Here is a 92559-nt window from a genome sequence, read left to right as displayed (position 1 = left end):
CGGCCATCAGGTGCGGCTGCAAGCCCAACTCCACACACCGACGCCCCCAGTAGTGCGCACCGCTGCAGGCCTCCATGGCCACCCGGGTTCCGGGGGGTAGCTGTACCAGGTAAGCCGCGAAGGCCTCGCGTCGCAGGTCCTTCCGGTCCAGCACACGTCCCGCGGCGTTCGCCGAGCACACCGAAAACACGTTCTTCGCCAAATCCACGCCAATGGTTATAGTAGTCACGGAGACTTCCCCTTCTGCTGACGGTTGTGTAGAAACTCCATCATGGCACGCGGGTCCTTCGGGATCCTTGATGCCGAAAGAGGTGGGAAGTCTCTTTTTACTCGTCCAAGCCGACGCCGTAAACGGCGCGGCTTAACTCTAGCGTTGGGTAGCCATATGAAGCGTATTCCCTTTTTGTCGCTTGCTTGTAGTGGCTTGCTTGGCTGCGCGTCACCTACGCCGTTTGTTCGAATGTCTAGTATTTCAGCAAATCCCAGCGAGTATGTAGGCAAGAGACTTACCACTTGCGGGTGGTTCGAGTCCGCAATGGAGCTATGTACACTACAAATTAGCAGATATGAACCCGCATCCAGATTTTGGGTTGGCACTAAGTCAAGGTTGTGCTCGCTAGAATCTGCGGTGTCTCCAACGTCTTCCTGGGCAACGATAACGGGCGTAGTCCTAGTCGGTGAAAATTACGGAGTTCTTGGCTTGTTTCAAAGGGCGTTTGGTGGCGCTACCATTAAGCTGCAAAAAGCACCTTGCGATCCCGGGTAGGGCTTACCCAACTATTCGTCCAAGCCGACCGCTGACGCGGCGGCCTATTTCTTGCGTTAGACGGCAAGGAAACTACCAGTGAATCTCACTCGCAGGCAGCGGAAGCAAATCGCTTTGTACATGCACTTCAAGGACAGGCCAATGTCCATCCCCGCCTTGTTCTGGTTCAATCGTGGCATCTACGCCATCATTCTCACCGCCGCGGTGGTTTCGGTTGGTGTCGCGTACTGGCTCAACGATTTTTTCTTGCTCACTCTCGTTGCGGTCGCATACGGCACAATATTCCTCCGCGATGCCGCGAACTACTGGCGTTCGCAGAGCACATGGCCTGTACTGCGGCAAGTCATAGAGTGGGACAAGCTGCGCCAATTGGCGCTTGCCGTCTAGCTATGTGTTCAAGCCGACCGCCGCACAGACACTGCGTTTCAACGAATCGCTGCCGCGCGGCGGCGGCTTAACACGGCGTTAGATCGTATGGATAGCGACTTCGTCGAAATCTGGGATACACCATTCAAGGAAGATCGCGACCCTAGTGTCGGCCTGATCACGGAGAACGGTGGTGAAACAAATGCAACGCTTGTCGTGGCACCCAATGGGCTGGACGTATACCCGAAGTTCTTGGTGCGCTTCTCAGGGGTTCTCGCTGCAAGCTATTGCGAGGAGGCGGGCGCCATCGTGTCACTCGGGCAAGAATACGCGCCGAAAGATTTCTGCTGTTATCTGTGGCGATCCTCACCACAAGTGGATTCGTACAGACAAATTATCTTCTATGCCGAACTGGATCTCAGGCATTACATCATTTTCGGCGGTGACAACATTGCAAGTGTCGTATGCACTGGGGAGCCTATAATCGAAGAAGTATCGTCACCAACAGAGATTGCCGTCACCTACGCAATCTAACTACTCATCCAAGCGGACACGACGGTTCCTTCGGTTTAGTGGACACCCTGAACTAACTTTCAGGAGTCCCCATCATGGCCAGACCAGGTCCAAGAACCACCTATCGGTATAGTCGGGAGTTCAAGGCAACTGCCGTTCGCCTTTGCCAGATTCCGGGCGTCGTCGTGGGAGATGTCGCCGAGTCGCTTTGCATCCAAGCGATATTTTTAGATGTCGTTGCCCGCAACGCGATCGTGGTCGCCCGGATGTTCCTGTGGGCTCCGAATACGGATGATAGTTGGGTCCCGAGAGAGCAATAATCCGACCGGCGTTATAGTATCGAAACGATGTAGCAATCACGGAACGACAGTATTGAACATGGAGAGACCCTTTACGTTCTTCCATACAGCTATGGGACTGGTGGCTTTCGTCGCCGGTCTTATCGCCTGGGTGTGTTCCATAGTGGCCATAGCCGCGTGGGCAGGTGCGTCGTGGTGGGGTGCACCCGCCATCGTCTTGGGGGCAGTCATTCTGGTAGTGGTGTCGTTCAAGGTTGACGACCGTTTTCGTGAGTCCCAGTCGAGGTGAACGAAATGGATCCTGCGATTCGGTCGAGCCCAAGTGCTGATGCACGCAGCTCGGTTTCGGTGCAAGATCGGAACTTCCAGTCCTTAGTTGTTCGTGAATTTCACAAGATCCTGCGAAAAGTGTCGAGCGCGGCGGCGCGCGGCTAATGCTCGGGCTGGGATTCAGCGCTGCGGTCGGACTTAGCGTACTGTCTGGCCTTCCCGCCGTTAACGCCAAGATGGATTCGGAAATGAAGCGACTGCAAATGCAGTCACCCGCTGCAGTCGTCAACACACGGAGGCTCCGATGAGGGCTGAGGATGTTCGGGCTTACGCACTTTCCCTTCCATCCGTGATCGAGGCCCCCCATCACGAGGCCACCTCATTTCGCGTTGACGGAAAGATCTTTGCCACGCTTCCACCAGACGGCGCGTGTGTGCACATCTTCGTCGGTGAGGAAGAGCGTGAAACTGCCATCGCTCTGGGGCCGGATGCCTTCGAAAAGCTCTTCTGGGGCGAAAAGGTCGCCGGACTCAAGGTCAAACTTGGCAAGGCCAGGCTTTCTGCAGTTCAAGCCTTGCTGCGCAATGCGTGGGTACGGAAGGCGCCAAAGAAGCTTCTGGCAGCGCATTCGGCAGATGTCGAGCGGCGCTGACCATTCTTTCCAGGCGGCCTGCACACCGCGTACGTCTTGAGTCCGATGTTGGGCATTGCAGTTGCGATTCGTGTCGACGTGTACATGCAGTCACCTTGATCACCCCCTCCCCAAGCACTCGTCCATACGGAGGGGATTATTCCTTTGCTTCAATGGACAATCTGAATCCAGGTCCCGGATCCCGGGCGACAGTTTCATGATGGAGGCGCACATGGCGGCAGGCCGTTTTGTCATTTCGAGTCGGTACTGTGGCCCACCAGGATCTGGCAACGGCGGCTACGTTTGCGGGCGACTTGCCGCGTACCTGCGCGGACCCGCTTCGGTCCGATTGAAGGCGCCGCCGCCACTGGAGACGGGGCTTGATGTTGAATCCTCGGACGCGGAAGCGCGACTGAAGTCCGGCGCGAACGTGATTGCCGAGGCCCGGTCCGCCGAACTCGATCTGGAGTCGCCGACGCCGCCGAGCTTTGCAGAGGCCGAGGAGGCTTCCAAGGCCTACATTGGCTTCACGCAGCACCCGTTTCCGGGATGTTTCGTTTGCGGGCCGCAACGCGAAATGGGCGACGGGTTGCGCATCTTCCCGGGTTGGGTTGCTTCGGGTTCCATGGTCGCCTCACCTTGGGTTCCCGATGCCTCCCTCGGTGATGATTCGAACAAGGTTCGGTCCGAGTTCCTCTGGGCAGCGCTCGATTGCACGAGCGGCTTCGCCGTCATGCCAGCTCCGCAGGGCAAGGCCATGGTCCTCGGCGAACTGGGTGTTCGTATCGATCGCGATCTGCCGACAGGTGAAAAGTGCGTCGCCCTGGGCTGGCCGCTGGCATTTGATGGACGCAAGCGTCATTGCGGGTCGGCGATCTTCTCGGGTTCCGGCGACCTGATCGCGATTGCGCGCGCGACGTGGATCGAAGTTGAATCGAGTGCATTCGGCGGGCAGTGAGTGTCCGGATCGGTCCTGATCGGCTGCGGGGCCGTTGCATTGAGCGAGTCCGAGCAACAGAGTCGCGGAGATTCAACGGAAATGCGCGCTGCGTTGCCAGCCATGCCCGCCAGGGTCGTGTCCATGCCGTACGTGCGGAGAATTCGCACGAAATCTGTAGGAAATTTCCTACATCGGTTTCCCGATTCGAACGGTAATCTTCGCCCGGCGGTTCCCGCGCGGAACCGTACCGCCATTGACCCGAGGTCGATGGGACGCGAAACGACTCAGGGAGGAAATTCATGTCGGCAATGTTGCTTACCGGTTACATCATCGTAGTCCTTGGAGGACTCTGGCTGCTCGTGGTCATCTTCCAGACCAGCGTGGCCTGGGGAATCCTGTCCATCCTCGTTCCGTTCGTCAGCCTGCTGTTCGTGATCATGCATTGGGACGACACCAAGCGACCCTTCCTGGTCCAACTGGTCGGGCTCGTTCTGATCTATTTTGGTGCCGATGCCGCCCTGGATTCCGCCGGACTTGGATAACGGAGCGGCCAAGGGCTGGGTGCGGGCGGGTGGCATGACCGCCCAGTCGTCGTCCTGGCGGGTGCCGCCGGGGGAGGGGTCGAGGTACACTTCTGGCTTCCCTCGAGCGAGGCATTCGGGGAGCGATGCATGAAAAGTCAGCTCTGGCTCGAACTCAGCAAGAGCGAACGAGCGCGTCTGCGAAGTCTCGCGGAACAGGCCTGGGAAGCCGAATTGGACAAAGCGTTGACCGACCTCTTCGAAGATTTTCGCAGCTGGTCCAACAGTGAAATGAGCGGATTCGATCTTTCGGATCGGATCCATCAATTCCACCAGGGCATTTCCAGGGAGCTTTACAGCCGCTATACGGCTCTCGGACCGGAACTGCTGGTCAGCAGGGCGGTTGCGCTCGGGTTTCTCGACGCATCGACCCTCGGCGAGCGCTTGGCCGAAAAGCTGGCGCCCCGCATTGAATCGTTTCGGAGCCTGGGCGATGCGCCATAGGCGGATCCGCCATGGACCTGCAGACCGGCTATCGTATCGGGATCCACTCGGACTTCTCTGGAAATGCAAATGGGAGCAAGCGCGATGAAAAGGGTCACCGGTATTGGCGGCGTGTTCCTCAAGGCCAGGGATCCTGCGTCCTTGCAGGCCTGGTACAAGACCCATCTGGGAATCGACGTGCAGACGTGGGGAGGCGCGGCCTTCCGCTGGACAGATGACGCTGGCAAACCGGTCGGCGGGACGACGGCCTGGTCGATCGGGGATGGCACGTACTTTGCGCCGAGCACTTCATCATTCATGGTCAACTACCGGGTGGCGGACCTGCATGGCCTTCTCGCCGCTCTGCGCGATGAAGGTTGCGAGGTGCTGGATACCACCGATGAATCGGAGTTCGGCAAGTTCGGCTGGGTCATGGACCCCGAGGGCAACAAGGTCGAATTGTGGCAGCCGCCGGATGGCCAGTAGTTGCTGACCCGGATCGACCGTTCGGCGGCGTTAAGGAGGGTCTGATCAAGTAGCAAAGTCGTCACGACGTCTGCCTGTGTGCAGATCGCGACGCGTCGACGCAGACAGACTGGCCGTCTTTCAAGTCGACGCAACAAGGATCTGCGCGCAGGCAGGCGTCGCCTAACGCATTGATTGGATGCTGAAACGGCGTCCAGAAGGCTCCCCCCATGTACCGCGCGCCTCGTCAGGGCAACCAGCCTTCACTTCGCCTCGCAGCACATGTGGAAAACCTTCTGAACGCCATGACGACCTTTCTACTTGATCAGACCCTCCTTAAAGGTGCTGAACGGACGAAGCCGTGGCCTTCAATTGCGCTGCGGAATTGGGGTCGGCGAAAGAGGGCGAAATGCTGAAGGATGGCCTGGTTCCTTGTCGGGAACAGGTCGATTTACGAGTGGGTATCGGGTTGGCGACCCATGCCCGGGCGCGATCGACATCGCGTCTGGACTTGAACGACTCAGGCTACGCATTTTCTGAAACCACACAGGGGACGTGATGAATACGATACGAAACTACATGTTCAGGGATCCGGATGCACTGGTCAGGTGGGTCCGGCTGTCGATCTACGCACAGCTTGCCATCAGCCTGATCGCCGTAGTGGCGGGCTATCTCGAGTATGGGGTCCTGAGCGGAATCCGGGACGGTGTCTTTGCATCGCAGCAGGCCGCGATTGACGCCGCCGAAGCCAGCGACGCACGGCAGCGGCTGATCGGACTGGCCCAGATCGTCATCTCGGTCGTGTCCGGATTCCTGATACTTCGCTGGATCCATCGTGCGAACTGGAATGCACGGGCGCTGGGTGCGCGCAACATGGATTTCACGCCGGGCTGGTCGATAGGCTGGTATTTCGTGCCGATCATGAATCTATGGAAGCCTTACATGGCGATGAAGGAGATCTGGAAAGCCAGTGCCCGACCCGAAGGCTGGCAAGGCCAGATCGTTCCCAACCTGCTGGGCCTGTGGTGGTTCTTCTGGATTGTTTCATCCTTGCTGGGCAATGCGTCGTTTCGTTTGATGATGCGGGCCAAAGCGGTCGATGAACTGATCCAGGCCAACATCGTCACCGTGCTGTCCGATCTGGTCACGGTACCCTTGTGCCTCGTATTCCTCGTGCTGATGATACGGATCCATCGCATGCAGGCGGCGGGTTCGGGCGTCCGGGATTTGGATTTGAAGCCGCTGCGGGATAACGCACGTTGATGCGCGATCCATGTTCGACCGCGCATCCTGGCTAGAATACGGTGAGTCGCAGCGATCCGGGCAAATACCCATTCCTCATCGACGAGGCCATCGCGATGAAATCGACCATTGAAGTCCCGCCCACAGCCAGCGATCTGGCCCGGCGCGGAAATCTCATCGAAGCGATCAAGCTGACTCGCGAGCACACCGGCTGCAGCTTGATAGATGCCAAGGAAGCGGTCGAGGCAAGCGTGCAAACCCGCGCCGTGTCGTCGCACGCCGAAACCACCGGGGCAGATGCGAACAGCGGCGATATCCCGCTGGCGGCGATCCTCGCGCTGCAGAAGGGCCGGCTGATCGATGCGATCAAGCACATTCGCGAAGCCTCGGGGCTCGGCCTCAAGGAATCGAAGGAGCGCGTGGATGCCTGGCTCGAACGCAATCCGCAAGCGCTGGCCCGATTCAAGGCCGAAGCCTCGGCAGAAATGAAGCGGTTTATCAGGAAGGTCTCCGTGTTCCTCACGGTCGCGCTGCTGGCACTTCTGGCCTACCTGTCATTGCGGGCCGGGATCTGAAGAATGGATGGGCAGCCGGGAATGGCCACGACCCAGGACCGGCGTTGACACCGAAACGAGGGGAGGCTCATGGCAGGATTCAGCTCATGAAAGACGACTACACGCCCAATCACATTCCGTCGAATGAGCGCACCCGCTACATCGCCTTCTCGGTGCTGCTTTTCTGCTATGGCAGTTATGGAGTCTGGGTCAACGACCTCTACATACCGGGCAAGCGCTCGCGCGGGATCCACCTCCACGACGTGCCGGCCTGGATCATGTACGGAGCCATGATCACTGCCTGCGTGGTCATGCTGTCGGTAGTCGTCGACCATTACGACCGCAGAAACAACGAGACTCATTACCGCCTGTTCGCCCAGATTGGAAAATACGTCGGTTGGGGACTGTTCGGGCTTTCGCTGGTGATGGCGATCATTCGCTAGGTGCGGTCTTTCCGGGGCGCCAGATGGAGCCGGAGCCGCCCATGCGGCGGAACTTGGTACAGTGCGCTGGCGAGGATGCGCAACCGGAGGACATATGGTCAAGGTCTGCGGCAACTATCGATGGAAGGATGGCGCGCGGTTCGATCAGGTCTATTACCGGACCGAGCACATGCGGATAACCCGGGAACTACTGCTGCCGCTCGGTTTGCAGCGCCTGGAAAGCGACGAAACACAGTCCGCCGGGGAGCCCAAGCCGGGCGCGATCGTGGCGAGCTCGAATGCCTATTTTCTCTCGCTGGCGGCGGCCCAGGCGGCACTGACCCTGGCCGGGGCCAAGCTGCTGGTGGACGTGCCCAACTTCACCGACATCAATCCCGAGATCCATGTCTGTGCGGTCACCCGCCAGTACCACGTGGGCGAGTGATCTCAGCGATGTCGTATCGTCCGCAATGCCACCACGCCGGCCTGTGCCGGGTTCGAACGTGACGCCGATCAGCGATCTTGCCGAGCTGCTGCGGGCCATGCAGCCCTTCCTCAATCCGGGGATCTACGTATATGCGATGGCACCGGCCGACGCGTCGATCGACGCCGCACACGTGATTGCCTCGATCCGCGAGCCGGCGGGCCTGTCGCTGATTATCGAGGAATCGCTGGCCACGAAACTGGGTCTCGAGCCGGCACTGCGCTGCGCCTGGATCACCTTGCGGGTCCAGTCCGATCTTCAGGCGACCGGCTTCACGGCGGCATTCTCCACGGCGCTTGGCCGCGCCGGTATTGCCTGCAACGTGGTCGCCGGACTCGCGCACGACCACATCTTCGTGCCGATCGAGCAGGCCGAACAAGCGATGCGCGCGTTGACGGCGCTACAGCAATGCGGGCCAGACTAGGCGGCTCCGGGCAATGATGATCGGCTTGCCGAGTATTGGCCTGGCCGTGCCTGCGGACGCGCAGGCCATCGCCGATCTTTCGCGACGCGAAATCGAGCACGGACTTCGCTAGTCGTGGACGACCGGTCGGGTCTGGCGTGCGATCCAGGACCGTGAAACGAACGTGGTCGTCGCGCGCGACGGCGACGCGATCTGCGGATTCGCCCTGATGGCCTACCGCAGCGAGGACGCGCATTTGCTGCTGCTGGCTGTCGCGCCGGGCTGCCGGCGTCGCGGCATCGGTTCGGCCCTGATCGGCTGGCTCGAGGAGACCCTGAGACAGGCCGGCATCACGCGCGTGCAGGTCGAGGTGCGGCAATCCAACCGCGTCGCCCGTGCCTTCTATGCGCGCCTCGGCTTCGAGCAGGTCAATGCTTCGCGCGGCTACTACCAGGGTGTCGAAAATGCCTTGCATCTGGTCAAGGAGGTGGATTTCGGCGGTTCCTGAGTGCCGAGAAGCAATGTGCAGGGAATGCTCGTTTGGATTCCTCCGGCTGTCGCGAACCGAGACGGGAAATGCCTGGGCCTTCCTTGTTTGCGACTGGACGCGCGTAATTCCCGCGAAGGCGGGAGCGGCTGTCTTGTGGAATCGGATGATGCCGCGATTACTGCATCACGCAGTCGGGAGCGGAAGAGCAAGTCAAGATAGATTCCAGCCTGCGCTGGAATGACGGCAAAAAAAAGCAGGAAAAAAAGTGAAGAACGGGTCCGAAAAACGGGGTCAGAGCCTCCTTAAGACCGATCCTTACTTTTCGTCATCCCTGCGCAGGCGGGGATCCAGTTCTTTTTAGGACATTCCGACGAAAGCATAGGAACTGGATTCCAGCCTACGCTGGAATGACGAGCCTTACATTAGTGCCATTCGGGTCAGAGACCGGTAAAGGATGGGCTTCGGCCGCACGAGCCCCGGTTGCGTTAGGCTTTGCACTCACGATCCAGGGCAAATGGGAGCAGGCCATGAATCTCGGCGCGTTTTCGGTCAGTCTCGCGGTCAAGGACATCGAGGCATCGAGGGCTTTCTACGAAAAGCTCGGCTTCACGACCTTCGGCGGCAATGCTGCGCAGAACTGGCTGATCCTCAAGAATGGCGAGCACATCATCGGCCTGTTCCAGGGCATGTTCGAGAAGAACGTCCTGACCTTCAACCCGGGCTGGGACCAGAATGCGAACAGCGTCGCTGGATTCACCGATGTGCGCGAACTGCAGCGTCGCCTCAAGGCCAGTGGCGTGGCCCTGGTCAGCGAGGCCGACGAGTCCACGACCGGCCCTGCCAGTTTCAGCCTGCTCGATCCGGACGGCAATCCGATCCTTGTCGACCAGCATGTGTCGAAAGCGGACCGGGCATGACCACGCGAAATCGCAGGGCAGTCCCATGAGTTCCCCTGAAATCGCGTTTCGGCGGGATGCCACGATCGATCTCGACCGCTTCATCGCCCTGTTCCGGGACTCGACCCTGGCCGAGCGCCGGCCGGTCGATGACCGCGAGGTCATGCGACAGATGATGGAGAACGCGAACCTGACCATCACAGCGTGGGATGGTGACGCGCTCGTCGGCATCGCGCGAACGCTGACCGATTTCGCCCATGCCGCCTACCTGGCCGATCTGGCGGTGGCCAAGTCGCACCAGCACCAGGGTATCGGCAGGCGCCTGATCGAACAGACCCAGGATGCGCTCGGGCCGCGCTGCATGCTCGTGCTGTTGTCGGCGCCGGCAGCCAATGAGTTCTATCCGAGGATCGGATTCAGCCACAATCCGCGGGCCTGGGTGCTCGGCGCGGGGGAGCGCGTGCGCTGATCCATTGTCGGTGATCAAACCGACCGATCCGAGAACTGCAGACGACATGAGCCCGACCGACCGCATCTCCGATACCAGTCATGCCGAACACTACTCTTGGGGCAGTGCCTGCGATGGCTGGCACCTGCTCAAGCAGGCGGACTTGAGCGTCATCCAGGAACGCGTGCCGCCCGGTGCCGGAGAGGTTCGCCACGTCCACGCTCGCGCGCGTCAGTTCTTCTTCGTTCTCTCGGGCACGGCGACACTCGAATTCGATTCCGGCGCAGTCAGTTTCGGCGCGGGACAGGGCGTCCATGTCGAGCCCGGCGTGGCCCACCGATTCGCCAACCATTCCCCGGCCGATGTCGAATTCCTCGTCATCTCGACGCCGCCGACATCAGGCGATCGGACCGATCTCGGGCCCGCGACCGATGCAGGCTGACCGATGAGCGACCGTCACATGGTGCGCTTTGCAGTGACCGGATCCACCCGTAGGCAGTGCCAAGCTCATGTCCGACTCTAAGGAAACGGCTGATATGCGCGCGATTCCGGGTAGCTGCCATTGCGGCGCAGTGCAGGTCGAATTCGCGACGGCGAAGGACCTGGCCGGATTTCATCCGCGCGTCTGTGACTGCACGTTCTGTCGCCGCCACGGCGCCACCTGGCTGTCCGATGCAGAGGGCCGGCTGCGCATCGGCGAACAGGCGACCGGCATGCTGCGCGACTATCGGCAGGGTTCGGAAACGGCGCGGTTTCTCCTTTGCGCACGCTGCGGCGTCTGCGTGGCGGTCATCTTCGAAGAAGGCGCGCGCAGCTTCGCAGCGGTCAATGCGAATTGCCTAGGGTCCGGGTCGGATTTCGGCGAAGCGCAGCCGGCATCGCCGCAGATGCTGAGCGACGAAGAAAAAATCGCGCGCTGGAAAGCACTCTGGATCGCCGACGTCGTCGTGAGCCGGGCCGAATCCTGATCCGATCGCGTGGCCGCGCTCAGTCGCGGCGCTTGCGCCTCACATAGAGCTGCTTGCGCACCCGCGCGATCAGCTCGCCGGAGGCCGAGACCACTTCGGTCTCGCACCAGCGCAGGGCCTTCTCGCCATTCGCGGTGGCTGCACGCAATTCATCGAGAAAGCGCTCCTCGATCCTGAACTCGGCAAAGACCTCGCCGCGCCCCGGCGCGACGAACTCGATCTCGGCGGCCTTGTCCCAGACGATGTAATCGCGGCCCAGGCACTGCAGGGTCAGGATCATCCAGAACGGATCGGTCATGGCGAACAGGCTGCCGCCGAACTGGGTACCGACGAAGTTGCGGTTGTACCAGTGCAGGCGCAACCGCACGCGTGCCGAGCGCCAGTCCTCGCCAATGTGCAGGACGCGGATGCCGGCGAACAGGAACGGCGGCCACAGGTTGATGAAGCGACGCAAGGCGCGCGGGGATTTCATCGGCGCGATGCTTCAGAACAACAGCGTCGACATGCGCCGCCGGTAGCGACCGACCAGTTCCGCATCGTCGATGAACAGGAAGGCGGCGATCAGGCGTTTGCGCGCCTGGCCCTCGTTCCAGTGGCGGTCGATTTCGAGGATGGCGAGGAATTGGTCGAGCCCGGCTTCAAGCTGGCCATCGATGAGCAGGCGCACGCCGAGCAGGTCGCGCGCCGCGAGATCTTTCGAATCGCGCGCGATGCGCGCTTCGAGTTCCGCAGCGGGCGGCGCATCCTTGAGCAGGTCGACGAATTCGAGCTGGCCACGCAGGCGCTTGGCCCGGTCGTCGCTCTCGAGATTGGCCGGCAGGGCATCGAGTTCGGCCCGGGCCGCAGCGGCATTGCCGGCCTGCATGTGGGCAACGGCGAGATCGAGCTTCAGTTCGGCGCGATCCGGTGCGGCGGCGATTTCCTGCTGCAGGCGGGCGATTGCCTGTTCGGGCGATTCGGCAGGCTTGTCGGCGTCGGACTCGGCGGCTTCGTCGGCGGCCGCGGGCGCGCCGGCGTGGCGGACGAGGAACTCGCGGATCTCGTTTTCCGGCAAGGCTCCGGCGAAGCCATCGGCCGGCTGGCCATCACGCACGATGACCACGGTCGGCACGCTGCGGATGCCGAACATCGCGGCAACCTGCGGCTGGCTGTCGACCTCGATGCGGGCCAGGCGGACCGCACCCTGGTACTCGCCGACCAGTTTCCCCAGCAGTTCGCCGAGTTTGACGCTGACCTCGCTGCGCGGGGTCCAGAAATCGACCAGGACCGGCAGCGCCATCGAGGCCTGGAGCAGTTCCGCTTCGAAATTCGCCGCGGTGATATCGATGCTGTGGGTGGGTGGGGCGCTTGGAAAATCGGGCACTTTGACTCCTGGGCGATGGGAAGCCCCAAGGACTTCGGGTTGGCGCGAAGGATATCAAGGCGACCCGGAGCCGACGGGATTGACAGTTCGCGATGGTGAAATGTAATGTATACCGTACATATTGTAATGACGGTGTGACAACATGCGTGTTCCGAATTCCGCCCTGTTCTGGTTGCTGGCCCCCGCCTCCCTCGCCTTGTGGCTGATCCTGGTGACGCCGACGCGCTGGCTCGGCATCGACACGGGCGCGGCGGGCACCGGGCTCCTGCTGCTGACGGCCTGGGCCGGTCTGTGGCTGTCCACGCGCATTCCGCCAAACCGCGAATCGGCTGTCTCCCCCGGCGAAGTGCGCCAGTGGGTGGCGCTGGCCTTCAGCGGCGCTATCGCAGCGTTCCTCGTCGCCAACGCCGACGCCATCGCGCGCGCTGAAAAGGCTGCGGACCTGGCTGGCCTCGGGCGCACGGTCGCCATGCTGGTGGTTGGCTGGATCGTGTTTTCCGCGGTGCTGCGTCAGCGCGCCCACGCCGGCGTGCAGGAGGACGAACGCGATCGGGACGTGCAGCGGCGTGCCGATAGCGGTTCCCACACCGCGATCTGCCTGTTCGTGATCGCGGTTGCGGTAACGCTGGGCCTGTCGCCTGCCGATCGACTGGCATGGGCGACACCGGTCGTCATTGCGCACCTGCTGATCCTTGCCCTGGTCCTGGCCAGTCTGGTCGGCTGCATCGTTGCGATCTGGCATTACCGGCGGGCCGCCAGCGAAGGCGCGGTGACATGAGTGGCACGCCGGTCGGCAATCACATTCGCCGGCTGCGTTTCGAGACAGGGGAGATGACCCAGAGCGACCTGGCCGAACGTGCCGGCATCACCCGCCAGACCGTGATCGCCCTGGAGGCCGGCAAGTACGCACCTTCGCTGGAACTGGCATTCCGCATCGCCCACGCCTTCGGACGACCGGTCGGCGAGGTGTTCTTCTGGGCGGATCAGCACTGACGCTGAGGCAAGGTCGCGAAATCGAGGTCGCCGCGCCGCAGCGCCAATGCGGCATGCGCTGGCTACCAGCCTGCGTTGACGTCGAAGCGGATGCGGTGGGTGTGTTCGGAGAGGCCGTCGCGCAATTCGCGGAAGCCGGACAGGCGCAGGCTCCAGGTGCGGTCGATGCCGTAGGCGATCCAGGCGAGCTGGCCGCGCATGTTGCTGTGGAACCACCAGTCGTCGGAGTTGAACGCGGCGAGCACGGCCTCGCGCTGGATACGGTGCAGGGCGAGGCCGAATTCGAGTCCGCCCGGTTGGCGATGGTCGCCGGCGCTGAGGCTGATGCGGCCGCCGTCGCGGGCGAAATCCGCGCCGAAATTGCGCACCAGGTCGATGCGCAGGTCGATCGGCCAGTTGCCGAGTTCGGCATGTCCGCCGAACTGCAGGTCGAGCAGCCGGTAGTCGCTGCGATAGGCGCCGGCTGCGATCGCGTTGGTGCGCCCCAGGCCCTGGCGGGCCAGTACGTCGAGGTTGGAAAATGCCAGCCACGAGAGGCTGGCGTTCGCCCGCAGCGGTGCGCCTTCGCGCCAGTTCCAGCTGACCTGCGCGGCACCGATGCGCGAATCGTCACTGTACAGGTGCAGGCCGGCGAAATAGCCGGCAACGAGGTGCAGGCGATCGAAATCGCCGAGCGCGATCGAACGCTCGAAGGCGATGCCGCCCGGACGCAGATCCGGATCCCACAGCATCGGCGAGAGGTCGAGCGGCAGCGGCGCCTTGCCGAACTGCAGGCTGGCGTTTTCGCTGGCGCGCCAGCGCACGAGGACCTGGTCGACGCCGAAATCGTTGCTGCGCTCGTTGTCGTTGTTGCGCCGGTTGTCGGCATTGTCGTCACTGCCGAGGGCGAGACGGGCCGAACCGACGAATTCCCAGGACGGCGCGAACAGCCAGGTCAGGCCATAGCGCAGCCGGCCGCGCGTGCGATCGAAGTCGTCGCGCCCGTTCGGCAAGCCCGAGACGCGATCGTGGCCGAGCCAGAGATCGCCGCCGAAGCTGATCGTGTGCGATGGTTGTTCGTCGGTGCCGGCAAGGATCGCGTCGGTGCCGGTTTCCTGCGCGGGCGCGAGGCCGGGCAGGGTGCAGGCGAGCGCAGCGAGGCCAAGGATGGCGCGCAGCGGAAGGTTGCAATATGCATTCATGGAAGTCTTCCGTGATGATGCGCGGACATGGCTCAGCTGCGCAGGCGCGAGAGGGCGAGGCCGAGCTCGGCGGCGCTGGCGTAGCGCTCCTCGCGGGCACTGCGCACGCAGCGCAGGATGACCGCCTCGAGTTCGGCGGGGATGTCAGGCCACAGTACTGACGGGCGCACCGGTTCGTCGCTGATCTGGGCCTGGTAGATGTCCATGGTATTGGCGCCGGCGAAGGGCATGCCGCCGCAGAACATTTCGCTCATCAGCACGCCGCAGGCGTAGATGTCGGCGCGCTCGTCGACTTCGCCGCCGGACAACTGTTCCGGCGAACAGTAATCCGGCGTGCCCACGAAGGTGCCGGCTTCGGTCTGGCCCGGCGTGCTGCGACGGACCGGGCGGGCGATGCCGAAGTCCATCAGCTTGGCGTTGCCATTCGCTTCGAGGATCAGGTTCTCGGGTTTGATGTCGCGGTGGAGCACGCCGACCTCGTGGGCCGCGCCGAGGCCGGCGGCGAGCTGGCGGGCGATGCGCAAGGCCGCCGAGTAGGGCACGCGCTTGGCTTCGCTGAGCAGGTAGCGCAGGGTCAGGCCGCGGACATACTCCATCGAGATGTACGGACGCCCATCGACGTCGCCGAAATCGAAGGTGCGCAGCACGTTCGGATGGGTGATCTTGCGGGCCAGCTTGATTTCGCTTTTCAGGCGCTCGAGCTGTTCCTGGTCGACCAGCATGCCCGGACGCAGCATTTTCAGGGCGACGATGTCGTCGAGCTCGATGTCATGGGCCTTGTAGACGATGCCCATGCCGCCGGCGCCGAGCTGCGAAATGACCCGATAGCGCCCGCCGAGGATCGTGCCCGAGACGATCGGCCCTGACTGGCTGACCGCCGGGCGCTGGACCGGCTTGGGTGCCGCCACCTGGCGCTGAACGATCGTCGTTGCGGTCTCCTCGCAGAGCGGCGGCAAGGCGCCGTCGGCCAGGGCGTAGAAGTTCTTGCCGCTGTAGCCGCCCGCGGCGACGACGAGGGCGCCCGCGCCCAGGGTCGGCTTCAGCGCTTCGCCGGTTGCCCGCGTGAACAACAGCTGGCCGGGCGCCGCTTCGCAGAGCAGGCGGTCGCCGTGCGCGATCGGCGTGCCGAGGGCGATCGCCTCGTCGGGCCGACCGTGCATGCCGATTGCGCGGACGAGTTCGCCGTCGATCAGGGCGCCCGAGGGCAATGCCAGGTTCAGGTGCCGGCAGTCGCGCATGATCGTCGCCCAGACCCGCGCTGCATCGTGCAGGCGGCGCGGGCCGGCGAAGGCCAATCGCCAGCGCGCGCCATCCATCCGCTCGAGATCGACCTCTTCGCTGGCCGCGATCGAGAGCAACAGGTCGTGCACGCCGCCGTGGGCGTCGACGCGTTGCACGGGATCGGTTTCGCGGTCGACGGTGCCGAGCAGGTGGCGGAATTCGACTTCGAGCAGGGCCAGGATTTCGCGTTGCGGCAGCATCCGTGGCGTCATCGAAACCGGTGCCGCGACCGGCTCGGCCGCCGGTTCGGGCAGGAAGCGCGCCATCTGGCCGACGTAGCCTTCCATGTCGTTCTTTTCGCGCAGGTCCGAGAGCAGCTTGTCGAAGGCGCGGGCGAGGCGGCCGAGCACGTCGCTTCGATCAGTACCGACGTGGGTGCGGTAGTCGCCGGCCGCGGCGGCTTCGGCGGCTTCGGCCATGGTCCCGATCGGACGCAGGATATGCCGGGCGAGCAGGATCGACAGCAGGATCGCGCCGACCATCGAAGCCAGGCCGGCGAGCACGACGCGATTGAGGATGGCGCGATAGCTGGCCGTGATCTGCTCGGTCGAGGACATGATCGCGACGCTGCCGAGGCGGCCCTCGCCGGGCGCCGCGGCCGGAACGAAGCGCGCGCTCCATTCCTGTCCGGAGAAGCGCATCGGCACGTGATCGAGGCTGCCACCCGTCTTGACGACCGGCAGCCAGTCGCCGCGATGGGCTGCAAACAGGGTGCCGAGTTCGGCTGCCGCGGCCGGTTCGAGCGAGCTGGCGACCAGGCTGGCGCCGTCGTCGGTCGGCAGCCAGAACGCGATCTCGGCACCGCTGACCTTGGCCACGGACTGCGAGAGCGTGTCGCTGACCGAGAGCGCGACGAGCAGGAAGCCGACCAAGTCCTGGTCGCGGGCGAGCGGCATGATCGCGGCCTGGTAGAGGCGATCGCCGAGCCGCCAGTAGCCGCTGATCGGCGTTCCGCTCTGCAGGGCCGCCGCCACGAGCGGGTCGTCGGCCAGCGAGGCCGCAAACGATTCGTTCTGGTCGGTGCGTGCCAGCAGGTCGCCATTGGCGTCGAGCAGGATCGCCAGATCCATGCCGAAATCGCGCTGGCGCTCGAGCAGCAGGTCGCGCATCGAACCGGTGTCCGGCGCGGCTTCCTCACCGCCGAGACCGGGCAGGCTGCCGAACCCTGATGCGTCGGCGATGTACTTGACGAAGCCGGCGTCGGCGGCGATCAGGCGTACGGCCAGTTGCAACTGGTCGAGGCGGCGCTGTTCGAATTCGCGCTGCACCGCGGCGCTCGTATTGACTGCCTTGTCGACGGCCTGGCCGGCGATTTCGCGGCCCTGCACATAGGTGACGAAGACCGCCGCGCCGACCGCCAGGGCAATCAGCAGGGCCATGCCGAGGAACAGGCGCAGCGCCAGCGGCACCGTGATTCGGCCGCGCTGGAGGCGACGGTCAATAGGCCGCATTCGCGCTCCTTCCGTAGGGTTTGCCGAACTTGTTCATATGTTGCGGAATGCGCCGCAGGTTGAGGTCGAGGACGATATCCGTCGGCGCCGTTTCGCCAGGTTCTGCCTTGATGTGCCAGGGCTTGGCGCGGTCGTGCCAGACCACGAGGTCGCCGCGCCCGGCCGGCAGGTCGGCCAGCACGAAGCGCCCGTCCTTGCCCGGTCGGGTGAAGTAGGGCGTATCGAGGACGAGGATGTGGCCGACCATGGAATGGTGGACATTGCAGTAGACCCGCACATAGCCGGGTTGCGAGAAGGTGACCTGCTTGCCCTCGCCTTCGGAGTAGAGGCCGACGTCGAAGGCGTTGTCCTTCGAGGTCGAGAAGGCGTTGTGCAGGATCGTGTCCTGGTTCGGAAAGCGGACCACGCTGCCGACGACGATCGGCAGGATGTGCGGCTCGAACTGCTTGCGCAGCGTGCTCATGACATATTCGGTGGTCGGCGGGGTCAGTGGTCCGACCGCGGCCGGGCGGAAATAGACCACCGCTTCGGCGGCCTCCTCGGCGCGCAGCGGCTTGCCATCGACGACCAGGCTGACCCGGCCTTCGAGTCCTGCCGCCATCGCCCACGCCGGCAGTGCCAGCAGAAATGTCAGAAAAATCCGCATGTCGATCCCCTCGACCCTGCCCGGATCATACTGCAGGCAGGTCGTGGAAGGGCCGATCCGGCGCGGCCTGCCTGACCACGGCCAGCGGTTCGGTTACTTGCGTGTGCGCGTGGACTTCCTGCTTGCCGACGTCTTTTTCGAGGCAGCTTTTGCTTTCGCGTTCGATGCGGCCCGTGGTTTCGCTCGGGTCTTGGCGTTCGCGGCTGCCTTCGGCGTTTCCCGCGCCGCGGGCTTCGGCGCTTTCGCCGCGGGCCGCAGTCCCTTCAGGAAATCGGCGAACGGCAGGTCGGGCAACTCCATGCCGGTCGATCCGAGTGCATCGACCGACTGCTGCCGCCAGGCCTCGAACGCTTCCTGCAGGCCCTGGGCGAAGGCGGCCTGGTTGCCGACCGCGTTTTCAACCGAAGCCTGCAGCGGGGGCGCGTCCTCGCGCAACGATTTCCAGAATTCCTCGCCGGGCATCGCCGCCAGCGCAGTCCAGTCGTTGCTGGTCAGTACGCGCTCGGTTTCGGCCATGGTGCGTTCGATCGCTTCACGGGTGCTGCTGGCGCCAAGCTGGGTCCAGCGTCGCCGGTTCTCCTGGAGCAGGGCGCCGAGGCGCAGGACCAGTTCGAGATTGGCCTTGTACAGGGCCAGGGGGGTCTTGGCATTCAGGGTCATGGTGGTCTCCTGGGATCGCAGTTCAGGAACACGTTGCAAGCATGGCACAGGCCCCTGCCACGCGCACGGACCGGTATCACGGCCGGACGGCGCCCGCACCGTCCTTGTAGACCACGCCGCCCTTCATGACGAAATCGACGTGCCGCATGCGCGAGATGTCGGCCAGCGGGTCGCCCGCCACGCCGATGATGTCGGCGAATTTTCCGGCTTCGAGACTGCCGATGTCGGCCGCGCGCCGCAGCAACGCCGCGGCCTGCGTGGTCGCGCTCTGCAGCACGAATGCCGGCGGCATACCGGCTTCGACCATGTAGCCGAATTCCTTCGCATTGTCGCCGTGCGGATAGACGCCGGCATCGGTGCCGAAGGCAATGCGGACCCCGGCCTTCCAGGCCTTGCCGGCCGTGGCCTGGATGATCGGGCCGACCTCTTCGGCCTTGCGCGCGATCTGTGGCGGGAACCAGCCTTCGCCAGCCTTCTCCTGCACATACTTGCCGGCGATGATGGTCGGCACGTACCAGGTGCCGTGCTGCTTCATGAGCTTCATGTCCTGTTCGTCCATGTAGGTGCCGTGTTCGATCGAATCGACGCCGGCGATCACGGCGCGCCGGATCGCCTCGGCGCCATGGGCGTGCGCGGCGACGCTGAACCCGTAGTCGTGCGCGGCCGCGACCACGGCCTCGATCTCGGCCACTGTCATCTGCGCGTTCTCCGCGCTGCTGCTTTCGTCCAGCACGCCGCCGGAGGGCATGATCTTGATCAGGTCGGCACCGTCCTTGTAATGCTGGCGCACCGCCTTCCAGGCATCGGCCGGCGAATTGATGATGCCGTTCTTCGCATCGGGATCGCCCTGCAGGTCCCAGCGGAAGCCGTTGCTCGGATCGGCGTGGCCGCCGGTCGTGCCGATCGGTCCGCCTGCCGTGAAGATGCGCGGGCCCGGCACCGTGCCGCGATTGATCGCGTTGCGCAGGGCGATCGAGGCATTGTCGCCGTCGCCGAGGTTGCGCACGGTGGTGAAGCCGGCTTCGAGCGTGCGTCGGGCATAGACGGTGCCGGCGATCGCGTCATCGGCCGGGTTCATGCGGAACTTGTCGCTGTAGGTCGACTTGCTGAACTGCATGGTCAGGTGGGTGTGGCTGTCGATCAAGCCGGGCAGGCAGGTCATGCCGGGATGGTCGATCACGCGCATGTCGGTGGTGGCGACGTCACCGGACTGGACCGACTGGATGCGTTCACCGACGACGATGATCGTGGTCGGGCCGAGCAGCTTGCCGGTGTTGGCGTCGAAGAAATGGTCGCAGCGCAGGGCGATCGGGGTCGTCCCGGATTCGTCGGCCAGCGCGTGGCTCGCGCTTGCGCAAAGGATGGCGGCACAGATCAGGCGACGGATCATCGGATTCTCCGGAAAGGGGGTCGGGGGCACGGCGTGCCGCTGCAGCGTGGCCGGTCGGGCAGGCAGCGAAGCAGGCGTCCCGGACTTATAGCGCGTGCGGCCGGGGTCGGCAAACCGGCGTCGGTTCGTGTTGCGGCGACGCGCCATGCATGGCGCGAAATCGCCCGCTGCGCTAGTCTGGCGAACATTTTTCAATGCCCAGCCGGCCCCCGGCGCCATCCTGAACATGACCGAGAAGACCTACGATCCGCAAGTGGTGGAAGCCGCTGCACAGACCTTCTGGACCACGACCCGCGCCTTCGAGGTCGTCGAGGACCCGAGCAAGCCGAAGTTCTTCTGCCTGTCGATGCTGCCGTATCCGTCCGGTGCGCTGCACATGGGCCACGTGCGCAACTACACGATCGGCGACGTCATCAGCCGCTACCAGCGCATGCTCGGCAAGAACGTGCTGCAGCCGATGGGCTGGGACGCGTTCGGGCTGCCGGCCGAAAACGCCGCGATCGCACGCAACACGGCGCCGGCCAAATGGACCTACGCCAACATCGAGCACATGCGTTCGCAACTGAAGACGATGGGCTATGCGATCGACTGGTCGCGCGAATTCGCCACCTGCAAGCCCGAGTACTACGTGCACGAGCAACGCATGTTCACGCGGCTCATGCAGAAGGGCCTGGTCTACCGCAAGAATTCGATCGTCAACTGGGACCCGGTCGACCAGACCGTGCTCGCCAACGAGCAGGTCATCGACGGCCGCGGCTGGCGTTCCGGCGCCGTCGTCGAAAAGCGCGAGATCCCGCAGTGGTTCCTCAAGATCACCGATTACGCACAGGAACTGCTCGACGGCCTCGACAAGCTGCCGGGCTGGCCGGAGTCGGTCAAGACCATGCAGCGCAACTGGATCGGGCGCTCCGAGGGCCTCGAGATCCGCTTCGATATCGAAGGCGGCGCCGAGCCGGTCACGGTGTTCACGACGCGTCCGGATACCCTGATGGGCGTCAGCTTCATTTCGGTCGCGGCCGAACATCCGCTGGCCCAGCTGGCCGCGAAGACGCAGCCCGAAGTCGCCGCCTTCATCGAGGAGTGCCGTCACGGCGGCACCGCCGAAGCGGACATCGAGACCCAGGAGAAGAAGGGCGTCGAGACGCACTTCAAGGCGATCCATCCGATCACCGGTGAGACCCTGCCGGTCTGGGTCGCCAATTTCGTCCTCATGAGCTACGGCACCGGCGCGGTCATGGCCGTGCCCGGGCACGACCAGCGCGACTGGGAATTCGCGACCAAATACGACCTGCTGATCCGCATGGTCATCGTCAGTGACGGCATTCGCGACGCGATCCGCGAGCTCGGCCGCGACGCGGCCGGCAACAAGGACGCGATGTCGGCCGCGCTCGGCGAGAGCCGGGCCATCGACGTGGTCGAGCCGGCCGGCGAAGTCGACCTGCTCGAGGAATTCGAGAAGCGCCTTATCGTCGACGGCGCCTTCACCGACTACGGCACCCTGGTCAATTCCGGCGAGTTCGACGGTCTCGACTTCCGGGGCGCCTTCGATGCGATTGCGACGCGCCTCGAGCAGGAAGGCAAGGGCGCGCGTCGGGTCAATTTCCGCCTGCGCGACTGGGGCGTCTCGCGCCAGCGCTACTGGGGCTGCCCGATTCCGGTCATCTACGACAAGGACGGCAACGCCCATCCGGTGCCCGAAGACCAGTTGCCGGTGCGCCTGCCCGAGGATGTCGAATTCACCGGCGTGAAGTCGCCGATCAAGGCTGACCCGGAATGGCGCAAGACGGTCAGCCCGGTCGACGGCAGCCCGGCCGAACGCGAGACCGACACCTTCGACACCTTCATGGAATCGAGCTGGTACTACGCGCGCTACACCTCGCCGGGCGCCGGCGACATGGTCGATGGCCGGGTCAACTACTGGGCGCCGGTCGACCAGTACATCGGCGGCATCGAGCACGCGATCCTGCACCTGCTGTACTTCCGCTTCTACCACAAGCTGCTGCGCGACTGCGGCTTCGTCGACAGCGACGAGCCGGCGATCAACCTGCTCTGCCAGGGCATGGTCGTCGCCGAGACTTTCTATCGCGAGGACGCGCAGGGCCGCAAGGAATGGATCAATCCGGCCGATGTCGAGATGCAGCGCGACGACAAGGGTCGCGTGATCGGCGCCGTGCTCAAGGCCGACGGCCAGACGGTCTCGATCGGCGGCACCGAGAAGATGGCGAAGTCGAAGAACAACGGCGTCGATCCCGAGTCGATGGTGCGCAAATACGGCGCCGACACGGTGCGCCTGTTCGCCATGTTCGCGGCACCGCCGGACCAGTCGCTGGAATGGAACGAGGCCGGCGTCGAGGGCATGTCGCGCTTCCTCAAGCGGCTCTGGCGCGAACTGCATGCGCATGTGGCCCAGCCCGATCATCCTGAAGTCGATGCGGCGAAACTCGACGCCGCGCAGAAGACTCTGCGCCGGCAGATCCACGAGACGATCAACAAGGTCTCCGACGACTTCGGTCGCCGCCACGCCTTCAATACGGCGATCGCCGCGCTGATGGAATTGCTCAACGCGGTGACGAAGTTCGACGACATGAGCGACCAGGGCCGTGCGGTGCGCCATGAAGCGTTCGAGACGATCGTGCTGCTGCTCAATCCGATCACGCCGCACATCTGCCATGCGCTGTGGCAATCGCTGGGACACGGTGAAACCCTGATCGAAGACCAGCCCTGGCCGCAGGCCGACGCGGCTGCGCTGGTGCGCGATTCGGTGACCCTCGCCGTGCAGGTCAATGGCAAGCTGCGCGGAACGATCGAGGTGGTGGCTTCGGCATCGAAGGAGGAATGCGAGCGCGCGGCGCTGGCCGAGCCCTCGGTGCGTCCGCACGTCGATGGCCAGACCATCCGCAAGGTCGTCGTCGTGCCCGGCAAGATCGTCAATATCGTCGTCTAGTCCGGCCGGTTGCCAGCCTCCTTCCCCCCCTGGGAGAAGGTGCCAAAGGCGGATGAGGGTCTGGGCGAAGCACGTTGCTGACGGCGCGGCGCACCCTCATCCGGCGCTTCGCGCCACCTTCTCCCGGCGGGAGAAGGGGAGCCTTCGGTGCGATTTCGTCACGACTCCGCGCCCTGGCATTTCCTTCTCCCCCTGGGAGACGGTGCCGAAGGCGGAATGAGGGTCCGGGCGAAGCACGTCGCTGACGGCGCGGCGCACCCTCATCCGGCGCTTCGCGCCACCTTCTCCCGGCAGGAGAAGGGGAGCCTTCGGTGCGACTTCTTCCTGACCCGGTTCGAGGCACGACCGACAAGTTCCGCTATGCTTCGCCCACGCCATTCGTTTCAGGTGCCCATGAACATCCATCGTTTCGTTTTCGTCGTGCTGTTCGCCGGACTGCTCTCGGCCTGCGGTTTCCATCTGCGCGGCGAAGCGCAGTTGTCGCCGGCCATGCAGGTGCTTTCCATCGAAGGCGCCGATGCATTGAGTCCACTCGGGCGCGACCTGCGCAAGGCGCTGGATCGCACCGGCGCGCGCGTGGTCGAGGCGGGTACTGAAGGTGCGGCCGTGCTGCGCATCGGCAGCAACCAGTTCCGCACCGACGTGCTCTCGGTCGGCGGCAATGCGCGGGCCAATGAGTACACGATCCGCTACCACGTCGAATTCGATGTCGTTGGCCCCGGCGCCACCCCGCTGCTGGCGAAGCAGACGATCGAGCTGAGCCGCGATTTCACCTTCGACGCGACCCAGGCCCTCGGCATTGCCGCCGAACAGGATTTGCTGACCGGCGAACTGCAGCGCGACATGGTCCAGGCCATCCTGCGCCGGCTCGAAGCGGCCGGGCGCACGACGCCCTGACAGGGCAGTCGGTCCCGGAATGGAAATCCGTGATGCCGCAGAGGCGGACTTCGAGCGCATCCTTGCCCTCAACGACGCCGAAGTAGCGCAGACCAGCCCGATGGACCGTTCGCGCCTGGTCGAACTCGACGGCCTCGCTGCGCTGCACTGGGTGGCCGTCGATGACGCGCAAGTGGTCGCCTTCCTGCTCGCCATGCGCGAAGGCCTCGGCTACGACAGCGAGAACTACCGCTGGTTCGCCACACGCTATCCACGCTTTCTCTATGTCGACCGCATCGTCGTCGATGCGTCACATGCCGGACAGGGTATCGGCGCGCGACTCTACCGCCGCCTGTTCGACCAGGCCCGCGCGAGCGGGGTGGCGCAGATTGCCTGCGAGTACAACCTCGATCCGCCGAATCCGGCCTCGCAGGCCTTCCATGCGCGCTTCGGTTTTGCCGAAGTGGGGCGGCAGCCGGTCGCTGGCGGCCGCAAGACCGTGTCCCTGCAACTGGCCGAGGTCGTTGACCGGATCCATTGAGATCAATCGCCGGTCGCACGGCGTGATCGAACAGGGTCGTCAGGTCCTGGTCGGATCGGCGACACTGCCTGCATGACCGGTCCCGGAATCCGCACTCCCTTGCTCGGCACGAGCCTGCTCGCCTGGCGCAATCTCAGCCATGATCGGGCGCGCTTCATCGTGACCCTGATCGGGGTCGGTTTCTCGGTCCTGCTGATGGGCGTCGAACTCGGTCTGCTGGTCGGCTTCGCGCGGACCACCTCGGGCCTGGTCGATCATTCACGCGCGGATCTCTGGATTGCGCCAGCCGGAACCACCAATGTCGACATCGCCGGACGCCTCGACGAGCGCCGCCGTTTCCAGGCCCTGGCCGTGCCCGGGGTCGCCACGGTCGGCAAGTTGATGCTGCAATTCGGTTTCTGGAAGAAGCCCGATGGCGGCAACGAGAGCGTCAGCCTGGTCGGCATCGAGCTCGACTCCGACAAGCTGCAACCGTGGAATCTGGTCGAGGGCCGCGTGGCCGACCTGCAGCAGCAGGATGCGGTGATCATCGACCGGCTCTATGCGGACAAGCTCGGCGTGCATGCCATCGGCGATACCGTCGAGATCAATTCGCGGCGCGCGCGCATCGTCGGTTTCACCGAGGGCCTGCGCACGTTCACTCAGAGTCCGTACGTGTGGATGACCCATCGCAATGCCCTGGTCTATCCGAACTACCGGCCCGACCAGACCACGTATCTGCTGGTCTCGCTGAAGCCGGGAGCCGATGCCGGGCAGGTCAGGCGCGCCTTGCGCGAGCGCCTCGGCCGGGTCGATGTCTGGCATCGCGCCGACTTCGCGCGGCAGGCGCAGAAATACTGGCTGATCACGACCGGCGCCGGTTCCGCGCTGCTGCTCTCGGCCCTGCTCGGACTGGTCGTCGGCATCGTCATCGTCGGCCAGACCCTGTACGCGACCACGGTCGACCGTCTGCCCGAGTACGCCACGCTGCGCGCGATCGGTGCGCCGGCGGCCTACCTCAACCGCGTCATCCTGAAACAGGCGGCGATCAGCGCGGCCTTCGGCTTCGGCCTCGGCACTCTCGCCGTGTACGTGATCGTCGCGATCACCTCGTACGGCAACGTGGCCGTGATCGTGCCGTTCTGGCTCGTGCTCGTGCTCGCCGCGCTGACCATCTTCATGTGCATGTTCGGGGCGCTGATCTCGATCCGGCGCCTGGTCCGCATCGACCCGACCAGCGTGTTCGCATGAGTACGCCCCTGCTCAGGCTGGAAGGGGTCGGCGTTACCTACGGCAGCGGCGCGACCGCGCTGGCCGCGCTGGTCGGCATCAGCCTCGAAATCAGCGCCGGCGAGGTCACCCTGCTGCTAGGACCGAGCGGGTCCGGCAAAACGACTCTGCTGCAGGTAATGGGCTGCCTGCTGCGTCCGGGCCAAGGGCGGGTCGTGCTCGATGGCCGGCCGCTCGAGACCCTGGGCGCGGAGGCGCTGGCCGCGCTGCGCCTGGCCCATGTCGGCTTCGTGTTCCAGCACTACAACCTGTTTCCGACCCTGCGTGCCTGGGAAAACGTGGCGGTCGCCCTCGACCTGAAGCAGGTGCCGAGGAATCGCCAGAACGCGCAGGCCATGCACCTGCTCGACAAGCTCGGCATGGGCGACCGCGCCAGCCATTTCCCGGCCGAACTCTCGGGCGGCCAGAAGCAGCGCGTCGCGATCGCCCGCGCCCTGGCCGGTTCGCCGAACCTGATCCTCGCCGACGAACCGACCGCCGCACTCGATGGCAAGACCGGCCAGGGCGTGGTCGCGACCCTGCATGACCTGGCCCATCGCGAGAATTGTGCGGTGGTCATCGTCAGCCATGATCCGCGCGTGGAGCCGTTCGCCGATCGCGTCCTGCATCTCGAGGACGGCCGCCTCACCGATGACCGACGCGCGGCGGGGAATCAGGCATGATCGACGCCATGCGCTACCTGCCACGACTGCCGCGCCTGCCGCGCCTCGTCATCGCTCGTCTGTCCACTCTCGTGCTCGCCTGCGCGTTCGCCCTGCTGCTCGGCGCCTGTGGCGAGGATCGAGCGGACGGGCAGGATGCCGCGGCGCTGCGCGCGACCGGTGCGCGCATCGCCGCCGGCGGCCTGGTCGAGCCGGTCAACGAGGAGCGCGTGATCATTCCGCAGATTTCCGGACGCCTGCAGCGGGTCCTGATCGAGGAGGGCGACAGCGTCAGTGCCGGCCAGCTCATCGCCGAAATCGAAAACGCCGAGTTGCGCGCGGCCATGGCTACTGCTGCGGCTGAGGTTGATTTGCGTCAGGCCGAACTCGATGCGCTGAAAAATGGTGCGCGGGCCGAGGAAATCGCTGTCGCCGCGGCCTCGCTGGCGGCCGCGGATGCCGCTGCGCGTCTGGCTGCGGAGACCTTCAAGCGCAACCAACCGCTGCTTGCCGACGGACGGATCAGCCAGTCGCGTTTCGACGAAGTGCGGGCCGCCGCAGACACGGCCACGGCGGAACGTGCACGCGCGGCAGCCAGCCTGGCCCTGCTCCGCGCCGGGGCGCGCAGCGAGGACGTGCGCGCAGCCGAGGCGCGCCTGGGCGCGGCCCATGCCGAGCGCCAGCGCGCCGAGGCGCTGTTCAAGAAGTCGCAGGTCCGCTCGCCGGTCGACGGCATCGTGCTCAAGCGCGACCTGCGCGAAGGCGAGACCGTGGTCGCCCTGTCGCCGCTGCCGCTGGCGCGCATCGGCGATACCCGCCAGTTGCATGTGCGTGCCGACATCGACGAACTCGATATCGATCGCATCCGGGTTGGCCAGTCCGCCGAAATTCGCAGCGATGCGTTCGGCGACCGACGCTTCGCCGGGAAGGTCATCCACATCAGCCAGCGCATGGGGCGACGCAACCTCAGCTCCGGCGACCCCGCCGAAAAGCAGGACGCGAAGATTCTCGAGGCCCTGATCCTGCTCGACGGCCATCCCGCCCTGCCGGTCGGCCTGCGCGTCGATGTGTTCATCGATACCGGGAAGGTGACCACGGGCGCCAGCGGCACCTGAGGCTCGAATCCAGGCGCATTCGGACTGCAGGCTTAGGCCTTCCGTCCGAGCATGGCCGAATCTGACGCGTATCGTCGCTGCGCGCTGAGTCGTGCGCGCATCCTGGGTGCATGACGCATTCCATCTCAAGGGCGCATCGCCCATTCGCAAATCTGAAACCGACTCGCCGCGGTCGAGTTGCGAACTTTTGTTTCGATTGTCCGCGCACCGGATCGCGAACGCCTGTTGATCGCTTACCCTGCTGTTCATCCGGTTTCGCCCGACGATTTTCGACGGCTTTAATCTGCATGGCCGTTTCGGCTTTCCGGTGTTGCACGACGTGGTGCGCAAGCGGGGCCCGGACGCGGTTGCAGCGTCGGGAGATCCTGCTCCCACCACCATGACGATTCGGTTACGCGAGGAAATCTGGCGTGGGAATTGCTTGGAGTGGCCTCGCCATTCCGCTCGCGCCGTCTTGTTCGACATCCAACAGTTCCGGGGACTTCATGCACTACGCAATCAAGTGGGTACTTGCCACGTTCTTCATGCTGGCCGCAAGCAGCGCGCTGGCCCAGCAGACCTTCACCAAGACGCGCATCAGCGGCGCCGGGCCATTCAATACGAATACGACGGTCACCTATCGGCTGCAGGGTTCGTGCAACAACCTCGTCTCGGGTTGCGGCACCCTGCGCATCGAGGATGCGTTCCCGGCCGAGCTGGTCATGGCCAACTGCCCGGTCTCGGCCTTTTTCAACAGCATCACCTGCACGGCTGGCAGCAATACCCTGGTGCTGGTGCGCAACAGCTACGCCGGCGGCGACAGTTTCTCGCTCGACGTCAACCTGCGCATCGTTCCCGACATCACCGTGGCGGTCACCGACGTGGTCAACCGCGGGGTCGCCGGCATCAACGGCTTCGTCTGTCCACCGCCGCCGCAGAATGCAGCGATCGGCGGACCGCGACCGCCATTGCCGCCGGATACCGTTGATTGCAGCTACGCCGAGGCCGCGCCGGTCGGTGTCAATGCGCCGACGCCGCGGTACACGGTGCGCAAGCAGCGCCAGGATCCGGCCACATCGCTGGCCGTCGCTGCCGGCGAAGCGGTCACCTATCGCGTGCAGATCTGCTCGACCTCGGCCAGTGGCAACATGCCGATCACCAGCGCGACCCTGGTCGACACCCTGCCGGACGTGCCTGGCCTGACCGCAGCAAGCGTCGAGAACAGTGGTGGTGGCATCGTCGCTGCCGGTCCGCCGGTGACGATCACCTGGACCCTCGACGACTCGACACCGCCGGCCACCGGGCTGCAGAACCTGCACACCGGAACAGCCTGCGCCAACCGTACGTTCGTGGTGCGCTATCCGTTCGGTCTGCCGGTCGGCACCGCGATCAACAATGTCGCCAACGCGACGATCGTACCGGTCAGCGGCGCTCCGGTCGGTATCGGTCCGGGCGTGCGCAATGACACGATCGGCGACCCTGCAGCGGACGGCACCTCGAACAAGAGCGCGCCCGATGTCGCTCCGGGCAGCGGCAACCCGATCGTCTACAGCATCACCGCGAACACCAACAACTCGAACGTGCGAGTACCGAACTTCACCGTGGTCGAGCGCTTCCCGCAGGCCCTGGCAGCGTTGCCGCCCGGCATCACGTTTGCCTCGGTCAGCAGCGGGCGCTGGAATTCGCCGGCCGACGGTGCGGTCAGCAGCGACATGCGCGCGACCGTCGAATACACGACGTTGCCGGTCGGTCCCGGCAACTTGTGCGACTTCTCGGCCACCACCGCGCTGGCGACCAACATCGCAAGTCCGGGCGCCTCGATCACCTGGAACGTGCCGGGCGACATCGCCGCCAGCGCCACCTGCATGCGCTGGGTCTTCACCGACCTTGGCGCGAACGGACCGGACACGCCACGCAATTTCGCCTTCACGACCTCGCCGCAGGTGCGCTACGACGTCGGTTCGAGTCCGCCCGTGATCGTGCCCTCAGCCATAGAGAACTGCACCTATGTGAATTTCAGCGGTGGGCCGGCGACGCCGGCAGTGCGCTGCGCGAACGTGCGGGTGGAAGAGGGCACGCCCTCGGTGCGCCCGTCGAAGTCCGCCAATCCGACCATCGCGGCACCCGGTGCAGCGATCGACTTCACGCTCAACGCCGACCATGTCGGTGGGGACAGCACGGCGCCGATCGTCAATCCGGTCATCTCCGACTGGTTGCCGATCCAGCTCGAGTTCGTCAGCCTGGTCAGCACCACGCCGGGCGGCGGCGTGCTGCAGGTGATTCCGGACTACGGCAGCACCGGGCGCACCCTGGTCCGGGTCGCCTTCACCGGCAGTTTCGCGGTGGGCTCTCCCGGCCCCCAGGTGGTGATTCGTGCCCGCGTCCGCGAGGGCGTGCCGGCCAACCTGTCGCCAGCTGCTGCCTACCTCAACGACATGGCTGTATTCCTCGACCCGGGTCCGTCCGGTGCATTCACCTGCCCGAACAACAGTGCGCCGAGCGTCGACGTCGATGATCTCGACAACGACGGCTCGACGACCGACCTGATGTGCCCGACCTCGGCGACATTCCGCGTGTCCGAAGCGTTCCTGCTCGGAGGCGAGAAATGGGTCGAAGGCGATCCGTCCCTGGCCGTAGTCGGCGACCCGTCGCAGGCGGCTGTGGCCACCGACAATTCGGCGTGTCCCGACTACGACACCAATTTCGGCGGTCCGCCGTCGAGCTTTACCCGTTTCCCTTGCGTGGCGCGCACCGATCATGGCGGCAACTTCCGCTATCGTCTGCGCCTGGCCAATGCCGGCAACCGCCTGCTCGAGGAATACGTCGTCTACGACACGATACCGTTCATCGGCGATACCGGCGTCGGCGGTCCGCTCAGTGGCACGGCACGGCTGAGCCGTTGGGCGCCCGTACTGGATGGTCCGCTGTCGGCGACCGTGGTCGTGCCTGCGCTGATCCAGGTGGTCAACCCGGGCCTCGATCCCGTCACCTATGCGAGTGCTGCGGCGGTGCAGATCGAATACACGACCACGCCGAACTTCTGTCGCGGCCAGGTGCGCACGAGCAACTATTCGCCGGCGCAGGCCGGTACCGCGGCCATCGAGAATTCATTCCCTGCCGCTTGCACGCCTGGGACCTGGAGTACCGCAGTGCCGGTGCCGGCCTCGGCCACGACCGGTTTCCGCATCCGTGCATTCTCGAACCTGACCTCGCCAGCGGCGACCACGCAGTGGGTCGCCGGCACCTACCTCGAGGTCGATGTGCCGATGCGCGCGCCGGCCACCGGTGCGCCGCCGAGCTACGTCAGCGGCACCGCGCCGGCGATTCGCGGCAACACGGCGGTCTTCAATCCGTCATGGAATTCGTTCGCCCATCGCGTTTTCCAGGAATCCGCGACGATCGCCGCCGACCTGCTGCCGACCGCCGAACCGCCTAAAGTCGGCGTGATCCTTCCCGAGCGCTACCGCCTCGGCAATCTGGTCTGGCGCGATGACGGCGCCGGCAACCCGACCCAGCGCAACAACGGCCGCGCCGACAGTGGCGAACCCGGCATCGATGGGGTGACCGTGCTGCTGTGTCGGGATACCGATGGCACCGCGGGTCCGAGTGCCGGCGATACGCTGCAGGCGACGACGGTCACGGCAACCGTGGCCGGCAATCCCGGCAAATATGCGTTCACCGACCTCCTGGCCGGCAACGACTACTACGTCGCGATTGCCAACACGCCGGCCCAGCTTGCATTGAACGGCCTGTTCTCGACCGTGCCGGATGAAGCCAGCCCGAACGCCGATGGCGACAACAACGACAATGGCGCGATCCTCGGCGTCAGCGTCTGCGGCGGTACGCCGAACTCGATCGCCTCTGGCCTGATCAGTCTCGGACCGGTCGCCGGCTCGCCGCCGGTCGCGCCCGAGCCGACCAGCGAGACGCTGCGCTTCGGCGGTGCCGACGACGATGCCGACGGCAACACGGTCTTCCCGGACTCGGCCTCGAACTACAGCGTCGACTTCGGCTTCGTGCAGCCGGTCGATCTCGGCGACGCGCCGAACTCGTACGGCACGCTGATCGCGAACAACGGTCCGGTCCATCCGGTCATCAACGCGCTGCGCCTGGGCGCCACGGTCGATACCGAAGTCGATGGTCAGCCCAATGTCGGCGCCGACGGCGATGACGGCAACGGTGTGCCGGATGACGAAGACGGCGTGAACGTCGCCGACCTGACCCAGTACATCGGCGCACCAGGCGACGTGCGGGTCAGCTACGACAACCCGAACCCGGGTGCGGCGTCGGCGCGCATCTGCGGCTTCATCGACTACGATGGCGATGGCGCGTTCGTAGGCGCCGGCGAAACCGCAACGCTCGATGTCGCCAATGGCAGCGGTTCGGCCACGTTGTCCTTCGGCATCGTGCCGCCCGGCTTCACCGGCCAGACCTACGCCCGATTCCGCATCAGCTCCGACACCGGCGTCGCCTGCGCCCCGACCGGACCGGCCAGCGACGGCGAAGTCGAGGATTACGTGGTCGATGTGCAGGACGCGGTCGACTTCGGCGACCTGCCCGACAGCGGCGCCGGGATCGGCCCGGGCAACTACGAAACCCTGATCGGCAGTGGCGGCCCGTCGCATGTGTTGCGCCCGGGCTTGCGCCTCGGCGCCTGCGAGGATGCCGAAATCAACGGCCAGCCGAATGTCGCCGCCAGTGGCGATGACCTCGGCGCCGGTACCCTGACCAATGGCAGCTGCGCGACGCCGGGCGACGACGAAGACGCAGTCGATCCGGCCTCGCTGGCCTTCCTGACGGGTGGCCCGGTCAACGTCATCGCCCTGGCCACCAACACGGTCGGAACAGGCGCCACGCTGTGCGGCTTCGTCGACCTCAATGGCGACGGCGATTTCGCCGATGCCAGCGAAACGGCCAGCGCGCCGGTGCCGAACGGCAGCAACGATGCGGCGATCGTGCTCAACTTCGGCGTGGCGCCGCCCGGCACGGTGCCGGCCGGTTACGCGCGATTCCGTCTGAGCACGGCCGGCGGCTGTTCGCCGAACGGCGCGGCGCCGGATGGCGAAGTCGAGGACTACGCGTTCACCGCCATCGTCACCGATCTCGGCGATCTGCCCGATCCCGCGGCCGGAACCGGCAACGGCAATTACCGGACCCTGCTCGCCGACGGCGGCGCCGTGCATCCGATCGTTGCCGGCCTGTTCATCGGCGCACGCGTCGATGCCGAAACGGACGGCCAACCGAACGTGATCGCCAGCGGCGACGACCTGCAGACCAGTGATGACGAGGATGGCGTCGATACCGCCAGCCTCGCCTTCGTGGTCGGCCAGCCCGGTTCGGTCCGGGTCAACGCGACCAACCTTGGCAGCACCGATGCGCGCCTCTGCGGTTTCATCGATTTCGACCAGGACGGCAGTTTCACGCCGGGCATCGAGGTGGCCTCGGTGATCGTGCCCAGCGGCAGCAACAACGCGACCTTGCTGCTGCCGTTCACGAAGCCGTTGAACACGCCGAGCGGTCCGACCTTCGCGCGTTTCCGCCTGAGTACCGACAGCGCCGGCGCCTGCGTCGAATCCGGTCTCGCCAGCGACGGCGAGGTCGAGGACTACGTCGTCGATGTGCGCCGCATCGATCTCGGCGATCTGCCCGACACCGGTGTCGGTAGCGGTCCCGGCAACTACCAGACCCTGATCGCCGACGGCGGGCCGCAGCACGATATCGTGCCGGGCCTGTTCATGGGCGCCTCGGTCGACAACGAGGCCGATGGCCAGCCGAGCGCGAATGCGGACGGTGACGATGCGATCGGCACGCTGGACGACGAGGACGGCGTCAACCTGACCGATCTCGACGATATCCAGGCCGGCTCGCATACGGTTCGCGTCACCGCCACCAACACGACCGGAAATGCCGCACGCATCTGCGGCTTCATCGACCTCAACGCCGACGGCGATTTCGGCGACACGGGCGAATCGGCGAGCGTGCCGGTGCCGAATGGCAGCAGCAACCTGCAGTTCCCGCTGGTCTTCGGACCGGTCGAACCCGCTTCACCGCTCAACTCGTATGCGCGCTTCCGCCTGAGTACGGCCAGCACGCCGTGCTCGCCGGTTGGCGCCGAGCCCGATGGCGAAGTCGAGGATTACGTGGTCCGCTTCCGCCCCTATGACTTCGGCGATCTGCCGGACAGCGCGGCGGGTACGGGGACGGGCGATTACAGCACACGCTTCGCCGACAACGGTCCGGCCCACGGCATCGTGCCGGGGCTGCATATCGGTGCCTGCGTCGATGACGAGGACGATGGCCAGGCCAACGCCGCGGCGAGCGGCGATGACGCGGGCGCGAGCGGATTCACCAGCGGCACCTGCGCGGTGCCCGGCGACGACGAAGACGGCGTGCAGCTGCGCCCGATCTACAACCAGGGCAGTCCGAGCACGACCCCGGCGACCGTGACCAATACGACCGGCAGTCCGGCCAGCTTGTGCAGTTTCATGGACTGGAACGGCGACGGAGATTTCGACGATGCCAACGAGAGCACGCAGCAGGCAATTCCGACCGGTACGGTCAACGGAAACGTCACGATCGACTTCGGCGTGGTGCCGCCCGGCAACGTGGCCAATCCGTACGCGCGGTTCCGCCTGTCGACGCAGACCGGCTGCTCGCCGACCGGCGTCGTCGCCGATGGCGAAGTCGAGGATTACCAGGTCGACAGCACCGGCGGTGCGATGAGCCTTGGCAACCTGGTTTGGGAAGATCTCGACAACAACGGCGTGGTCGACCCCGGCGAGCCGGGTATTGCGGGCGTTCCGGTGAACCTGTACCTCGATGCCAACAACGACGGCACGCCCGATGGCGCGGCGATCGACAGCACGGCCACCGATGGCAACGGCAACTACCTGTTCAGCGCCTTGCTGCCCGATACCTATCTGGTCGAGGTGCTCGCGCCGGACCGCTACATCGTCTCGACCGGCACCGGTCGGCGCTGGCTGCCGACCGGACCCTACGAGCCGGCGCCGGATCCCGACAACGACCTCGACAATGACGACAATGGCAGCTTGAACGGCGCCAGCGTCTGGTCGGCGCCGGTCACGCTGGTGGCCAAGGGCGAGCCGACCGACGACGGCGATGCCGATTTCAACTCGAACCTGAGCGTCGACTTCGGCTTGCTGACCAACTTCGACCTGGCCCTGCGCAAGACCCTCGCGCCGGGCCAGCTGGCGACCCTGCACATGGTCGGAGAGAACGTCGATTTCACGATCACGGTGTTCAACCAGGGCACGATTCCGGCGACCGACATCACGGTCATCGACCACATTCCGGTGCAACTGCAGTTGAACGATCCTAGCTGGACGGCCCTGGCGGGCAACCGCGCCAGCATCTCCATTGCGGGGCCGTTGGCGCCGGGTGCGAGCGTCGAACTGCCGTTGCGCCTGCGCCTGGTGCAGGCCTTCGGTGGAACCGTCATCAACAGCGCGGAAATCTCCAGTGCCGGAGATGAAATCGGCAATCCCATTCGCGACAAGGATTCCGATCCGGATGCCGATGCCGACAACGACGGACCGCCGCTCGACGATGCAATCGACAACCAGGGCCAGGACGAAGATGATGCCGATTTCGCCGGCGTCGGTGTCGCGGTCGGCATCCCGAGTCTGAATCTGTTCGGACTGCTGGCCCTGAGCGTCGTGCTTCTCGCCTTTGCGGCGCGCAGGCTGACCAGGACCCACGCCTAGCAGGGCCTGATGCCTCCCCGGCCAGGCCGGGGAGGCAATGGCCGGCAATCCGCGCAGATGCCGGGCGGAGGTCATCGCCGTTCGAGTCTCGTACAATCGCCCGATGCCTGCCCGAATCACCGATCTTCCGCGCCTGCTCGGCGCCAGCGAACTGAAGCCTGTCTGGCTGATCGCCGGCGCCGAACACCTGCTCGTGCTCGAGGCGGCCGATCGCCTGCGTGCCCGCAGCCGCGAACTCGGTTACGTCGAACGCGAGATCCACGATGTCGACAACCGCTTCGACTGGAACGAACTGGCCATGTCGGGTGCGGCGATGTCGTTGTTCGCGACCCGCCGTGTCATCGAATTGCGCATGCCGACCGGCAAGCCGGGCAAGGAAGGTTCGGCTGCGATCAGTGCCTGGTGCGCGGATCCACCGCCCGACACGTTGCTGCTGATCACGGCCCAGGAATGGAGCAAGCAGCACGAGGGCGCCTGGTACGCCGCCGTCGATCGCGCCGGCGTGGCCATGCCGGTCTGGCCGCTCAAGCGCGAGGAACTGCCGGGCTGGATTTCCGCGCGCATGAAGATGCATGGCGTAAAAGCGACGCGCGACGCGATCGAGCTGCTGGCCGAGCGCACCGAGGGCAACCTGCTCGCCGCCGCCCAGGAAATCGACAAGCTGGCCTTGCTGGTCGGCGATGCCGTGCTCGATATCGACATGCTCGAGACCAGTGTCGCCGATGACGCGCGCTTCGATGCATTCCGGCTGACCGACGCCGCCATCACCGGCGACGCCACGCGTGCCTTGCGCATGGTCGGCGGCCTGCGTGCCGAAGGCGCCGAAGCGATCCCGTTGCTGGGCTGGCTGCTGAACCAGCTGCGTGTGCTGTCGCGCCTGGCCCATGCGGGCGGCAATCTCAACCAGGCCTTCAAGACCGAACGCATCTGGGACGCCAAGCAGGCTGGCTTCAAGCGCGCACTGCAGGCCGGCAATGCCGCGCACTGGGAGCGCTGCATCGTCCAGGTCGGACGCATCGACCGCATCGCCAAGGGGCGCGCCGATGGCGACGTCTGGCGCGAGATCGAACGCCTGATCACGGCCATCGCGATACCCAGGCGCGGTGCGGAATTGCTCGGTGCAGCCTGAAGCACCGCGTCTGCTGGCGCTCTTCGGTGGTACCTTCGATCCGGTCCACCTCGGTCACCTGCGCGTGGCCTGGGAAGCGGCCGAATTCCTCGATGCCGAAGTCCGCCTGATGCCGGCCAACGTACCGCCGCATCGACCGCAACCGCAGGCCAGCGCCGCGCAGCGCCTGGCCATGTTGCGCGCCGCGCTGCGTGGCCAGGATCGCCTCCTGCTCGATGATCGCGAACTGCGGCGGGAGGGACCGTCATACACCGTCGACACCCTGACCGACCTGCGCGAGGAAATCGGCGCGACGCGGCCGGTCGTGCTGCTGGTCGGCGCCGACGCCTGGTCCGGCCTGCCGGGCTGGCATCGCTGGCAGGATCTGTTCGGGCTGGCCCATATCGGCGTGCTGACCCGCGCCGGACACGAGCCGCGCGAACCTGCCGAGTTGCAGCGACAGGTCGCAGCACGACGCACCGGCACAGTTGCAGACCTCGCAGACTCGGCTGCCGGCCGGGTCATCGACATCCGCGTGTCGGCGCTCGAGATATCGGCGACCCAGGTGCGCAACGAACTGGCCGCGGGTCGACAGCCACGCTATCTCGTGTCCGATGCGCTGCTCGCCGAGCCATCGCTGCTTTCGGCCTATGCCGCGCCGGGGTCTCAGCGTGACTGATCGCCGTTCGCCGTAGCGCGGTTGTCGGATTCACTGATCGTGACCACTACCTTGCCACGGGCATGCCCTTCTTCGAGGTAGCGTATCGCCTGCGGTAGTTGCTGCATCGGATAGACCCGATCGATGACCGGGGTCAGCCTGCCGGCATCGACGAGTTCGCCGAGGGTGACGAGGTCGGCCTGGTCCATCTGCGCCAGCATCATGCCCATCTGCTGGTCGACGAAGGGCGACATGGCTAAGGCCTTGAGCGCACCGGTCATCGGCCCGAGCCAGTTGCCCTTGGGCCCACCGACGATGACCAGCCGTCCATCCGCGGCCAGTACCCGCCGGATCTCGCCGATGCCGCGATTGCCGACCAGGTCGACGATGAGGTCGTAACGGACATCGCCACGGGTGAAGTCCTCGCGGGTGTAGTCGATGACATGATCGGCGCCGAGCGAATGCACCATGTCCAGGTTGCGCGTGCTGCAGACGCCGGTCACTTCGGCGCCGAGCGACTTGGCGATTTGAACCGCAAACGTGCCGACACCGCCCGATGCGCCGTTGACCAGGACCCTCTGTCCGGGCTGGAGCCGACCTTCATCGCGCAATGCCTGCAGCGCGGTGATCGCCGCGATCGGAATCGCGGCGGCCTGTTCGAAGGTCAGGCGCTCGGGCTTCAGCGCAAGGGCTCGACTCTGGCGCACCGTCACGTAGTCGGCAAAGGCGCCACCGGCGCCGCCGAATACCGCATCTCCGGGCTTGAATGTCTTGACGTCCTTGCCAACCGCTTCGACGACACCGGCGAAGTCGACGCCGAGACGCGGATCCTCGGGCGCGCCGATACCGCTGCCCATGCGCATGATGTAGGGCGTGCCGTGCAGGTAATGCCAGTCGAGCGGGTTGACGCTGGCCGCGTGGACCCTGACCAGGATCTGATCGTCCGCGGGCAGCGGCTTGGCCAGGGTTTCGAGCTTGAGGACATCGGCCGAACCGTAGCAACGATAGGCCCACGCCTTCATCGGCGCCGAACCGTTCGCTGCGACAGGTGACTCACCGCAGGCCGAATCGTGGCTGATGACCAGCGCGAACGCGCCCAGCGCGACCAGCGCCAGCACGAACAGGATGCGCATGAAGCGGAAGATGCGGGCCATCGGCCATACTCCTTGTGTCGATCGTTGACGCCAGTGCGATGCGAGACCCGGATCGCCGTATCGATCATCCCCGACAGATTCGGGTCGGGTGGACTTTGCACAGGCCGGCCCGCCGCCGGAAGGTGGTCCGCGACGGACGACGGCCTCGCGCAGACCGGCTACGCTATCGGCGGATTGGCGACCGAGCCCGCGGCCCGCAGGATAGCGGGCCTGCCTGCAGTTGCCTGCACTTCGACTTTCACGAGGAAATTGCCATGCCGGAAACCCGCCAGATTCTTGCCGAACGCTTCCGCGCCCTGCACGTGCCGGGCAAGCCACTGGTCATCTTCAACGTCTGGGACGCCGGATCGGCCAGGGCCGTCACCGCTGCCGGCGCGCGCGCGATCGGCCTTGGCAGCTGGTCGGTGGCGGCGGCGCAGGGCTACGAGGATGGCGAGCAGTTGCCGCTGGCATTCGTCCACGAGAATCTCCGCCGTATCGTCAGGGCGACCGAACTGCCGGTGTCGATCGACTTCGAGAGCGGCTATGGCGAGGTCGCCGACGAAGTCGGCCGGAATATCGCTGGCCTGATCGAAATCGGCGCGGTCGGCTGCAATCTCGAAGACAGTCTTCCGGCGGATGGCACGCTGCGTGAACCGGCCGAACAGGCCAGGCGCATCGCCAGCGCGCGCAGGGCCGCCGAGTCGAGCGGCATCGCGTTCTTCATCAATGCCAGGACCGATGTCTTCCTGCGCGAGCCAGGCGACCGCCACGATGCCGCACTGCTCAGGCACGCACTGGAACGAGCGCGAGCCTATGCCGATGCGGGCGCCGACGGCCTGTTTCTGCCCGGCCTGGTCGATCCGGGCCTGATCGAACGTGCGGTACGGGCCTCGCCGTTGCCGGTCAACATCATGATGTCCGCCAATGCGCCGTCGCGCAGCACCCTGGCCGAGCTCGGCGTCGCCCGCATCAGCCATGGGCCCGGACCGTACCGGGCCATGCTGCGTCATCTCGAGGACACAGCGCGCATCGCATTCGGCGGATAGGCGCGGAGCCGTCTCCATGTGGACAAAGCACGAAGGCCGACCTGCAATCTTGCGCTGAAGCCCCCCGATGCGGTGTACTTCGAAAAGCGATGGCGGCACGGCGAGGGTGGATAGCGACGTGCAGGGACGGGGAAGGTCCGGGCCGATCGCGGGGAAGCGGGCGCCCGTCGCGCGCTTGCATGGCGAATCAGGGGAAATCATCGATGGCCAAGCGGCCCAGCTTGACACCCGCGCGCGGCGGTCCGTTGCGACGCGCATGGAATGCGTTTTTCGGAATCACGCTGGGAGGCCTGTTGCGCTGGGCGTTCTATCTGGCCATCTTGGCCGCGCTGCTGGCCGGCGCCGGCTTCGCGATCTTCGTGCTGGTCCCGGTTTCGACGATTCCGGGCTACGAGAAGGTCGATGCCTACGCCTATCTCGACCAGGGCTGGGGAACGACGGCCGACTCGCCCGACCGCCAGACCTACTACTACACGGCCCAGGGCACTTCGATGCCGCAGGGCGCATTGACCACGCCGCTGCGCTACAACTGGTTCGTCAATCTGGAAATGCCGCTCGACGCGAAGCGCTTCGTCGAGCCCGAGCACATGCAGCGCTACCGTTTCATCGTCGATCCGCTGCCGAGTGCGGCCAATCCGGACCGGCTGCCGGTCGGCTTCACCCGCCACTTCGATGGGGCGCTTGGCCAGTACGTGCTCGACATCACCTGTGCGGCCTGCCACACCGGCGAGATCCACGCCAAGAGGAACGGCGTGACCACGGCGATCCGCATCGACGGCGGCCAGGCCATGCATGAGTTCACCAACATGCAGCGCGGTGCGTTCGGGCCCACCCTGGTTGCTTCGATGCTGTCGACCTGGGCGAATCCGTGGAAATTCGACCGCTTCGCGAAAAAGGTCATCGGCCCACGTTATCCCGAAGGCAAGTCCGAGCTGCACGCCGAACTCTGGGACACGATCAAGGCCTTCGCCACCCAGGGCCAGAACAGTCCGCTGCGCCACCTGTATCCGGTGGTCGAGGGCTTCGGCCGCACCGACGCACTCGGTCGCATCGCCAATACCGTGTTCGGCGACCACCTCGCCGCGAACAACTACCAGGACGCCACGGCGCCGGTCAGCTATCCGTATGTGTGGAACATCTGGAAATTCGACTGGGTCCAGTACAACGGTTCGGTCAAGCAGCCGCTAGCGCGCAATATCGGCGAGGCGCTCGGGGTCGGAGCGGTGATCCGCCTGACCGACAGCTACGGTAACCCGGTGCCCGAGGAGCAGCGCTATGTCTCCTCGGTCGACATCCCGAACCTCGATCGCATCGAACACACCCTGCAGAAGCTGACCCCGCCGCGCTGGCCCGAGGACCTGCTCGGTGCGATCGACAGCGAACTCGCCGCGCACGGCAAGCAACTGTTCGACAGTCATTGCCAGGGCTGCCATGGACCGCACCCGGCCGATGCGGCGCGCCAGCGGGCCAGTGCGCCGGGCAAGCCATGGCCCGGCACCGAATGGAAGATCGAGGTGATCCCGGTCGAGCATATCGGTACCGATCCGAGCGAGGCGAACGGCTTCGTGACGCGTCGCTACGACCTGGGCAAGGCCGGTCTTACGCGCGAGGAAATCAGCCGTGTGCTGCGCCCGCAGCTGATTCGCAACCTGGCCCGCAACGCGCGCTGGCACCTCGACGAAGTGATCCAGGCGCGCCAGGCGGCCGGAATGGACGCTGCGGCGCTGGCGCCGCTGCTGGCCACCTATCCGGATCCCGACGCCAGCGCGGAGGCGACCGTGCCACGCGACACGTTCGCGGCGATCGCGGCGGCGCTGACCGCCGCGGGTGAACCCCAGACGGCGTCCACGGCACCGGCTTGGGAATGCGATCTCGGCTGCTGGACGCGCGCCCTGCTCGATGATGTGTCGAGCGGCGAATCCGCGATCGATCGCCAGCTCGAGGCGATCGATGTCTCGAGCCTCAGCGAGGGACAGGGATTGAACATCCTCGGCCTCATGATCAAGGCGAAATATTTCGCCGACAACCACATCGGCTGGAAGCAGCAGATGTGCCTCGGCGGATTCGGCACGCTCGACCTGCCGCAGCAGGTCGCCGGTTACAAGCCACGCCCGCTGGAAGGGGTCTGGGCCACGCCGCCATTCCTGCACAATGGCTCGGTGCCGAATCTGTATCAGATGCTGCTGCCGCCGGACCAGCGCAGCGCGCGCTTCTTCGTCGGCCGCCGCGACTTCGATCCGAAGTACGTCGGCTATGCCAGCGAACCGGCGGGGCCCGGTGAAGACAACGGCTTCTGGTTCGACACGAGCATCGACGGCAACCACAACAGCGGCCATGCCTTCGTCGCCACGCCCGAGCAGCTCGAGGCGGCGCGCAGCGATCCGGTCGGCCATGCCCTGCCGTCGGGCGTGATCGGTCCGCTGCTCAGCGACAACGATCGCTGGGCGATCGTCGAATACCTCAAGGTCCACCGCGACCTGCCGGCCACGCCGGAGGATTTTTCGCCGCCGGATTGCTGGCAATGAAGCCGGCAAGCCAGCAACCGGTCGGCGCGCGCGGCACGAGGGCAGAGGCATGAGCGAGACATCGGCGAATGCGGTGGACTATGCGGCGACATTCGACGAAGTGCACGCCGCCGAACGCGAATGGCTGGCCCGCCGGCGCCAGGCGGCCGGCATGCCGCCCGTGCACGACGACGCGGTCGGCGTGGCCTTTTCCGGTGGCGGTATCCGTTCGGCGACCTTCAACCTCGGCGTGCTGCAGGCGCTCGAGGCCGGCGGCCTCCTGCCACGGGTCGATTATCTCTCCTCGGTGTCGGGCGGCGGTTATGTGGCGTCGTGCTATTCGTGGTTGCGCTCGCGGGTTGCGCCGGTTCCGCCCGGCGGCGTGTTCACGGTCGCGGTTCCCGACAGCGGCGGCAGCGTGCTCGACTGGTTGCGTGGCCACGGCAAGTACCTGGTCAGCCAGCGTGGCTTTTCGATCTGGACCCTGATTGCCTCGATACTCGCCTCGACCTTCGTCAATGTCCTTGTTCTGGGCCCTCCGCTGCTCGCTGCGGTCTATGCCCTGACCCTCGACTGGTTGCCGCTGGCCTGGCCGGCCTGGCTGTCGCTGCCCGGCGGCCACGTACCGAGCGGCAACCATGGTTTCCTGTTGCTGCTGCTGGCCGGGGCATTCAGCCTGGCCGCGTTTCCGCTCGTCGCGATCGCCTTCGCCTTCGTTTCGGGTGTGCCGCGCCTCGCCAGAATCGATCGCATCGATCGCCTGCGCGTGCTGATGGGGAGCATGATCATCGCCGGCATCGCCCTGATCGCAGTTGGCCTGATCCCGATCGCCGAAACCCTCGGCGAGATGGTCGAGCATCTGTTCGCGACGCGTTACGCCGAAGCGATCGGACATCACATGGCCTACCTGACGCCGATACTCGGTGGCATCGCATCGATGCTGCTGGATCGACGCAAGGGCGACAACAACGGCGGTCGACTGACCACGATCGGCCTCAGTCTGGTCGTCTACGGACTGCTCGTGCTGGCCAACCATCTGGCCGTCCATGAAGCCTGGTTGCCGTCGCCGCTGTTCTTCGGCTTTCTCGCACTCTCGGTGGTCCTGGCCGTGGTCAGCAGCCTCAATCGGGTATCGATCCACGCCTATTACAGGGCGCGCCTGTCAGGCGCCTTCCTGCCGAACGTGGACGCGGGACCCGTGATCGAACCGGGCGAATTCAGGCTCGACCAGCTGGGTCCCGGGCACGGTGCGCCCTTGCACCTGATCAACACCACGCTCAACACGACCAGTTCGGACAACGAGAAGCTGCGTAGCCGGGAAGGCACCAGCTTTTTCTTCTCGCCGGTCTACACGGGGTCGACGACGACCGGCTTCCGCCGTATCGACCGCTACGCGGGCGGGGCCATGGCCCTGTCCAATGCATTCACGATCTCCGGCGCCGCCATCGATCCGGACATGGTCGCGACCCGCGCTCGCTCGGTGTCGTTCCTGATGGCCCTGCTCAATGTTCGCCTCGGCTACTGGGCGACCAATCCGAAATTCGGCGACCGGCGTCCGCCGCCCCTGCCGTGGTGGTGGATCTTCATCACCCGCGAAATGCTCGGCATCGGCCTCGACGAAAAGCGCCACCACGTGCACCTGTCCGACGGCGGCGGATTCGAGAATCTCGGCATCTACGAACTGATCCGTCGGCGCGTGCGCTTCCTGATCGTCACCGATGCCGGTGCCGATCCATCGACCACGCTCGGTGACCTCGGACGGGCGATCGAGCGCGTGCGCGTGGATTTCGGCGCCGACATCGACATCGACGCCGATCGCCTCTATCGGCAGCGCGACATGGCGCTGATGCAGCAACCCTATGCGCTCGGCACGATCCGCTACGCCGATGGCAGTGCGGGCCGGATCCTCTACATCAAGCCGACCCTGTGCGCGGGTCTGACTGCCGACATCTATGCCTACTGGCGGGCCAACCCGGCCTTTCCGGACGAGCCGACTTCCGAGCAGTTCTTCGCCGAGCCGCAGTTCGAGGCCTACCGCGCGCTCGGCCAGCAGATCGTGGGCAAGCTGATCGGCGCGACGCCGCCGCCCGGCGTCGCCGAATGGTTCGAGGCGATCGCGGAGATGCAGGCGAAAAGCTGAGCGCGGGGCGGCGCCGTTCGCGCCCCCGTCCTGTGCATCCTCTCAGAGACTCTTCAGGTACTCGAGCAGATCGCGCTTGTCGTCGTCGGCCAGGTTTGTCCCATAGGCATGGCCGGCATTCGAATTGCCGGGCAGGTCGGTGTCGAACAGATCGGCGTTATCGCCACGCGCCGCGGCCAGGCCGACGCTCTGCGGATCGAACTCGCGGCTGCCGACGAAGAACTGCGTCGTGCGCTGCGCGGGCGCCTTGAGCAGTTCGGCAAGGGTTGGCACCGAGCCATTGTGCAGGTACGGCGCCGAGGCCCATATTCCGCTCAGCGGGCGGGCCTTGTAGCCATCCGGATGGCTGTTCAGCGGCGAACCGATTTCGCGATGGAAGCTCTTCAGCGCATTGCGTACGCTTTCGAGCGGATGGCCCAGGGCGGCGCCGACCGCGGCATGCACGACCAGGTCCGAGGTCTGCGCCCGTGCCTCGAGTGCCGGGCCGAACACGACACCCTGCTTGCGGCCTTCGAAGGCGCCGCTGTCGGAAACCGAATCGAGGAAATTGCGTGCCATGCGTGGGTCCGTACCAACTTCGTCGAGCGGCGTGATCACGGCCCTGAGCTCGCGTTTTGGATCGTTGCGATCGGAGAGCTGGTGGCAGGAAACGCATTCCTTCGTGTAGATCCGCGCGCCGCGCTCGACGCGCCCGGCATCGAGCATGCCGAGGATCGCGCTCGGCCACTGCGGCGATTGCAGGGCATAGAGGTCGTTCTCGATCTGGTCGAGATGGGCGAAATCGATCGACGAGGCGTAGCCGTCGATGCCGGCCGGCCGCTGGATATCCAGCGAGCCATAGACGGCCAGTGCGGTCGTGATGTTCTGCAGCAGCGGGCCTGGTCCGCCGTTCGGGGCCGAACCGTTCCACTGCACGACGTCGAGATGCGGCGCATCCCAGAGCACCGGGTAGCTGACCGGTGCGTCGGGCGCGCGGCGATTCTGCGGCAGGCCGAGAAACTGCACGGCAACCGCATTGAAGATCTGGCCGAAGGCGTCGAGCCGGCCGTGGCCGTAGGGCACCTCGACTTCGTTCATGCGATGTCGCGCGAGGATCCTGTCGGCCAGCTCGCCAACCTCCTGCCGGAGTGCCTCGAACTGGTCCGCGGGAACTCCCTGGGCCGCGGCAAAGCGTCGGAATGCGGCGTCGTGGTTGATGGTCGCCTGCAGGCTGGCGACCAGGGTGAGCTCGAACATGTTGAAATCGAGCGTGCCCTGACCGCCATCGATGCGGATCCGCTGGCCCTGGTAGCGGACTTCGCCGGTGTGGCAGGCTGCGCAGCCGAGACCCGTCCAGGCACGGCCGCTGGCGTCGGTCTCCTGGGTGAAACCGACCGGGAACCCTTCGGGATTGGCCGGCGTCTTCGCCTGCAGCAGGAATCCGATCGCCTCGAGATTCTGCTCCGACATATACGGCACTTCGTTGCCCGGGAGCTCCAGGGCCTGCAGCCAGCGGGTCGGGATCAATCTCGAGCCGAACGAGGTGAACCAGGCGCGCTGCTGGACTTCGGCGCTCCAACCCTGCTCGAGATTGATCGCGCCCTCGCCGCCAGCCACGGCGGCACCATTCGGCATTGGCTTGTCCGACGGGCTGCATGCGGCCGCGCAGAGGCCGATTGCCGACGCGGCGAACAGTCTGGAAAGGATGCCCATGGACCAAACTCCCCCTGAGTCGTAGCCTGCTATTCTAGGCACGAATCGCATGCGGCGACCGACTACGGGGAATCGATCCAAGGCCATGCTTGAACACTGGACCCGGTTTGTCGTCACGACCCTGGTATTTGCATTCGCCGTTCTGGCGCTTGCCCATGCGGCTCCACAGAGAGTAGATGGGGGCTTCTCGTTCGAGAAGGTCATCCCGGCCATGGACGTGCTCGAGGATCCGGAAGGCCATCTGGATTTCGACAGCGTTCGCGCCTCCGGCGACTTTCGCCCCGCCCCGGCCATGGGCACCAATTTCGGATTCACCAGCTCCGCATGGTGGGTCCGCTTCACCCTGACCAACCCCGCCGAAGGCGACCGTCACGTCGTCCTGCGCGAAGACTATCCGCTGATCGACCATCTCGAACTATGGGCGCAACAGCGCGACGGCAGCTGGCGGCATACCGCGACCGGCGATCGAAGCGTCTTCTCGACCCGCGAGTTCGCGCATCGGGACTTCTTGTTCGACCTCGACGTGCCAGCCAACAGCGAACGCACCTACTACGTCCGTGCCGCATCGGGCGGTCCGGTCGACCTCAGTCTTGCCGTTTACGGAACGCATGCCCTGGTCGGCGCGCTGAGCGGCGAGCAGCTGGCCTACGGCGCCTACTATGGCGGTTTCATCGTCCTTGTTCTCTACAACTTCTTCATCTTCCTGATCGTTCGCGATCGCGCCTTCATCTTCTACCTGCTGTATGCGGCGAGCTACGGCATCTATTTCGCGATCCACAACGGCCTCGCCTTCGAGTTCCTGTGGCCGGACAGTCCGGCCTGGGGCAACCAGTCACTGCTCGTGATGCTGTCGTTCACGCTGATCTTCGGCATGCAGTTCACGCGCACGTTCCTCGGTACGGCCAGCTTCGCACGCCGGCTCGACACGCTTGCCGTCGTCACCCAGGCGCTGGCGGGAATCGGCCTGGTGGCCTCGTTCTTCATGCCGTATTCGTTGCTGATCCTGCCGATCGCGATCCTGACGGTGGTCATGGTCTCGCTGATCCTGACCCTCGGAACGCTGGGCCTCGTCAGGGGCTATCGGCCGGCGCGCTTCTTCATGATCGCCTGGGGCATGCTGCTGGTCGGCGTGCTCACCTACATGCTCAAGGTGTTCGGCGTGCTGCCGCACAACATGTTGACCCAGAACGGATTCCAGCTCGGTTCGCTGATCGAGATGGTGCTGTTGTCGCTGGCCCTGGCCAGCCGGGTCCGCGAACTCCAGCGGCAGAGCCGTACCGATACCCTGACCCGCGTGCCCAACCGGCGCTACTTCGACGAGGTGGCCGCAGCCGAGTTCGAGCGTGCCCGGCGCGGCAATGGCGCGCTGGCATTGCTCGTCGTCGACATCGATCATTTCAAGCGGTTCAACGACCAGCACGGCCATGTTCGCGGGGACGAAGTGCTGCGACAGGTCGCCGAACGACTCGGCAATGGCGTGCGTCGGGGCGATCACGTCTGTCGCTTCGGCGGCGAGGAGTTTGCCCTGATCCTTCCCGGGACCGATGGCAAGGAAGCGGCGGAAGTGGCCGAATCGCTGCGCCGCATCGTCGAGAGCGCGACATCGGTCGATTCGCCGATCACGGTCAGCATTGGCGTGGCAAGCACGCGTGACAGGGAGTTCGCCGAACTGGACGAGCTGTTCAGGGCTGCCGATCGCGCGCTCTATCGAGCCAAGGATCTGGGCAGGAACCGGGTCGAACGCTTCGCCGGCTGAGACCGGGTCGCTGCTTCAAGCCGGGTTTCGCAGTCCCGGGAGGAACGTGCCCGGCGAGGCCGGGCACGTGTCGGTTGCTCAGAATTCCCAGGAGGCGCCGATGTAGGCGGTGCGGCCGATGGCCGGCTCGAGACCGCCGCCAAACACACGCGCGTAGTACTTCTTGTCGGCGATGTTCGAGACGCCGCCGAGCAGGCGGATCTGCGGAGCGACCCACCAGTCGGCCGACAGGTCGGCCACCGTGTAGGAAGGGACCTTGGCCGGGATGTAATTGCTCGCCTCGGGAGTGGCATTGTCGAGGTTGGAATCCTGCCAGTACTGGCTGGCCACCGAGACCACCGACAACGCGAACTTGAACTTCTTGTCCTCGCGGTAGGCCATGCCGATTCGGGCCAGGTGGCTTGGCGAGAATGCCGGCGTGTTGCCGACGAAGCCGCGATTCGACGAGGTGAAGTCCGAATCGAGCAGGCTCAGGCTGGCGAACACCGACAGGTGGCGGTTCGTCTTGGGATCGGCTGCAGCGAGGAAGTCGTAGTCGACCTGGCCCTCGAAACCGCGATGGCGGGTATCGCCGGTGTTGACGTTGATCGTGTTTCCGGGCGGCGCATTCGGGATCTGCTGCGATTCGATGCGATCCTTGACGTCGATCCGGAACAGGCTGACATCGTAGAACAGGCCGTCGGCCGGCGTGCCGTGGACGCCGGCTTCCCACGACAGTACGTGGGTCGGATCGGGATCGTTGATCGGATCGGGCGAGGTGTTGCCGAACGGCGAGCCGATGTCGAAATAGCGGACCGGACGCCAGCCTTGGGAAACGTTGAAATAGGTTTCGTTGCCGCGACCGAAATCGTTGCCGAAGCCGAGGCCGAACAGCGGCACCGTGTGGCTGACCTTGCGATCGACCAGGCCGCGACTCAGGTTCGGTGGCTTGATGCTCTCGTTGATGTCGACCTCTTCGCGCTCGATGCGCACGGACGGCACGAAATGCCAGCCGCCGGCGAAGCGGAACACGTTTTCGGCATATACGGCCGCGTAGTCGGTCGAGCGATCCTGGCGCAGGCGCGCACAGTTCTTCGCCGCCGGCGACGCGCACGGCACGCCATAGCGGTCATAGCGGTCGGGCTTCAGGCCGTCCGTCGTGAACTGGCGGAATGGCGCGTCGGAATGGTAGACCGTGGTGCCGACGGTCAACGCATTGCCGCGGCCCCAGCGATGCAGCATGCGTGCATCGAGGCCGTAGAAACGGAATTGATCGTCCTGCAGGGTCGCCGTGGTCGGTGCCGCGCCGCGATCCTGCGAACGCGAGGCATTGTCCTGGTATCCGCCCCAGAGCTTGGTCACCAGTTCGGTGTCCTCGCTGAAGTAGCGCTCGTCGGTCAGGCTCAGTACGTAGCGATCGGTCCAGAGCTTGTTGTAGGGCGTCGGCGACTGCTCCTCATCGGCCAGGAACTGCGGATAGCTGAGCTTGCCGGGATCGCCGGTTTCGAGCTGCGAGATGCGCAGATCGAGGAAGGTATGCGCATTGTCTTCGGAGGTGTAGCCGATATGCAGGTCGGCGCCGCGCAGGGTCGAGTCGCCGTTGTCGCGCTCGCCGTCGCTGGTGCGGTAGTGCGCATCGGCCAGGTAGTCCCAGCTGCCCGAGGTGCCGGACAACTGGTTGAACGAACCGAACAGGCCGTTGCTGCCGACGACCGCCTCGGTATATCCGGCCAGGGCCCGATCGGCGACCGGCTTGCGGCTGATCATGTTGACGACCGGAGGCGGCTCGGGTCCGTACAGCAATGAACTGCCGCCGCGGATCAGCTGTACTTCGGAGATCTGCTGCGGCAGCGGCAGGGTGTAGATGGTCGGATAGCCGATCCAGTCCGACATCAGCGGAATGCCGTCGAGCATGACCGTGACGAATTCCGACTCCTGCGGATTGCCGATGCCGCGATAGCTCAGGTTGGCCTGGCCCGGGGATTGCTGCTCGGAGACGAACAGGCCCGGCGTTTGCGCGAACAGCGCGCGCAGGTTGTTGTCGACCACGGTCGGAACCGAATCGAGCTTGGTGATCGAGGTCTTCTTGGTGACCGTGATCAGCGGGCCGTCGACTTCCTTCATGATGTGCTGCAGTTTCGGCCGGGTGTCGTCCGAGCGGCGTTCACGCACTTCGACCTTCGGCAATTCGTTGCGCTCGGAAGACGTCTCGCCGGGGGTGGCGGGGGTTTCGGCGGCAGCAAGGCCGGACAGGCACTGGGCAATGGCGAACGCGAGCGCGCCCATCGCGATGACTCGTGGTTTCATGGCATTCCTCGGGACGGGTCCCGGCGCCCCCTGTGGACGCCAAGCAGACCGCCTTTTATCGCAGGTGGCGGACAAAACCGACAGCGCAGGGCGGCCTAGGTCTTGAGGCTGAGTGAGTTCCGACTACGGGAGCATGGATGCGTGTGGGCCATGGATTGCCGCTTGCATGAGGCCGTATGGTCTCGCAGGTCAAACGGTCGCCGGCCGGATTCCGCAGGACAAGCCGATTCTGCTGACGCGAAGCGATTGTCGTATGCTCCCGGCATCTGCCTGAACGGAGTCTCCATGCCCAAGGTTGTTTCGCCAGCGAATATCGCCGCTGCGCTGACCGAGCGCTGGTCGCCGCGCATCATCGCCGAGCTCGATGATGCCTACGTCAAGGTCGCCTGCCTCGAAGGCGTGTTCGGATGGCACGCCCACCAGGACGAGGACGAGCTGTTCTTCGTGCTGCGGGGAAATCTGCGCATCGAACTCGAGGAAGGCGTAATCGAGCTCGGCGAAGGTGATCTGTACGTCGTGCCGAAAGGCGTGCGCCACAATCCGGTCGCTGAGCAGCAATGCCTCGTCATGCTGGTCGAGCGCAAGTCGACCTTGCACACCGGCGATGTGGTCAACGAGAGGACGCGCTCGCTGGCCGAGCAGCTTCGCCCCGTCTAGCGAGCCATCAGGTGGCCCGCTTGAACGAGCGCAGGCGATCGTTCAGGCGTGTTTGGCCTTGAGTCGGGCGACCATCGCGCTGAGCACGGTCTGCGATTCCTCGGAAAACCAGCGTTCGGCGAATTCGTCGTTACTGACGGTCGCCTTGCCTTCAAACGGGGCGACCAGATCGGCGCGGGCCAGGCGGCGCGTTTCGCTCATGGCCTGGGGCGGCCGCGTGAGCAGGTCCTGCAACCAGGCGATGGCGCGGCCTACGACCCGTTCGGTTTCGGCCAGTTCATCGACGAATCCGATCGCCTCGGCCTGCTCGGCCTCGATCATGGCACCGGCGACCATCAGGCGCTCGGCCCGGTGCGAGCCGAGCAGGCGACGCATCGCGGCCTGGATGAGCTCGGGCACGACCAGACCCACTTCGACTTCGTTGAGGCCGATGCGGAACGGACCGCGGGCCATGATGCGGTAGTCGCAGAACAGCGTCAGCACGGCCCCGCCGGCCGGGCTGTGTCCGGTGATGGCGGCCACCACCGGCACCGGTGAGCGCGCCAGCGCTTCAAGCAGGCCGACGAAATTCATCCAGACCTCGCTCATGCCCTTGCGATCGAGCTGCAGCAGGTTTGGCACGTCGAGGCCGGCCGAGAACATGCCTTCGCGACCGGACAGGACGATGCCGCGGGCGCCGTTGCCGGGTGCGGCGAGCACGGCCTCGTGCAGGCTGCGGATCAGTTCGGGATCGAGTGCGTTGACCGGCGGTCGGGCCATGCGCAGCTCATGGATGGCGTCATGCCTGAGGATGTCGAGTACGCTCATTTTTGGGCTCGGGATTGGGGATTCGGGATTCGGGATTCGTTCGGGCCAGTATAGGCCAGCATGGAGAAGGCGCTGGGGTGGCGGAGGCGCGTGCGGCAATCGGTGTCATTCGATTCGGTGGGGCAGGGGGCTATGATGAAAGCTTGCTGCGGAGAAACCGATGAAGATCCTGCAACGCCTTTTCGCAACCGTGATCGTGTTCGTGCTGATGCCGTGCGCGTTCGCCGCCAGTCAGCTCGGTGTATCGAACGCCTGGATTCCGCAGGCGCCGCCCGGCGTCGACATGCTGGCCGGCTACCTGACCCTGAAGAACTCGGGTGATGCGCCCGTCAGCATCCTGGCCGCGCAAAGCGACCGTTTCCTGACCGTGACCGTGCACCAGACCGTCATCGAAAACGGCGTCTCGCGCATGCGTGAACTCAACCATCTCGAAATCGCGCCGGGCGAGGAGGTCAAGTTCGCCCCGGGCGGCCTGCACCTGATGCTCATGCAACCAAGGCGCGAGGTCGTGCCCGGCGACCGTATCGAGATCACGTTCCTGCTCTCCGATGGCCAACGGGTGCCGGCGATGTTCGATGTGCAGGCGGTCGATGCGTCGGGCGGCGAAGGGCACCAGCACCACCACTGAGTGTGAAATCCTCGATCGATTACCAAGCAGATCTCCGCTTTGGCCATTGATGCTGCGGGCATCGATGTCATTGCCTTGGGGAGAAGGAAGTGCAGCTTCAAGCCCCGCTCCCTTCGGGAGAGGGGATGCGGTGAGGGTACGCACAGCGCGTCATGTTCGAGCTCGCCGCAAGCCCGAACCCTCATCCGCCTTCGGCACCTTCTCCCGGGGGAGAAGGGTTCCAGGCAGCGGATGATGGCCTCGGGATTGCGCTGATCGAGCGTCCGGCCAAAGGATTTCGTCCCGCCATTGCCTTTTGCTGCGTTGCACCGAAGAATGCGGGTTCGCTCCAATTACCTCATCGCTGCCGATGCGCTGAATCGTGAATTCAATTCCCGCAACGCTGCCGGAAGACGCCCCCTGGGTCGTCCTCAAGTTCGGCGGCACCAGTGTCTCCACGCGTCCACGCTGGGACAATATCGCCAGCATCGCGGCGAGCCACCGCGAGGCCGGCCGGCGCGTGCTGATCGTCGTTTCCGCATTGTCGGGGATCACCGACATGCTCAAGGGCATCGGTGAGGGACACGCCGACGGGCAACGCTGCCAGGAATTGCGCGAAGCGATCATCGCCCGCCACCACACCCTGTTCGGCGAACTCGGTCTGCCCAAGCGCAATGCCATCGATGCCTGGCTGGCGCGGCTCGACCAGTTGCTCGCGGATCCGCGCCGGCCCAGCGGGGCATTGCCGTGGCAGGCCGAACTGCTTGCACTCGGCGAATTGTCCTCGAGCACGCTCGGCGCGCTCTATCTCAACAGCCTCGGGCTGACCACGCACTGGCTCGACTCCCGCGACTTTTTCCGCGCCGAGGCACTGCCCAACCAGGGCGACTGGGCACGCTGGCTGTCGGCATCGGTGCAGGTTCGCCATGATCCGGCGATCACGGCCAAGCTGGCGGCTCGTGGCGATGTGTTCATCGCCCAGGGATTCATCGCACGCAGCGGCGATGGCGCAACCGCCGTGCTCGGTCGCGGCGGCTCGGATACCTCGGCGGCCTATTTCGGTGCCTTGCTCAAGGCCGAGGTGGTCGAGATCTGGACCGACGTGCCCGGCATGTTCAGCGCCAATCCGCGCCAGGTGCCCGATGCCCGCCTGCTGTCCCGGCTCGACTATGCCGAAGCGCAGGAAATCGCGACCACCGGCGCCAAGGTCCTGCATCCGCGCTGCATCCATCCGGTCCGCGACAGTCGTGTGCCGATCCGCATCAAGGACACCAACCGGCCCGACCTGCCGGGTACCGAAATCGTCTGGAACACGCAGGCCGGCGCGCCGAGCGTCAAGGCGATCAGTTCGCGCAAGGGCATCACCCTGGTCTCGATGGAATCGATCAGCATGTGGCAGCAGGTCGGCTTCCTTGCCGACGTGTTCGAGGCGTTCAAGCGCCATGGCCTGTCGGTCGACCTGATCGGCTCGGCCGAGACCAACGTGACGGTCTCGCTCGATCCGTCCGACAACCTGCTCAATTCCGATGTGCTGGCCCGGCTGTGCGCCGACCTCGAGGCGTTCTGCCGGGTCAAGGTGATCGCGCCGTGCGCGGCGATCACCCTGGTCGGTCGAGGCATGCGTGCGATGCTGCACCGGCTTTCGGCCGTGCTCGCCGAATTCGGCGCCCTCGATGTGCATCTGATCTCGCAGTCCTCGAACAATCTCAATCTGACCTTCGTCATCGACGAGGGCCTGGTCGATTCGTTGATTCCGCGCCTGCACGCATTGCTGATCCGCGCCGAGGTCATGCGCGTCGACGATGCGTCGGTGTTCGGGCCGAGCTGGAGCGAACTTGCCCACGGTGCCGCGGCGATGCGACCGGCGGCCTGGTGGCGCCGCGAACGCAAGGCCCTGCTCGAACTCGGGACAGGAGCAACGCCGTGCTATGTCTACAGCCTCGACCAGATCCGCGAGCAGGCCCGCGGCCTGGCCGCGCTCGGCATGGTCGACCGCTGGCACTATGCGCTGAAGGCCAATCCGCACGCGCAGATCCTGCGTACCCTGCACGCCGAGGGCTTCGCCTTCGAATGCGTCTCGTGGGACGAGGTCGAGGCGGTGCGTTCGACCCTGCCGACCCTGGCCGCCGAGCGCATCCTGTTCACGCCGAATTTCGCGCCGCGGGAAGAGTACCGCGCCGCCCTGGCCGCCGGCGTGCGCGTGACCCTCGACGCGCTGCATCCGATCGCCGAATGGGGCGCGGATTTCGCCGGCCGGGAAATCTTCCTGCGCGTCGACCTCGGCGCCGGACGCGGCCACCACGACAAGGTCAAGACCGGCGGCGCACAATCGAAATTCGGCGTTTCGCTCGATGAAATCGAGGCGTTCCGCGCCCATGCGCGCCGGCACGGCACGCGCATCGTCGGCCTGCACGCGCACCTCGGCTCGGGCATCCTCGACGCGCAGCACTGGCGGACCGTGTACGCCCAGCTGGCCAGCCTGGCCGAACCGTTCAACCGCATCGAAGTGCTCGACCTCGGTGGCGGCCTCGGCGTGCCCTCGCGCCCCGAGGACCTGCCGCTCGATCTCGATGCACTCGGTGCCGCCCTGGCCGAGGTCAAGCAGGCCTATCCGCAATTCCAGCTCTGGATGGAGCCGGGCCGCTACCTGGTCGCCGAGGCCGGCGTCCTGCTGGCCCGGGTCACCCAGACCAAGCGCAAGGGCGATATCCACTATGTCGGCATCGACGCCGGCATGAACTCGCTGATCCGTCCGGCGCTGTACGAAGCCTGGCACGAGATCGTCAATCTATCGCGTCTCGACGAGGCGGCCGAGGACCTCGTCCAGGTGGTGGGTCCGATCTGCGAGACCGGCGACGTGCTCGGCAACAACCGGCGCCTGCCCGGCTGCCGAGAAGGCGACGTGATCCTGATCGCCGAGGCAGGCGCGTATGGTGCGGTCATGGCATCGCACTACAACCTGCGCAAACCGGCTGCCGAGGTGTGCCTTTGAGTCTGAATGACCCGCGAATGGCAAAGGCGTTCCGCTTCGTACGCAGCGAGTACAGCGGTGGCGAAGCGCGTCTGGTCTATGCCTTCGACGACGGCCCCGAGCTGGTCGAGCGGATCGGCTTTCCGGCCGCACCGGCCCTCGCGCCGGAACGCGAGGCGGCGTTCGCGGCAGCGCTCGAGCTGCTCCACCTGATCGCGGGAGTCAGCTATTACAAGGCCGGGGTGCCGGGCGAGATCCGCATCGAGAGCACGACGATCGACCGGATCACGGCGGCGTTCCTCGATGACTTGTACCTGCATGGCCTTGGTGAGTTCGCCTACACCAACAAGCTCGACCTGCGCGGCAGGATCCGCTTTCCCTCTCATGCCGGTCATCCCGGCCTGCGCCGGGATGACGGTGAGATGGGAGCGGACTCGTCCGGGGTACGTCGGGCGGCGATCGGCCTGCCGCGCAGCACCCTGGTGCCGATCGGCGGCGGCAAGGATTCGCTGGTCAGCGTCGAGATCCTCAAGGCCGCGGGCGAGAACGCGACCGCGGTCTGGATCGGCAATTCGGGACTGATCGAGTCCTGTGCAGGACGCACGGGCTTGCCGATGCTGAACATTTCACGCGCGATCTCGCCGCTGCTGTTCGAGTACAACCGCGCCGGCGCGCTGAACGGGCACATCCCGGTGACCGCGATCAATTCGGCGATCCTGGTCGTCGCTGCCATTCTTTACGGCCATGATGCGATCGCGTTTTCCAATGAACGTTCGGCATCGAGCGCGACCCTCGAATACGACGGCATGCCGATCAACCACCAGTGGAGCAAGGGCTGGGCCTTCGAGCGGGGCTTCCGCTCGCTGATCCATTCGCATGTCGCTGCCGATCTCGACTACTACTCGCTGCTGCGACCGCTGTCGGAACTGGCGGTCGCCTCGCGCTTCGCGAAGAACAACCGCTACGACGACGTGTTCTCGAGCTGCAACCGCAACTTCCGCATTCTTGGCCCGAAGCCGTCCGATCGCTGGTGCGGGCAATGCCCGAAATGCCATTTCGTGTTCCTGGCCCTCGCCCCGTTCATGCCGAAACCCCGCCTGCTCGCCATCTTCGGGCGCAACCTGCTTGACGACCCGGCCCAGATCGCCGGCTTCGATGCGCTGCTCGAGTATCGCGACCACAAGCCGTTCGAGTGCGTTGGCGAGGGCCACGAGTCGCGCGCGGCGATGGCCGAACTGGCCCGACGTGCCGAATGGCGCGAGGATGCCATCGTCGAGCGCTTCATCCATGAGGTCCAGCCGCAGCTCGGCCCCGACGAGCGCTCGCTCGAGGCGCTGTTGCAGGTCGAAGGCGAACGTCATCTGCCCGCCCGCCTGGTCGATGCGCTCGAGCGAAGCTGAGTGATGCGTATCGCCGACCTTGCGAGCTTGCGCGTGGCAATCTGGGGCCTCGGACGGGAGGGCCATGCCGCGCATACCGCGCTGCGCCAGCGCCTGCCCGAGTTGCCGCTGACCGTGTTCTGCAGCGAAGCCGAGGCCCATTTCATGGCCACCGATCATTCGCACGATCGGTACGTGACCCAGGCGCCTAGCGCGGCCGACCTCGGCGCCTTCGATGTCGTCATCAAGTCGCCCGGCATCAGTGCCTATCGCCCCGAATTGCTCGAAGCGCAGCGCAACGGCACGCGCTTCACCTCGGCGACGGCCCTGTGGTTCGCCGAAAACCCCGATGCACGCGTGATCGCCGTAACCGGGACCAAGGGCAAGAGCACGACCAGCGCCCTGATCGCGCACCTGCTGCGCGCCCTGGGCCGGCGCACGGCGCTGGCCGGAAACATCGGGCTGCCGCTGCTCGAACTGCTCGATCCGCCACTGGCGCCGGACTGGTGGGTGGTCGAGCTGTCGAGTTTCCAGACCCGCCAGGCCAGCGACGTTCGCCTGGCCGTGATCACCAACATCGAGGAAGAGCATCTCGACTGGCACGGCAGCCGCGAGCGCTATGTCGGCGACAAGCTGGCCCTGGCCGACAGTGCGCGCCTGCTGCTGGTCAATGACCTGCAGGTCGAGCTGCTGCATCGCACCTCACACCACGCGCAGCAGCTGCGCTACGGTAACGCGACCGGCTGGCACGTTGCCGACGGCGCGATCCGCCGGGGCGACCGCGCCGTGTTCGAGCTGGCTCGACTGCCGCTGCCCGGCCTGCACAATGCGATGAATGCCTGCGCCGCGCTGGCCGCGGTCGAGGCGATCGGCGAGGATGCGCTGGACGCGGCCGAATCGCTGGCCACCTTCCGCGCCCTGCCGCACCGGCTGCAGACGCTTGGCCAACGCGAGGCCGTGAGCTGGATCGACGACAGCATCGCGACCACGCCGCAGGCCACGATCGAGGCCCTGCGCAGTCTCGACGGACGCAAGGTCAGCGTGATCGTCGGCGGCTTTGATCGCGGCCTCGACTGGCAGGCCTTCGCCGAATATGTGCATGCGCATCCGCCGCACGCAGTCATCCTCAACGGCGGCAACGGTCGCCGCATCGCCGCGCGCCTGCATGCGCAACAGGGTGGGTATCGACTGCATTCGGTGGCCAATCTCGCCGAGGCGGTGGCCATTGCCCGCGACGAGACCCCGGCCGGGGGCGTCGTCCTGCTCTCGCCCGGCGCGCCGAGCTTCGACCAGTTCCACGATTACGCCGAGCGCGGGCGCAGCTTCGCCGAAATGGCCGGTTTCGATGCCGAAGCCATCGGCCAGATCGACGGTCTCGGCATCGCCTGAAGGGCAGGCGACGGACCATTCGTCGGCCAGGCGGTCTATCATCGGCGGGCCGTCCCTGAAGGAGAGTCCGATGCGCATCCTTTCCGTTCTCGCATTCCTGTTGCTGCTGGTTCCGGGCGCGCACGCCGCGATGGTCGTCAAGCCGATCAGCTATAGCGTCGGCGATACCGTGATGGCCGGACATCTGGTCTATGACGACAGCACCGCGGCGCTGCGCCCGGGCCTGGTCATGGTGCCGAACTGGATGGGCGAGAATGATTCCGCCGTCGACAAGGCCAGGCAGATCGCCGCCAGCGGTTACGTGATCCTCGTTGCCGACATGTACGGCGAAGGCGTGCGACCGACCAGCACCGATGAGGCGCGGGCACAGGTCGGCAAACTCTACGGTGACCTCGACACGCTGCGCGCGCGCATCAACGCAGCCGTGGCCACGCTCCGCGCGCAGGCCGGCAAGCTGCCGCTCAAGCCCGGCAAGGTCGGTGCGTTCGGTTTCTGTTTCGGCGGCTCGACCGTCCTCGAACTGGCCCGCAGTGGCGCCGATGTCGCCGGCGTGGTCAGCCTGCACGGCGGCCTTTCGACCTCGAAGCCGGCGGCGCCCGGTTCGGTCAAGGCGCCGCTCCTGGTCCTCAATGGCGCGGATGACAAAAGCAATTCGTGGGAGGACATCGGCAAGTTCAACGCCGAAATGAATGCCGCCGGCGCCGACTGGCAGTTCGTCAATTTCAGCGGCGCCGTGCATTGCTTCGCCGAGGCCGACGCGGATCGTCCACCCGGCTGCGTCTACAACGAGCGTGCGGCGAAGCGCGCCTACCGCATGCTGGAGAACTTCTTCGCCGAGGTGTTCAAGACGCCCTGACGCGAGGTTGCTGCCTGCAGGAACAGCCGCCGCAGCACCGGCGCAGGTGCCCCGGTGCATAAAAAACCCATGGATATCATGGGCATGGGCCGCAATCGGGTGTCCGGGCAGCGCGCATTGGCGCAGCCACCTACAATAGCCGGCCCCAATCCCCGTATCGAGGACATCCGGTGACATCACGACGCGGCATCATTCTCGCCGGCGGCTCCGGCACGCGCCTGTATCCGCTGACCCAGTCGGTCAGCAAGCAGCTGTTGCCGGTCTACGACAAGCCGATGATCTACTACCCGCTCAGCACCCTGATGCTGGCCGGCATCCGTGACGTGCTGGTGATCAACACGCCGCACGAGCAGGCCCTGTTCCAGCGCCTGCTCGGCGACGGCTCGCAGTGGGGACTCTCGATCCGCTACGCCGTGCAGGCATCGCCGGACGGGCTTGCACAGGCCTATCTGATCGGCCGCGATTTCGTCGCTAATGATCCAAGCTGCCTGATCCTGGGTGACAACATCTTCTACGGTGACGGACTGACCCGCCTGCTGCACGCCGCCGACGCGCGTGCGAGCGGGGCCACGGTGTTCGGTTACTGGGTGCGCGATCCCGAACGCTACGGCGTGGCCGAATTCGACGGCGAGGGCCGCGTGATCGGCCTCGAGGAAAAGCCGGCGCGGCCGAAATCGAGCTGGGCCGTGACCGGACTGTACTTCTACGACGGGCGCGCCGCCGATTTCGCCCGCGACCTCAAGCCATCGCCGCGCGGCGAGCTCGAGATCACCGACCTCAACCGCTGCTACCTGGCCGACAATTCCCTGATGCTCGAGCGCATGGGGCGCGGCTTCGCCTGGCTCGATACGGGTACCCACGAGTCGCTCGTCGAAGCCTCGAGCTACGTGCAGACGATCGAAAACAGGCAGGGGTTGAAGATCTGCTGTCCCGAGGAGATTGCCTTCCTGCAGGGCTGGATCGATGCCGAGCAGGTCCTGCGCCTGGCCGCGCCGCTGGCCAAGAACGCCTACGGCCAGTACCTGAACGAGCTTGTCCGCGAGGGACGTCGCGGATGAAGCTGATCAAGACGGCACTCGAGGGCTGCCTGGTCATCGAGCCGAGGGTGCATGGCGACGAGCGCGGCTTCTTCTACGAGAGCTTCAACGCCGGGCGCTTCGCCGAGGCCGGACTCGACCTCAACTTCGTGCAGACCAACGTGTCGCGCTCCGCGCAGGGCGTGCTGCGTGGCCTGCATTACCAGTGGCCGAACCCGCAAGGCAAGCTGGTCAGCGTGCTCGAAGGCGAAGTCTATGACGTCGCCGTCGACATCCGGGTCGGCTCCCCGAGCTTCGGCCAATGGGCCGCGGCGATCCTCTCGGCGGAAAACAAGCGCCACTTCTGGGTGCCTGAAGGTTTCGCCCACGGCTTCGCCGTGCTCGAGGGGCCGGCCACCTTCCTCTACCAGTGCACCGCGCTGTACGACCACGCCGCCGATGCCGGCATCCGCTGGAACGATGCCGCCCTGGCGATCGACTGGCCACTGGCCCGGCCGTCGCTGTCGGACAAGGACGAGAAGGCGCCGTTTCTCGCCGACGTGCCAGCCGACCGGCTGCCGGTCTTCGCATGAACGTGTTGTTGCTCGGCGCCAGTGGCCAGGTCGGCCATGCCCTGCGCCAGCCGCTGACGGAGCTCGGGGTGCTGACCTGCGCAACACGCTCGGGGTCGCTCGAGGACGGGGAGGCCTGCTTCGCCGTCGATCTCGAGGACGGCGGATCGCTCCGACGCGCCCTCGATTCGGTCCGGCCGCAGCTGATCGTCAACGCGGCGGCGTACACGGCGGTCGACCGCGCCGAGCAGGAAGCGGACCGGGCCGACCGCATCAATCACCGCGCGGTCGGCGAGATCGGCGCCTGGGCCGCGCGCAACGAGGCCCTGGTCGTCCACTATTCGACCGACTACGTGTTTGCCGGCACGGATCCGCAGCCCCGGCGCGAATACGACCCGACCGCGCCGCTCGGTGCCTACGGGCGCAGCAAGCTGGCTGGGGAAATCGCCTTGCGCGACAGCGGCGCACGGCATCTGATCCTGCGCACGGCCTGGGTCTATGCGGCGCGCGGCCACAACTTCCTGCGCACGATGCTGCGCCTGGCCGGCGAACGCGACGAACTGCGCGTCGTCGACGACCAGATCGGCGCCCCGACACCGGCCCACTGGATCGCGCAGGCCACCGCTGCCATTCTCTCGCGCCTGAATGCAATGCCAGCGACCGGGCGCGACCTGGCGTTGGGCACCTACCACGTCACGGCCACGGGACATTGCAGCTGGTGCGCCTTTGCCGCCGCAATCCTGGCAGCGGCAAGGACGGCCGGCCTGCTTGAAAAGTCACCACGGCTGGTGCCGATTGCCAGCGTCGAATACCCGACGCCGGCGCGGCGACCTGCCTTTTCAGTCCTCGACAACGCCAGGCTCGCCCTCGTGTTCGGACTACAATTGCGGTCCTGGGAAGAGGGACTGCGCGAAGTGATCGGCGAACTCGCCGCCACTGAAGCCCCTGGAGAAAATCAATGATCGTTCCGGTGATCCTGTCCGGCGGCGCTGGCACCCGGCTCTGGCCGGTGTCGCGCAGCGCCTATCCGAAACCCTTCATGCGCATGGGCGATGGCCAGTCGCTGCTGTACAAGACCCTCGATCGTGCGCTGCGCCTGGCCGACGGCGGCACCGTACTGACCGTGACCGGACGCGACTACTACTTCCTGACCCGCGACGAATACGCCAACCATCCCGATGCGGATCTCGACAAACTGCCGTTCCTGCTCGAGCCGGTCGGCCGCAACACGGCCCCGGCCGTGGTTCTCGCCGCACTGCATGCGCTCGAGCATTGCGGCGCCGACGCGACCCTGCTGATCCTGCCGGCCGACCACCTGATTCGCGACCTCGATGCCTTCGTCGCCGATGCGCAGCGCGCAGCGGCGCTGGCCGAGGACGGCTGGCTGGTCACTTTCGGCATGCCGCCGAGTTCGCCGGAAACCGGTTTTGGTTATATCCGCATGGGCGCCGAGATCGCGGGCAGGGAAGGCCGCGAGGTCGCTGCATTCGTCGAGAAGCCCGATCGCGAGACCGCCGAGCGCTATCTGGCCGCGGGCGACCATGTCTGGAATTCGGGCATGTTCTGTTTCCGCGCCGATGCGCTGATCGCGGCGGCAGAAAAGACCTGCCCCGACGTGCTGGCCGCGGCTCGGGCCTGTCATGCCAGCGAGAGCGGCCAGTCCAGTCCGGTCGAGTTCGCCCGCGAGGCCTTCCTCGCCCAGCCCGACATCTCGATCGACTACGCGATCATGGAGCGCGCGAAACGCGTCGCCGTGGTCCCGGCGCGCTTCGACTGGAGCGACATCGGTTCCTGGAAGGCGATCAGCGACATGGATGCCGAGACCGATTCGGCCGGCAACCGCGTGCAGGGGCAGGCGATCATCGTCGAGAGCGAGAACTGTTACATCCAGTCCGATTCGCGCATGGTCGCCGCGGTCGGCGTGAAGAACCTCGTCATCGTCGATACCGGCGATGCCGTGCTGGTCGCCGATCGCGAGCGCTCGCAGCAGGTCAAGATCGTCGTCGACCGGTTGCGCAAGGACAACCACCAGGCCGCTTCGTTCCACAAGACCGTGCATCGGCCCTGGGGCAGCTACACGATCCTCGAGGATGGCGAGGACTGCAAGGTCAAGCGCCTGACCGTCAAGCCGGGACACGTGCTCTCGCTGCAGCTGCACAACCGGCGCAGCGAGCACTGGACCGTGGTCAACGGCACCGCCAAGGTGCGCATCGGCGAGCGCGAATTCCTGCTCAATGCCAACGAATCGGCCTACATCCCGATGAACACCGTGCACCGCCTGGAGAACCCTACCGCGCGGGATATCCACCTGATCGAGGTGCAGTGCGGCGACTATTTCGGCGAGGACGACATCGTGCGCCTCGAGGATCGCTACGGTCGGGTGCAGAGCAAAGTTTGAGATTTCGCCACGCAATGCGATAGTTTACTATTTCGTTTCGCCCAAGGGACTGTCGCCATGCCTGCAAGAATCCTTCTTCACCTCCTCGTTTTCGCGATTCCGGTATTCGCCTTTGCCGCCGAGCCGGTTCCGTTGGCCGACTTTGCGCGCCACATGCAATTCAAGGAGGTCAAGATCTCGCCCGACGGCGCGCATCTGGCGGTCAGTTCGATCATTGAAGGCAAGGTGGTGCTCTCCATCATCGACCTTGCCAGCAATACCGGTCTGACCCTGCGCCCGCGCGACGACGACGAGGTCTCCGAATTCTGGTGGGTATCGCCGCGACGCGTCGTCTACTCGGCCGCCGTCCATACCGGCCAGCTCGAGGCGCCGTCACTGACCGGCGAACTGTTCGCGGTCGATGTGGATGGCAAGAACAAGGACACCCTGTTCGGCTTCCGCAAGCGGGGAAGTGCGATCGCGGGTTCGACCGGCAGCCATATCCAGGGCGGGCGACCCGAATATGCCAGTGCGACGATGCTCGATACGCTGCGTGACGATGACGAAAACGCGTTGATCGAAGTGCAGCGCTGGAACTGGAGCCATGTCGGCACCGCCGGGGGCGAGGACCTGCATGCCGAAGTCCGGCGCATCGATGTGAAGACAGGCAAGACGCGCACGGTCGCGATCGCACCGCTGACTGGCGCGCGTTTCCTCAGCGACCACAAGGGCGCCGTGCGTTTCGTCGCCGGCGACGACGCCGCGCAGAAGCGCAAGGTCTATTACCGGGACAACGACGACGCCGAGTGGGAGTTGATCCTCGACGAAGGCAAGACCGGGAACAGGGTCTCGCCCGTCGCCTTCAACCGCGACGACAGCTCGGCCTATTTCGAGTGTGGTGGATCGAAGAACCGCGGTGGCTTGTGTCGATGGGATATCGAGGCGCGCACGTTCAAGACGCTCTGGAGCGGGACCGAGTCCGAGGCGATCGGGTTCGAGGAAACCTTCGATGGGCAGGACCTGTTCGCCATTCGTTCGATGCCGGGCCGGCCGGCCATCGCCCTGCTCGACAAGAACGCACCGGAAGCAAAGATCCTGGTCGAACTGATGGGCCAGTTCCCCGGCGAGGATGTCCACTTCGGCAACGCCAGCAAGGACGGCAAGAAGGCCATCGTGATCGTCGAGGCCGATCGCGATCCCGGCGCTTTCTATCTGTACGATGCCGAGGCACGGAAGCTCACCTTCCTGATGGCTCGCGCGCCGTGGGTCAAGCCCGAGAACATGGCCGCCATGGAGCCGTTTTCGATCAAGGCACGCGACGGTCTGGATCTGCACGGCTACCTGGCCAGGCCGGTCGGCAAGGAAGAGGCGAAGGACCTTCCCCTCGTCGTCCTCGTGCATGGGGGCCCTTACCGCGTCCATGACACGTGGCGATATCAGCCGACGGTCCAGGCCCTGACCAGCCGGGGATACGCCGTTCTGCAGGTCAATTACCGCGGCTCCGGCGGATACGGCGATGCCTTCGTCAAGGCCGGCTATGGCGAATGGGGCGCCAAGATGCAGGATGACGTGACCGACGCGACACGCTGGGCGATCGAACAGGGCGTCGCCGATGCCAAGCGCATCTGCATCTTCGGCGGCAGCTATGGCGGCTACGCGGCCCTGCAGGGCGCGGTCCGCGAGCCCGGACTCTACCAATGCGCGATTGGCTATGTCGGCGTCTACGACCTCAACCTGATGAAAACGCGCGGCGACATTCCGAAGTCGTTCTTCGGTGAAGGTTATCTCGAGACCGTGCTCGGCGACGACGAGAAGGTTCTCGCGCAGCGTTCACCGATCAGCCAGCTCGAACGACTCAAGGCCAAGGTCATGCTGATCGTTGGCGGCCAGGACAAGCGCGTTCCGCCGGTGCAGGGAGAAAGCCTGCGCAGCGCACTGATCAAGCGCGGTGCCGAGCCCGAATGGCTGTATCAGCCGACCGAAGGGCATGGCTTCTACGACGAGGCCAATGTGACCGACATGTACGAGAAGGTCCTCGCCTTCCTCGATCGCAATATCGGCCAGGGCAAGGCGACGGAAGTGGCGAGCCCCTAGGGATTGATCGCCCCGCGACGTCGCGGGGCGATCCAACCCGTTGCCTTCGGTCAGGCGCGCAGCATGCGCAGCAAGCCCGCCGTCGAACCATCGAGGCCGTCGACCTTGCCCGATTCGAGTCTCGGCAGGAGTTCGTTGCATAGCGCCTTGCCGAGTTCGACGCCCCACTGATCGAAACTGTTGATGTTCCACAGCGCGCCGCTGACGAACACGCGGTGTTCGTAGAGGGCGATCAGGCAGCCGAGTGCGTGCGGCGTGAGCTTTTCGAGGAGCAGGGTGGTGCTCGGGCGGTTGCCCGGAAACGTGCGATGGTGGGCGAGCATCTCCGGGTCGATCGCGTGGCTGGCCGTAGGCGTTCGCTCCATCGCCGCCTGTGCGGATGTCTTGCCGAGCATCAGCGCCTGCGACTGGGCGAGGCCATTGGCCAGCAATTTGGCGTGCAATCCGGGATGCCCGTGGGTCGGCGTGCGCACGAGGATGAATTCGACCGGGATCACGTCGGTGCCCTGGTGCAGCATCTGGAAATAGGCATGCTGGCCGTTGGTGCCTGGCTCACCCCAGACCACCGGGCTGGTCGAGAATGGCAGTGATTCGCCGGCCAGGTCGACGCGCTTGCCGTTGCTCTCCATCTCGAGCTGTTGCAGGTAGGCAGGAAAGCGCTTCAGACCCTGGTGGTAGGGTGCGATGCTGCGGCTTCCGAAGTCGTGGAAATTGCGATACCAGACATCGAGCAGGCCGAGCAGGATCGGCAGGTTGCGCTCGAGCGGCGTCTGCGCAAAGTGCGCATCCATGGCGTGTGCACCGGCGAGCATGGCGCGAAAGTTCTCCGCTCCGATCGCGAGCGCGATCGGCAGGCCGATTGCCGACCATAGCGAGTAGCGGCCACCCACCCAGTCCCAGAATCCGAACGTCGTGTCGATCCCGAAAGCGGCGGCAGCTTCCACGTTCGTCGTCGTCGCCACGAAGTGCTTGCGCGTGTCGCTGCCACCATGGGCGAGGAACCAGTCGCGAGCCAAGTTGGCGTTGGCCATGGTTTCCTGCGTCGTGAATGTCTTCGATGCGATCACGAACAGGGTCTCGGACGGGTCGAGCCTGGCCAGGACCGGAGCGATGTCATGGCCGTCGACATTGGAGACGAAGTGGAAGACCAGGTCGCGGTGCGCATAGGCCTCGAGTGCCGGCACGGCCATCTGCGGACCGAGGTCGGATCCACCGATGCCAATGTTGACGACATGGCGGATACCGCTCGTTGCCGTGTCACGGATTCGGTCGGCCCAGGCCAGCATTCGATCGAGTACGTCGTGCACCTGTTCGCTGAACGGACCTTCGCCGCGAGGCGCCCGCAGCGCCGTGTGCAGCACCGGGCGACCCTCGGTGACATTGATCGGCTCGCCTGCCAGCATTGCGTCGCGACGCTGCTCGACGGCGCACTCCCGAGCCAGTTCGACCAGCAATGCCAGGGAGCGTGAGTCGATCAGGTTCTTCGACAGGTCGGCGAACACTTCGGGCGCCTGGAACGACAGTGTGTCGAACCGTTCCGGATCCTCGGCGAAGGCGGCACGCAGGTCGAAATCCGCGCCCTCCTCGAGATGGAATTGGCGCAGGAGAGACCACGCCCGGGTTCGATCACAGCGGATAGCAGGATTCATGTATCGGTCGGCCGGCATGTTGCTAAGTGCAGAGCATAGCGACTGGGAGAACGTTTTGGGTCGAGCAAAGCCTGCATTGTGGTGCCGCGTCCGGAATATGCCGAGCGTCGCCCCAGGCTGGGTAGCCTTTGCATCGAGTGAACTCGCAGGGCCCGGGCGCGTGGCAGGGGAGACGCCGAAGGCGCGGATACCGGGATTGAACGGGGCGGATATGCCCAGATGCCACAACCGGCATGCGGCCCCTGCCGTGGACGTGCCAGTGACGATTCGCTGGTTGCCGGCCCCGGCCTTCGATCGATCCGTCGGAGTTCAGGGTTGCGCGACGAGTACTTCTGCGCTCACAGGCAGACGTCGAAGTCGCCCCAGAAGATGTGCTCTCCGGGATCTTCGTATGCGCCCATGTCGCTGTCCACATAGTAGCCCCGGAATGCCTGGCGCTGGTCGCACGGCGTGGCAGTATTCCAGCCTGCCTGCAGCGCCGGGCTGCCGGGCAGCAGGGCATGCGTGCGGGTGGGGCCGCCATTGTCGGCCAGCGGTCCAAGCAACGGGTCCGCGCTGATGATCGAGCCGAGGATGTTCGCTTCAGTGCGCATGACGAGGCTCTGGTCGGAACTCAGTGCGAAGGTTTTCATGTCATCCGCAGCGACGTCCGCGCCTGCCGACGTGGACGGTTCGTTGTCCGCCACGATCGAGCTCCACAGGTCCACCAGTCCGGAGGATGTGGAATTGTTCTGGATGCCGCCCGCACCGGTCGCGCTTCCCGTGTTGAATGCCACCGTGCTCTGGTGAACGTTGAAGAAGGCGTTGCCGTAAAGGCCGCCTCCGGCGACAGTTGCGGTGTTGTTCGAAATGGTGCTTCGAAAAACCAGGTCCGTGCCGCCACCATTTCCGGCGAGTCCTCCGCCGTAGTTCGCCGTATTGTGGTCGATCGTGCTTCGCCGGATGAAAGCCCCACCCTGGTAATCGATGCCACCGCCTCGACTCAGCGCGGTTGAATCGTCTTCGGCGCTGTTGCCGGAAACAGTCGAGTCGAGCGAAGAAAAATCATGAGTGGAAGCGCCTCCACCACTTGCCGACGGGAGCGGCGTGGGGGCGGATCCGGACTTGATGGCCCGATTGTTCGTGAGCTGGCTGCTCTTCATATCCAGCGTGCCGGCCGCAAAGACGCCACCACCCGCCGCGCCAGGAACGCCGCTTGCCGTGCACGACGAAACAACCGCATGGTCGAGGGTGAGGCTCCCGGCCGAACGGATACAGCCGCCCTCCGCAATGGACGATGAAAGCATGGTTCCATGGCGAATCGTCAATGCGGTGATCGCCAGGATCCCGGTTCCGGAATGGTCTATCACGCGAGAGTTGGATTGCGGCTCGATCGTGAGCATAGCGGCGCCGGGCCCGGTCAGCGCAAGGTTATCTTGGGCCACGACGAGCTCGCCGGCGATCAGCTGGATGAGCGGGCAATCAAGGCCGCCTAGGTCGACGGAATCGCCATTGGCTGCGATCGCGATTACGGAACGCAGGCTGCCGGCGCTGCCATCGTCGAGGCACGTCGTCACCGGGAGCGTGTTTCCGGCGAGTGCGATTCGGGTGACCAGGAGCAGCAATCCTGGCGCCGCAGCAAGAGAAACAAGATTTCCTGTGTGACCGTTCGTGCGCCGCTCATCCATGTCTTCATTACTCCCATGTGGCAAGTCGCTGTTGCCGCGATCGTGGCAAGAACTCGAATTTTCGGCGCCGGAAGTTTAACTTTCTGCTTTTGGCGTCAGGTGCAACTATACTGGAAATTACCCTTCTGGGTACGAGCGGACAGTGAGGCCCTGCAGATTGCCTTGCGAAGTCGCCTGCATCTCTTTCCGTCTCCGCGGGATGCGCTGCCTGGCTCCAGGCAGCGCATCCTTGGCGGAATCCGAGGCAGTCTTACTTGCGTTCGGCCGCACTCGCTTCGCGAATGGCGCGGAACTCCGAATCCTTGCCCCATGCCGGCCAGCGCCGCGAATTGGCCAGGTCGTTGCCGAGCTTGTAGAGCAGGGGCAGGTCGTGGGCCATGCCGGCGAAGGTCCAGTCTGCCTGCCACTCGTCGGCGGGCTGGTGGTAGCGCTTGCTGACGTAGTCCTTGCCGGCCGCCTCGCCGGCCTCGATGCCGCCCTCGACCCAGTCATTGCCCGAGCCGTACGACAGCGACGGCACGCCGCGCTTGGCGAACGGGAAGTGATCGGAGCGGAAGAAATGGCCGGCTTCCGGGTGCGGGTCGGTCACATACGCCATGCCGGCTGCCTTGCCATCGGCGATGAGGGCATCGAGCAGGTCGGACTGGGCGCTGCCCGAGGTCGTGAAGTTGCGTGCGACGCCGGTCGGATCGAGCGCATCCATGTTGATCACGCCCACCGTCCTGGCCAGCGGATAGAGCGGCCTGGACGAGTAATACTCGGAGCCGAGCAGGCCCTTCTCCTCGGCGGTCACGTTGAGGAAGACGACCGTGCGCTCGGGCTTCGGGGCGTGGGCGAAGGCGCGGCCGAGTTCGATCAGCGCGGCGGTGCCGGTCGCATTGTCGACCGCACCGTTGTAGATGGTATCGCCGTTGGCGTCGGGCTGGCCGACACCGAGATGGTCCCAATGCGCGCTGTAGATGACGAACTCGTCGGGATGCTTGCTGCCGTCGATGCGACCGACGATGTTCTGCGAAGTGATGACTCCGGAATCGACCGCATAGTCGGCGGAGAAGCTTGCGCCCTTGATTGGCACGGGCTTGAATGCGCGCGTCTGTGCCTGCTTCTTCAGGGCATCGAAATCGAGACCGGCCTGCTTGAAGAGGGCCTTCGTCGTGTCGAGTTGCAGCCAGCCTTCGACCGGGGTATGCACGGCCTTGGGATCATCACGGACGACATCGAACATCGTGTTGGTGTTCGAATTCTTCACGGTCGGCCAGCCATAGGAAGCCGGCTCGGTCTCGTGCACGACGAGCAGGCCGAGTGCGCCCTGGCGTGCGGCTTCCTCGTACTTGTAGGTCCAGCGGCCGTAGTAGGTCATGGCCTTGCCGCCGAAGTCGCCCTGACCGGATTCGAAATCGGGATCGTTGATCAGGGCGATGGCGATCTTGCCCTTGAGGTCGACGCCCTTGAAGTCGTCCCACTTGCGCTCCGGGGCGAGCGTGCCGTAACCGACGAAGACGAGCGGCGCATTCTCGATAGCGACCTTGGTCGAACCGTCCATGGCCGCGCGGACCGCGATCTGCTCACCCTGCTTGAGCGTTTCGGCCTTGCCGTCAACCTTGATCGACAGGGACGGATCGCCGACGATTTCCGCACGCAGCAGTGGAACGGCCTGGGTCCACAGTCGCTTGCCATCCTTGAGATCGCCGCCCGGCTCGAGGCCGGCCTCCTTCATCTGGGCAATGACGTATTCAACGGTCTTCGTTTCGCCGGCGGTTGCAGGACCGCGTCCCTCGAACGCATCGGAGGAAAGTACCTTGACCTCATCGGAGAGACGCTTCGCGTCGAATGTTGGGGCATTGGCCGCGTACGCGATGATGGGAAGTGTCAGCGCGATTGCACTGGCTAGAATGCGATTCATGATGGGGTTCTCCAGATTACAGGTAGACAACCCCCTGATGTTAACAGGCCGCGCGCAACGCCCGACCCGTGCCTTTTGGCCATTGCCTCAGATCCCTGGGCCGGATTTGGCAGCAGATGAACCTTCGAATTTCGCCGCTTCGTCAAGCAGCCAGGTCCGAAACCCACGAAACCCAGGGTGATTCCGGGAACGCGCCGGATAGACCAGATAGTGCGCAAAGGGCGATTTCATGCGTTCCGCAAACAAGGCGACAAGTCGGCCGCTTTCGATCATGGGCCGTGACAGCGTGGTGCGCCCGAGCGAGATGCCGAGGCCTTCGACCGTTGCACGCTGCGTTGTCTCGGAATCGCTGAAGCGGGCGACATAGCGTTCGGGTTCGCGGCCACCATGCAGCTCGAACCATCGCGGCCAGGCGTCTTCGGGGCTCAGTAGCGGCCATTCGCCGAGGTTTTCGAGACGCGGCCACTGACGTCCTTCGAGCAGACTCGGGCTGGCCACCGGAGTCAGCCACTCCTCGAACAGCAATTCCGACTCCAGGCCATCCCAGCTGCCCGGTCCGTAGCGCAGGGCTGCATCGAATCGGCCTTGCGCGAAATCCACGCGCTCAGCCGACGAATCGAGGTTGAATTCAAGATCCGGATAGCGGGCGACGAATCCTGGCAGGCGAGGCACCAGCCAGCTCGAGGCCAGCGAAGGCAGCGCGCTCACGCGCAACTCGCAGTCCCGGCTGCCCGCGAGCGAGTGGACAGCGGAGCGGATGGCGTCGAAGTGCGGGCCTACTCGTTCCAGCAAGGTGGCGCCTTCGGCGGTGGGTTTCAGCCCGCGCGGTCCGCGCACGAATACGCTGACACACAGGCGCCTTTCCAGGATGCGGATCTGATGACTCAGTGCGCTCACGGTCAGATTCAGCTGCTCGGACGCACGCGTCATGTTGCCGGCCCGCGCCGCAGTGACGAAGACATTCAAGGCATTCAGCGGGATTCGTTCCATGTTCAATTTAATTCAATGCTGACACTCAAAGATGTCGCTTCTGGTCGTTGCGTTGGCCAAGTATCGTGGGCCACAGAAGTTGAAGCAACGACGCGAACTGGAGGAGTCATGTTGAACGAATTAAACAAGATTGCCGCGGACCTGTTGGGCATGCAAGGGTTTCCGACGGGCGCATTTTCCAGGCTCGAAGCAAAAGCCGAGGTCACCGGCGCGACGGTTCCGGCGGACGGTTCGCCGCCTGCGTCGGGGCTCGCCGAGCCCGGACCCTGTGCCCCTGCAGCCCGTCCGGGAGTGCGGATCGCGGCCTGACCCGGTCTTGCCGGGACAAACCGACCCTGGCGGATTCCTCGCAATCTTCGGAACAGGCCGGCAATGGGCGGACTTGCCGATTCCGGTAAGGCGCGCTGACTGCGCAAACGGCCCGAACGACGGTGCAACGCGGGCTGCGGGGCGAACCCCCCGGTCTGGCGGAAACGATGACTTTCGGCCTGTTGTGCCAACACGTGCGCTCTACTACAGTAGTAGTACTACATCTGTAGAAGAGGGTTGGGAGTGAAAGCAGCAAACGTCAGTCTGAGTGAGTTGCAGATCGCCCTGATGCGTGTTCTCTGGGACCGCGGCGAGGCCAGCACGGCCGAGGTCGCCAGTATCCTGGGGCAGGACCGTGGCCTCGCCCATACCACGGTCGCGACCTTGCTGACCCGCCTGCAGAAGCGCGGCGTGGTCGGCCAGAGACGTGATGGCCGGCAGCTGCTGTATCGGGCCTTGGTGGATGAATCGGCTGTTCGCCGCTCGATGGTTGCCGATCTCATAGGCTCGCTTTTTTCCGGCGACGCAAATGCCCTCGTCGCGCATCTGGTCGAGGAATCGGAAATCGCGCCGGATGATCTGGCCCGGATCAGGCAGCGGCTCGAGCAGGGAGATGGCGATGAGCGTTGAATCCTTCGCGGCCTTGCTGATGACGCTGGCGGTCCATGCGGGCGTCCTGCTGACCATCGCCTGGATTGCGGATCGGTCAAGCTTGCAGGTCCAACTTGGATGGCGTGAGTGGATGTGGTGGCTGGCTCTTTTTGGCGGCATCGTGACCTCCGCCACCCAGTTCGTCCTCGAGACGCCGGGACTCGCGCGAATCTCGCTCGCCGTCGAATCGGACACGTCCGTCGTGCCAATGGACGCAGCCGGATCTGCCGTGGATGCTGCCCCCGCGTCTGCATCCGCCGCAAGGCGCGAGGCGGGGCGCACAGACGATCATGCACCGCTGATGGCGACGCCCTCGCGTCGATCGGACACGCTTCGCGCCGATGAACTGCCTGCGCCGCGGAAGCCCTCCCCGGACTGGCCGCGCTGGCACCTGCTGCTGGCGGTTGCCTGGCTGGTCGGTACTCTGATTTCGCTTGCGCGACTAGGCGGCGCCTGGTTGCGCTTGCGCAGCGCTTTACGACTGGCGCGACCGGTCGTACATGGTCGACTGCTGGCCGATGCTGCCGAACTCGCGGCTCGGGCCGGGCTTGCCTGTCCGCAGCTGGCCCGGCTCGACACCCTGGCCGGTCCGATCGCCGCGACCGGCGGTCGAATCATCCTGCCCGGCTGGGTATTCGAACGCTTCGATGCACCACAGATGCGCGCCATGCTTGCGCACGAGCTTGCCCATCTGTACCGGCGCGATCCGCAGCGGCGCCTGGCTGCGGCGTTCGCCTGCGCGCTGCTCTGGTTCATGCCAATTGCATCGATGGCGCGGCGCCGGCTCGACGCGATCGCGGAACAGAGCTGCGATGCCTGGGCAGCGCAGCAGTGTGGCGATCGCCGCGCACTGGCTGAATGCCTGGCCGGCTGCGCCGAGCGCCGCCAGTCCGGTCCGGCGTTCACGCTCGCGCCGGGAATGGCGGGACGCGAGTCGCCCCTGCTGCAGCGGATCAATCACCTGCTTGAAGGAACGATCATGAAAACACGCCTGTCCGTGCCCTCGGCCCTGATGGCCAGCGTCGCCGTGCTGTTCGTCGCCGTGATCCTGTTGCCCGGCGTCGGCATCCGCTCCAGCCATGCGGACATGGACCGTCCATCGCCGCCGGCCGCACCGTCGCCGCCCGCGCCACCCAGGCCGCCTGCGCCGGGTGATGCCGGGAATGGCATCCGCCTGCATGTCTCGAGCGAAACCGATGCATCCGGGCGCAAGCATCAATCCACGTTCCTGCAGACCGATGTCGGCAAGCGCAGCTACCAGGCCAGGATCGACGGCGAGGCGACCTACACCCCGCAGTACGACGGCATCGCCAGCCTCGGCAATGGCGCTAGCGCGAGCTTCGCCGAAACCCGCGAGGGCGTCGCTCGTCGCATCGAGTACACCAACAGGACGGGCAAGCTCGAACGGCACTATTTCGTCGCCGACCTCGAGCAGCCCATCGACAATGCAGTCGAAGGCTGGATCGCGGCGGTCATTCCGGAGATGGTCCGGGAGACCGCGATCGACGTCGAGAAGCGGGTTCGGCAGATCCATGCGGCGGGCGGTACCGCAGCCGTGTTCGACGAGATCGGACGCATCCATTCCGACTACGCGCGCGGTGAATACCTCGGCCAGCTCGCATCGACAGTCCGGTTCACATCCTCCGAAATGACCCGCGCGCTGGGCCTGGTCGATGCGTTCGAGTCCGCTTACGAGCGTCGCAGGGCATTGACCAGGATCGGCGCCGCCGGTGAATTCGACGCCGGTCAGCAGACCCTGGTGATAGGTCAGGCGAAGAGGATCGAATCCGATTACGAACGCGCGGAACTGTTGCTCGGCCTGTTGCCGAAGCTGGCCGACAGTGCTCAGGTTCACCGCGCCTGGCTCGAGGCCGCGAATGGCATCGAATCCGACTATGAGCATCGTCGCTGCCTCGTTGCGCTGATCGAGGCCGGTGGCAGTGATGACGCGATCCTGGCCACGGTGATCGACGCGGCCAGGACGATCGAGTCGGACTATGAGCGGCGCGAACTTCTGTCCACGGCGATCGCCGCCGTCAGCAGCGCGGAGAATGTCGCCGATGCCTATGCCGCGGCCGTCAAGGACATTGGCGGTGATTACGAAAGGCGCGAGGCACTTCTGGCCCTGATCCACGCCCGTGGATTCGGCGCGAAGGCATCGCGCCAGGTGCTTGCATCGTTGGGCAACGTCGAGTCCGACCACGAAAGCAGCGAAGTGCTGGTCGAGCTCGCCCAGGTCATGCCGAACGATCAGGCATTGATCGAACGCTATCGCGCCGTCGCGCGCACGCTTTCCGACCACGAACGTGCCGATGCCGAACGCGCGCTGGACCGGTTTTCGCTGTAAATCGGGCGGCCGCGCCTGGAGACCCCACAGGGCTGGAAACCTCGATCGATCGATTCACCTCGCCATCGCCGTTTCCGGCGATGGTGGGGTTTCTGGCGGAGTCAGCAGGGCAGGCCAGGGCGGCAAGCCTTCCCGCCGGAGGTCAGTCGACTTACCATCGACGGCTCACGCCAGAGGTCGATGCCCATGAAATCCCTGATTGCCGCATTCCTGCTGATTGTCGCTACTGCCGCTTCCGCCGCCCCGCATCCTTTCGATGCCAGGGACCTGGTCATGATGGACCGGGTCGGCGACCAGGTTCTCTCGCCGGACGGCCGCACCATCGCCCTGCAGCTTCGCGAGACCGACTACGCCGCGAACAGGGGCCGCAATAGCATCTGGACCGTGCCGATGGCCGGCGGCAAGCCGACCCGGCTGACCGATGCCGGGCTCAATGCGTCCATGCCACGCTGGTCGGTGGACGGCTCCAGCGTCTATTTCCTCGCGGCGAAGGACGGCGTCAACCAGCTCTGGCGGGTTCCGGCCAAGGGCGGCGATGCCGAAGTCGTCGGTTCGTTTTCACTCGACATCGGCAGCTACAAGCTGGCCCCGGATGGTCGTTCGGTGCTGATCGCCGTCGACCTCTTTGTCGCCTGCGCCGAGGATCCGGCCCCGATCGTCTGCAGCAAGAAGCGGCTCGACAAGCCGGCCGACGACAAGAGCACGGGCATGCTGTTCACCCAGGGCTTCGTGCGCCACTGGGATACCTGGTCGGATGGCCGTCGCTCGCAGCTGTTGGTTGCCGAGCTCGGTGACGATGGCAAGCTTGGCGAGCCACGACTGCTGACCGGCAGCCTCGACGGTGATGTCCCGTCGAAGCCCTTTGGCGACGATAGTGAATTCGCTTTCTCGCCGGATTCGAAGACCGTCTATTTCAACCTGCGCAACCTCAATGCCGGCGAGCCCTGGTCGACCAATTTCGACGTCTATTCGGTGCCCGCCGATGGTTCCATGGCGCCGACCAACCACACCGCCGACAACCCGGCCTGGGATTCCAGTCCCCTGCCGTCGCGTGATGGCAAAACCCTCTACTACCTGGCCATGCGCCGGCCCGGCTTCGAAGCGGACCGCTTCGCGATCATGGCTCTCGACCTGGCCAGCGGTGCGAAGCGAGAAGTGGCCCCGGGCTGGGATCGTTCGGCCAGCGCCCTGAAGGAGTCGGCCGACGGCAAGACCCTGTACACGACCACCGACGACCTTGGCCAACATCCGCTGTTCGGCATCGACGTGGCCACCGGCAAGGTATCGAAGCTGGTCGGCGATGGCCAGGTCGCCGGCTTCGACGTCGGTTCGAAGGCGCTGCTGATTTCGCGCAACGACCTGCGCCACCCGGCTGATCTGTACAGTGCCGATCTCCGTGGCCGGAACCTCAGGCAGATCACGCGCTTCAATGCGGCCAGGCTGAAGGACATCCGCACCGGCGAATTCGAATTCTTCACCTTCAAGGGCGCCGACGGCGCGACCGTGCAGGGCTACGTCGTCAAGCCGGTCGGCTTCAGGGCCGGCAAGAAGTATCCGGTCGCCTTCATCATCCATGGCGGTCCACAGGGAGCGATGACCAACGATTTCCACTATCGATGGAATCCGCAGACCTATGCCGGGCAAGGCTTCGCCGTGGTCACGATCAATTTCCATGGTTCGACCGGCTACGGCCAGGCCTTCACCGATGCCATCTCCCAGGACTGGGGCGGCAAGCCGCTGGAGGATCTCCAACTCGGCTGGGCGGCCGCGCTGAAGAAATACCGGTTCCTCGATGCCGACCGCGCCTGTGCGCTCGGCGCCTCCTACGGTGGCTACATGATCAACTGGATGGCCGGCAACTGGAACGATCCGTGGAAGTGCCTGGTCACCCATGACGGCGTCTTCGATACGCGGGCCATGGGTTACGAAACCGAGGAACTGTGGTTCACCGAATGGGAGAACGGCGGCACCGTCTACGACAACCCGGAAGGCTACGAAAAATTCAATCCGCTCAACCACGTCAAGGACTGGAAGGTGCCGATGCTCGTGGTCCAGGGCGACCATGACTTCCGCATTCCGACCACCCAGGGCCTGGCCGTCTTCAATGCCCTGCAGCGCCGCGGCATCCCGAGTGAACTGCTGGTCTTCCCCGATGAGAACCACTGGGTGCTCAAACCGCAGAACAGCGTGCAATGGCACGACACGGTCAATGACTGGCTGAAGCGCTGGACCTCGGTCGAAGCGAAGTAGCCGCGCCGCGCACGCAATCGATGAACTTCACGCGCCCGGGCGACCCTGGCGCGATTCGGCGGCGCCTCCAGCGGGCGCCGCCACACGCCTGGCGGGCGCGCCGGGGGCTGCACGGATCGCCGATGGCGAGGTGCGCCCCGGGAGCCGATTCATCCGCCGACCGAACCGCTGCCCGCGCTTGCTAACCGGATGCATTCGGCCATCATCCAAGCAGCGATGGATGACGCCGACCAAGATTCGCTAGCCTGCGCCCGTGCCGGGGATGCCGCCGCTTTCAAGCGGCTGGTGCAGCCGCATGCGCGCCCGCTCTATGGCCTGTGCGCGCGCATCACCCGCGACCCCGCACTGGCCGAGGATGCCGTGCAGGAGGCCCTCTTCAACGCCTGGCGGCACCTGCAGTCGTTCGACGGCCGCGCCGGATTCAGGACCTGGTTGCATCGTATTGCGGTCAACGCCGCGCTCGAACAGTTGCGCCGGCGCGGGCGCCAGGAGGCGACCACCGAATGCGCCGACGCGGACGAGGATTTTCTTGGCAGCATGGCCGAGGAGTTGCCGGGCCCGGACCGCCGCGCCCAGGGTGCCGAAGTGCACCGCATCGCGGAAATCCAGCTTCAGCGCATGAGCCTGATCGAGCGCACCGCCTTCGTCATGCGCCACCACGAGGGCCATTCCCTCGAGGAAATCGCACAGACCCTCGCCATGAACACCAATGCCTGCAAGCAGGCGATCTTTCGCGCCGTGCGCAAGCTGCGCGTGGCCCTGGAACCGCTGAGGTGACCGACATGTCTCCGATCAACGACAACGAACTGGTGTTGTTCCATTATCGGGACGGCCTCGATGACCGGCGCCTCGGTGAAATCGCCGCGGCGTTGCAGGCGTCGGAATCGCTGCGCATCCGCTACACGCGCCTGTGCGAACTGCTCGACAGCGCCGGCGCCGCAGAGCCGGTGCCGGCGGACGGGTTCGAGCAACGCCTCTGGGCCGGGCTCGACAGGCGCATGGCCAACCTGCAAGCCCGACCGGCCGGGATTCGGGCGATGGCGCGAATCCGCGATCGCCTCGATGCCGTGTTCGCGCCTCGACTGATCTGGGCCGGTGGCTTCGCCATGGCCTTGCTGATCGCGCTGGCGACCGGATTCATGGTCGGACGCAACGGTGCACAGCAACCGGTGGCAAGCGAGTCTTCCGCTGCCCCGTCGAGAATGGCGGATCGGATCCTCGACGGCTATGTCGCCGGACATCTGCGTGCCACGGAGGGCGTGCTGCTCACCGCGGCCAACGACGATGGCGGCGATCTGCTGGCCGGCAATCGCGACCTGGCCCAGTCGCTGGTCGAATCCAATCGGCTGTATGCCGCCGCCGCTGCGCGCTCGGGCAACCTGCGTCTCGCCGATTTCCTGCGCCAGCTCGAGCCGGTGCTGCTCGAAGTGGCTAACCGTCCGGCCTCGTCGACCGTCGAAGACAGGCAAGGACTGCGCGACTACCTGCGCAACACCGATCTGCTGTTCCAGGTGCGAGCCACCGAATCGCGCATCGATGTCGCCAGCAAGCGCAGCCTCTGAATTCCCACTGGAGCCGAACCCGATGATCAAGAAACTTGCGACCTGGACCCTGGGCACCTGCCTGCTTGCGGCGACTTCCGCATGGGCCCTGCCTGCCGACAGTGACATGGCCCCGAGCGACCGCCAACTTGCGGCGATGTACTGGCAGGGCCATGAGCTGCTCAAGAAGTCCGACTGGAATGGCGCGCTCGAGCGTTTCCGTCAGCTCGAGACCTCGCTGCGCCAGAAGGAACCGGCCAGTGCGGACGCGGCCATCTACTGGCAGGCCTATGCCCTGCTGCAGGCCAGGCGCACGGCCGAGGCCAGGGCGACCCTCGAGAAACTTCGCCGCGACTATCCCGACAGCCGCTGGAGCAAGGATGCCGACAGCCTGCTGGGCCAGGTCGAAACGGGTTCGAAGGGCACCACGTCGGCGGCTGGCGACGAGGAACTGGCAGAAATCGCCGTCACCGGCCTGATGCAGGCACCACCCGAGCGTGCCATTCCGATCCTGCGCAAGGTGCTGAGCGGCTCGCATTCGCTGGACGTGAAGAAGCGTGCATTGTTCGTGCTCAGTCAACTGGACGAGACGGCGGCGCTCGAGACGCTCGGCGAGGTTGCCTCCGGATCCCCTGATCCGGAACTTCGCGCCGAGGCGATCCGCATGCTTGGCGTGAGCGGCGAAGACGATGCCATTCAGCGCCTGCAGGCCATCTACGCATCGAGCCGCAGCAGCGAGGACAAGCGCAGCATCATCCAGGCCTGGCTGATTGCCGATCAGCCGCAACTGGTGATGCAGGCGGCGCGCAACGAGGCCGATGCGGAACTGCGCCAGGCCGCGATCCAGGCGCTCGGCGCAATGGAAGCGACCAGCGAGCTCAAGCAATTGTTCGACAGCGAAAAATCACCCGAAAACCGCAAGACCATCCTGCAGTCGCTGGGCGTGGCTGGGGATTCGAAAACGCTCGCTGCGATCGCCGAGTCCGACCAGCCCGACGAGATCCGCATCGAGGCCATCCGTGCGCTCGGCATCGCCGACAGCGACGGTTCCGGCCCCGCCCTGGTGCGCATCTACAGCTCGGCTGGATCGTCCGAAATCCGCGACGCGGCGCTGCAGGGGATGATGATCGCCGGCGACAGCGAATCGATGCTGAAGCTGTATCGACAGGCGAAGACCAGCGAGGAAAAGCAGGCCTTGTTGCGCATGCTGACGCTGACCGACAGCGACACGACGCTGGACTTGATCGAAGCCGAACTCGACAGCGGGAGCAAACAGCCATGATGCGCCTGCATGCATTGATTCTTGGTTTCGCCTTGATTCCCGGCGTGGCCGCGGTGGCCGCCGAACCGGAACTGAGCCAACAACTGGTTGCCGCGGACGGCTGGGTCGGCTATCACGTGCCGATGATCGGGACGGGCGGTGCCCCGTGCTGCTACGCGGGCAACCGCGGCACGGACCTGCGCAAGACGCGCTGCGACCTCGACTCGCGCGGCGGGACCTTCGTCTCGAGCCAGCCGGATCCCGCTTCGGCGGCGCAGCTCAGCGTCTACTGGCACGTTGCCGATGGCAAGGCCGACCGTGTACGCGCATTTGCGGCGGATTGTGCGGTGACCAGCCATCAGCCCGTGCGCTGGATCGATCCGATCGCCGCCGCCGACAGCGTCGGCCTTCTGAAGGGCTGGATCACGGGCGGCCACCACGGACGCGATTCCTTCGATCTGGCGGCACTGGCATTGCATGCCGATGCCGGGGCGACCACGGCCCTGATCGAACTCGCTGCGGTCGGCGAGCCGATCGATTTGCGCAAGGACGCGATCTTCTGGCTCGGTCACGCACGCGGCGCCGAAGGCGCGGATTTCGTCGAGCGGGTGGCGATCGGGGATGCGAATGCCGACCTGCGCGAGCACGCCGTGTTCGCCCTGTCCCAATCCAATGAGCCGGATGCCTACGAGCGCGTCCGCGCGATATCGAAGCGCGATGCCTCGGGCGAGGTGCGCGGCAAGGCGATGTTCTGGATGGCGCAGATGCATGACCCGCGCGCCCAGGCCGACATTCTTGCCGCCCTCGGCAGCGAGTCCTCCAACCCGGTGCGCGAGGAGGCCGTCTTCGCCCTGTCGCAGCTCGACGAGGCCGTCGCGACCAAGGCGCTGATTGCCGTGATCCGCGGCAACTATCCCAGGCCGGTCAAGGAAAAGGCCCTGTTCTGGCTTGGCCAGGCCGGCACCGACGAGGCGATGGCCTTCCTCGATGAGGTACTGACGCGTTAGGACTCCGCTTGAATCCGGAGCGGACCATGGCCTGCGGCCGGAGCGGGCAAGGGGAACCCTTGGCGCAGCCATCGCATGCCCCGGGTGCCCAGCTGGACGCGGCACTCAGGGGGTGTCAAATTGCATTTCTGGCCATCAGCTGCCGCGCCTTCGCTGGCAGCAGGCCTCATGCAAGGGAAGCATCGTGGTCAGGAATGGGCTTTTCCCTGCTGCGCTCATGTTCGTCCCTGCTTGCGCCCGAACGGATTCGACCGCGCAGACGATCGATGTATACGCCGAATGGAAAATGATTCTCGACGCGGGCGGGTGACCGCACTGGCATTCAATCCGTGTCAACAGCTCAATGGTGTCAGGCGCGTTTGTCCCCGCATAGAGGAGGGTTGAAGTGACACGCAATGCAGGCAGGATGTCGGCTTTCGGTTTCGCTGTCCGGATTCTAGTGCTCGTCCTGGCCTTCCCGGGGCTTGCGCACTCTGAGTCTGCTACGGATGAGCGCAGGGTGACCCTCGATTGGAGGTTGGAAGTGAATGCTGACGGGCGCGTCGGGTTTGTCGAAAGGGTCGGAACTTCGAACGCCGTCTTGCGCGAAAAACTCGAGGCCGATATCGCCAAATGGAAATTCATTCCACCACTCGTCGATGGGAAGCCCGTCACTTTGCGAACACGTCTCGTCGTGCAAGTGGGCCTGACTCCGAATCCTGATGGCGAAACCTACGCTGTCCATGTCAGGGATGTAACTACCGGCGGCGCCCTTTCCCACATCAAGATGCCTGCGTATCCGGATGAAGAAGTCGGAATGCTTGCGCGAGGCAAGCAGGTTGCCTTGGTGGTGGTGGAAGTCGAATTCGATGGCAACGGAAAGCAAGTCGGAGTGAAGGTTGCCGAAGGGTCGCCGCTTACGACCGGGGAATTCGTAAGAAGGACCAAGCGGTCGACAAGGTCGTGGACCTACGAACCGGAATTGATCAATGGGAAAGGTATTCCCGGGCGGGTCGTGTATTTCATGTGCGTCGTTGCCCATCGTCCCGATGAATCCCCGGCTTTGCAGCTCAATCCCTGCCAATGGACTCCACCCGGAAAACATGCCGTTCTCGGCAATGGCGACAGTCTGGCGCTCGATTCGAGCGTCTCGCTCAAATCCCACGTCATCGGCAGCACGCTCTGATCAGATCGCGGGTCAGTGCTGGCCGGCGAGCAGCTGCAACTGGTCGGTCTGGTCTTCGCGCGTCAGCGTATCGATCAGTTCGTCGAGGTCGCCCTGCATGATTTCGGGCAGCCGGTAGAGGGTCAGGTTGACGCGGTGGTCGGTGACCCGGCCCTGCGGGAAGTTGTAGGTGCGGATGCGCTGGCTGCGGTCTCCGGAGCCGACCTGCAGGCGGCGTGATTCGGCCTGTTCGGCGGTCTGCTTGCTGCGCTGCTCGTCGAGCAGCTTCGCCTTCAGCAAGGACAGCGCGCGGGCGCGGTTCTTGTGCTGCGAACGCTCGTCCTGGCATTCGACAATGATGCCGGTCGGCAAGTGGGTGATGCGGATCGCCGAATCGGTCTTGTTGACGTGCTGGCCACCGGCGCCCGATGCGCGGAACGTATCGGTCTTGAGGTCGGCAGGGTTGATCTCGATGTCGTCGATCTCGGCCAGTTCCGGAAGTATCGCGACGGTCGCCGCCGAGGTATGGATGCGGCCCTGTGACTCGGTTTCCGGTACGCGCTGCACGCGGTGCGTACCCGATTCGAATTTGAGCCGGGAGTAGGCGCCCTTGCCCTCGATGCGCGCGATGACTTCCTTGTAGCCGCCGTGTTCGCCGTCGCTTTCGCTGAGGATTTCGACCTGCCAGCGGCGCTGCTCGGCATAGCGCAGGTACATGCGCAGCAGGTCGCCTGCGAAGATCGCGGCTTCGTCGCCACCGGTGCCGGCGCGGATTTCGAGGAACAGGTTGCCCTCGTCGCGCGGGTCGCTCGGCAGCAGGAGCAGGTTCAGTTGTTCGTCGAGTTCGGCCTCGCGGGCCTCGAGGCTTGTGATCTCCTCGGCGGCGAGGTCGCCGAGTTCAGCGTCGTCGAGCATGGCTCGCGCCGAAGCCAGCGCGCGTGCGTTGGCGTCGAATTCGGCCAGGGCCTCGGTCAGGGGACCCAGATGCGCGTGCTCGCGGGACACCTCGCGCAGGCGATTGGCATCGCCGAGCACCTCTTCGCTCGAGAGCAGCCGTTCGAGTTCCTGGTGGCGTTCGGCCAGTTGTTCGAGCTTGCGACGGATCGACGGAGTCATGGATTTCCTGGGGCCGCGCGGACTGGCGGCGGCGCGCATGATACGTGATGCCGGCGCGACGGCGCCGGCCTGCGCGCGCCGCTGCGGCTAACCCGGCTTTGGGTCCGCCGGTTGCTTCCGGGGCCCGGGCTGGGTTTCGAACAGCTTCTCGGCCGCCTGCAGCAGCTCGGCATCGCCGCGCAGCGCGGCGGCCCGCAAGTTGGCGCTTGGTGCATGCAGCAACTTGTTGGTCAGGGAATGGGCGAGGAACTCGAGAGCTTCTTCGGGATTTCTGCCGCGCGCCAGCAGGGTCCGCGCCCTGGCCAGGATCTCGTCGCGATCGGCCTCGGCGCTTCGGCGCACGCTGGCGATCGGGTTGTGCAGTTCGAGGGCGCGCCACCAGGCCATGAAATGCTCGACCGACAGCTCGATCATGGCTTCGGCCTCCTCGGCGGCCTGCTGCCGTGAACGCAGGTTCTCATCGATGACCTCGCGCAAATCGTCGATCGTGTACAGAAACACGTCCGGCAGGCGGGCGACCTCGGCTTCGATGTCGCGCGGCACCGCTATGTCGACCAGGAACATCGGCTTGTGGCGCCGCGCGGCGATCGCGGCGGCGACCATCGAGCGGCTCAGCACCGGCTCGCGGGAAGCGGTCGAGGAGATCACGATGTCGGCCTCGGCCAGGTGCTTCTCGAGGTCGGTCAGGGCAATCGCGTAGCCGCCGAAGCGTCCGGCCAGGGCCTGCGCATTGTCGAGCGTTCGGTTGGCCACGATCAGCCGACGAACCTTTGCTTCGGTCAGGTGCCGCGCGGCCAGTTCGATCGTCTCGCCGGCGCCGATCAGGAGCACGCAAGCCTCGGCGAGATCGGTGAAGACGCGCTCGGCCAGGCGCACCGCGGTGAACGCGACCGATACGGTGTTGGCGCCGATGCGCGTGTCCGAGCGCACACGCTTGGCCACGGCGAAGGTGTTCTGGAACAGCCGTTCGAGGGGTGCATCGAGCGCCCGGGCATTGCGCGCCAGGGTATAGGCGTCCTTGACCTGGCCGAGGATCTGCGGTTCGCCGAGGACCATCGATTCGAGCCCAGTGGCCACGCGAAACAGGTGGCGAACGGCGTCGGAATCGTGGTGGCGGTAGAGGAACTCTTCGATATTCGCGCCGTGCAGCTGGCGGTGGCGGTGCAGCCAGTCGAACGGCGAGCCTTCTGCGCCGGATTCGACATTGCAGTAGAGCTCGGTGCGGTTGCAGGTGGACAGGATTGCGGCCTCGCGAACGCCAGGCTGGGCGATCAGGTCGGCCAGCGCGCCGGCCGTGGCGTCAGGTGTGAATGCGGCGCGCTCGCGCAGGGCGACCGGTGCGCAGAGATGGTTGAGCCCGAGTGCAATCAAGGCCATAGGTGCAACCATTGACGCTGGCGCGGGTCGAAGGACCTGCGCGCAGACAGGTCGCTCGGTGTCTGCGTAGAATGGCTCATGACTTGCCCAAGCGTGCCCGTGAACAGTCGGCGACCCGTCCGGACCGAAGGATTTGATTTCCTGACCGCTGCAGCATCTTCCAACCGGTAGTTCCGAGCGCACGGAATTGTGCGGGCGAGATCGGGCAAGTTCAAGCAAGTACAGGACTTTTGAGGGTTTTTGGAGCGTGCAAATCGACTTGTTCGGCCTCCGCGTGAAATCGTCGACACCCCGCTGGCGGGCCATGGCAGGCACGGCACTGGCCGCTGCCCTGCTGGTCCTGTCGGCCTGCGCATCGTCGCCAAAACGGCCGCGCGTAGTGGAGGTCCAGCGGCAAAGCGTGGCCCCGGTGCCGCGCGAGAAGGATCTGCCGTTGATGCTGATCGGGGCCGAATACGCCCTGCAAAAGAACGATCTGGCCGCCGCCGCGCAGGGCTATGTCGATGCGGCAGGCCTGTCGCCGGATCCGGCCATCGCCGAGCAGGCGACCCGGCTCGCCCTCGCGGTCAAGCAATGGCCATTGGCGAAGACCGCCCTGCAGCGCTGGCAGGCGCTCGATCCGAAAGCGGTCGGTGTGCGCCAGGCCAGCGCCTGGATCGCCCTTGCAGAGGGCGAGGTCGAGCGCGCCTACGCCGAGCTGGTCGCGCTTGCCGAACGGCCAGACAAGGGGCGTTGGCGACCGGTCGCCCAGGTCCTTCTCGGGGCCGCGGACAAGTCCCAGGCGTCGAATCTGCTGGCGCGCCTGGCCACGCCCGAGCGCCTCGGCGACCAGGATCTGGATTGGGTCGCCATGAGCCAGCTCGCATTCAAGCTCGACGACAAGGCCCTGGCCGAGCGCCTGTCCGCGGAGACGCTGAGGCGCTTCAAGACGGCCGATGATTACGCCTGGAGCGCGCAGCTCGCCCTCGACCGCGGCGAAAAGGAAGCCGCGCGTGCCCGCTACGCCGAGGCGCTCAAGCGCGATCCGGAAAGCCTGCGGCTGCGAACTGGCTATGCCGCGCTGCTCGCGGAAGCCGGTGACAACGCCGGTGCCGCGCGCGCACTCGATGCGGGCAAGCAGACCGACGTCGTCTATGGCGCCCGCGCAGCCTATGCGGCGCGGGCCGACGACAAACCCCTGCTCGGCAAGCTGTACAGCGACATGCAGTCCGACTCCTCGCCGCGCAGTGGCAAGCGCCTGTACCTGCTTGGGCAGGTGGCCGAGCTGATCGGCAAGGACAAGCAGGCCGCAGACTGGTACCGCCAGGTGCCGGAGGACGACGAGCGCTGGTTCGATGCGGGCATTCGCACGGTGGTGCTGATCGACAAGCAGGGTGACGCCGAAGCGGCCCTGCGCAAGATCAACGAGCTACGCCTTGCGGTTGGCACTGACTCGCGCGAAACGGTCGACCTTTACTTGCTCGAGGCCGACCTGCTCTCGCGCAAGGCGAAAAAACGCGAGGCCATAGCCGTCTACACGCGCGGTCTCGAGCAGTTGCATGACGAGCCGCGGCTGCTCTACGCCCGCGCCATGCTGTATATCGAAATCGACGATATCGATGCCGGCGAACGCGACCTGCGCGCGCTGCTGGCCACGGATCCGGACAGCGCCGATGCGCTGAATGCGCTCGGCTATACGCTGGCCGATCGCACCGATCGCTACGCCGAGGCGAACGCACTGATCGAGAAGGCGATCAAGATCAAGCCCGACGAACCGGCCATCATCGACAGCTACGGCTGGGTCCAGTACCGCCTCGGCAATCTCGACGAAGCGGTGCGCCTGTTGCGCAAGGCCTTCGAAAAGCAACCTGACAGCGAAGTGGCCGCGCACCTCGGTGAAGTGCTCTGGGTCCGCGGCGATCGCGAGGAGGCGCGCCAGGTCTGGGAGCAGGGCCGCAAGAAGGATGCCGAGAACAAGGTCCTTATCGAAACGATGAAGCGGTTGGCTTCGTGAGGCGGCTGCAAGGCTTGCCGGCCTGGGCGCCCGTCGTGCTGATGGCGATGTTGCTGGCCTCGTGCGCGGCGCCGCGCCTGAAACCCGATAGCACGTTGCTGTCGGCCCAGGCACAGCGCGAACGCGAACTGTCGACCCATTCGCGCTGGTCGCTGGCCGCCCGCCTGGCGATATCCGGTCCGCAGGATGGCGGCAGCGGATCACTGGCATGGACCCAGGACGGCAGCGAGTACCGCTTTGCCGTCAGTGCCCCGGTGACCGGCAAGACCTGGACCCTGAGCGGCGATGGCGAACGGGCCGAGCTCAGCGGGTTGCACGCCGAGCCAGTCGCCGGCGGCGACGCGGCCACCTTGCTGCAACGCGAGCTAGGCTGGAACGTACCGGTGCTTGAACTGTCTTCCTGGGTGCGCGGGCTGCGTGCGGCTGGGCCGGCCCGAATCGTGTTCCGCGAGGATGGGCTGCCGGCCGAATTCGCGCAATTGGGCTGGAAGATCGAATACCGCGACTACGACACCAGCATCCGACCGGCGCTGCCCAGGCGGATTTTCGCCAGCAATGGGGTCTACAAGGTGCGGCTTGCCGTTCAGCACTGGGATATGCCTTGACATCGGAAATCGCCGACGAAGACTGGAGCGCCTGGCCGGCGCCGGCCAAACTGAACCTGTTCCTCCACATCACCGGCCGCCGTCCGGACGGGCTGCATCTCCTGCAGACCGTGTTCCAGCTGCTCGACTGGGGCGATACGGTGCATGTTCGCGTGCGCACGGATGGCGTCATCGCTCGCGTCGGCGACAATGCCGGGATCATCGAGCAGGATGATCTGGTCGTGCGTGCCGCCCGCCTCCTGCAGGCGGCCGCGCCGGCTGGCCTCGGTGCCGACATTCGGGTCGACAAGCGCGTGCCGATCGGTGGCGGCCTCGGCGGTGGCAGCTCCGATGCGGCGACGACCCTGCATGCCCTGAACCGGCTCTGGAAATGTGGTCTCGACGAAGCGGCGCTGGCGGCGCTCGGACTGCAACTGGGTGCCGACGTGCCGGTCTTCGTGCGCGGCCACAGTGCCTTCGCCGAGGGCGTCGGCGAGTTGCTGGTACCGATTGAGCTGCCTAGGCGAACCTACGTGATCGTCGATCCCGGCGTCAGCATTCCGACCGGGGCGTTGTTCCAGGCCGCGGAATTGACACGCGATAGCGCAGCCACGACAATTGAGGGCTTCATTTCCGGGGCTGCGACGCAAAATGCGTTCGAACCGGTCGTGCGCGCCCGTTATCCGGCCGTGGCCAGGGCCCTGGACTGGCTTGGCGAGCGGGGCCGCGCATGTCTGAGCGGCACCGGTGCCGCGGTCTTTGTCGCGGTGGATGGCGACAAGGCGACCGAGATTGCCGGTCGATGTCCGCCGGGAATGCGGGCCTGGGTAGCGAATGGAATCAATGTTTCACCGTTGCTGGCACCTGCGGGCGATCAGCGGCGGTAAATTGGGCCGGGCGGGGTTCGTTTCGCCGGGCCGTCTGGTCAGCCGGATCCTGTTTTTCCTGATGGGGCGTCGCCAAGTGGTAAGGCACCAGGTTTTGATCCTGGCATTCGCAGGTTCGAATCCTGCCGCCCCAGCCATGTCCGGAGTCGCGGGCACGGCGTTCGATCCACGCTGCCGTGCAGGCAGCCACAAGCATCTGTACGGAGTGGCTCTGTGAACACGGCGGCGAATTCGGCAAGCATCCTGGTGTTCAGCGGCAACGCCAACCGGCCGTTGACCCAGGCCATCTGCACTGAACTCGGCGTGCCGCTGGGCAAGGCCCAGGTCGGCCGCTTCAGTGACGGCGAAGTGCAGATCGAGATCGAGGAAAACGTGCGGCGCCAGGAGGTGTTCGTGGTCCAGCCCACCTGTGCGCCGACCGCCGACAATTTCATGGAACTGCTGGTCCTGGTCGACGCGCTGAAACGTGCTTCCGCGGCCAGCGTGACCGCGGTGCTGCCGTACTTCGGCTATGCCCGTCAGGATCGACGCCCGCGCTCGGCGCGCGTGGCTATCACGGCGAAGGTGGCGGCGAAGATGATCGGCGCGGTCGGTACCGACCGCGTCCTCACCGTCGATCTGCATGCCGACCAGATTCAGGGTTTCTTCGATGTGCCGCTGGACAATGTGTACGCATCGCCGGTATTGCTGGCCGATATCTGGCGCTACTACGCCAAGGACGACCTGATCGTGGTCAGTCCCGATGTCGGCGGCGTGGTCCGCGCCCGCGCCATCGCCAAGCGCCTCGACGATGCCGACCTGGCCATCATCGACAAGCGCCGGCCGCGCCCGAACGAGGCCACCGTCATGAACATCATCGGCGAGGTCAGGGACAAGGTCTGCGTGCTGGTCGACGACATCGTCGATACCGCGGGCACCCTGTGTGCAGCGGCCGCCGCGTTGAAGCGCCAGGGCGCGCGCAAGGTGGTTGCGTACTGCACGCATGCCGTTCTTTCGGGGCCGGCCATCCGCAACCTCGAAGGTTCGCAGCTCGACGAACTGGTGGTAACCGATTCGATACCGCTGTCGGCAGAAGCCGCAGCCTGCAGCACCATCCGCCAGCTTTCGGTCGCCGAACTGCTGGCGGAGACGATTCGCCGGATCGCCTTCGGCGAGTCAGTGAGCTCGTTGTATGTGGATTAACGACGGGAATAGGGAATAGGGAATGGAGAGTGGGTAAAGCGGCTCTGTCGCTTTTGCCGACTCCCGATTCCCCATTCTCAATTCCCGGTTCCAACAACTCTCCTGGTCGCGGGGGAGTACTCAAGTCGCCGCGAGGCGAATCAACACTAGAAAAGGCAACACGAAAATGGCAAAGACACATGAACTTTCGGTAGCTCTGCGCAAGGACGAGGGGAAGGGTGCGAGCCGCCGCCTGCGTCGTGCGGGCAGCGTACCGGCCATCGTCTATGGCGGCGGCAAGCTCGACCCGGTCAGCATCCAGCTGGCGCACAAGGATGTTTTCCTGGCGTCGCAAAATGAGTGGTTCTACTCGGCGATCCTCGACCTGAACCTCGGCGGCGACGTGCAGAAGGTCCTTCTGCGCGACATGCAGCGGCATCCGTTCAAGGCACAGATCCTGCACCTGGACTTCCTGCGCATCAACGAGAACGAGGAAATCCGCGTGCGCGTGCCGCTGCACTTCCTCAACCAGGAAACCTCGCCCGCTGGCAAGGCCGCCGGCGTGATCATCATGCACGAGGTGACCGAAGTCGAAGTCGCCTGTTTGCCCAAGGATCTTCCCGAGTACATCGAAGTCGATCTGGCCGGACTCAAGATCGACGACATCATCCATCTCTCCCAGCTCAACCTGCCGGCCGGCGTTCAGATCCCTGAACTGAAGCTCGGCAAGGAGCACGACATCGCCGTGGTCAGCGCCAAGCTGGGTCGCGAGGAAGTCGATGGCGGGGCAGCCGAAGGTGAGGCCGGTGGCGCTGCGGCAGCCGGCGACAAGAAGGAAGAAGCGGGCGACGGCGACAAGTGAGTCGCTGCGTCCCGTGGCGGAATTGACGGGACGACCGCGTCGACATGAATCGTTTGCGACTGATCGTCGGCCTCGGCAATCCCGGGGCCGAACATCTCAGAACCCGGCACAACGCCGGGTTCTGGTTTGTCGATGCGCTGGCCCAGCGCGAGCAGGTGCGCTTCGGCATCGAATCGAAGCTACACGCGGAGACCGCGAAACTGTCCTTCGAAGGCGATTCGTTGCTGCTGCTGAAGCCGATCACTTTCATGAACAAGAGTGGTATCGCGATCGTCTCGGCGTTGCGCTACTACAAGATCGAGCCCGATCAGATGCTCGTGGTCCACGACGATCTGGACCTTCCGCCGGGCGCCGCGAGACTCAAGTTCGATGGCGGACATGGCGGCCAGAACGGGTTGCGTGACATCTTCGCCCACCTCGGTCATGGCCGGTTTCATCGCCTGCGCATCGGCATCGGCCACCCGGGCCACAAGGATCGGGTCACCTCCTGGGTGCTCGGGCGCCCCGGATCCAGTGACGAACAGTCCATCCTCGGTGCCGTCGGCGCCGCACTCGACGTCCTGCCGCTGGCCGTCAACGGGCAGATGAATGAAGCGATGAAGCGGTTGCATACAGAGAGGGAATAGGGAATGGGGAATGGGGAATCGAAAGAGCGAAGCCGCACGCCTGACGCCTTTTCGATTCCCCATTCCCGATTCTCAATTCCCGGATTCAAACCATGGGTATCAAATGCGGCATCGTCGGCCTGCCCAATGTCGGCAAGTCGACCCTGTTCAATGCGCTGACCAAGGCGGGCATCGCCGCGGCCAACTTTCCGTTCTGCACGATCGATCCGAACGTCGGCGTGGTGCCGGTACCGGATCCGCGGCTTGACGTACTGGCCGAAATCGTCAAGCCGCAGAAGACCATTCCGACCTCGATGGAATTCGTCGATATCGCGGGCCTCGTCGCCGGCGCCTCGAAAGGCGAGGGCCTCGGCAACAAGTTCCTGGCCCATATCCGCGAGGTCGACGCGATCGCCCACGTGGTGCGCTGCTTCGAGCATCCGGACATCGTCCATGTGGCCAACAAGGTCGACCCGATTTCGGATATCGAAACGATCGATACCGAGCTGGCCCTGGCTGACCTGGAATCGGTCGAGAAGGCGCTGAACAAGGCCGAGCGGGCGGCCAAGGCGAACGACAAGGAGGCCCTGGCCAGGCGGCCGGTCCTGCAAAAGCTCTCCGCCTGCCTCAATGAGGGGCGGCCGGCACGCGCGGCCGGACTTGACGCCGAGGAACTGGCGCTGGTTCGCGATCTATTCCTGTTGACGCTCAAGCCATTGATGTATATAGCGAATGTTCTGGAGGATGGATTCAGGGACAATCCCTTGCTGGACAAGGTGCGCGAACGCGCCGCGGTCGAGGGCGCCGAAGTCGTGCCGGTCTGCGCGGCCATCGAAGAAGAGTTGTCCCAGCTCGAGGACAGCGATCGTGATGCCTTCCTTGCCGACATGGGATTCGAAGAGCCTGGCCTGAATCGCGTGATCCGTGCCGGCTATCGCCTGCTCGGGCTGCAGACCTACTTCACCGCGGGGGTCAAGGAGGTGCGCGCCTGGCAGGTCAGGATCGGCGCCACCGCGCCCCAGGCCGCGGCCGTCATCCATACCGATTTCGAGCGCGGCTTCATTCGCGCCGAAACGATCGCCTATGACGACTTCATCAAGTACCGTGGCGAAGCCGGAGCAAAGGAAGTCGGCCGTTTGCGCCTGGAGGGCAAGGACTACATCGTCAAGGAGGGCGACGTCCTGCATTTTCGCTTCAACGTCTGAAACTGGGAGGCACGGCCAATGTCTGGACAGCAGCACATCCTCGAATTCCGCTTCCTGGCCGAACCGACCGATGTGAATTTCGGCGGGAAGGTGCACGGCGGAGCGGTCCTGAAGTGGATCGACCAGGCCGCCTATGCCTGCGCGGTCGCCTGGAGCGGCAAGTACTGCGTGACGGCGGCCATGGGCGGCATCCAGTTCGTCGCGCCGATCCTGATCGGCGATTTCGTTCAGGTTCGCTGCCGCCTCGTCCATACCGGGACCTCGAGCATGAACCTGATCGTCGACGTCCGGGCCCGGGACCTCAAGGCTGTCCGGGATCGGCTGGCGACCCAGTGCGTGCTGACCTTCGTGGCCCTCGATGCCCCCGACGGCAAGCCGACCCCGGTGCCGAAATGGATTCCGGAAAGCGAGGAGGACATGGCCTTGGCGCGTTATGCCGAGAAGGTCATGGAGGTCCACCGTCGCATCGACCAGGAGGTCTCGGACCTGCGCCCGGCCGGCCAGGACCACTGATCCGCCCGGCCTGATTGCCGGTTACGGCCGAATCCGGCCCGATCCGGGTGCCGGATGCGGCATCCGGGCGCATCATGGCACCACTTTTGCTGTTGACACTCCGGGCCCGCTCCGCGAAAATGCGCGGCTCCGTGTGAGGATGCATCTAGACCTGATTCCCCCAACCGACCGATGGCCGGTTGGTTTGTGCGTCCGGCGACCAGGGCAGGTTGCGTGAAACGAACCATTCGCGATGCGAAAGCGGCGCGGCCCCGGAGGGGCGGAGGGCAGGAAGCCCGGTGGTATCCACCTCCCGGACGACAAGACACGAGGTTGCAGCAACGAAACAGGAAAGAATGCTGGAGGGATACCCAAGCGGCCAACGGGGGCAGACTGTAAATCTGCTGGCTTACGCCTTCGGTGGTTCGACTAAGTTCGCTGGGAGCGAACTTGAACGCGACGCGAAAGCGGCGCGGCCCCGGAGGGGCGGAGGGCAGGATGCCCGGTGTAATCCACCTCCCGGACGACAAGACACGAGGTTGCAGCAACGAAACAGGAAAGAATGCTGGAGGGATACCCAAGCGGCCAACGGGGGCAGACTGTAAATCTGCTGGCTTACGCCTTCGGTGGTTCGAATCCACCTCCCTCCACCAATCAACAAGCGCCACCAGTTCCAAGCTTCACCACAAATCAGGGATACGAGATTCGGGATTCGAGATTCGAAAAGCGCGCCACGCTGGATATTTCGAATCCCGAATCCCATATCCCGAATCCCGGCTCCAGGCGGGAGTAGTTCAATGGTAGAACATCAGTTTTCCAAACTGATTACGAGGGTTCGATTCCCTTCTCCCGCTCCAAATTTCAGGCTTGAATTGAAGTGGGGACGGAGCAAATTTTCTTGAAGAGACCAGCATGGATGATGGTCTGAAGTTGCCGACAGGGAAGACGGCAATGATGCATCGCTCACGTAGCTCAGTCGGTAGAGCACTTCCTTGGTAAGGAAGAGGTCGATGGTTCGATTCCATTCGTGAGCACCACTTTGATTCCACTCACACACGATCTCCCGAGAAGAACACTGCCATGTCGAAAGAGAAGTTCGAGCGCAAGAAGCCACACGTGAACGTGGGCACGATCGGTCACGTTGACCACGGCAAGACGACCTTGACGGCGGCGCTGACGAAGATCGGCGCGGAGCGTTTTGGCGGCGAATTCAAGGCCTATGACGCGATCGACGCGGCGCCGGAAGAGAAGGCGCGCGGCATCACGATTTCGACGGCGCACGTGGAATACGA

At 65.2% G+C, this 92559-nt stretch carries 76 protein-coding genes, 4 tRNA genes and 2 pseudogenes; 64 read left to right on the top strand and 18 right to left on the bottom strand.

Features of this window, described 5'->3' with window-relative positions:
• Window positions 1-229: pseudogene (locus BM125_RS20450) on the bottom strand (IS110 family transposase); the annotation flags it as partial.
• Window positions 230-907: 678 nt separating this feature from the next.
• Here BM125_RS20450 and BM125_RS12350 point away from each other — a divergent pair.
• The 17 genes and pseudogenes from BM125_RS12350 (at window position 908) to BM125_RS12265 (ending at window position 11161) form a co-directional block, all read left to right on the top strand.
• Entirely contained in the window at window positions 908-1153 is a 246-nt protein-coding gene (locus tag BM125_RS12350) for a hypothetical protein (protein ID WP_139224983.1), read from the top strand.
• An 87-nt stretch (window positions 1154-1240) separates the two neighbouring features.
• Window positions 1241-1666, top strand: coding sequence for a hypothetical protein (locus tag BM125_RS12345; RefSeq protein ID WP_092408386.1), 426 nt, complete (start codon window positions 1241-1243; stop codon window positions 1664-1666).
• 852 nt (window positions 1667-2518) lie between these two features.
• Window positions 2519-2866, top strand: a complete 348-nt coding sequence (locus tag BM125_RS12335) for an MmcQ/YjbR family DNA-binding protein (protein ID WP_139224982.1) — start codon at window positions 2519-2521, stop codon at window positions 2864-2866.
• A gap of 70 nt (window positions 2867-2936) precedes the next feature.
• Window positions 2937-3803: a hypothetical protein gene (locus BM125_RS12330; RefSeq protein ID WP_139224981.1), complete on the top strand. Its 867-nt coding sequence runs from the start codon at window positions 2937-2939 to the stop codon at window positions 3801-3803.
• A 281-nt stretch (window positions 3804-4084) separates the two neighbouring features.
• Complete coding sequence (locus tag BM125_RS12325) at window positions 4085-4327, top strand: hypothetical protein (RefSeq protein WP_092408378.1); 243 nt, start codon at window positions 4085-4087, stop codon at window positions 4325-4327.
• Between the two features lie 129 nt (window positions 4328-4456).
• The gene (locus BM125_RS12320) at window positions 4457-4810 is read left to right on the top strand and encodes a hypothetical protein (RefSeq protein ID WP_092408376.1); all 354 of its coding nucleotides are present in this window, start codon (window positions 4457-4459) and stop codon (window positions 4808-4810) included.
• 84 nt (window positions 4811-4894) lie between these two features.
• Window positions 4895-5275 (top strand): VOC family protein, encoded by a 381-nt coding sequence (locus tag BM125_RS12315; RefSeq protein ID WP_092408374.1) that lies wholly within the window; start codon window positions 4895-4897, stop codon window positions 5273-5275.
• Window positions 5276-5812: 537 nt separating this feature from the next.
• Window positions 5813-6517, top strand: a complete 705-nt coding sequence (locus BM125_RS12310) for a DUF4328 domain-containing protein (protein ID WP_092408372.1) — start codon at window positions 5813-5815, stop codon at window positions 6515-6517.
• Window positions 6518-6612: 95 nt separating this feature from the next.
• A complete protein-coding gene (locus BM125_RS12305) occupies window positions 6613-7071 on the top strand; it encodes a hypothetical protein (protein WP_139224980.1) in 459 nt (152 codons plus the stop codon).
• Between the two features lie 86 nt (window positions 7072-7157).
• Window positions 7158-7493: a hypothetical protein gene (locus tag BM125_RS12300; RefSeq protein WP_092408368.1), complete on the top strand. Its 336-nt coding sequence runs from the start codon at window positions 7158-7160 to the stop codon at window positions 7491-7493.
• A 94-nt stretch (window positions 7494-7587) separates the two neighbouring features.
• Window positions 7588-7917 (top strand): EthD family reductase, encoded by a 330-nt coding sequence (locus tag BM125_RS12295; protein ID WP_092408366.1) that lies wholly within the window; start codon window positions 7588-7590, stop codon window positions 7915-7917.
• 58 nt (window positions 7918-7975) lie between these two features.
• Window positions 7976-8380 carry an ACT domain-containing protein gene (locus tag BM125_RS12290; protein WP_092408405.1) on the top strand — a complete coding sequence of 135 codons (405 nt, stop codon included), beginning with the start codon at window positions 7976-7978 and terminating at the stop codon, window positions 8378-8380.
• 124 nt (window positions 8381-8504) lie between these two features.
• Window positions 8505-8867: pseudogene (locus tag BM125_RS12285) on the top strand (GNAT family N-acetyltransferase); the annotation flags it as partial.
• A gap of 509 nt (window positions 8868-9376) precedes the next feature.
• Complete coding sequence (locus BM125_RS12280) at window positions 9377-9766, top strand: VOC family protein (protein WP_092408362.1); 390 nt, start codon at window positions 9377-9379, stop codon at window positions 9764-9766.
• A gap of 25 nt (window positions 9767-9791) precedes the next feature.
• Complete coding sequence (locus BM125_RS12275; protein WP_092408360.1) at window positions 9792-10214, top strand: GNAT family N-acetyltransferase; 423 nt, start codon at window positions 9792-9794, stop codon at window positions 10212-10214.
• Between the two features lie 46 nt (window positions 10215-10260).
• Window positions 10261-10635, top strand: coding sequence for a cupin domain-containing protein (locus BM125_RS12270; protein WP_092408358.1), 375 nt, complete (start codon window positions 10261-10263; stop codon window positions 10633-10635).
• 94 nt (window positions 10636-10729) lie between these two features.
• Complete coding sequence (locus BM125_RS12265) at window positions 10730-11161, top strand: GFA family protein (protein ID WP_139224979.1); 432 nt, start codon at window positions 10730-10732, stop codon at window positions 11159-11161.
• 19 nt (window positions 11162-11180) lie between these two features.
• On the opposite strand, the gene BM125_RS12260 is transcribed toward BM125_RS12265, so the two are convergent.
• Window positions 11181-11633, bottom strand: coding sequence for a DUF4442 domain-containing protein (locus BM125_RS12260; protein ID WP_092408354.1), 453 nt, complete (start codon window positions 11631-11633; stop codon window positions 11181-11183).
• Between the two features lie 12 nt (window positions 11634-11645).
• On the bottom strand, window positions 11646-12524 hold the full coding sequence (locus BM125_RS12255) for a tetratricopeptide repeat protein (RefSeq protein ID WP_245778908.1): 879 nt from the start codon (window positions 12522-12524) through the stop codon (window positions 11646-11648).
• Between the two features lie 142 nt (window positions 12525-12666).
• Here BM125_RS12255 and BM125_RS12250 point away from each other — a divergent pair, with 142 nt between their 5' ends.
• On the top strand, window positions 12667-13302 hold the full coding sequence (locus BM125_RS12250) for a hypothetical protein (RefSeq protein ID WP_092408352.1): 636 nt from the start codon (window positions 12667-12669) through the stop codon (window positions 13300-13302).
• Window positions 13299-13517 (top strand): helix-turn-helix transcriptional regulator, encoded by a 219-nt coding sequence (locus BM125_RS12245; RefSeq protein ID WP_092408350.1) that lies wholly within the window; start codon window positions 13299-13301, stop codon window positions 13515-13517. Before BM125_RS12250 ends, BM125_RS12245 begins: the two co-directional genes overlap by 4 nt.
• Before the next feature lie 62 nt (window positions 13518-13579).
• Here the strand turns inward: BM125_RS12245 and BM125_RS12240 are convergent, their stop codons facing one another.
• From BM125_RS12240 to BM125_RS12220, 5 genes are all read right to left on the bottom strand, one after another.
• Window positions 13580-14698 (bottom strand): putative porin, encoded by a 1119-nt coding sequence (locus tag BM125_RS12240; protein WP_092408348.1) that lies wholly within the window; start codon window positions 14696-14698, stop codon window positions 13580-13582.
• 32 nt (window positions 14699-14730) lie between these two features.
• Entirely contained in the window at window positions 14731-17430 is a 2700-nt protein-coding gene (locus BM125_RS12235; RefSeq protein WP_092408346.1) for a protein kinase domain-containing protein, read from the bottom strand.
• The gene (locus tag BM125_RS12230; RefSeq protein WP_092408344.1) at window positions 17417-18076 is read right to left on the bottom strand and encodes a cupredoxin domain-containing protein; all 660 of its coding nucleotides are present in this window, start codon (window positions 18074-18076) and stop codon (window positions 17417-17419) included. The genes BM125_RS12235 and BM125_RS12230 overlap by 14 nt, the downstream gene beginning before the upstream one ends.
• A 93-nt stretch (window positions 18077-18169) precedes the next feature.
• The gene (locus BM125_RS12225) at window positions 18170-18736 is read right to left on the bottom strand and encodes a hypothetical protein (RefSeq protein WP_092408342.1); all 567 of its coding nucleotides are present in this window, start codon (window positions 18734-18736) and stop codon (window positions 18170-18172) included.
• 76 nt (window positions 18737-18812) lie between these two features.
• Complete coding sequence (locus BM125_RS12220; RefSeq protein ID WP_092408340.1) at window positions 18813-20126, bottom strand: metal-dependent hydrolase family protein; 1314 nt, start codon at window positions 20124-20126, stop codon at window positions 18813-18815.
• A gap of 226 nt (window positions 20127-20352) precedes the next feature.
• Here BM125_RS12220 and leuS point away from each other — a divergent pair, with 226 nt between their 5' ends.
• The 9 genes from leuS (at window position 20353) to nadD (ending at window position 37002) form a co-directional block, all read left to right on the top strand.
• Complete coding sequence (leuS, locus tag BM125_RS12215; protein ID WP_092408401.1) at window positions 20353-23070, top strand: leucine--tRNA ligase; 2718 nt, start codon at window positions 20353-20355, stop codon at window positions 23068-23070.
• Window positions 23071-23463: 393 nt separating this feature from the next.
• The gene (locus BM125_RS12210) at window positions 23464-23967 is read left to right on the top strand and encodes an LPS-assembly lipoprotein LptE (RefSeq protein ID WP_175498060.1); all 504 of its coding nucleotides are present in this window, start codon (window positions 23464-23466) and stop codon (window positions 23965-23967) included.
• A 19-nt stretch (window positions 23968-23986) separates the two neighbouring features.
• Complete coding sequence (locus BM125_RS12205; RefSeq protein ID WP_092408336.1) at window positions 23987-24487, top strand: GNAT family N-acetyltransferase; 501 nt, start codon at window positions 23987-23989, stop codon at window positions 24485-24487.
• A 72-nt stretch (window positions 24488-24559) separates the two neighbouring features.
• Window positions 24560-25717: an ABC transporter permease gene (locus tag BM125_RS12200; RefSeq protein WP_092408334.1), complete on the top strand. Its 1158-nt coding sequence runs from the start codon at window positions 24560-24562 to the stop codon at window positions 25715-25717.
• Window positions 25714-26418: an ABC transporter ATP-binding protein gene (locus tag BM125_RS12195; RefSeq protein ID WP_092408332.1), complete on the top strand. Its 705-nt coding sequence runs from the start codon at window positions 25714-25716 to the stop codon at window positions 26416-26418. The genes BM125_RS12200 and BM125_RS12195 overlap by 4 nt, the downstream gene beginning before the upstream one ends.
• Complete coding sequence (locus tag BM125_RS12190; protein ID WP_092408331.1) at window positions 26415-27512, top strand: HlyD family secretion protein; 1098 nt, start codon at window positions 26415-26417, stop codon at window positions 27510-27512. Before BM125_RS12195 ends, BM125_RS12190 begins: the two co-directional genes overlap by 4 nt.
• A gap of 485 nt (window positions 27513-27997) precedes the next feature.
• Entirely contained in the window at window positions 27998-35215 is a 7218-nt protein-coding gene (locus BM125_RS12185; RefSeq protein WP_092408329.1) for a GEVED domain-containing protein, read from the top strand.
• A gap of 103 nt (window positions 35216-35318) precedes the next feature.
• Complete coding sequence (holA, locus tag BM125_RS12180; protein WP_092408399.1) at window positions 35319-36344, top strand: DNA polymerase III subunit delta; 1026 nt, start codon at window positions 35319-35321, stop codon at window positions 36342-36344.
• On the top strand, window positions 36334-37002 hold the full coding sequence (gene nadD / locus BM125_RS12175; protein ID WP_092408327.1) for a nicotinate-nucleotide adenylyltransferase: 669 nt from the start codon (window positions 36334-36336) through the stop codon (window positions 37000-37002). Before holA ends, nadD begins: the two co-directional genes overlap by 11 nt.
• On the opposite strand, the gene BM125_RS12170 is transcribed toward nadD, so the two are convergent.
• The gene (locus tag BM125_RS12170; RefSeq protein ID WP_217647862.1) at window positions 36990-38135 is read right to left on the bottom strand and encodes an NAD(P)-dependent alcohol dehydrogenase; all 1146 of its coding nucleotides are present in this window, start codon (window positions 38133-38135) and stop codon (window positions 36990-36992) included. The genes nadD and BM125_RS12170 overlap by 13 nt on opposite strands.
• 254 nt (window positions 38136-38389) lie before the next feature.
• Here BM125_RS12170 and BM125_RS12165 point away from each other — a divergent pair, with 254 nt between their 5' ends.
• From BM125_RS12165 to BM125_RS12155, 3 genes are all read left to right on the top strand, one after another.
• Complete coding sequence (locus tag BM125_RS12165; protein ID WP_092408325.1) at window positions 38390-39163, top strand: isocitrate lyase/PEP mutase family protein; 774 nt, start codon at window positions 38390-38392, stop codon at window positions 39161-39163.
• 203 nt (window positions 39164-39366) lie between these two features.
• Window positions 39367-41688 (top strand): di-heme-cytochrome C peroxidase, encoded by a 2322-nt coding sequence (locus BM125_RS12160; RefSeq protein WP_217647861.1) that lies wholly within the window; start codon window positions 39367-39369, stop codon window positions 41686-41688.
• 49 nt (window positions 41689-41737) lie between these two features.
• Complete coding sequence (locus BM125_RS12155) at window positions 41738-43807, top strand: patatin-like phospholipase family protein (RefSeq protein WP_092408323.1); 2070 nt, start codon at window positions 41738-41740, stop codon at window positions 43805-43807.
• 42 nt (window positions 43808-43849) lie between these two features.
• Here BM125_RS12155 and BM125_RS12150 read toward each other — a convergent pair whose 3' ends face one another.
• Window positions 43850-45499, bottom strand: coding sequence for a di-heme-cytochrome C peroxidase (locus tag BM125_RS12150; protein WP_092408322.1), 1650 nt, complete (start codon window positions 45497-45499; stop codon window positions 43850-43852).
• Window positions 45500-45584: 85 nt separating this feature from the next.
• Here BM125_RS12150 and BM125_RS12145 point away from each other — a divergent pair, with 85 nt between their 5' ends.
• Window positions 45585-47255, top strand: coding sequence for a diguanylate cyclase (locus tag BM125_RS12145; RefSeq protein ID WP_175498059.1), 1671 nt, complete (start codon window positions 45585-45587; stop codon window positions 47253-47255).
• 78 nt (window positions 47256-47333) lie between these two features.
• Here BM125_RS12145 and BM125_RS12140 read toward each other — a convergent pair whose 3' ends face one another.
• Window positions 47334-49541, bottom strand: coding sequence for a TonB-dependent receptor family protein (locus BM125_RS12140; protein WP_092408318.1), 2208 nt, complete (start codon window positions 49539-49541; stop codon window positions 47334-47336).
• 285 nt (window positions 49542-49826) lie between these two features.
• Here BM125_RS12140 and BM125_RS12135 point away from each other — a divergent pair, with 285 nt between their 5' ends.
• Entirely contained in the window at window positions 49827-50198 is a 372-nt protein-coding gene (locus tag BM125_RS12135) for a cupin domain-containing protein (RefSeq protein WP_092408393.1), read from the top strand.
• 42 nt (window positions 50199-50240) lie between these two features.
• Here BM125_RS12135 and BM125_RS12130 read toward each other — a convergent pair whose 3' ends face one another.
• Window positions 50241-51005, bottom strand: coding sequence for an enoyl-CoA hydratase/isomerase family protein (locus BM125_RS12130; RefSeq protein ID WP_092408316.1), 765 nt, complete (start codon window positions 51003-51005; stop codon window positions 50241-50243).
• 160 nt (window positions 51006-51165) lie between these two features.
• Here BM125_RS12130 and BM125_RS12125 point away from each other — a divergent pair, with 160 nt between their 5' ends.
• The 10 genes from BM125_RS12125 to BM125_RS12080 all read left to right on the top strand — a co-directional run bounded on the left by BM125_RS12125 (window position 51166) and on the right by BM125_RS12080 (window position 64266).
• Complete coding sequence (locus BM125_RS12125) at window positions 51166-51633, top strand: copper chaperone PCu(A)C (RefSeq protein ID WP_092408314.1); 468 nt, start codon at window positions 51166-51168, stop codon at window positions 51631-51633.
• A 361-nt stretch (window positions 51634-51994) separates the two neighbouring features.
• A complete protein-coding gene (locus BM125_RS12120; RefSeq protein WP_425429620.1) occupies window positions 51995-54604 on the top strand; it encodes a bifunctional aspartate kinase/diaminopimelate decarboxylase in 2610 nt (869 codons plus the stop codon).
• A 17-nt stretch (window positions 54605-54621) separates the two neighbouring features.
• Window positions 54622-55983: a UDP-N-acetyl-alpha-D-muramoyl-L-alanyl-L-glutamate epimerase gene (gene murL, locus BM125_RS12115; protein ID WP_092408310.1), complete on the top strand. Its 1362-nt coding sequence runs from the start codon at window positions 54622-54624 to the stop codon at window positions 55981-55983.
• Window positions 55984-55986: 3 nt separating this feature from the next.
• On the top strand, window positions 55987-57351 hold the full coding sequence (gene murD, locus BM125_RS12110; RefSeq protein ID WP_092408308.1) for a UDP-N-acetylmuramoyl-L-alanine--D-glutamate ligase: 1365 nt from the start codon (window positions 55987-55989) through the stop codon (window positions 57349-57351).
• 70 nt (window positions 57352-57421) lie between these two features.
• Entirely contained in the window at window positions 57422-58207 is a 786-nt protein-coding gene (locus tag BM125_RS12105; protein WP_092408306.1) for a dienelactone hydrolase family protein, read from the top strand.
• A gap of 170 nt (window positions 58208-58377) precedes the next feature.
• Window positions 58378-59265, top strand: coding sequence for a glucose-1-phosphate thymidylyltransferase RfbA (gene rfbA, locus BM125_RS12100; RefSeq protein WP_092408304.1), 888 nt, complete (start codon window positions 58378-58380; stop codon window positions 59263-59265).
• Window positions 59262-59816 (top strand): dTDP-4-dehydrorhamnose 3,5-epimerase, encoded by a 555-nt coding sequence (rfbC, locus tag BM125_RS12095; protein ID WP_092408302.1) that lies wholly within the window; start codon window positions 59262-59264, stop codon window positions 59814-59816. Before rfbA ends, rfbC begins: the two co-directional genes overlap by 4 nt.
• On the top strand, window positions 59813-60757 hold the full coding sequence (gene rfbD / locus BM125_RS12090; protein WP_092408300.1) for a dTDP-4-dehydrorhamnose reductase: 945 nt from the start codon (window positions 59813-59815) through the stop codon (window positions 60755-60757). The genes rfbC and rfbD overlap by 4 nt, the downstream gene beginning before the upstream one ends.
• A complete protein-coding gene (locus BM125_RS12085) occupies window positions 60754-62193 on the top strand; it encodes a mannose-1-phosphate guanylyltransferase/mannose-6-phosphate isomerase (RefSeq protein WP_092408298.1) in 1440 nt (479 codons plus the stop codon). Before rfbD ends, BM125_RS12085 begins: the two co-directional genes overlap by 4 nt.
• Before the next feature lie 57 nt (window positions 62194-62250).
• A complete protein-coding gene (locus BM125_RS12080) occupies window positions 62251-64266 on the top strand; it encodes an alpha/beta hydrolase family protein (RefSeq protein WP_092408296.1) in 2016 nt (671 codons plus the stop codon).
• Between the two features lie 50 nt (window positions 64267-64316).
• Here the strand turns inward: BM125_RS12080 and pgi are convergent, their stop codons facing one another.
• From pgi to BM125_RS12060, 4 genes are all read right to left on the bottom strand, one after another.
• On the bottom strand, window positions 64317-65915 hold the full coding sequence (gene pgi, locus BM125_RS12075) for a glucose-6-phosphate isomerase (RefSeq protein WP_092408391.1): 1599 nt from the start codon (window positions 65913-65915) through the stop codon (window positions 64317-64319).
• Window positions 65916-66253: 338 nt separating this feature from the next.
• On the bottom strand, window positions 66254-67582 hold the full coding sequence (locus BM125_RS12070) for a choice-of-anchor Q domain-containing protein (protein ID WP_139224977.1): 1329 nt from the start codon (window positions 67580-67582) through the stop codon (window positions 66254-66256).
• Between the two features lie 250 nt (window positions 67583-67832).
• Window positions 67833-69485, bottom strand: coding sequence for a M28 family metallopeptidase (locus BM125_RS12065; RefSeq protein WP_092408292.1), 1653 nt, complete (start codon window positions 69483-69485; stop codon window positions 67833-67835).
• 87 nt (window positions 69486-69572) lie between these two features.
• Complete coding sequence (locus BM125_RS12060; RefSeq protein WP_092408290.1) at window positions 69573-70475, bottom strand: LysR substrate-binding domain-containing protein; 903 nt, start codon at window positions 70473-70475, stop codon at window positions 69573-69575.
• Between the two features lie 582 nt (window positions 70476-71057).
• Here BM125_RS12060 and BM125_RS12055 point away from each other — a divergent pair.
• The 8 genes from BM125_RS12055 (at window position 71058) to BM125_RS12025 (ending at window position 81006) form a co-directional block, all read left to right on the top strand.
• A complete protein-coding gene (locus BM125_RS12055; protein WP_245778907.1) occupies window positions 71058-71414 on the top strand; it encodes a BlaI/MecI/CopY family transcriptional regulator in 357 nt (118 codons plus the stop codon).
• The gene (locus BM125_RS12050) at window positions 71404-73782 is read left to right on the top strand and encodes a M56 family metallopeptidase (RefSeq protein WP_175498058.1); all 2379 of its coding nucleotides are present in this window, start codon (window positions 71404-71406) and stop codon (window positions 73780-73782) included. The genes BM125_RS12055 and BM125_RS12050 overlap by 11 nt, the downstream gene beginning before the upstream one ends.
• Window positions 73783-73968: 186 nt before the next feature.
• Window positions 73969-76032 (top strand): S9 family peptidase, encoded by a 2064-nt coding sequence (locus BM125_RS12045; protein ID WP_092408286.1) that lies wholly within the window; start codon window positions 73969-73971, stop codon window positions 76030-76032.
• A gap of 216 nt (window positions 76033-76248) precedes the next feature.
• On the top strand, window positions 76249-76809 hold the full coding sequence (locus tag BM125_RS12040; protein ID WP_175498057.1) for an RNA polymerase sigma factor: 561 nt from the start codon (window positions 76249-76251) through the stop codon (window positions 76807-76809).
• A gap of 5 nt (window positions 76810-76814) precedes the next feature.
• A complete protein-coding gene (locus BM125_RS20245; RefSeq protein ID WP_175498056.1) occupies window positions 76815-77594 on the top strand; it encodes a hypothetical protein in 780 nt (259 codons plus the stop codon).
• 22 nt (window positions 77595-77616) lie between these two features.
• Window positions 77617-78855 (top strand): HEAT repeat domain-containing protein, encoded by a 1239-nt coding sequence (locus tag BM125_RS12035; protein ID WP_175498055.1) that lies wholly within the window; start codon window positions 77617-77619, stop codon window positions 78853-78855.
• Window positions 78852-79841, top strand: coding sequence for a HEAT repeat domain-containing protein (locus BM125_RS12030; RefSeq protein WP_092408280.1), 990 nt, complete (start codon window positions 78852-78854; stop codon window positions 79839-79841). The genes BM125_RS12035 and BM125_RS12030 overlap by 4 nt, the downstream gene beginning before the upstream one ends.
• Window positions 79842-80364: 523 nt before the next feature.
• Window positions 80365-81006 (top strand): energy transducer TonB, encoded by a 642-nt coding sequence (locus tag BM125_RS12025; RefSeq protein ID WP_139224976.1) that lies wholly within the window; start codon window positions 80365-80367, stop codon window positions 81004-81006.
• 12 nt (window positions 81007-81018) lie between these two features.
• On the opposite strand, the gene prfA is transcribed toward BM125_RS12025, so the two are convergent.
• The gene (gene prfA, locus BM125_RS12020) at window positions 81019-82101 is read right to left on the bottom strand and encodes a peptide chain release factor 1 (protein ID WP_092408276.1); all 1083 of its coding nucleotides are present in this window, start codon (window positions 82099-82101) and stop codon (window positions 81019-81021) included.
• Between the two features lie 87 nt (window positions 82102-82188).
• Entirely contained in the window at window positions 82189-83478 is a 1290-nt protein-coding gene (gene hemA, locus BM125_RS12015) for a glutamyl-tRNA reductase (protein WP_092408274.1), read from the bottom strand.
• Window positions 83479-83725: 247 nt separating this feature from the next.
• Between hemA and BM125_RS12010 the strand changes: the two genes are divergently transcribed.
• The 13 genes from BM125_RS12010 to BM125_RS11950 form a co-directional block, all read left to right on the top strand.
• Window positions 83726-85471: a tetratricopeptide repeat protein gene (locus BM125_RS12010; RefSeq protein WP_139224975.1), complete on the top strand. Its 1746-nt coding sequence runs from the start codon at window positions 83726-83728 to the stop codon at window positions 85469-85471.
• A complete protein-coding gene (gene lolB / locus BM125_RS12005) occupies window positions 85468-86076 on the top strand; it encodes a lipoprotein insertase outer membrane protein LolB (protein WP_092408270.1) in 609 nt (202 codons plus the stop codon). Before BM125_RS12010 ends, lolB begins: the two co-directional genes overlap by 4 nt.
• A complete protein-coding gene (ispE, locus tag BM125_RS12000) occupies window positions 86073-86942 on the top strand; it encodes a 4-(cytidine 5'-diphospho)-2-C-methyl-D-erythritol kinase (protein WP_245778906.1) in 870 nt (289 codons plus the stop codon). Before lolB ends, ispE begins: the two co-directional genes overlap by 4 nt.
• Before the next feature lie 62 nt (window positions 86943-87004).
• Window positions 87005-87079 (top strand) — tRNA-Gln (locus BM125_RS11995).
• A gap of 76 nt (window positions 87080-87155) precedes the next feature.
• Entirely contained in the window at window positions 87156-88124 is a 969-nt protein-coding gene (locus tag BM125_RS11990) for a ribose-phosphate diphosphokinase (protein WP_175498054.1), read from the top strand.
• Between the two features lie 166 nt (window positions 88125-88290).
• On the top strand, window positions 88291-88965 hold the full coding sequence (locus tag BM125_RS11985) for a 50S ribosomal protein L25/general stress protein Ctc (RefSeq protein WP_092408265.1): 675 nt from the start codon (window positions 88291-88293) through the stop codon (window positions 88963-88965).
• Window positions 88966-89009: 44 nt separating this feature from the next.
• Window positions 89010-89591: an aminoacyl-tRNA hydrolase gene (pth, locus tag BM125_RS11980; RefSeq protein WP_092408263.1), complete on the top strand. Its 582-nt coding sequence runs from the start codon at window positions 89010-89012 to the stop codon at window positions 89589-89591.
• A gap of 92 nt (window positions 89592-89683) precedes the next feature.
• Window positions 89684-90775, top strand: a complete 1092-nt coding sequence (ychF, locus tag BM125_RS11975; protein WP_092408261.1) for a redox-regulated ATPase YchF — start codon at window positions 89684-89686, stop codon at window positions 90773-90775.
• Between the two features lie 18 nt (window positions 90776-90793).
• Window positions 90794-91288, top strand: a complete 495-nt coding sequence (locus tag BM125_RS11970) for an acyl-CoA thioesterase (protein ID WP_092408259.1) — start codon at window positions 90794-90796, stop codon at window positions 91286-91288.
• A gap of 546 nt (window positions 91289-91834) precedes the next feature.
• A tRNA-Tyr gene (locus BM125_RS11965) sits at window positions 91835-91920 on the top strand.
• A gap of 130 nt (window positions 91921-92050) precedes the next feature.
• Window positions 92051-92124: transfer RNA gene (locus BM125_RS11960), tRNA-Gly, on the top strand.
• Between the two features lie 104 nt (window positions 92125-92228).
• Window positions 92229-92304 (top strand) — tRNA-Thr (locus BM125_RS11955).
• A 43-nt stretch (window positions 92305-92347) separates the two neighbouring features.
• The coding region (locus BM125_RS11950; protein WP_245778905.1) for a GTP-binding protein at window positions 92348-92559 on the top strand (212 nt) is incomplete at its 3' end.

This window comes from Dokdonella immobilis, assembly GCF_900115085.1.
Lineage (GTDB): Bacteria > Pseudomonadota > Gammaproteobacteria > Xanthomonadales > Rhodanobacteraceae > Dokdonella > Dokdonella immobilis.
Note: the sequence above shows the minus strand (reverse complement) of the source record. Positions and strands in the feature narration are given on the sequence as shown.

Excerpts from the sequence above, each read along its gene's own strand:
- BM125_RS12350 (WP_139224983.1), top strand. The coding sequence starts at position 908 with ATGTCCATCCCCGCCTTGTTCTGGTTCAATCGTGGCATCTACGCCATC.
- BM125_RS12345 (WP_092408386.1), top strand. The coding sequence starts at position 1,241 with ATGGATAGCGACTTCGTCGAAATCTGGGATACACCATTCAAGGAAGAT.
- BM125_RS12335 (WP_139224982.1), top strand. The coding sequence starts at position 2,519 with ATGAGGGCTGAGGATGTTCGGGCTTACGCACTTTCCCTTCCATCCGTG.
- BM125_RS12325 (WP_092408378.1), top strand. The coding sequence starts at position 4,085 with ATGTCGGCAATGTTGCTTACCGGTTACATCATCGTAGTCCTTGGAGGA.
- BM125_RS12320 (WP_092408376.1), top strand. The coding sequence starts at position 4,457 with ATGAAAAGTCAGCTCTGGCTCGAACTCAGCAAGAGCGAACGAGCGCGT.
- BM125_RS12315 (WP_092408374.1), top strand. The coding sequence starts at position 4,895 with ATGAAAAGGGTCACCGGTATTGGCGGCGTGTTCCTCAAGGCCAGGGAT.
- BM125_RS12310 (WP_092408372.1), top strand. The coding sequence starts at position 5,813 with ATGAATACGATACGAAACTACATGTTCAGGGATCCGGATGCACTGGTC.
- BM125_RS12305 (WP_139224980.1), top strand. The coding sequence starts at position 6,613 with ATGAAATCGACCATTGAAGTCCCGCCCACAGCCAGCGATCTGGCCCGG.
- BM125_RS12300 (WP_092408368.1), top strand. The coding sequence starts at position 7,158 with ATGAAAGACGACTACACGCCCAATCACATTCCGTCGAATGAGCGCACC.
- BM125_RS12295 (WP_092408366.1), top strand. The coding sequence starts at position 7,588 with ATGGTCAAGGTCTGCGGCAACTATCGATGGAAGGATGGCGCGCGGTTC.
- BM125_RS12280 (WP_092408362.1), top strand. The coding sequence starts at position 9,377 with ATGAATCTCGGCGCGTTTTCGGTCAGTCTCGCGGTCAAGGACATCGAG.
- BM125_RS12275 (WP_092408360.1), top strand. The coding sequence starts at position 9,792 with ATGAGTTCCCCTGAAATCGCGTTTCGGCGGGATGCCACGATCGATCTC.
- BM125_RS12270 (WP_092408358.1), top strand. The coding sequence starts at position 10,261 with ATGAGCCCGACCGACCGCATCTCCGATACCAGTCATGCCGAACACTAC.
- BM125_RS12265 (WP_139224979.1), top strand. The coding sequence starts at position 10,730 with ATGCGCGCGATTCCGGGTAGCTGCCATTGCGGCGCAGTGCAGGTCGAA.
- BM125_RS12260 (WP_092408354.1), bottom strand. The coding sequence starts at position 11,633 with ATGAAATCCCCGCGCGCCTTGCGTCGCTTCATCAACCTGTGGCCGCCG.
- BM125_RS12250 (WP_092408352.1), top strand. The coding sequence starts at position 12,667 with ATGCGTGTTCCGAATTCCGCCCTGTTCTGGTTGCTGGCCCCCGCCTCC.
- BM125_RS12245 (WP_092408350.1), top strand. The coding sequence starts at position 13,299 with ATGAGTGGCACGCCGGTCGGCAATCACATTCGCCGGCTGCGTTTCGAG.
- BM125_RS12240 (WP_092408348.1), bottom strand. The coding sequence starts at position 14,698 with ATGAATGCATATTGCAACCTTCCGCTGCGCGCCATCCTTGGCCTCGCT.
- BM125_RS12235 (WP_092408346.1), bottom strand. The coding sequence starts at position 17,430 with ATGCGGCCTATTGACCGTCGCCTCCAGCGCGGCCGAATCACGGTGCCG.
- BM125_RS12230 (WP_092408344.1), bottom strand. The coding sequence starts at position 18,076 with ATGCGGATTTTTCTGACATTTCTGCTGGCACTGCCGGCGTGGGCGATG.
- BM125_RS12225 (WP_092408342.1), bottom strand. The coding sequence starts at position 18,736 with ATGACCCTGAATGCCAAGACCCCCCTGGCCCTGTACAAGGCCAATCTC.
- BM125_RS12220 (WP_092408340.1), bottom strand. The coding sequence starts at position 20,126 with ATGATCCGTCGCCTGATCTGTGCCGCCATCCTTTGCGCAAGCGCGAGC.
- leuS (WP_092408401.1), top strand. The coding sequence starts at position 20,353 with ATGACCGAGAAGACCTACGATCCGCAAGTGGTGGAAGCCGCTGCACAG.
- BM125_RS12210 (WP_175498060.1), top strand. The coding sequence starts at position 23,464 with ATGAACATCCATCGTTTCGTTTTCGTCGTGCTGTTCGCCGGACTGCTC.
- BM125_RS12205 (WP_092408336.1), top strand. The coding sequence starts at position 23,987 with ATGGAAATCCGTGATGCCGCAGAGGCGGACTTCGAGCGCATCCTTGCC.
- BM125_RS12200 (WP_092408334.1), top strand. The coding sequence starts at position 24,560 with ATGACCGGTCCCGGAATCCGCACTCCCTTGCTCGGCACGAGCCTGCTC.
- BM125_RS12195 (WP_092408332.1), top strand. The coding sequence starts at position 25,714 with ATGAGTACGCCCCTGCTCAGGCTGGAAGGGGTCGGCGTTACCTACGGC.
- BM125_RS12190 (WP_092408331.1), top strand. The coding sequence starts at position 26,415 with ATGATCGACGCCATGCGCTACCTGCCACGACTGCCGCGCCTGCCGCGC.
- BM125_RS12185 (WP_092408329.1), top strand. The coding sequence starts at position 27,998 with ATGCACTACGCAATCAAGTGGGTACTTGCCACGTTCTTCATGCTGGCC.
- holA (WP_092408399.1), top strand. The coding sequence starts at position 35,319 with ATGCCTGCCCGAATCACCGATCTTCCGCGCCTGCTCGGCGCCAGCGAA.
- BM125_RS12170 (WP_217647862.1), bottom strand. The coding sequence starts at position 38,135 with ATGGCCCGCATCTTCCGCTTCATGCGCATCCTGTTCGTGCTGGCGCTG.
- BM125_RS12165 (WP_092408325.1), top strand. The coding sequence starts at position 38,390 with ATGCCGGAAACCCGCCAGATTCTTGCCGAACGCTTCCGCGCCCTGCAC.
- BM125_RS12160 (WP_217647861.1), top strand. The coding sequence starts at position 39,367 with ATGGCCAAGCGGCCCAGCTTGACACCCGCGCGCGGCGGTCCGTTGCGA.
- BM125_RS12155 (WP_092408323.1), top strand. The coding sequence starts at position 41,738 with ATGAGCGAGACATCGGCGAATGCGGTGGACTATGCGGCGACATTCGAC.
- BM125_RS12150 (WP_092408322.1), bottom strand. The coding sequence starts at position 45,499 with ATGGGCATCCTTTCCAGACTGTTCGCCGCGTCGGCAATCGGCCTCTGC.
- BM125_RS12145 (WP_175498059.1), top strand. The coding sequence starts at position 45,585 with ATGCTTGAACACTGGACCCGGTTTGTCGTCACGACCCTGGTATTTGCA.
- BM125_RS12140 (WP_092408318.1), bottom strand. The coding sequence starts at position 49,541 with ATGAAACCACGAGTCATCGCGATGGGCGCGCTCGCGTTCGCCATTGCC.
- BM125_RS12135 (WP_092408393.1), top strand. The coding sequence starts at position 49,827 with ATGCCCAAGGTTGTTTCGCCAGCGAATATCGCCGCTGCGCTGACCGAG.
- BM125_RS12130 (WP_092408316.1), bottom strand. The coding sequence starts at position 51,005 with ATGAGCGTACTCGACATCCTCAGGCATGACGCCATCCATGAGCTGCGC.
- BM125_RS12125 (WP_092408314.1), top strand. The coding sequence starts at position 51,166 with ATGAAGATCCTGCAACGCCTTTTCGCAACCGTGATCGTGTTCGTGCTG.
- murL (WP_092408310.1), top strand. The coding sequence starts at position 54,622 with ATGGCAAAGGCGTTCCGCTTCGTACGCAGCGAGTACAGCGGTGGCGAA.
- murD (WP_092408308.1), top strand. The coding sequence starts at position 55,987 with ATGCGTATCGCCGACCTTGCGAGCTTGCGCGTGGCAATCTGGGGCCTC.
- BM125_RS12105 (WP_092408306.1), top strand. The coding sequence starts at position 57,422 with ATGCGCATCCTTTCCGTTCTCGCATTCCTGTTGCTGCTGGTTCCGGGC.
- rfbC (WP_092408302.1), top strand. The coding sequence starts at position 59,262 with ATGAAGCTGATCAAGACGGCACTCGAGGGCTGCCTGGTCATCGAGCCG.
- rfbD (WP_092408300.1), top strand. The coding sequence starts at position 59,813 with ATGAACGTGTTGTTGCTCGGCGCCAGTGGCCAGGTCGGCCATGCCCTG.
- BM125_RS12085 (WP_092408298.1), top strand. The coding sequence starts at position 60,754 with ATGATCGTTCCGGTGATCCTGTCCGGCGGCGCTGGCACCCGGCTCTGG.
- BM125_RS12080 (WP_092408296.1), top strand. The coding sequence starts at position 62,251 with ATGCCTGCAAGAATCCTTCTTCACCTCCTCGTTTTCGCGATTCCGGTA.
- pgi (WP_092408391.1), bottom strand. The coding sequence starts at position 65,915 with ATGAATCCTGCTATCCGCTGTGATCGAACCCGGGCGTGGTCTCTCCTG.
- BM125_RS12070 (WP_139224977.1), bottom strand. The coding sequence starts at position 67,582 with ATGGATGAGCGGCGCACGAACGGTCACACAGGAAATCTTGTTTCTCTT.
- BM125_RS12065 (WP_092408292.1), bottom strand. The coding sequence starts at position 69,485 with ATGAATCGCATTCTAGCCAGTGCAATCGCGCTGACACTTCCCATCATC.
- BM125_RS12060 (WP_092408290.1), bottom strand. The coding sequence starts at position 70,475 with ATGGAACGAATCCCGCTGAATGCCTTGAATGTCTTCGTCACTGCGGCG.
- BM125_RS12050 (WP_175498058.1), top strand. The coding sequence starts at position 71,404 with ATGAGCGTTGAATCCTTCGCGGCCTTGCTGATGACGCTGGCGGTCCAT.
- BM125_RS12045 (WP_092408286.1), top strand. The coding sequence starts at position 73,969 with ATGAAATCCCTGATTGCCGCATTCCTGCTGATTGTCGCTACTGCCGCT.
- BM125_RS12040 (WP_175498057.1), top strand. The coding sequence starts at position 76,249 with ATGGATGACGCCGACCAAGATTCGCTAGCCTGCGCCCGTGCCGGGGAT.
- BM125_RS20245 (WP_175498056.1), top strand. The coding sequence starts at position 76,815 with ATGTCTCCGATCAACGACAACGAACTGGTGTTGTTCCATTATCGGGAC.
- BM125_RS12035 (WP_175498055.1), top strand. The coding sequence starts at position 77,617 with ATGATCAAGAAACTTGCGACCTGGACCCTGGGCACCTGCCTGCTTGCG.
- BM125_RS12030 (WP_092408280.1), top strand. The coding sequence starts at position 78,852 with ATGATGCGCCTGCATGCATTGATTCTTGGTTTCGCCTTGATTCCCGGC.
- prfA (WP_092408276.1), bottom strand. The coding sequence starts at position 82,101 with ATGACTCCGTCGATCCGTCGCAAGCTCGAACAACTGGCCGAACGCCAC.
- hemA (WP_092408274.1), bottom strand. The coding sequence starts at position 83,478 with ATGGCCTTGATTGCACTCGGGCTCAACCATCTCTGCGCACCGGTCGCC.
- BM125_RS11985 (WP_092408265.1), top strand. The coding sequence starts at position 88,291 with ATGGCAAAGACACATGAACTTTCGGTAGCTCTGCGCAAGGACGAGGGG.
- pth (WP_092408263.1), top strand. The coding sequence starts at position 89,010 with ATGAATCGTTTGCGACTGATCGTCGGCCTCGGCAATCCCGGGGCCGAA.
- ychF (WP_092408261.1), top strand. The coding sequence starts at position 89,684 with ATGGGTATCAAATGCGGCATCGTCGGCCTGCCCAATGTCGGCAAGTCG.
- BM125_RS11970 (WP_092408259.1), top strand. The coding sequence starts at position 90,794 with ATGTCTGGACAGCAGCACATCCTCGAATTCCGCTTCCTGGCCGAACCG.